The 113,103-nt window shown below is 70.9% G+C and carries 99 protein-coding genes and 3 pseudogenes (2 of these 102 only partly in view); 49 read left to right on the forward strand and 53 right to left on the reverse strand.

The window, feature by feature from the left end:
• Together ACIRJR_RS20225 and ACIRJR_RS20230 are read right to left on the reverse strand one after the other, a co-directional pair.
• On the reverse strand, window positions 1–539 hold the 5' portion of the coding sequence (locus ACIRJR_RS20225; protein WP_403782407.1) for an aldo/keto reductase. It extends 517 nt beyond the left edge of the window; only the first 539 of its 1,056 coding nucleotides appear in the window; it begins with the start codon at window positions 537–539; the stop codon falls past the left edge of the window.
• A 56-nt stretch (window positions 540–595) separates the two neighbouring features.
• On the reverse strand, window positions 596–1,288 hold the full coding sequence (locus ACIRJR_RS20230) for an SDR family oxidoreductase (protein WP_403782410.1): 693 nt from the start codon (window positions 1,286–1,288) through the stop codon (window positions 596–598).
• Between the two features lie 115 nt (window positions 1,289–1,403).
• On the opposite strand from ACIRJR_RS20230, the gene ACIRJR_RS20235 reads away from it, so the two are divergent.
• Window positions 1,404–1,964: a DUF6262 family protein gene (locus tag ACIRJR_RS20235; protein WP_403782413.1), complete on the forward strand. Its 561-nt coding sequence runs from the start codon at window positions 1,404–1,406 to the stop codon at window positions 1,962–1,964.
• Between the two features lie 803 nt (window positions 1,965–2,767).
• Here the strand turns inward: ACIRJR_RS20235 and ACIRJR_RS20240 are convergent.
• The 5 genes from ACIRJR_RS20240 to ACIRJR_RS20260 all read right to left on the reverse strand — a co-directional run bounded on the left by ACIRJR_RS20240 (window position 2,768) and on the right by ACIRJR_RS20260 (window position 7,000).
• Entirely contained in the window at window positions 2,768–3,589 is an 822-nt protein-coding gene (locus ACIRJR_RS20240) for an SDR family oxidoreductase (RefSeq protein ID WP_403782416.1), read from the reverse strand.
• On the reverse strand, window positions 3,586–4,728 hold the full coding sequence (locus tag ACIRJR_RS20245) for an NAD(P)/FAD-dependent oxidoreductase (RefSeq protein WP_403782419.1): 1,143 nt from the start codon (window positions 4,726–4,728) through the stop codon (window positions 3,586–3,588). Before ACIRJR_RS20245 ends, ACIRJR_RS20240 begins: the two co-directional genes overlap by 4 nt.
• Window positions 4,725–4,922, reverse strand: a complete 198-nt coding sequence (locus ACIRJR_RS20250; protein WP_203187568.1) for a ferredoxin — start codon at window positions 4,920–4,922, stop codon at window positions 4,725–4,727. Before ACIRJR_RS20250 ends, ACIRJR_RS20245 begins: the two co-directional genes overlap by 4 nt.
• A 20-nt stretch (window positions 4,923–4,942) precedes the next feature.
• Window positions 4,943–6,172: a cytochrome P450 gene (locus ACIRJR_RS20255; RefSeq protein WP_403782422.1), complete on the reverse strand. Its 1,230-nt coding sequence runs from the start codon at window positions 6,170–6,172 to the stop codon at window positions 4,943–4,945.
• Window positions 6,173–6,295: 123 nt separating this feature from the next.
• A complete protein-coding gene (locus ACIRJR_RS20260) occupies window positions 6,296–7,000 on the reverse strand; it encodes a response regulator transcription factor (RefSeq protein WP_403782425.1) in 705 nt (234 codons plus the stop codon).
• Between the two features lie 449 nt (window positions 7,001–7,449).
• Here ACIRJR_RS20260 and ACIRJR_RS20265 point away from each other — a divergent pair.
• Window positions 7,450–7,572 (forward strand): annotated as a pseudogene (locus ACIRJR_RS20265) (LuxR C-terminal-related transcriptional regulator); the annotation flags it as partial.
• A gap of 105 nt (window positions 7,573–7,677) precedes the next feature.
• On the opposite strand, the gene ACIRJR_RS20270 reads toward ACIRJR_RS20265, so the two are convergent.
• From ACIRJR_RS20270 to ACIRJR_RS20280, 3 genes are all read right to left on the reverse strand, one after another.
• A complete protein-coding gene (locus ACIRJR_RS20270) occupies window positions 7,678–8,346 on the reverse strand; it encodes a response regulator (RefSeq protein WP_403782428.1) in 669 nt (222 codons plus the stop codon).
• Window positions 8,347–8,351: 5 nt separating this feature from the next.
• A complete protein-coding gene (locus ACIRJR_RS20275; protein WP_403782431.1) occupies window positions 8,352–9,548 on the reverse strand; it encodes a sensor histidine kinase in 1,197 nt (398 codons plus the stop codon).
• A 231-nt stretch (window positions 9,549–9,779) separates the two neighbouring features.
• Window positions 9,780–12,005 carry an MMPL family transporter gene (locus ACIRJR_RS20280; RefSeq protein ID WP_403782434.1) on the reverse strand — a complete coding sequence of 742 codons (2,226 nt, stop codon included), beginning with the start codon at window positions 12,003–12,005 and terminating at the stop codon, window positions 9,780–9,782.
• Between the two features lie 449 nt (window positions 12,006–12,454).
• On the opposite strand from ACIRJR_RS20280, the gene ACIRJR_RS20285 reads away from it, so the two are divergent.
• The 3 genes and pseudogenes from ACIRJR_RS20285 (at window position 12,455) to panD (ending at window position 14,614) form a co-directional block, all read left to right on the forward strand.
• Complete coding sequence (locus ACIRJR_RS20285) at window positions 12,455–13,702, forward strand: glycosyltransferase (protein ID WP_403782858.1); 1,248 nt, start codon at window positions 12,455–12,457, stop codon at window positions 13,700–13,702.
• Between the two features lie 142 nt (window positions 13,703–13,844).
• A pseudogene (locus ACIRJR_RS20290) lies at window positions 13,845–13,934 on the forward strand (IS5/IS1182 family transposase); the annotation flags it as partial.
• Between the two features lie 254 nt (window positions 13,935–14,188).
• Window positions 14,189–14,614: an aspartate 1-decarboxylase gene (panD, locus tag ACIRJR_RS20295; protein WP_403782437.1), complete on the forward strand. Its 426-nt coding sequence runs from the start codon at window positions 14,189–14,191 to the stop codon at window positions 14,612–14,614.
• 470 nt (window positions 14,615–15,084) lie between these two features.
• Here panD and ACIRJR_RS20300 read toward each other — a convergent pair whose 3' ends face one another.
• From ACIRJR_RS20300 to ACIRJR_RS20315, 4 genes are all read right to left on the reverse strand, one after another.
• Entirely contained in the window at window positions 15,085–16,425 is a 1,341-nt protein-coding gene (locus ACIRJR_RS20300) for a diaminopimelate decarboxylase (RefSeq protein WP_403782440.1), read from the reverse strand.
• 68 nt (window positions 16,426–16,493) lie between these two features.
• Window positions 16,494–17,291 carry a family 1 encapsulin nanocompartment shell protein gene (locus tag ACIRJR_RS20305; RefSeq protein ID WP_403782443.1) on the reverse strand — a complete coding sequence of 266 codons (798 nt, stop codon included), beginning with the start codon at window positions 17,289–17,291 and terminating at the stop codon, window positions 16,494–16,496.
• A complete protein-coding gene (locus ACIRJR_RS20310; RefSeq protein WP_403782446.1) occupies window positions 17,291–18,358 on the reverse strand; it encodes a Dyp-type peroxidase in 1,068 nt (355 codons plus the stop codon). Before ACIRJR_RS20310 ends, ACIRJR_RS20305 begins: the two co-directional genes overlap by 1 nt.
• 124 nt (window positions 18,359–18,482) lie before the next feature.
• Window positions 18,483–19,595, reverse strand: a complete 1,113-nt coding sequence (locus ACIRJR_RS20315; RefSeq protein ID WP_403782449.1) for an ABC transporter substrate-binding protein — start codon at window positions 19,593–19,595, stop codon at window positions 18,483–18,485.
• 227 nt (window positions 19,596–19,822) lie between these two features.
• On the opposite strand from ACIRJR_RS20315, the gene ACIRJR_RS20320 reads away from it, so the two are divergent.
• Window positions 19,823–20,995: a serine hydrolase domain-containing protein gene (locus tag ACIRJR_RS20320; protein WP_403782452.1), complete on the forward strand. Its 1,173-nt coding sequence runs from the start codon at window positions 19,823–19,825 to the stop codon at window positions 20,993–20,995.
• Window positions 20,996–21,331: 336 nt separating this feature from the next.
• Here the strand turns inward: ACIRJR_RS20320 and ACIRJR_RS20325 are convergent, their stop codons facing one another.
• Window positions 21,332–21,916, reverse strand: a complete 585-nt coding sequence (locus tag ACIRJR_RS20325; RefSeq protein WP_403782455.1) for a short chain dehydrogenase — start codon at window positions 21,914–21,916, stop codon at window positions 21,332–21,334.
• A 291-nt stretch (window positions 21,917–22,207) separates the two neighbouring features.
• Here ACIRJR_RS20325 and ACIRJR_RS20330 point away from each other — a divergent pair, with 291 nt between their 5' ends.
• Window positions 22,208–23,407, forward strand: coding sequence for an oxygenase MpaB family protein (locus ACIRJR_RS20330; RefSeq protein WP_403782458.1), 1,200 nt, complete (start codon window positions 22,208–22,210; stop codon window positions 23,405–23,407).
• A 90-nt stretch (window positions 23,408–23,497) separates the two neighbouring features.
• Here the strand turns inward: ACIRJR_RS20330 and ACIRJR_RS20335 are convergent, their stop codons facing one another.
• Window positions 23,498–24,691, reverse strand: coding sequence for a TetR/AcrR family transcriptional regulator (locus tag ACIRJR_RS20335; RefSeq protein ID WP_403782461.1), 1,194 nt, complete (start codon window positions 24,689–24,691; stop codon window positions 23,498–23,500).
• 232 nt (window positions 24,692–24,923) lie between these two features.
• Between ACIRJR_RS20335 and ACIRJR_RS20340 the strand changes: the two genes are divergently transcribed.
• Window positions 24,924–25,262, forward strand: a complete 339-nt coding sequence (locus tag ACIRJR_RS20340) for a thioredoxin family protein (protein ID WP_403782464.1) — start codon at window positions 24,924–24,926, stop codon at window positions 25,260–25,262.
• 363 nt (window positions 25,263–25,625) lie between these two features.
• Here the strand turns inward: ACIRJR_RS20340 and gndA are convergent, their stop codons facing one another.
• Entirely contained in the window at window positions 25,626–27,065 is a 1,440-nt protein-coding gene (gene gndA / locus ACIRJR_RS20345; RefSeq protein ID WP_403782467.1) for an NADP-dependent phosphogluconate dehydrogenase, read from the reverse strand.
• A gap of 349 nt (window positions 27,066–27,414) precedes the next feature.
• Here gndA and ACIRJR_RS20350 point away from each other — a divergent pair, with 349 nt between their 5' ends.
• Window positions 27,415–28,890 carry an alpha/beta hydrolase gene (locus ACIRJR_RS20350; RefSeq protein WP_403782470.1) on the forward strand — a complete coding sequence of 492 codons (1,476 nt, stop codon included), beginning with the start codon at window positions 27,415–27,417 and terminating at the stop codon, window positions 28,888–28,890.
• Window positions 28,891–28,965: 75 nt separating this feature from the next.
• On the opposite strand, the gene ACIRJR_RS20355 is transcribed toward ACIRJR_RS20350, so the two are convergent.
• The 3 genes from ACIRJR_RS20355 to ACIRJR_RS20365 all read right to left on the reverse strand — a co-directional run bounded on the left by ACIRJR_RS20355 (window position 28,966) and on the right by ACIRJR_RS20365 (window position 32,935).
• A complete protein-coding gene (locus tag ACIRJR_RS20355) occupies window positions 28,966–30,798 on the reverse strand; it encodes an ABC transporter ATP-binding protein (RefSeq protein WP_403782473.1) in 1,833 nt (610 codons plus the stop codon).
• 350 nt (window positions 30,799–31,148) lie between these two features.
• Window positions 31,149–32,276 (reverse strand): hypothetical protein, encoded by a 1,128-nt coding sequence (locus ACIRJR_RS20360; RefSeq protein ID WP_403782476.1) that lies wholly within the window; start codon window positions 32,274–32,276, stop codon window positions 31,149–31,151.
• Between the two features lie 176 nt (window positions 32,277–32,452).
• Entirely contained in the window at window positions 32,453–32,935 is a 483-nt protein-coding gene (locus tag ACIRJR_RS20365) for a DUF5709 domain-containing protein (RefSeq protein ID WP_403782479.1), read from the reverse strand.
• Between the two features lie 213 nt (window positions 32,936–33,148).
• On the opposite strand from ACIRJR_RS20365, the gene ACIRJR_RS20370 reads away from it, so the two are divergent.
• The 13 genes from ACIRJR_RS20370 (at window position 33,149) to ACIRJR_RS20430 (ending at window position 49,432) form a co-directional block, all read left to right on the forward strand.
• Window positions 33,149–34,405 carry an ATP-grasp domain-containing protein gene (locus ACIRJR_RS20370; RefSeq protein ID WP_403782482.1) on the forward strand — a complete coding sequence of 419 codons (1,257 nt, stop codon included), beginning with the start codon at window positions 33,149–33,151 and terminating at the stop codon, window positions 34,403–34,405.
• Complete coding sequence (locus ACIRJR_RS20375; protein ID WP_403782485.1) at window positions 34,402–35,238, forward strand: Rossmann-like domain-containing protein; 837 nt, start codon at window positions 34,402–34,404, stop codon at window positions 35,236–35,238. The genes ACIRJR_RS20370 and ACIRJR_RS20375 overlap by 4 nt, the downstream gene beginning before the upstream one ends.
• Window positions 35,235–36,320, forward strand: a complete 1,086-nt coding sequence (locus ACIRJR_RS20380; RefSeq protein ID WP_403782488.1) for a PLP-dependent cysteine synthase family protein — start codon at window positions 35,235–35,237, stop codon at window positions 36,318–36,320. Before ACIRJR_RS20375 ends, ACIRJR_RS20380 begins: the two co-directional genes overlap by 4 nt.
• Window positions 36,317–37,432: an enolase C-terminal domain-like protein gene (locus ACIRJR_RS20385; RefSeq protein ID WP_403782491.1), complete on the forward strand. Its 1,116-nt coding sequence runs from the start codon at window positions 36,317–36,319 to the stop codon at window positions 37,430–37,432. Before ACIRJR_RS20380 ends, ACIRJR_RS20385 begins: the two co-directional genes overlap by 4 nt.
• Window positions 37,429–38,703 carry an MFS transporter gene (locus ACIRJR_RS20390; protein ID WP_403782494.1) on the forward strand — a complete coding sequence of 425 codons (1,275 nt, stop codon included), beginning with the start codon at window positions 37,429–37,431 and terminating at the stop codon, window positions 38,701–38,703. Before ACIRJR_RS20385 ends, ACIRJR_RS20390 begins: the two co-directional genes overlap by 4 nt.
• On the forward strand, window positions 38,700–39,521 hold the full coding sequence (locus ACIRJR_RS20395; protein WP_403782497.1) for a class I SAM-dependent methyltransferase: 822 nt from the start codon (window positions 38,700–38,702) through the stop codon (window positions 39,519–39,521). The genes ACIRJR_RS20390 and ACIRJR_RS20395 overlap by 4 nt, the downstream gene beginning before the upstream one ends.
• A gap of 43 nt (window positions 39,522–39,564) precedes the next feature.
• Window positions 39,565–41,160: an ABC transporter substrate-binding protein gene (locus tag ACIRJR_RS20400; RefSeq protein WP_403782500.1), complete on the forward strand. Its 1,596-nt coding sequence runs from the start codon at window positions 39,565–39,567 to the stop codon at window positions 41,158–41,160.
• Window positions 41,157–42,110, forward strand: a complete 954-nt coding sequence (locus ACIRJR_RS20405) for an ABC transporter permease (RefSeq protein ID WP_403782503.1) — start codon at window positions 41,157–41,159, stop codon at window positions 42,108–42,110. Before ACIRJR_RS20400 ends, ACIRJR_RS20405 begins: the two co-directional genes overlap by 4 nt.
• Window positions 42,107–42,916: an ABC transporter permease subunit gene (locus ACIRJR_RS20410; RefSeq protein ID WP_403782506.1), complete on the forward strand. Its 810-nt coding sequence runs from the start codon at window positions 42,107–42,109 to the stop codon at window positions 42,914–42,916. The genes ACIRJR_RS20405 and ACIRJR_RS20410 overlap by 4 nt, the downstream gene beginning before the upstream one ends.
• Window positions 42,913–44,460, forward strand: coding sequence for an ABC transporter ATP-binding protein (locus tag ACIRJR_RS20415; RefSeq protein WP_403782509.1), 1,548 nt, complete (start codon window positions 42,913–42,915; stop codon window positions 44,458–44,460). The genes ACIRJR_RS20410 and ACIRJR_RS20415 overlap by 4 nt, the downstream gene beginning before the upstream one ends.
• Window positions 44,461–44,784: 324 nt before the next feature.
• Window positions 44,785–46,287, forward strand: coding sequence for a UDP-N-acetylmuramoyl-L-alanyl-D-glutamate--2,6-diaminopimelate ligase (locus ACIRJR_RS20420; RefSeq protein WP_403782512.1), 1,503 nt, complete (start codon window positions 44,785–44,787; stop codon window positions 46,285–46,287).
• Window positions 46,288–46,569: 282 nt separating this feature from the next.
• Window positions 46,570–48,120 carry a carboxylesterase/lipase family protein gene (locus ACIRJR_RS20425; protein WP_403782515.1) on the forward strand — a complete coding sequence of 517 codons (1,551 nt, stop codon included), beginning with the start codon at window positions 46,570–46,572 and terminating at the stop codon, window positions 48,118–48,120.
• 178 nt (window positions 48,121–48,298) lie between these two features.
• Window positions 48,299–49,432, forward strand: a complete 1,134-nt coding sequence (locus ACIRJR_RS20430) for a S1 family peptidase (RefSeq protein ID WP_403782861.1) — start codon at window positions 48,299–48,301, stop codon at window positions 49,430–49,432.
• 199 nt (window positions 49,433–49,631) lie between these two features.
• Here the strand turns inward: ACIRJR_RS20430 and ACIRJR_RS20435 are convergent, their stop codons facing one another.
• Both ACIRJR_RS20435 and ACIRJR_RS20440 read right to left on the reverse strand, forming a co-directional pair.
• A complete protein-coding gene (locus ACIRJR_RS20435) occupies window positions 49,632–50,285 on the reverse strand; it encodes a hypothetical protein (RefSeq protein WP_403782518.1) in 654 nt (217 codons plus the stop codon).
• Between the two features lie 40 nt (window positions 50,286–50,325).
• Entirely contained in the window at window positions 50,326–51,399 is a 1,074-nt protein-coding gene (locus tag ACIRJR_RS20440; RefSeq protein ID WP_403782521.1) for a MerR family transcriptional regulator, read from the reverse strand.
• Window positions 51,400–51,635: 236 nt separating this feature from the next.
• Here ACIRJR_RS20440 and ACIRJR_RS20445 point away from each other — a divergent pair, with 236 nt between their 5' ends.
• Entirely contained in the window at window positions 51,636–52,220 is a 585-nt protein-coding gene (locus ACIRJR_RS20445; RefSeq protein ID WP_403782524.1) for a DinB family protein, read from the forward strand.
• A gap of 295 nt (window positions 52,221–52,515) precedes the next feature.
• Here ACIRJR_RS20445 and ACIRJR_RS20450 read toward each other — a convergent pair whose 3' ends face one another.
• From ACIRJR_RS20450 to ACIRJR_RS20465, 4 genes and pseudogenes are all read right to left on the reverse strand, one after another.
• Window positions 52,516–52,743, reverse strand: a complete 228-nt coding sequence (locus tag ACIRJR_RS20450; protein WP_403782864.1) for a histone-like nucleoid-structuring protein Lsr2 — start codon at window positions 52,741–52,743, stop codon at window positions 52,516–52,518.
• Window positions 52,726–53,274: pseudogene (locus ACIRJR_RS20455) on the reverse strand (hypothetical protein); the annotation flags it as partial. The gene ACIRJR_RS20450 and the pseudogene ACIRJR_RS20455, both read right to left, overlap by 18 nt.
• Window positions 53,275–53,552: 278 nt before the next feature.
• Entirely contained in the window at window positions 53,553–53,846 is a 294-nt protein-coding gene (locus tag ACIRJR_RS20460) for a hypothetical protein (RefSeq protein WP_403782528.1), read from the reverse strand.
• A gap of 139 nt (window positions 53,847–53,985) precedes the next feature.
• On the reverse strand, window positions 53,986–54,141 hold the full coding sequence (locus ACIRJR_RS20465; protein ID WP_403782531.1) for a hypothetical protein: 156 nt from the start codon (window positions 54,139–54,141) through the stop codon (window positions 53,986–53,988).
• Between the two features lie 380 nt (window positions 54,142–54,521).
• On the opposite strand from ACIRJR_RS20465, the gene ACIRJR_RS20470 reads away from it, so the two are divergent.
• Both ACIRJR_RS20470 and ACIRJR_RS20475 read left to right on the forward strand, forming a co-directional pair.
• Window positions 54,522–55,658, forward strand: a complete 1,137-nt coding sequence (locus ACIRJR_RS20470; protein ID WP_403782534.1) for a DUF1996 domain-containing protein — start codon at window positions 54,522–54,524, stop codon at window positions 55,656–55,658.
• Between the two features lie 95 nt (window positions 55,659–55,753).
• Window positions 55,754–57,520: a discoidin domain-containing protein gene (locus ACIRJR_RS20475; RefSeq protein WP_403782536.1), complete on the forward strand. Its 1,767-nt coding sequence runs from the start codon at window positions 55,754–55,756 to the stop codon at window positions 57,518–57,520.
• 235 nt (window positions 57,521–57,755) lie between these two features.
• Here ACIRJR_RS20475 and ACIRJR_RS20480 read toward each other — a convergent pair whose 3' ends face one another.
• The 6 genes from ACIRJR_RS20480 to ACIRJR_RS20505 all read right to left on the reverse strand — a co-directional run bounded on the left by ACIRJR_RS20480 (window position 57,756) and on the right by ACIRJR_RS20505 (window position 65,050).
• A complete protein-coding gene (locus ACIRJR_RS20480) occupies window positions 57,756–59,771 on the reverse strand; it encodes a hypothetical protein (RefSeq protein WP_403782539.1) in 2,016 nt (671 codons plus the stop codon).
• 181 nt (window positions 59,772–59,952) lie between these two features.
• Window positions 59,953–60,333 (reverse strand): hypothetical protein, encoded by a 381-nt coding sequence (locus ACIRJR_RS20485; RefSeq protein WP_403782542.1) that lies wholly within the window; start codon window positions 60,331–60,333, stop codon window positions 59,953–59,955.
• Between the two features lie 132 nt (window positions 60,334–60,465).
• On the reverse strand, window positions 60,466–61,824 hold the full coding sequence (locus tag ACIRJR_RS20490) for a GH1 family beta-glucosidase (protein ID WP_403782867.1): 1,359 nt from the start codon (window positions 61,822–61,824) through the stop codon (window positions 60,466–60,468).
• Window positions 61,825–61,844: 20 nt separating this feature from the next.
• A complete protein-coding gene (locus tag ACIRJR_RS20495; protein WP_403782870.1) occupies window positions 61,845–62,684 on the reverse strand; it encodes a carbohydrate ABC transporter permease in 840 nt (279 codons plus the stop codon).
• Window positions 62,685–62,715: 31 nt separating this feature from the next.
• On the reverse strand, window positions 62,716–63,726 hold the full coding sequence (locus tag ACIRJR_RS20500; RefSeq protein ID WP_403782545.1) for a carbohydrate ABC transporter permease: 1,011 nt from the start codon (window positions 63,724–63,726) through the stop codon (window positions 62,716–62,718).
• Window positions 63,727–63,736: 10 nt separating this feature from the next.
• A complete protein-coding gene (locus ACIRJR_RS20505) occupies window positions 63,737–65,050 on the reverse strand; it encodes an ABC transporter substrate-binding protein (RefSeq protein ID WP_403782548.1) in 1,314 nt (437 codons plus the stop codon).
• Between the two features lie 143 nt (window positions 65,051–65,193).
• Between ACIRJR_RS20505 and ACIRJR_RS20510 the strand changes: the two genes are divergently transcribed.
• Window positions 65,194–66,519: an ROK family protein gene (locus ACIRJR_RS20510; protein ID WP_403782551.1), complete on the forward strand. Its 1,326-nt coding sequence runs from the start codon at window positions 65,194–65,196 to the stop codon at window positions 66,517–66,519.
• A 150-nt stretch (window positions 66,520–66,669) separates the two neighbouring features.
• Here the strand turns inward: ACIRJR_RS20510 and ACIRJR_RS20515 are convergent, their stop codons facing one another.
• Window positions 66,670–67,755 (reverse strand): LacI family DNA-binding transcriptional regulator, encoded by a 1,086-nt coding sequence (locus ACIRJR_RS20515; protein WP_403782554.1) that lies wholly within the window; start codon window positions 67,753–67,755, stop codon window positions 66,670–66,672.
• Between the two features lie 212 nt (window positions 67,756–67,967).
• Here ACIRJR_RS20515 and ACIRJR_RS20520 point away from each other — a divergent pair, with 212 nt between their 5' ends.
• On the forward strand, window positions 67,968–69,248 hold the full coding sequence (locus tag ACIRJR_RS20520; RefSeq protein ID WP_403782557.1) for a transglycosylase family protein: 1,281 nt from the start codon (window positions 67,968–67,970) through the stop codon (window positions 69,246–69,248).
• Here the strand turns inward: ACIRJR_RS20520 and ACIRJR_RS20525 are convergent.
• From ACIRJR_RS20525 to ACIRJR_RS20550, 6 genes are all read right to left on the reverse strand, one after another.
• Window positions 69,218–70,372 carry a DMT family transporter gene (locus ACIRJR_RS20525; protein WP_403782560.1) on the reverse strand — a complete coding sequence of 385 codons (1,155 nt, stop codon included), beginning with the start codon at window positions 70,370–70,372 and terminating at the stop codon, window positions 69,218–69,220. The genes ACIRJR_RS20520 and ACIRJR_RS20525 overlap by 31 nt on opposite strands.
• Before the next feature lie 239 nt (window positions 70,373–70,611).
• A complete protein-coding gene (locus ACIRJR_RS20530) occupies window positions 70,612–71,067 on the reverse strand; it encodes an ATP-binding protein (RefSeq protein ID WP_403782563.1) in 456 nt (151 codons plus the stop codon).
• Between the two features lie 98 nt (window positions 71,068–71,165).
• Window positions 71,166–71,609, reverse strand: a complete 444-nt coding sequence (locus tag ACIRJR_RS20535; protein ID WP_327112058.1) for a response regulator — start codon at window positions 71,607–71,609, stop codon at window positions 71,166–71,168.
• Between the two features lie 11 nt (window positions 71,610–71,620).
• The gene (locus tag ACIRJR_RS20540) at window positions 71,621–73,231 is read right to left on the reverse strand and encodes an ATP-binding protein (protein ID WP_403782568.1); all 1,611 of its coding nucleotides are present in this window, start codon (window positions 73,229–73,231) and stop codon (window positions 71,621–71,623) included.
• Window positions 73,228–74,454 (reverse strand): PP2C family protein-serine/threonine phosphatase, encoded by a 1,227-nt coding sequence (locus tag ACIRJR_RS20545; protein ID WP_403782571.1) that lies wholly within the window; start codon window positions 74,452–74,454, stop codon window positions 73,228–73,230. Before ACIRJR_RS20545 ends, ACIRJR_RS20540 begins: the two co-directional genes overlap by 4 nt.
• A 148-nt stretch (window positions 74,455–74,602) precedes the next feature.
• On the reverse strand, window positions 74,603–75,499 hold the full coding sequence (locus tag ACIRJR_RS20550; RefSeq protein WP_403782574.1) for an RNA polymerase sigma factor SigF: 897 nt from the start codon (window positions 75,497–75,499) through the stop codon (window positions 74,603–74,605).
• Window positions 75,500–75,730: 231 nt separating this feature from the next.
• Here ACIRJR_RS20550 and ACIRJR_RS20555 point away from each other — a divergent pair, with 231 nt between their 5' ends.
• The 3 genes from ACIRJR_RS20555 to ACIRJR_RS20565 all read left to right on the forward strand — a co-directional run bounded on the left by ACIRJR_RS20555 (window position 75,731) and on the right by ACIRJR_RS20565 (window position 79,394).
• Window positions 75,731–77,206: an MFS transporter gene (locus ACIRJR_RS20555; protein WP_403782577.1), complete on the forward strand. Its 1,476-nt coding sequence runs from the start codon at window positions 75,731–75,733 to the stop codon at window positions 77,204–77,206.
• 131 nt (window positions 77,207–77,337) lie between these two features.
• Window positions 77,338–78,828, forward strand: a complete 1,491-nt coding sequence (locus ACIRJR_RS20560) for an SDR family NAD(P)-dependent oxidoreductase (protein WP_403782580.1) — start codon at window positions 77,338–77,340, stop codon at window positions 78,826–78,828.
• Between the two features lie 392 nt (window positions 78,829–79,220).
• Entirely contained in the window at window positions 79,221–79,394 is a 174-nt protein-coding gene (locus ACIRJR_RS20565) for a hypothetical protein (protein WP_403782883.1), read from the forward strand.
• Between the two features lie 63 nt (window positions 79,395–79,457).
• Here ACIRJR_RS20565 and ACIRJR_RS20570 read toward each other — a convergent pair whose 3' ends face one another.
• From ACIRJR_RS20570 to ACIRJR_RS20580, 3 genes are read right to left on the reverse strand one after another with little or no spacing between them, the layout of a single operon-like run.
• Window positions 79,458–80,948 (reverse strand): lipase maturation factor family protein, encoded by a 1,491-nt coding sequence (locus ACIRJR_RS20570; protein WP_403782582.1) that lies wholly within the window; start codon window positions 80,946–80,948, stop codon window positions 79,458–79,460.
• 28 nt (window positions 80,949–80,976) lie between these two features.
• Window positions 80,977–81,486 (reverse strand): DUF1990 family protein, encoded by a 510-nt coding sequence (locus tag ACIRJR_RS20575; RefSeq protein ID WP_403782585.1) that lies wholly within the window; start codon window positions 81,484–81,486, stop codon window positions 80,977–80,979.
• Window positions 81,483–82,319, reverse strand: a complete 837-nt coding sequence (locus ACIRJR_RS20580) for a YndJ family protein (protein WP_403782588.1) — start codon at window positions 82,317–82,319, stop codon at window positions 81,483–81,485. Before ACIRJR_RS20580 ends, ACIRJR_RS20575 begins: the two co-directional genes overlap by 4 nt.
• A 163-nt stretch (window positions 82,320–82,482) precedes the next feature.
• Between ACIRJR_RS20580 and ACIRJR_RS20585 the strand changes: the two genes are divergently transcribed.
• The 5 genes from ACIRJR_RS20585 to ACIRJR_RS20605 all read left to right on the forward strand — a co-directional run bounded on the left by ACIRJR_RS20585 (window position 82,483) and on the right by ACIRJR_RS20605 (window position 88,852).
• Entirely contained in the window at window positions 82,483–84,549 is a 2,067-nt protein-coding gene (locus ACIRJR_RS20585; protein ID WP_403782591.1) for a SpoIIE family protein phosphatase, read from the forward strand.
• Window positions 84,550–84,669: 120 nt separating this feature from the next.
• Window positions 84,670–86,028, forward strand: a complete 1,359-nt coding sequence (locus tag ACIRJR_RS20590; RefSeq protein WP_403782594.1) for a wax ester/triacylglycerol synthase family O-acyltransferase — start codon at window positions 84,670–84,672, stop codon at window positions 86,026–86,028.
• A 95-nt stretch (window positions 86,029–86,123) separates the two neighbouring features.
• On the forward strand, window positions 86,124–87,092 hold the full coding sequence (locus ACIRJR_RS20595) for an aldo/keto reductase (protein WP_403782597.1): 969 nt from the start codon (window positions 86,124–86,126) through the stop codon (window positions 87,090–87,092).
• Window positions 87,089–87,934 carry an amidohydrolase family protein gene (locus tag ACIRJR_RS20600; protein WP_403782600.1) on the forward strand — a complete coding sequence of 282 codons (846 nt, stop codon included), beginning with the start codon at window positions 87,089–87,091 and terminating at the stop codon, window positions 87,932–87,934. The genes ACIRJR_RS20595 and ACIRJR_RS20600 overlap by 4 nt, the downstream gene beginning before the upstream one ends.
• Before the next feature lie 57 nt (window positions 87,935–87,991).
• Entirely contained in the window at window positions 87,992–88,852 is an 861-nt protein-coding gene (locus tag ACIRJR_RS20605) for an Fpg/Nei family DNA glycosylase (RefSeq protein WP_403782603.1), read from the forward strand.
• A 20-nt stretch (window positions 88,853–88,872) separates the two neighbouring features.
• Here ACIRJR_RS20605 and ACIRJR_RS20610 read toward each other — a convergent pair whose 3' ends face one another.
• A complete protein-coding gene (locus tag ACIRJR_RS20610) occupies window positions 88,873–89,091 on the reverse strand; it encodes a zf-HC2 domain-containing protein (RefSeq protein ID WP_403782606.1) in 219 nt (72 codons plus the stop codon).
• A 72-nt stretch (window positions 89,092–89,163) separates the two neighbouring features.
• On the opposite strand from ACIRJR_RS20610, the gene ACIRJR_RS20615 reads away from it, so the two are divergent.
• The 4 genes from ACIRJR_RS20615 (at window position 89,164) to ACIRJR_RS20630 (ending at window position 93,051) form a co-directional block, all read left to right on the forward strand.
• Window positions 89,164–89,916 (forward strand): LytR/AlgR family response regulator transcription factor, encoded by a 753-nt coding sequence (locus ACIRJR_RS20615; RefSeq protein ID WP_403782609.1) that lies wholly within the window; start codon window positions 89,164–89,166, stop codon window positions 89,914–89,916.
• 62 nt (window positions 89,917–89,978) lie between these two features.
• Window positions 89,979–90,341, forward strand: coding sequence for a hypothetical protein (locus tag ACIRJR_RS20620; protein ID WP_403782612.1), 363 nt, complete (start codon window positions 89,979–89,981; stop codon window positions 90,339–90,341).
• Window positions 90,338–91,828, forward strand: coding sequence for a cation acetate symporter (locus ACIRJR_RS20625; protein ID WP_403782615.1), 1,491 nt, complete (start codon window positions 90,338–90,340; stop codon window positions 91,826–91,828). Before ACIRJR_RS20620 ends, ACIRJR_RS20625 begins: the two co-directional genes overlap by 4 nt.
• Window positions 91,825–93,051: a sensor histidine kinase gene (locus ACIRJR_RS20630; protein WP_403782618.1), complete on the forward strand. Its 1,227-nt coding sequence runs from the start codon at window positions 91,825–91,827 to the stop codon at window positions 93,049–93,051. Before ACIRJR_RS20625 ends, ACIRJR_RS20630 begins: the two co-directional genes overlap by 4 nt.
• Window positions 93,052–93,083: 32 nt before the next feature.
• Here the strand turns inward: ACIRJR_RS20630 and ACIRJR_RS20635 are convergent, their stop codons facing one another.
• Window positions 93,084–93,593, reverse strand: a complete 510-nt coding sequence (locus tag ACIRJR_RS20635; RefSeq protein ID WP_403782621.1) for a hypothetical protein — start codon at window positions 93,591–93,593, stop codon at window positions 93,084–93,086.
• A gap of 111 nt (window positions 93,594–93,704) precedes the next feature.
• Between ACIRJR_RS20635 and ACIRJR_RS20640 the strand changes: the two genes are divergently transcribed.
• Window positions 93,705–93,902, forward strand: a complete 198-nt coding sequence (locus ACIRJR_RS20640; protein ID WP_403782624.1) for a zf-HC2 domain-containing protein — start codon at window positions 93,705–93,707, stop codon at window positions 93,900–93,902.
• Here the strand turns inward: ACIRJR_RS20640 and ACIRJR_RS20645 are convergent.
• Complete coding sequence (locus tag ACIRJR_RS20645; RefSeq protein WP_403782627.1) at window positions 93,836–94,405, reverse strand: sigma-70 family RNA polymerase sigma factor; 570 nt, start codon at window positions 94,403–94,405, stop codon at window positions 93,836–93,838. The genes ACIRJR_RS20640 and ACIRJR_RS20645 overlap by 67 nt on opposite strands.
• 257 nt (window positions 94,406–94,662) lie before the next feature.
• Between ACIRJR_RS20645 and ACIRJR_RS20650 the strand changes: the two genes are divergently transcribed.
• On the forward strand, window positions 94,663–95,877 hold the full coding sequence (locus ACIRJR_RS20650; RefSeq protein WP_403782630.1) for a CapA family protein: 1,215 nt from the start codon (window positions 94,663–94,665) through the stop codon (window positions 95,875–95,877).
• 72 nt (window positions 95,878–95,949) lie between these two features.
• Here ACIRJR_RS20650 and ACIRJR_RS20655 read toward each other — a convergent pair whose 3' ends face one another.
• The gene (locus ACIRJR_RS20655) at window positions 95,950–96,411 is read right to left on the reverse strand and encodes a universal stress protein (RefSeq protein WP_403782633.1); all 462 of its coding nucleotides are present in this window, start codon (window positions 96,409–96,411) and stop codon (window positions 95,950–95,952) included.
• A 195-nt stretch (window positions 96,412–96,606) separates the two neighbouring features.
• Between ACIRJR_RS20655 and ACIRJR_RS20660 the strand changes: the two genes are divergently transcribed.
• On the forward strand, window positions 96,607–97,452 hold the full coding sequence (locus tag ACIRJR_RS20660) for a polysaccharide deacetylase family protein (RefSeq protein ID WP_403782636.1): 846 nt from the start codon (window positions 96,607–96,609) through the stop codon (window positions 97,450–97,452).
• Window positions 97,453–97,474: 22 nt separating this feature from the next.
• Here the strand turns inward: ACIRJR_RS20660 and ACIRJR_RS20665 are convergent, their stop codons facing one another.
• Window positions 97,475–98,137 (reverse strand): class F sortase, encoded by a 663-nt coding sequence (locus ACIRJR_RS20665; protein WP_403782639.1) that lies wholly within the window; start codon window positions 98,135–98,137, stop codon window positions 97,475–97,477.
• A 323-nt stretch (window positions 98,138–98,460) separates the two neighbouring features.
• Between ACIRJR_RS20665 and ACIRJR_RS20670 the strand changes: the two genes are divergently transcribed.
• Window positions 98,461–99,171: a hypothetical protein gene (locus ACIRJR_RS20670; RefSeq protein ID WP_403782642.1), complete on the forward strand. Its 711-nt coding sequence runs from the start codon at window positions 98,461–98,463 to the stop codon at window positions 99,169–99,171.
• A gap of 98 nt (window positions 99,172–99,269) precedes the next feature.
• Here ACIRJR_RS20670 and ACIRJR_RS20675 read toward each other — a convergent pair whose 3' ends face one another.
• Together ACIRJR_RS20675 and ACIRJR_RS20680 are read right to left on the reverse strand one after the other, a co-directional pair.
• A complete protein-coding gene (locus ACIRJR_RS20675; protein WP_403782645.1) occupies window positions 99,270–99,818 on the reverse strand; it encodes a hypothetical protein in 549 nt (182 codons plus the stop codon).
• 185 nt (window positions 99,819–100,003) lie between these two features.
• Window positions 100,004–100,771, reverse strand: coding sequence for a hypothetical protein (locus tag ACIRJR_RS20680; RefSeq protein WP_403782648.1), 768 nt, complete (start codon window positions 100,769–100,771; stop codon window positions 100,004–100,006).
• 734 nt (window positions 100,772–101,505) lie between these two features.
• Between ACIRJR_RS20680 and ACIRJR_RS20685 the strand changes: the two genes are divergently transcribed.
• The 3 genes from ACIRJR_RS20685 (at window position 101,506) to ACIRJR_RS20695 (ending at window position 105,659) form a co-directional block, all read left to right on the forward strand.
• The gene (locus ACIRJR_RS20685; protein WP_403782651.1) at window positions 101,506–102,465 is read left to right on the forward strand and encodes an SCO0930 family lipoprotein; all 960 of its coding nucleotides are present in this window, start codon (window positions 101,506–101,508) and stop codon (window positions 102,463–102,465) included.
• 204 nt (window positions 102,466–102,669) lie between these two features.
• Window positions 102,670–103,488 (forward strand): SAM-dependent methyltransferase, encoded by an 819-nt coding sequence (locus ACIRJR_RS20690; protein WP_403782654.1) that lies wholly within the window; start codon window positions 102,670–102,672, stop codon window positions 103,486–103,488.
• A complete protein-coding gene (locus ACIRJR_RS20695) occupies window positions 103,485–105,659 on the forward strand; it encodes a putative bifunctional diguanylate cyclase/phosphodiesterase (protein ID WP_403782657.1) in 2,175 nt (724 codons plus the stop codon). The genes ACIRJR_RS20690 and ACIRJR_RS20695 overlap by 4 nt, the downstream gene beginning before the upstream one ends.
• Window positions 105,660–105,677: 18 nt before the next feature.
• Here the strand turns inward: ACIRJR_RS20695 and ACIRJR_RS20700 are convergent, their stop codons facing one another.
• Complete coding sequence (locus ACIRJR_RS20700) at window positions 105,678–106,610, reverse strand: LysR family transcriptional regulator (RefSeq protein ID WP_403782873.1); 933 nt, start codon at window positions 106,608–106,610, stop codon at window positions 105,678–105,680.
• Between the two features lie 96 nt (window positions 106,611–106,706).
• On the opposite strand from ACIRJR_RS20700, the gene ACIRJR_RS20705 reads away from it, so the two are divergent.
• The 3 genes from ACIRJR_RS20705 to ACIRJR_RS20715 are packed head-to-tail and all read left to right on the forward strand — an operon-like array spanning window position 106,707 to window position 110,108.
• Entirely contained in the window at window positions 106,707–107,414 is a 708-nt protein-coding gene (locus ACIRJR_RS20705) for a succinate dehydrogenase (RefSeq protein ID WP_403782660.1), read from the forward strand.
• 1 nt (window position 107,415) lies between these two features.
• On the forward strand, window positions 107,416–109,365 hold the full coding sequence (locus ACIRJR_RS20710) for a fumarate reductase/succinate dehydrogenase flavoprotein subunit (protein ID WP_403782663.1): 1,950 nt from the start codon (window positions 107,416–107,418) through the stop codon (window positions 109,363–109,365).
• Window positions 109,362–110,108, forward strand: coding sequence for a succinate dehydrogenase/fumarate reductase iron-sulfur subunit (locus ACIRJR_RS20715; protein ID WP_403782666.1), 747 nt, complete (start codon window positions 109,362–109,364; stop codon window positions 110,106–110,108). Before ACIRJR_RS20710 ends, ACIRJR_RS20715 begins: the two co-directional genes overlap by 4 nt.
• A 38-nt stretch (window positions 110,109–110,146) precedes the next feature.
• Here the strand turns inward: ACIRJR_RS20715 and ACIRJR_RS20720 are convergent, their stop codons facing one another.
• The 3 genes from ACIRJR_RS20720 to ACIRJR_RS20730 all read right to left on the reverse strand — a co-directional run.
• Complete coding sequence (locus ACIRJR_RS20720; protein WP_403782669.1) at window positions 110,147–112,573, reverse strand: ABC transporter; 2,427 nt, start codon at window positions 112,571–112,573, stop codon at window positions 110,147–110,149.
• Between the two features lie 98 nt (window positions 112,574–112,671).
• Window positions 112,672–112,863 carry a DUF6381 family protein gene (locus ACIRJR_RS20725; protein ID WP_358974755.1) on the reverse strand — a complete coding sequence of 64 codons (192 nt, stop codon included), beginning with the start codon at window positions 112,861–112,863 and terminating at the stop codon, window positions 112,672–112,674.
• A 169-nt stretch (window positions 112,864–113,032) separates the two neighbouring features.
• Window positions 113,033–113,103 carry the end of a type 1 glutamine amidotransferase domain-containing protein gene (locus ACIRJR_RS20730; RefSeq protein WP_403782673.1) on the reverse strand. The gene runs 493 nt beyond the window's last position, so 71 of the gene's 564 nt are visible here — the last part of the coding sequence; the start codon falls outside the window, past its right edge; it ends in the stop codon at window positions 113,033–113,035.

The raw sequence follows: 113,103 nt of genomic DNA on the forward strand, positions 1-113,103 counted from the left end.
CCCACGATCGGGGCCCAGTTCTTCAGGTCCGCGAGGGTCACGGCGCGCGAGACGCGCCAGGCGGGGAAGTTGGACAGCGCGGCATGGTGGATCTTGCCGGCGCTCACCAGGTCGTCGAGGCCGCGCAGGAGCTCCTCCATCGGAGTGAGCTCGTCGGGGAAGTGCACCCACAGCAGGTCGATGTAGTCGGTGCCCAGGCGCTTCAGGCTGGCCTCTACGGAGGCGACCATGTTCTTGCGGCTGTTGCCGGTCCTGGAGATGTCCGGCTGGGGGGAGGCGCCGAGGGCGAACTTCGTGGCCAGGACGAAGTGGTCGCGGTCGGCGGAGATCAGTTTCCCTGTCAGTTCCTCCGACTCGCCGAACTGGTAGCCGTCCGCGCTGTCGAGGAAGGTGCCGCCGGCCTCGGCGAACCGGTCGAAGATCCGGCGTGCCTCGTCCGGCTCGGCGCCCGCGCCCCAGCCGGTGCCGAAGTTCGCGGTGCCGAGCGCGTACTCGGAGACGCGCAGGCCGGTCCGGTGTCCGAAGGTCGTGTAACGCATCAGGTGTCCTTACGTACGTGAGGTGGGAATTCGGTCGCGCCGGGGAGGGGGTTGCGTCAGCCCGCGTTCGGCTGAGGTGCCGCGGACAGACTCTGCTTGACGTACCGGCTGGCCTCGTCGGCGAGGATCTCGGGCAGGCCGGTCTCGATGCCGTGAAGGGCCTGGGCCGCGACATCGGCTGCGGCGACCTTCTGATCGGCGGGCACATCGGCGGCCATGTCGGTGTCCATGTAGCCGACGTGCAGCGCCGAGACGGTGATCCCGCGCGGCGCCAGCTCCTCACGGGTCGCGTCGCTCAGCGCCCAGGCGGCGGCCTTGGAGGCCGCGTAGGAGCCGAGGGCGGCCGGGTGGAACCAGGACAGGGCGGACAGGACGTTGAGTACGGCGCCGCCGCCGTTGCCCTCGATGACGGGGGTGAAGGCGCGGGTCGCGGCGAGCGGGCCGAAGAAGTTGGTCTCCATCTCCCGGCGTACCTCCTCCACGTCGCCTCCGATCAGCGTCGCGCCGGTGGAGATGCCCGCGTTGTTGATCAGCAGCGTCGCGTCGGACGCCACACGGGCGGCCTCCTGTACCGACGCCTCGTCCGTGACGTCCAGCCGCAGCGGGATGACGCCCGGCACGTCGACCGTCCCGGGGCGTCGAGCCGCGCCGTACACCTTCGCCCCACGCTCCACGAGCTGGGCGGACAAGTGTCGCCCCAGCCCCCGGTTGGCACCGGTGACAACCGCGACCGCGTTCTTCAGTTCCATGCCGGCTCCTCGTCCTGGCGGGCGCCGTCGGCCACCCGCAGTAAATTAGATTATGCATCCAATCTAAACACGGGTCTATGATAGATGCCAGTCGACATCCATTCGGGAGGTGGTCATGGGCCGCGTATCGCAGGCACAGGCGGAGGAGAACCGCCGGCGGGTGGTGGACACCGCGTCCCGGCTGTTCCGGGAGCAGGGGACGCAGGTCAGCGTCGCCGACCTGATGAAGGCGGCCGGTCTGACCCACGGCGCCTTCTACAAGCAGTTCGCCTCCAAGGAGGCGCTCGTCGACGAGGCCATCGCCCAGGCCTTCGCCGAGCTCGCCCGACGCCACGGTGCCGGGCTCGAGCGCTACGACGGGGAGCGCGAGGCCGCCCAGCAGGCGCTGATCGGCACGTACCTCTCCGTCGAGCACCGCGACGACCCGGCGGACGGCTGCCCGGTCGCCGGGCTCGCCACCGATGTCGCGCGCGAGGGCGGTGAGCGCGAGGCCCGTCGCGTCTACACCCAGGGCGTGGCCGACTTCGCCGGCTTCCTCGCCACCGACGACCAGGACGGCATCGCCCGCCTCTGCACCCTGTTCGGCGCGCTGGTCCTGTCCCGGGCCACGAAGGGCTCCCCGCTCTCCGAGGAGATCCTCGCCGCCGCCCACGCAGCCTTGACGGAGACCGGCTGAACGGGGGCACGGTGCGGGTGTACGCCGCCGGCACCCGTGGGTGACAAGGTGTCCGCTGCCCGGCGGGGGTGGCGGAGAAGGCTGCCTGCGGTTGATGCCCAGGCGCCTGGCGCACCGGCTTCACCGTGCGGCTCGTGGGCTGCGGCGGCGATGCGGTCGAGCTTGAGCTGATTGCTCCGCTCGCACCGAACTGTCGGCTGGGAAGCGCGTGGCATGCCGGTCGTCCATAGACCGGCGTGACCGCTCACCTTGCAGAGCCAGCCGCCGCAGGCCCTTGCCGGGAACGGGACGCGGACGGCAGCACCTGCGCCTGATACGGCTTGTCCGAACAGCGCTTGGTGTCGGCGGTGGCGAGAGCTTCGGGGGTGCCGTGTGGCGAGGCCGCGGCACTCCCGCCGCCTCGCCGCCAAGGACACAAAGTGCGGGGCCGACAAGTGCACCCGGAGGCAGGTCTGCGGCCCACATCCGTCCCGAGGCAAGGGCCTGCGCGGCTGGCGCCGGCGTCACAACCCGCGATTACGCCAAGATCCGCGGCTTCGGCGAACGCGCGGTGGCCACCCCCAAATGCTGGTGGCTCCCGCGGACGCTCGCTGCAGTACCGCCCGGATCACCGCCTTCGTCCGTGCCGTTGTCGCCCTTGAACTCGCCTCCTGATCGAGATGGAAGAGGCTCGACGCCCGTTTCAGGCCGACCTGCTCAAGGTGAGGCGGTGGTGCCGCAGCGCTCTGCGGACCACCCGTCCTCAGGTACTCGGCAGGTCCGTTCTCCCCAACCTTGCAGGCGAGCCGCCGCCCCGTCTGCCGCTATTGCGGGCGGTGCCAGCGAATCCAGGCGGCTTGGCCGCCGTCGATGAGGATGTCGGTGCCGGTGATGTAGAGGGATCTGGGGCCGGTCAGGAAGGCCGCTGCCTCGGCGATCTCGCCGGGGGTTCCGGTGCGGCCGGCGCCACAGGCGTCGAGCATGGCCATCATGTGGTCGCCCGAGGCGGACTGCGCTTCGGACTTGGCCATGGGGGTGGAGATGACGCCGGGGCTGATGGTGTTGATGCGGGCGCCGAGGCGGTTCCACGCCAGGGCTGCGGCCTGTACGCGGACCTGGTTGGCGCGCTTGGCGATGATGTAGGCCGCTATCGGGTCTTCTCCCGCCGAGGTGACGACGTCGAGGGACAGCAGTTCGTCGGCGGGCGCTGTCGCCAGTTGCCTCTCGTCTGTGCGGCTGAGTGTCGCGTAGTGGCCGGCCATGCTGGCGACGCAGACCAGTGAGGTGCCGCGGGTCGCGACGGCCGTGAAGGCGTCGATGATGTGTGCGGTGCCGGCCAGGTCGACCTGCATGATCTTCTGGACCGTGGAGGTGGCGGCGGAGACTCCGGCGGTGTGGACCACCGAGGTCACGCGGCCCTTCTTGCCTGCCGCTTCGGCGAGTTCGACCACGGCTCGGGCGTCGGAGACGTCGGTGAGCTGCCCTTGGACGGCGTAGCCCTCGGCTCGCAGCGCAGAGACGGCACGGTCGAGTGCTTCGGGGGAGGCGTCGGCCAGGACCACGCTCCGGCCGCTGCCGATGCGTCGGGCGACTGCCAGGCCCATGCCCCCTGCGCCCGTGACCACGACGACGTCGGTTTCGCTCATCGTTCCTCCGTGAGAAGAGCCTGCCGCCACGGGCGGATGGCTTTGGGGGGCATGCCGACCGCGAGGGCGCCGACGAGGCGGCCTTCCTTGCGGTAGGTGGCCAGGAACCGTCGTTGTCCGAGGTCGCCTTCGGCGATCTCGACGGTGTCGTGGCCGCGCAGGTAGCCGTAGGCGTGGATCTTCATGTCGTACTGGTCGGACCAGAAGTACGGCACAGGGGCGAACGGCTTGCGTGCGTCCGGGTACAGCAGGTTGCGTGCCGCTGCCATGCCCTGTTCGGCGGCGTTGGTGCGGTGCTCGATCCGCATGGACACCCCGAAGAGCGGGTTGTGCCAGCGGGCGACGTCGCCGGCGCCGTAGACACCGGGGGCGGCGGCGCTGTACTGGTCGCAGACCAGCCCGTCGGCGAGGTCGAGGCCACTGCCGTCCAGCCAGGCGGTGTTGGGCAGCGAGCCGATCGCCACCAGTACCTCGTCGGCCTCGATCCGGGTGTCGTCGGCGAGCGTCACGCCGTCGTCGGACACCGCTGCGACCGCTACGCCGGTGCGCAGATCGACGCCGTGCTCGCGGTGGGCCTGCGACAGCACCCGTCCCACCTGTTCTCCCACGGCGTGGGCCAGGGGCACCGGCGCCGGTTCGAGGAGGACCACCTCGCAGCCGAGTCCCTGGGCGACGGCGGCGGCCTCGGCGCCGAGGAATCCGGCGCCGACCACGACGAGCCGCTTCCCGGGGCCGAGCCGTTCACGCAGGTCCAGGGCGTCGCGCAGGGTTCGGAGCACGTGGCCGCCCTGGCCGGGTAGTCGGCGGGGGCGGACCCCGGTGGCCACGATCAGCCCGTCGTAGTCGATCTGGTCGCCGTCGGCCAGGTGCACGAGGCGGGCGTCGGTGTCCAGGCTGGTGGCAGCGTTACCGAGCCGCAGGTCCAGCTTCAGACCGTCGAGCTGCTCCTCGGTCCGCAGCGAGACCCGCTCCGTCTCCCATTCGCCGGCGAGGATCTGTTTGGACAGCGGGGGGCGGTCGTACGGTGCGGTCGGCTCCTCGCCGATCAGTGTGACCGTGCCCGTGTGACCTTCGCGGCGCAGGGTCTCGGCCGCGGCAAGGCCCGCGGCCGAGGCGCCCACGACGACGATGCGGTTCACTGTTCGACCAGGCGGAGAGCCGCTGCCGGGCAGACGGCCGCCGCTTCGCGGACCTCGTCGTGGTGCTCGGGGCCCGGATTGGCATCGAGGACGATCGCGACGCCGTCGTCGTCGCGCTGGTCGAAGATGTCGGGCGCAACCATGGCGCACTGCCCCGCGGCGACGCACTTGGGTTCGTCGAACTCGATGTACATGCTCATCGTTGCTGCTTTCTTCACCAGGTGACCGGGAGGGACTTGAGGCCGTAGGCGACGCCTTCCATGGCGAACGGCACCTCCTCGAACGGGACGGCGAGCGCCAGGGTCGGGATGCGGCGGTAGAGGGTGGCGTAGACGACCTGCAGTTCCACCCGGGCGAGGGACTGGCCCAGGCACTGGTGGGCGCCGTATCCGAACGCGTGGTGCTGGCGGGCGGGACGGCTCAGGTCCAGCTTCTCCGGCTCGGGGAACTCCTCGGCGTCGTAGTTGGCCCCGGCCAGTTCGAAGATGACGCCGTCGCCGGCCTTGATGACCTTGTCCCGTACCGGGATGTCCTCATTGGCTATGCGCCGGATCCCGGAGTGCACGATCGTCAGGTAGCGCAGCAGTTCCTCGACGGCGTTGGCGACGAACTTGGGGTCGTCGCTGCGCTCGCGCAGCAGCTGGAGCTGGTCCGGGTTCTGCAGCAGGGCGAGGGTGCCCAGCGAGATCATGCTGGCGCTGGTCTCGTGGCCGGCGATGAGGATCGCGCTGGACATCGTGATGGCTTCCTCGGCGGACATCTCTCCCGCCTTGACCCGTCCCGCCATCTCCGACATCACGTCGTCGCCGGGGTCGGCCATCTTCCTGGCGAACAGCTCACCGAGGTAGTTGCCCAGTGCCCCACCGGCTTCCTGAGCCTGCTCGGGCGTGGACTCGTGGCTGATCAGCACGTGGCTGGTGGTCTGGAAGAACTCGTGATCCTCGTAGGGTGCGCCGAGGATCTCGGTGATGACGAGAGTGGGGACCGGCAGGCCGATCGCCTGGACCAGGTCGACCGGGTTCGGCCCGGCGAGCATGTCGTCGATGAGCCCGTCGAGGACTTCCTGGATGCGGGGCCGCAGCGCCTCGACCCGCTTGACCATGAACGGGGCGTTGACGGTCCGGCGCAACCGGGTGTGCTCGGGCGGGTCGGTGTTGGTGATCAGCGCCGGGTGGTGCGGGGCGCCCGCCGCACGGCTGCGCGTCATGTGCGGATAGCCGGGGCGCTTCTCGTCGATGCTCAGCCGCGGATCGTTCAGCAGGGCGCGCTGGTCGGCGTGCCGGGTGATGAACCAGGGAGTGCTGCCGTCCCAGATCCGGACCTTGCCCACCGGCTCCTCACGGGTCATCTCCCGCACCGTGGCCGTAGGCGCGAACGGACACTGCGGATCCCGCCGCATCGGATACTCAGGGATACGGTCGGCGGGCTTCAGGGTCTCGGACATGGGCCTCCTCAGTTCGTCGCCACCACAGGAACCGGATGACGGGAAACATCGACAAGCGCATGCAAACAGAGCCAGCTGACAGACTCCGGACAACAACCAGTCAATAGGCGGACGTGATGCGGGTCACGCCCTGGGAGCGGTTTCGTCTCCCAGCCAGTAACCGAATCCACGCCGAGTGTGAATGAGCGTGGGCTGCGTCCGATCGACCTTCTGTCGTAGCCGGGACATGAGTCGCTCCACGGTGTTGGTGGCACGCGACTCACCCCACACCTGCCAGGCCAGCTGCTCCTTGGACAGCACTCGCCCCGCGTTGAGCAGCAGGTGACGCAGCAGCCGGTACTCGGCCGCCGTCACCTCCAGCCGCCGGTCCCCGCGCCACACTTGGTAGACGACCTCGTCGAGCATCAGGTCCTCGTGGCGCAACACGGGTTCCCTCGCGGCGCTGCTCGCCCGCAGCAGCACCTGGACGCGCGCGAGGAGTTCAGCGGCGCGGCACGGCTTGGTGACGTAGTCGGCCACCTCTGTCCCGATCTCGGGTACCAACTGCTCCAGCGAATCGCACGAGGCGACACAGAGGATGGGCGGCCGTTCGACCAGAGTGGGACGGTGGCGGGACAGATCCAGCAGGTCGGGGATGTCCACGTCCACGATGATCAGATCGAAGCGCTGCCGCCCCAGCCATTCGACGGCCGCAGCCCCGGTTTCGACCGCTTCGACGACGTAGCCCGACGACCCTAACCCCGCGGTCAGAGAACGACGAAGACCGGGATCAGGGGCCGCCGCGAGCAGACGGCGGCCGCAAGCGATCGGCTCATCGTTGCGGTTCACATGCACGTGACCCTCTCAGTTCAGTTGCTGGGCACTGGCGTGTGCCGAGGACCTTACAGTTGCCGATTCTCCTGCGTAATACGCGTTGACGAGTGAAGACCACCACCTTCCGCTACGCGACACACCGTCGTCCGGGTCAAGTCATCGGCTTCGACGTACAGCGTTGTTAGGCAAGGTGCGTCCGACTGAGGACGTAGACCCGCAGCCAGATCCGGTGCGATCTGACGAGCCGGAGAAGCCGGCAGGAGCACGACGCCTGGGGGGTCTGATATCGGAGATCCTCGTCCGGACATGCAGGCCGTATGCACCTTCCGGGCTCCCTCCGCAGCGACGTCCTCGCCCCTTGACCTTGCCCTTCGGGAGGGCGGGGCCCAGGCAGGGGCGAGTTGAACGGCCCCAACGTGCTCTGCTCGCAGGGCGAGCACCGTCCGTACCCGTAACCGGATGAGAGCCCGTTGACCGTACGTACCCACGTCAACCGCGTTCGGACGAAACTCGGCGCACAGAGTCGCAGCCAGCTCGTCGTCCTTGCCTACCAGCACGGGCTGGTCGGGTCCGCCCGGGAGAGGTGAAGACACCGGCTCGGTCGGACGGCTTCGCGCCCTGACGAGTATTTCCGTGTCCCGCAGCGCGCTTGGGGAGCTCGGTGCCTGGCCCGCAGGCGTCGCATCGGACCTTCAGGCTTGGACGAGGCCGCTCTGGTAGGCGATGACGACGAGTTGCGCGCGGTCTCGGACGTGCAGTTTTGCCATAGCCCGTTGGATGTGGCTCCGCACGGTCAGCGGGCTGAGGAAGAGGTCCTCGGCGATCTCGGCGTTTGATTTCCCAAGGGCGGCCAAGGCCATCATCTCTCGCTCGCGATCGGTAAGGACGGCCAGACCCTCCGGGGAGACGAGCCGGGCCTCGGGCTCCGGGGCGGCAAGGAAGCGAGTGACCAAGGCGCGGGTGGCGACAGGGGAGAGAAGGGCATCGCCGGCGGCCACGGTACGGATGCCGTCCAGAAGCACGTCCGCGGTGACGTCCTTACCAAGAAAACCGCTGGCACCGGCCCGCAGGGCCTGGGCGACGTACTCGTCGTTCTCGAACGTGGTGAGGATCAGAACACGAGTACCGGCCAGGTCGGGGTCGGCACAGATCGCAGCGGTGGCCGCTAGGCCGTCGGTACCTGGCATGCGGATGTCCATCAGGACGACATCAGGACGCTCAGCGTGTGTCTGCTCGACCGCTTCGTCCCCGTCAGCGGCCTCTCCGATGACACAGATGTCCGAGGTGGAGTCGATCAGGACGCGGAAGGTCGCCCTCAGAAGGGCCTGGTCGTCGGCGAGCAGAACGCGGATGGTGCTCATGGGGCTCATTCTCTCTCGGTCTGGTGAGGGGGGAGCGGCAGAGTGCACGTGACGACGAAGCCGCCTTTCGGGCCGGGGCCCGCCGAGAAGGTCCCACCGGCGGACTGGGCGCGCTCCCGCATGCCGACCAGACCGAATCCGCGCCCTTCGGTGGTGCCGACGGCGGATGTGGCTCCCTCGTTGCTGATCGTCAGAGTCAGCCGGTCCGGAAGGTAGACGAGGTGTACCCGCGCTGCCTTACCGGCGGAGTGCTTGGTGATGTTGGTCAAGGCTTCCTGCACGATGCGGTAAGCGCTGAGGTCTGCCCCGGAGTGCAGAGGGTGAGGTTCTCCCTCGATGTCGGTGGAGACGCTCAGGCCGGCAGTGGCGAAGGCCGTGATCAGTTCCTCGAGCCGGGCGAGTCCAGGCGCTGGACTCAGAGGAGTGTCGATGTCGTTGTCCTGGCGCAGGAGCCCTACGGTCGCTTTCATCTCGCGCAGCGCGCCAGCGGTGGTCTCCGCCAGGTTGGTGAGCATGGCAGCTGCCTGATCAGGACGGCTGCGTACCAGGTGGGATGCTGTGCCGGCCTGGGCATTGGCCAGGGCCAAGTGGTGGGCGACGACGTCATGGAGTTCGCGTGCGATGCGCATGCGTTCCTGTGCCACCCGGTGGCGCGCTTCTTCCTCGCGGGTCTGTTCGGCGTGTTCGGCGCGGGCGTGCACCGCGTCGATGTAGGCCCGGCGCAGTTGGACGGCCCCGCCCAGGACAGCCGGCAGGATGACCCAGGCTACGGGGTTGACCGCGGTGAGCAGGAGCGTTCCGTAGTCGTGCGGTGAGGTGAGAAGACCGGTGACGACCATTAGAAGCATGGTGACAGCGGCGTAGGTGCGAGTCGTTCTGCGGTCGGTGAACAGGCCCAGGGAGTACAGGGCGGCAATCAGCGGGCCCTGCGTGATGGGACTGAGAAGATATCCCTGTGCTGCTTCCGCCACTGCGCACACCGCGGTGACGGCCAGCACTGTTCGGGGATTTTCACGGCGCCGGAGCAGTGCTGCGGCGGAGAGGGCGGCCAGCGGCACCGTGGGCCAGGTCGCAAGTTGTTCGTCGAGCCAGTTGTTGCTGAAAGCGCTTCCGGCGGCGGAAAAGGCGAACAGCGACAGGGCCAGCGCGATATCGGTCCCGCGTGGATGGGACTCCATACTGCGCCGCCAGGGAGTACTCATCTTTCTCTCTCTCGTCAGGGGCAGGACTACGGGTAGACGAATGCCTGGACGCCTGGCCCACTCCGAAGTCCTGCAGAACAGTCTCGCTCTCCAGCCGTGGACGGAACGTGCCACGCGCCCTGGCATCGAGAAGCAGATGCCAGGGCGTGGGCCTTCCAGCCGCGCGCGTCGGCTGGTGGTCTGGGGAGTTGGGGGCGGCGATCCGCCGTCCACGCCCCGTACGGCGGGCGGTTACAAGTGCGTCAGCTGCCTGGTGTCGTGGTCCGGCTGGTCGTTGGCCGGCCGGGACTGCAGCGCTTCACCTTCCACGTCCACGTTGGGCATGATCTTGTCGAGCCATCGGGGCAGCCACCAGGCCTTGTGGCCGAGCAGGGCGAGCACCGCGGGCACGAGGGCCATCCGGACGACGAAGGCATCAAGAAGCACCGCAACTGCGAGACCGAATCCGATGGTCTTGACCATTGACTCCGGTGAGGCGACGAACGCGGAGAACACGGCGATCATGATGAGGGCCGCCGCGACGACGACGCGGGCACTGTGGCGGAAGCCGGTGACCACGGCCTGGGCAGGCCTGTCCCCGTGGATGTAAGCCTCTCGCATGCGGGCCACAAGGAAGACCTCGTAGTCCATGGCGAGGCCGAAGACAATACCGACGAGGAAGATCGGCATGAGGCTCATGATCGGCCCGGTCTGCTCGATTCCGAGGAGCTCGGCGCCCCATCCCCACTGGAAGACCGCCACGACCGCGCCAAGAGCCGCGAGGACGGAGAGCAGGAAGCCCAGAGCTGCCTTGATGGGGACGAGTACGGAGCGGAAGACCACCAGGAGCAGGACGAAGGCCAGGCCGACGATGATGGCCAGGTACGGAAGCAGTGCGCTCTGCAGTGCCTGGGCGATGTCGATGTTCATCGCGGTGCTGCCCGTCACCTCGAACGTGGCTCCGGTCGCCGTTTCAGTGGCGGGGCGTTCGTCGCGGATGGTCTGGACGAGGTCCTTGGTGGCCGCGTCGTTCGGGCCGTCGGTGGGTACCGCGGAGAACATCGCTGTGTCGCCGGCGGCGTTGAACTGGGCGGGGGAGACGGACACGATGCCCTTGGTGCCGCCGATCTCCTCGGTGACGGTGGCGACGGCCGCCTTCGCGTCGGAGGCGCCCTTGGCATCCACCACGATGGTCAGTGGGCCGTTGAAGCCGGCGCCGAAACCGTCGGCGAGTGCGTCGTAAGCGCGGCGTTCTGTGGTCGAGGTGGGCTTGGCCTCGTCACCGGGCATACCCATCTGCAGATCGGTCACCGGCAGGGCGAGCACACCCAGGCCCGCCACACCTGCCAGCAGAACCGGGATGGGGCGCCGCAGCACGAACCGGGCCCATCGGGTCCCACCATTTTCCTGCGGTACGCCTTCAGGCTGCTCGCCACTGCTGTGCTTGCCCGTCTTCTTACGCGTGGCGCGCGAGAGGACGGAGTGGGGCCAGAAGCCGAGCAGCGCCGGGACCAGGGTCAGGGCGATGAGGACCGCGACGACGACGGCACCTGCGGCGGCAAGTCCCATCTTGGTCAGCATGGGAACGCCGATCACCGTGAGGCCGGCGAGAGCGATGACGACCGTCAGTCCGGCGAAGACGACTGCTGACCCGGCCGTGCCGGCAGCCAGTGCTGCTGCTTCCTGCGGAGCATGGCCCTTGGAGCGTTCCTCGCGGTAACGGGAGACGACGAACAGTGCGTAGTCGATCCCGACGGCGAGACCGAGCATGGTGGCCAAGGTCCCGGTGGTCATGGACAGGCCGAAGGTGCTGCCCAGGGCGAGGATCGAGGCAAGGCTGATGCCGACACCGATGATCGCGGTGAGCAGCGGCAGCCCGGCGGCCGCCAAAGAACCGAATGTGATCACCAGCACGACCGCGGCGAGGGCAACGCCCACACCTTCGGCCATGCCACCTGCGGCGGGCTGGGTGGCCAGAGCGGTGCCGCCGAGCTCGACGGTCAGGCCCTTGTCCTTAGCGACATCGATGGCGCTTTCCAGCGTCTTCTTGGTGGCATCGGTGAGGTCGGCGGCCTTGACCTTGTACGTGACGGTCGCGTACGCGGTGGAGGCGTCCTCACTCACTGCCTTTGCCTGGAACGGGTTCACCACCCTGTCGATCTGGGACCCGGTGCCGACCTCGTCGGCCAGCTCGTCGACGGCGGCCCGGTTGTCGGTCGCGGTGATCTTCTGGCCGTCAGGTGCCACGAAGACGATTCGGGCATTGGCGCCCTCGGAATCGGACCCCGGGAAGCGCTGCTCCATGAGGTCGAAGGCCTTCTGCGCCTCGATCCCGGGCATGAAGGAGCCCTCGTCCTTGGCGGCGGGTGCCGTAGCCGCTGCGGCGAGGACGGCGACGAGGACGGCCGCCCACACCAGGAGCACTGTCCAGCGCCGTTGGAAGGCCATGCGGCCCAGGCGGTAGAGGATCGTAGCCACGAGTCAGGAGTCTCCACATCTGATCTTGGGTAGGACTCAAGACTCGCCAATCAGGCCGCGTAAAGCGTCGTGCGTCCGCTGGCAACCGGCCTGCTGAAACGGCACGAGCCTTCAGGCCGGGTGTCCTCCTCAGGTATGAGATCCCACGCGATGGCGCAGGTGGGACGCACGCAAGCCCGCCGCCCTGCGTCCCATCGCCGGAGGATCCCGGCGGTGCGGACAGTAGGTCGGCGGGCCCGGGAGGACGCTCACGGCCAGGGGACGAACCCCTCGTGCCGCACGGTCCAGCCCTCTCGTGGGAAGCCCGGGGTTTCTGCGGCTCCCTGCCAGCCGGCGGCCATGAGGGACACCGCGGCGAGGAGGGCGCCGTTCGCGGGGAGGTAGATCGGGAGGATGCTGCCGATCTGCGGGCTGTGCCCGGAGGGGAGGTACCGGTTCTTCGCGCTGTCCTGGAGCAGTGCGTCGACGGCGAGGTCGGGACGCCCGACGCGGGTAGCGGTCATGGCCATGGCAGGGAAGTCCCACCCCCACGCACTGCTCCAGTCCCAGTTGTCGGACACGTCGAGGAGCGTGGCTTCCATGACGGCCGGATCGACGTGGGGGGTGGTGGGTACGACGCCCAGGGCGCACAACATCGAGGGATGGTCGTCGCGGCGCAGGTAGGGCTCGGTGGCGATCGCGGAGTACACACCGGCGTCCTGGTGGGGAGGTACCAGACCGTCCTGGACCTGCTGCCACTGCTCGTTGCGACGCCGCCCGACCTGCTCCTGCTCTCGACCGCCACGGCTCCGCTCGGCTGGCACCTCACCGAGGCCACGGGCACACCGAGCCTCGGCGTGTACCTCCAACCCACTGCACCAACCGGCGACTTCCCGCCCGTCGTCACAGGCTCCCGCTCACTGGGCCGTCTCGCCAACCGAGCAACCGGACGCTCCGCACTGCGGATGGCCGACCGCGTCTACGAACAGGCGGTCGCAAAGCTGCGCCACCGCCTCCAGCTGCCCCCGGCCTCCCCTTCCGGGATGCGTCGACGACAGGAACAAGCGAATTGGCCCATCTTGCACGGCTTCAGCACGGCTCTGGTGCCCCGTCCCTCCGACTGGCGCTCCGGCCTGGACGTCGTGGGCACCTGGTGGCCCCATCACGACGCGACCGGACGGCTGCCCACTGACCTGGAGGACTTCCTGCGTGCCGGACCCCGACCCGTCCTCATCGGCTTCGGCAGCATGGCGTCAGGCGACGGGGAACGGCTGAGCGAGATCGCTGTGCGAGCCCTGCGCCGCGCCGGGCTGCGAGGCATCCTCCAAGCCGGCAGTGCCGGGCTCGCCGCCGACGGGGACGACGTGCTCACCATCGGGGACGTACCGCACGCCCTGCTGTTCCCACGGCTGGCCGCGGTGGTCCACCATGGCGGGGCCGGCACCTCGGCCGCCGCATTGCGCGCCGGAGTTCCCGCTGTCACCGTGCCGGTGACAGCGGACCAGCCCTTCTGGGCGGGGCGACTTGCGGCCATCGGCGCCGCCACCGACCCGATCCCCTTCCGATCCCTCACCGCCGAACGGCTCGCCGACTCACTTCACCAAGTAGTGAAGCAGCAGGCACACAGCCGAGCCGCCGCAAAGGCGGCGCAGCATCTGGTGACCGAGAACGGAGCGGGTCAGGCACTGAAGGCCATCCAGCAGCTGACCGGTGGATGACGCCAATCCGTTCCTCGCCCTCGTCACTGCGCTTCTTCGGTCTGGGCACCGATCGGGTGACGGCTGAGGGCACGTAACATGCGAGGCCCCCGGGTTGCTGATGGAGATGGCTGACGTCTCAACCAAGCAGCCTGGGGCCTCGTTGGTCATCTGTCCTGCCGCACTCGACGTGCCGCATGCGCTCGTGGAGTGGGTCACCATGCTCATCGTCACCCGCGAGGGAGACCGGCGCCGCAGCGGAGCCGGAGCCCGTGCTCGGCCGGGAGGCTGGGCGCCTGTGCTGGGGGCTCCCTCGAAGTGCGTGCAGAGACCGGCGGAAGCCTCACCACGCCCCTTGGCGGTGCGTCAGTAAAGTCGGCATCGGGTCAGCATTGGTCCTGAAAAACCTGCTGATCCCTGCCCGGACATGCGACTCGTAGTACTCTGGCCGCACCGCCCTTGACCTGCAAAAACGCAGGCAGGGAGCCTAGCAGACGGAGTGCCCTCATGATGCGTACGATGTTCAAGTCCAAGATCCACCGAGCCACCGTCACCCAGGCCGACCTGCACTACGTCGGCTCCGTGACGGTCGACGCCGACCTGATGGACGCCGCGGACCTGCTGCCCGGCGAGCTCGTGCACATCGTGGACATCGACAATGGCGCCCGCCTCGAGACGTACGTCATCGAGGGGGAGCGCGGCTCCGGCGTCATCGGTATCAACGGCGCCGCGGCTCACCTGGTCCACCCCGGTGACCTGGTCATTCTCATCAGCTACGCCCAGGTCGACGACGCGGAGGCGCGTGCTCTCGTACCGAGCGTCGTGCACGTGGACGCGGGAAACCGGATCGTCGCCCTGGGGACCGACGCGTCGGCCCCCGTGCCTGGTACACGTACCGAGCGCAGCCCGCAGGCCGTGCCCGCGCGGAGCTGATCCGACGGCGCGCCCACCAGACCGGTGACGTACGAGGGCGGTGCTGCCGCCGGAACCACCGTCGCGCAGACGCCGCCGTCCGCGGCAACCGTCGCGTACCCCGTGATGTACCCGGACCGTTTTTGAGGCCGGTCGGGGTACATGGGCGACAGGTGTCACGGTCCGGACGTATGGACTCGGCAGGCGCGGGCAGCCGCACGGGGAGACCGTGGAGATGAGATCCACTCCCTCCCGTTGTCGCAGTTGGAGGACCGAGATGACACAGCCGTATCCCGACCCCGTACCGCCCGCGCCGACGCCCCCGCCCGTGCCCGGGCCGCCGACGCCGGTCCCCTCCCCGCCGCCCGTACCCCCGGGCCCCGTGCCTCCGGGCCCCGCGCCCGATCCGATTCCGCAGCCGCCGGGCCCGGATCCGGACCCTGTGCCGGAGCCGGAGCCCTCACCCCAGCCGGCGGGGTGAGCCGGAGGGGCTAAGGCGTCCCGAGGCCCGTCAGCGCATCCACGTGGCGCAGCCCGCTCTCCTCCGCAAGGGAGTCCAGCGACTGGGCGTCGCGTACGGGCGCGAAGCGCATGACGCCCGTTCTCCCGGCGAAGCCGTACACGGCCGGCCGGGGCAGACTGTTGTACGCCCACGGGGTGGAGAAGTAGTACGCCCCGGTGTCGTACAGGGTCACGTAGTCGCCCTCCCGCAGTTCGGGCAGCTCCCGGGCGTGGGCCACGACGTCCCCGGCGAAGCAGCACGGCCCCGCGATGTCCTGGACCATCGGCGGCCCCTTGCGGGGAAGGCCCTCCGTGTCGAACACGCCTACCCGGAGCGGCCAGGCGTCGGGCATGAAGACGGTGCGGGTGGCGATCTGCGCCCCCGCGTGGGTCAGCGCGATGCGTCGGCCGCCCGCGTCTTTCGTGTACTCGACACGTGCTCCGATGAAGCCGTTCTTGGCCAGCAGGGACCTGCCGAACTCGGTGACCAGGTCGTAGTGCCCGTCGAAGATCCCGGGCACCGCCGCGCGGAGCGCCGCCACGTACTCCGCGAACGCGGGGCGGGCCTCGTCGTCGGCGAAGTTGACCGGCAGCCCGCCCCCGATGTCGATGCCGGTGACCCTGCGTGTGCCCACCCGTTCGTTGATCTCCTCGGCCAGCCGGTACGTCTCGGCGATGCCCGAGGCGATCAGCTCCAGCGGGCACCCCTGGGAGCCGACGTGGGCGTGCAGCCGGGTGAGCCAGGGACGACGGGCGAAGGCCTCGACGACCTGCTCACGGGCGCCCGGGTCGCCCAGGGCCACGCCGAACTTCGAGGTGGCCGTCGCCGTGCTCATGGCGCCGATGGAACCGCCCCCCACCTGCGGATTCACCCGCAGTCCGAGGACGGACCGCGAGCCGGGGGAGTGGAGCCCCTCGATGCGGCGGAGTTCACCGAAACTGTCCGCGTTCACGGAGACACCGAGCGCCAGCGCCAGTCGCAGCTCGTCGCGGGTCTTGGCCGGAGAGTCCAGGACGATCCGTGCCGGGGTGAAACCGGCCTCGACCGCCAGCCTCAGCTCGCCCGGGCTGGCGACCTCGCACCCCATGCCGCTCTCGGCGAGCAGCCGCAGCACCGGGATCAGTGAGGCGGCCTTCGCGGCGAAGGTGTGCAGCACCCGTACGCGCGGCTCGGCGGCGAACGCGTCCCGCAGCGCGTCGACGGAGTCGCGAATCCCGTCCGCGTCCAGGAAGCCCGCGAGAGGGCGCTGCTCGCCGAGCAGCCCCTCCGCAACCGCCAGGCGGAGCGCCTCGGCGAACCGGGCGGAGCGCGGGGCGGGAGGGGAGCCCACGGCGGCCGCGGGGTCCGGCGGTGACGTACGGCGGGTGTCGTTGATGGGAGCCTCGCAGGTCGGCGCCTTCAGGCGATGAGGGGGACCACGGCCTCCGGGGTGAGCATCCGGAAGGTGAACGCCTGGTGGAAGTAGAGCCGGATGTTCGTCGCGTCGTGGTCCAGATATCCGATGGACAGGTCCTGGCCCAGGCAGAGCTCGAAGTCGCCGCCGCGCGTGGACAGCAGGAGCCCGCCGGTCACGGCGGGTGCCCACAGGATGGGTTCGTCCAGCTGCCGGGCCAGGTGGGTGGCGACCGGATACCCGTGGTCGGAGGTCTCGGTCGCCTCGGTGAAGGCGTCGGCGCCGAGCAGCAGCCGGTAGGGTCCGTCGACCCCCGCGAGCCGCAGCCGGGTCAGCGCCTGGCTCACCGCGGCCGGATAGTCCCGCGCGTCGGCGGGCAGGGGCAGCGGAGCGTGCGAGGAGCCGTCCCGCAGCCCGGTGATCCCGGCCGCCGCGTACCCGTCGATGACGGCCATGTCCTCTGCGAACGCGCAGGTACGGGCCGCGTCCTTGACCGGCTGCCAGTCGCTGTCCTCGGATCCCCGTTCCACGTCGTCGACGGCAGCTCTGGTCACGGTGAACGGCACCCGCCACTCGATGACCGGCGTCGCGGTCCGGGCACGGGCGATCACATCAGGGGTGGGCGGGTCGATGTCCCGCAGGTGGCCGTCGCCGATCGCTGACATTTGCGGCCCCTGGGGGGCGCTGACGTCCACGACGCGGCGCCCCGCCACGTGACGGCTGAAGGTACGTCCGGCCTCCTCCTCGATCTGTTCCCAGGCGGCGTCGGTGACGGGGGCGAGTTCGCGGTGCAGATTGTTCATCACGGGGCGCTTTCTTGGAGGCTGCCGATGTGCAGCGAGCCGTCACGTGCCGCCGTCGGGCCGGAGGACGGGGCCTTCGAGGACTGCGGCTCCGGAACGGCCGTGGTCGCGGCGGGGCCGGGGGGCGGTGGGGGATCGTCGAGGAAGTCCGCGGTCGGAGCGTGGAAGAGCGTGCCGGTGACCGCCGTGGAGAAGTCGAGAATGCGGTCGTGGGTGCCGGGCGGGCTGCCCAGGAACATGTTCCGGAGCATCTGCTCGGTGACCCCGGGGTCGGCGGCGTAGCCGATGAAGTACGTCCCGAACTCGCCCTGTTCGAAGCTGCCGAACGGCATGTTGGCGCGCAGGATGTCGCGTTCGGTGCCGTCGTCCTCGGTGATGGTGTTCAGGGCGACGTGCGAATCCGCCGGCTTGACGTCGTCGGCGAGCTCCATGTCGGTGAACTTCGTACGGCCGATGATCCGTTCCTGCTGTTCGGTGCTCAGCCCGTTCCACCCGGCCAGGTCGTGCAGATACTTCTGCACGACGACGTAACTGCCGCCCTCGAACGCCGGGTCCTCCGGGCCGACCAGGGCCGCGGTCCGCGCGTCGTCGCCCACCGGGTTCTCCGTGCCGTCGACGAAACCGAGCAGGTCGCGGTGGTCGAAGTAGCGGAAGCCGTGGACCTCGTCGACCACCTTCACGGCGCCGCCGAGCCGGCCGAGCAGCTGGGAGGCCCACTCGTAGCAGACGTCCATCTGCTCGGCACGGACGTGGAACAGCAGATCGCCCGGTGTGGCCGGAGCTCGGTGGAGAGGCCCCGGCAGCTCCTGGAACGGGTGGAGAAGGGCCGGCCTGGGACCCGCGAACAGCCGGTCCCAGGCCTCCGAGCCGAAGCCCGTCACGCAGGCCAGGCCGGCGCTCGGGACCCGGAAGCCGATCGACCGCGCGAACGCCGCGAGATCGGGCAGCACGTCCCGCACGGCGGACTCGCCGCCCGGTTCGATCGTCGCGACCAGCACCACCGCGGCGCTGGTCAGCGGTCCTACGACGGGCTGGACCACAACGGGATCCGGTACGGCCTCGGACATGCGCGCACTCCGTGGGTCGTGGACGTGGCTCCCTGCCACTTATCCACAGCACGCTCCCGGCCGCACCCCGGACCGGGCCGACAGGGCGACGTCCCCCGGGCCCGTCGACGCCCCGGTGGCTCCCTCAGCCGGTGTGGAGGATCCGGAAGCGACCGGGGTCCGCCGGCTCCCGGTCCACGACCTGGACCGGCGTTCGAGCACACTGCCAGACGCTGTCCCCCGGGGTGCGGGAGAACCGGATCCGCCCGCGGGTTCCCTCGACCGCGACGCGCGGCCAGTACGCGGCGGTGCGAGCCCGGTCCCCACCGGAGGAACGCAGCACGTCGGCCAGGACCGCGATCGTGTCGTAGCCCTCGAAGGCGACGAAGGAGGGGGCCTCACCCAGCCGCCCACGGAGAGCCGCCTCGACGCGGCGTCCGAGAGGGCTGAGGCGTTCGGGCAGGTAGCGCAGGAACGGGACCGCGGTGCCGTCGGCGCCCAGCGACGTCGCCCACGTCGCGAACTCCGGTTGTCCGGCCGGGGCACCGACCAGGATCCCGGTGAGGCGTGGGTCGTGGCGCACGGCCCTGACGAGCGGCACTGCCGGCTCCGGATGGCCGACCAGCAGCAGGAGGGCGGTCGCGCGATGGCGGACGAGCTCGTCGCACACCGCTGCCGGGGTGAGCGCACGCATGTCGAGGCCGACGACGGTGGCGCCGCGTGGAGCGAGGTACTCCCGCAGGATGCCGGTTCCGGCTGCCCAGTAGACACTCGGCTCGGCTGCGACGGCGATGCGGCTGTGTCCCGCGCCGAGCAGGAAGTCCGCGTAGATCCGCCAGCCGTGGGACTGCGGCGGGGGGAGTCGGGCGACCCAGTCCGTCGGCTCTTCGGTGAGCGCGTCGAGGACCGCTGACGAGCAGAGGAACGGGAGACCGAGGGCGTCGGCCCTGGAGGCGGCGGCACGGGCGACCACGCTGTGGTACTCCCCGGCCACGGCGGCCACGCCCAGCCGGGCCAGCTCGTCGACTGCGGCCGTGGCCCTCCGCGGATCAGCAGCGGTGTCCCGGACCAGCAGCTCGAGCGGCTTTCCGTCGATCCCACCGGCGCCGTTGCACTCCTGGACGGCCAGCTCGATACCGGCCAGCAGGTGTTGGCCCGCCTCGACCCAGCCGGGCCGGGTCAGCGGAACGAGGGCGCCGATCCGTACCGGAGTCGCGTCCGACCGCTCGGCTGCGTGCGGCGATGGTGGCGTGCTCATGCGTCGGCGTCTCCCGAGTGAGATGCGGCCCTACGTCGCCCGGGCCGCGGAGTGATCGTCGGTGGCGCCGACAGTAACTCCCCACCAGCAGACCGCCGACGGCGGCCCCGGATCTCCTGCCCGCCCCGCACCGGATCCCGCAGCCCCGTCCATCCGGCCAACACCCCTACCGGAAAGGGTGTTTCCCGGATGGCTGCCGGGTCGGCGCCGTTCCTAACCTCGGATGCATGCTCTCTCGACCTTCGCGATTATCAGCGGCTGCGCTCGCCCTGGCGGCCTTGTCCCTGCCACTCGCCGCGGCTTCGGCCGCACCCCCTGCCATCGACGCCGGGCCGGTGCAGCGGGATGCCGACGTGCTGCGCGACGCCGGTGTCACGGGGGTGGCGGTCCGCCTGGATACCCCGCGCGGGACAGTGACCGCCCGCTCCGGGGTGGGGGACCTTGTCACGCGCCGCCCGGTCCCGACGGACGGGTACCTTCGGCTGGGCAGTACGACCAAGGCCTTCGTCGCCACCGTCGTGCTCCAGCTGGTGGGCGAGAAGAGGCTCTCCCTGGACCGTACGGTGGAGCAGGTGCTGCCCGGGGTCGTAGCCGGAGCCGGGAACGACGGCCGGACCATCACCGTCCGTGACCTGCTCCAACACACCAGCGGGCTGTCCGACTACATCTACGACGTCTTTCCCGACCCCGGTGCCCGGACCTACTTCGCCGACCGATGGCGTGCGTACGAGCCCGAGGAACTGGTCGCCCTGGCCGTGCGCCACGAGCCCGCCTTCCCAGCGGGCACCCGGTGGGCGTACTCCAACACGAACTACGTACTCGCCGGAATGATCATCGAGGAGATCGCGGGACGCCCTTGGGAACAGGAGGTCCGCCGGCGCATCCTGCGACCCCTCAACCTGGAGCAGACCGACACACCCGGTACCCGGCCCTTCCTGCCGCATCCGCACACGGCCGACCACCAGCAGTTCACCGCGGGTGGCCCGATGGTCGACACAACGATCCCCTACCGCCCTTTCGACAGCGGGGCGGACGGCTCGATGACCGGCACGGCACGCGACGTCAACCGCTTCTTCACCGCGCTGGCCGACGGAAGGCTGCTGAAGCCCTCCGAGCTCGCCGCCATGCGTACCACGGTGCCGGTGCCGCGGGACAGCGGCCACCCGGCAGGCACCCGAGACGGCCTAGGAGTGTTCCTCACGCCCCTGTCCTGTGGGGGCGGATACCTGGGGCACGGAGGAAGCGGCTTCGGATACGTCGTCCGCACCGCGGTCACGACAGACGGCCGGCGCTCCCTCACCGTTTCCGCGCACAGCCGCTCGGCGGACCCGCGGGCCGCCGCCCGTCAGGAAGACGCACTGCGCGACCTCGTCGACCACGCCCTCTGCCGCACGGAGTGAAGGAGCGGACCGGTCGGCTCACCCCGGTCAGCCCTCGGACGGCGAGCCATCGGTGCGGCCGGCCGGCCGCCGCGCCACCGCGCCCGGTGGGAGTCGTCCAGGAGTTGCTCCGCGTAGCGGATGGACGGTGACGGGCGGGTTCATGCCGCCGCCGCGCGCCAGGAAGTCCCCGTACGCGCCACCGGCAGCGGGTGTGGCACCCCAGGGAGCCGGTGAACAGGAGGGGCCGCAGTCCCCACCCGGCCTGTCGGCCTCCGTGGCATCGTCCGCCGGTGTGCGGACTTCTGAAGACGGTGCGATCACCGATGGCTGCGACGCAGCCCCGCCCACCTGTCCTCAGGGGCGGAGCGTCTGTCCCTGCATGGCGCCCTCCACGACCGTGACGTATGCCTTGGCGACGCCGGCGACAGGTGTGCCCTCGGTGTCGTCCGCGCCCATGCTCCGCAGAGTCTCCTTGATCCAGCCGGGACTGATCAGGTTGATCCGCAGTTCGCGCCCGACTTCCCCTGCCGCGTTGCGGACGAAGCCCTCCAGCCCGGCGTTGACCAGAGCGCCCAGTGAACCGCCGGGCATCGGCGTGGCGAAGGTTCCTCCCGTCAGGGTGACGGATCCGCCGCGCCGCAGATGCCGCATGGCCCGCTGGGCCAGAGCCACTTGGCCCAGCAGTTTGCCGCGCATTCCTGCGGCCATCTCCTCCACGGTGACCGATTCCAGCGGGACCAGGGGGCCGCTCGCGGCGCAGCACACCACCGCGTCCAGGTCCTTCACCGCTTCGAACAGCCCATCCAGTGAGGCCGGATCCTCCAGATCCACCCGCGGCTGACCGCTGCGCGAAACGCCGATCACCTGATGCGACACGCTGAGCGCACCGACAACAGCCTTACCGATGGTGCCTGTTGATCCTACGACGAGTACGTTCACGGAGCTGATCATGACTCACGGGCCGCCTCGCCCACAGGCGTTCTGCGGTTCAGCCGCCGGGTGTGCGGAGTGGAGGGCCGCCCGAGGCCGCGTCGGAGAGGAGCCGGCCCAAGGTGGGCCGACATCGGCGACGAGCCCTCGTCCATCACCATTGCCGACGAGGGCGCACCTCGCTATGTTAATCAGAAATCACATCTGTACGACGCTGCGTGTTCCGCATGAATCTCTCGAATTGCAAGTCTGCGAAGGCAACTCAAAGCCATCTGGCCCGTCAAGGGAGCAGGTAAGTCAATGGAGAATCTCAGCAGGCGAAACATTCTGTCGCTAGGTGTCGCACTCGGCCTCGTGGGCATGTCGACCCCTGCCCAGGCATGGGGGGCGAAGGGCTCGACGACCGGAGCCGCCGAGGGCACCGGTCCGGCGTGGATCTGGGACCACGCGGCGGATCCCCTGATGGCCTCGATGATCGACAACGGCCATGTGCCGGCGATCAACACCTCATGGGCGCCATGGGTGAACAACGACGATCCGCTGCCCAGCGGCCTCCCGGCCGAATTCGCCGCATACCTGAAGCAGGTCAACCGCCTTCCCTCCTGGGCGGACCGCACCAAGCTGGCCCGCGCCGCCGACTTCAACCGGCGCAGGGACATGTACCTCTTCATGCTGTACGGCCTCGGCAGCGGGATCATGAGTACCGTGATCCCGCGCGAGGCCAAGAGCGTCTACTGGTCCGCGGGCGGTGCGGACATGCAGGACCGTGCGGCCAAGACGTTCACGTTCGGCTACGACCTCTCGCAGTTGGGAGCCTTCGAGCCGACGGGACAGTTCGTCGTCACCGCCAACAAGACGCGGGTGGTGCACGCCGCGGTGCGCCACCTTCTGCCCCGGTCGCCGCACTGGCGGGCCGTCGCCGACGAGACCGTCCCGATCAGTGCGGCCGACATCCTGGTCACCTTCCACAGCCTGGGCACCTACGTGCACAGGAAACTGCTCGACTGGAAGGTCCCCTTCCCGGCCGCCGACCAGGAGGCGTTCCTCCATTCGTGGCAGGTCGCACTCCATCTGCTCGGTGTGCCCGACGAGCACATCCCCCAGACCTGGGCGGCCGCCGAAGCGCAGTCGGCGCAGGTGCTCACCCCGATCCTCACCCCGTCGACCGAAGGCATCGCCCTGGCCGAGGAACTGCTCGGCCTGACCGCGCAGATCGACCTCGGGGTCACGCGAGGATTCCTGAACGAGTTCGTACGCCACGTCCTCAGCGACGAGGTCGGCGACTGGCTGGGGCTGAAGCGTGACTACGTGTCGGCGGCCCTGGTCCGCACCGCGTGGCCCGCGTACATCCTGTTCCGTGAAGGGCTGTCGCCCGTCATGCCCGGCAGCTTCTACATGTTCGACCAGTTCGTGCGCGCCCTTGGCATGCTGTTCCTCAACAAGGGCTCCTCCGGGACCACCACACCCATCACGATCCCCACCGGGAACCGGGCCGCCTGAACCGCCGGTCATCGGAGGTGCCCGCCCCCGACGGTCGAGCCGTGCGCCGAGGGGCGGGCCTCTGGGTGCGGGCCGGGTCGCGAAGGCCCTTCAGACGCCCAGAGCACCCACGACCAAGGCGGTCACGGCGTCACGATGGTCGGGGCTGTCCTGCCATCGGAGGCTTCGTCCCGCCTCGACCGCCACGCCGAACCCCGCGTGCACCAGCACCCGCGCCTGGCGCGGGTCCAGCTCCGGACGCGCCAGTCGCAACTGCTGCTCCCAGACGGCGATGTGTTCCCGCTGGGCGAGGACCACGGGCCGTCGGAGGCCGGCCGGCAAGCCGGCGAGCTCGGCCTCGGCGACGCTGTTGAGCTCGGTGTACTCGAAGCTGTAGGCCACATAGGTCGCGGCCAGCACCACGATGGCATCGTGCGGGCCGGTCACCTCGCGCAGACTCTGTTCCACCCCCTGGGCCAGCAGTCCCGCTGCCTGGAGGCACGCAGCCGCGAGGATGTCGATCTTGCCGGGGTAATGACGGTAGAGCGCGGACGGAGCCACTCCCACCGCCTCCGCGATCTGCCCGTTCGTCACGCTGACGAACCCGTCCCGGGCGAACAGGGGAATGGAGGCCGCGAGGATCTCCGCACGCCGTGTGCGCGGCACCGGCTGGGCCGGCAGCCGGACGACGGCCGGGGCGCCCAGCCGTCCTGCCGCCGGATCACTCGCAGCCACACCCAGCGCGGATGCCAACAGCAGTCCTGCGACCCGGCGTTGGGCGATGGAGGTGCGATGCATGGTGATGGAGCCGATCGCGCCGAGGGCCGCCATGGCCCGTAGGCGTCCGTCGGGCAGCGGATGCTCGCGCTGCACCGCCGCGTCGACCCGCTCGACGAGACGGGCGAACTTCGCTCCGAGACGCCGACGGTCCTCGCGGCTCAGGTAGCGGGCCTCCCACCGGTAGACGCCGCCCGACGCACGGTGAGCGACGGTGATCCGGGTGAGGGCGCTGAGCACGTCCGTCAACGCCGCCCCGGGCGGCACCTCGTCGAGTGCGGTGACGAGCCTGTCCACCATGACGTCGGCGCACTCGGCGAACAGTGCGTACTTGTTCGGGAAGTGCCGGTACAGGGCGGCCGCGGTGATGCCCACACCGGCGGCGACCTCCTCCATGGACGTCGCGTGGTAGCCGCGCTCGCTGAAAACCCGGCCGGCCGCGTCGACGATGAGCTGCCTGCGGTTGCGGGGCCGCGTGCCCGCGGCCGGACCGGCGGTCGCACGGGCGGGCGGGGAGGCGGGGGCCATGCGAATCAGTCAATCACACGTCGTCAGGGAGCCGTGCGCCCTCAGCGCGGCCGCAGGACGTGACGCCGGGGCCACTTCCCGCGCGACGGTCCGGCCCGTGACCTGAACGGCCCGTGGACCGCCGGCGCCGGGGGCCGCAGGGCAGCTGCGTCTGCCCGGTGTCCGTGTGGGCCTGCCGCACCACGCGGGGGATGATGGGGGTGGAAGACGGAACACGAGGTCAGGAGCCTCCATGGCGAAGCGGGTCCACCAGCCACGCGAGGACGCGGAGTTCGACTTCATCCTCAGGGCGAGCGAAGTGCCGGTCCTCGGGTACTTCATCGGCACGTGGCCCAAGGCGATCGAGCCCTGCCGGGCGATGGACCTCGTCGTGGGCGGCATCGCCGAGGAGTACGCGGGTCGCCTGACCCCCGTCAGGGCCGACATCGCGCGCTGTCCGCGGGCGACCGAGCGCTACGGGATCACCGGAGCCCCGTCCTGCGTCCTGCTGAAGGAGGGGGAGACGGTGGCGCTGGGCGCCGGACCGTTGACCACCGCCGAGATCCGGGAGTTCCTGGACCGCTGCCTCTGACAGGTGACTCCTGGAAAGGGCGGGAGTCGCCTCCAAGCCCGAGCAGCCGGATGGGCATCCACCAGCCCCGATGCGGCCCGGTCCCGGAGGGCAGTGCCTCCGTGACCGGACCGACGACTCTCCCGGAGCCGGGAGAGCTGGTCGGCAATGGCATTGTCGCGCCGCCCTGCGTGCGCGGAACCGGCGATGGCCTCGGACCGAGCCTCCACCTCATCGGCGGTGAGGTCCGGCAACGGCACCTGCCGGAGACCGCGGCCGAAGGGACGACGTCGTCCCCACTACGTGCGGAGTTGACGACAACAGCGCCGCGCTGCCCGTCTCAGCTTCCTCGGTGCGGGGAGCCGGGCGGTTCCGGCGGGCTGCTCAGCTCTCGACCTCGTTCTTGTCGCCGCCCCAGAGGGTGTGGAAGACGCCGTCGCGGTCGATGCGGCGGTAGGTGTGCGCGCCGAAGTAGTCGCGCTGTCCCTGGGTCAGCGCGGCGGGGAGGCGTCCGGCGCGCAGGGAGTCGTAGTAGGCGAGGGTGGCGGCGAACGCCGGGGTGGGGACGCCCTGGGTGACGGCGGTGGCGATCACGGTGCGCCAGTCGTCCTGTGCGGCGGCGATCTCCTCGGCGAAGCTCTTGTCGGCGAGGAGGCTGGGCAGCTGGGGCTGTGCCTCGTAGGCGCTGGTGATCCTGTCGAGGAACGCGGCGCGGATGATGCATCCGCCGCGCCAGATCGCGGCGACGTCGCCGAGGTCGATCTCCCAGTCGTACCTCTCGCTGCCGGCGGCGATCTGGTGGAAGCCCTGGGTGTAGGAGACGATCTTCGAGGCGTAGAGCGCCTGTTCGACCTGGTCGGCGAAGGCCGCGGCCTCGTCCTTGCCGAGCTTCCGGGCGGTCGGCCCGGCGAGGTGGCGCGAGGCCTCGCGGAGATCGGTGTGACCGGAGACGGAGCGCGCGAAGACGGCCTCGGCGATGGCGGAGACGGGAACACCCAGATCCAGGGCGATCTGCACCGTCCAGCGGCCGGTGCCCTTCTGCTCGGCCTGGTCCAGAACGATGTCCACGAAGGGCTCACCGGTGGCCGCGTCGGTGTGGGAGAGGACCTCGGCGGTGATCTCGATGAGGTACGAGTCCAGGCGGCCGGTGTTCCAGGTGCGGAAGATGTCCGCGATCTCGGCGGGGGAGTAGCCCGCGACGTCCCGCAGCAGCTGGTACGCCTCGCCGATGAGCTGCATGTCGGCGTACTCGATGCCGTTGTGCACCATTTTGACGTAGTGTCCGGCGCCGTCGGGGCCGATGTGTGTGACGCACGGGGCGCCGTCCTTGGCCTTCGCGGAGATCTTCTCCAGCATCGGCCCGAGCGAGCCGTAGGACTCCTTGCTGCCGCCCGGCATGATGCTGGGCCCGTTGAGGGCGCCTTCCTCGCCGCCGGAGACGCCGGTGCCGACGAAGTGGATGCCCTGCTCGCGCAGCTCGTGCTCACGGCGGCGCGTGTCCGCGAAGTGCGCGTTGCCGCCGTCGATGATCATGTCTCCGGACTCCAGGAGCGGAGCGAACTCCGCGATCACCGCGTCCGTGGCGTCCCCCGCCTTCACCATGACCACCAGGCGACGTGGCCTCTCCAAGGCCGCCACGAAGTCCTCGGCGCTCTCGGTGGCGACGAAATCTCCCTCGTCGCCGAACTGCTCGACGAGTTCGTGGGTCCGGGCGGCCGTCCGGTTGTGCAGGGCGACGGTGTATCCGTTGCGTGCGAAGTTCCGGGCGAGGTTGCGCCCCATGACGGCGAGCCCTGTGACACCGATCTGCGCTGTGCTGCTCATTGTGACCCTGCCTGCTTCCGGTTTCGTCGTGTGCGGGAGTCCGGCCGACCGCCCTGCTGGAGAGCGACTCCCGAGCCTACGGTGCGCAGCCGGTCGCGTACCGGGAGCCTTCCAGGGTGTCGCGATCTTCCCCGCAGTGGCGTCGGCCATCGTGGCACCGGTGGCGGGCCGTGCGAAAGGCTCAGGGCACCCCCGAGCCGTCCCCGGCTCTGCCCTGGAACGACCCTGACAACCGCACAGGGCAGCGAACAGCGGGCTTAACGTGTCCGGAAGGGCCGGTCCCACATCTGCTTGATCTGCGTGCCTGTTCCGTGGCCGGTCGTGCCTGATCCCCTCAGGAGGTCTATTCATGCTCTTCAGAGCCACATCCGCGTTACGACGCACCGCCGTGCGGTGCGCGGCGGTGATCGCGGTAACCGCTGTCGTCGGCCTTGCCGGGGCGCCCCCCGTGGCCGCGGCGCCGGTGACGCCAGAAGCCCTGCGATGGGCTCCGTGCGACGATACGGACAGTCTGGGAGCCGAGTGCGCCACGCTCGAGGTCCCGATCGACTGGGCCCGTCCCGACAGGCCGACGTTCGGCCTGGCCGTGGCCCGTCGTGAAGCCACCGATCCCGACGCACGCGTCGGCTCGCTGGTGTTCGGTCCCGGAGGGCCCGGAGACTCCGGCGTGGAGAGGGTGGTGGGCGGCCTCAGCCGGTTCAGCCCCGAGGTCCGCCGCAGGTTCGACATCGTCAGTTTCGACCCGCGCGGTGTGGGGCGCAGCAATCCGGTGATGTGTTCCGACGATTTGCTCGCGCAGCGGCCGTCGTCGGATCTGGAGAGCCAAGCGGACTTCGATGCCACCCTGGCCTACAACAAACGGCTCCGTGCCGACTGCCGGGCACGTACCGGGCCGGTGTTCGAACACCTTGACACCGCCCAGACCGTGCGCGATCTGGACGCTCTGCGAGGCGCCCTCGGTGAGGCCCGACTGACCTTCCACGGCAGTTCGTACGGCACGCTGCTCGGGGCGCAGTACGCCGAGACCTTTCCGCGGAGGGTCCGTGCGATGGTGCTGGAAAGCGTGATGGACCACAGCGTTTCCAGCACCCGCGCCTTCCTCCGGTCCGCGGCGGCCGCGGCGCAGGACTCCTTCGGCGAGTTCGAGAAGTGGTGCGCGGAGCACTCGGCCTGCGCACTGCACGGTCGCGACGTCGGCCGGGCCTGGCAGGGGTTGCTGAGCCGGGCGGAACGCGGCGAGCTGGAGGACCCGAAGAAGCCGGGCATCCCCCTTTCGTCGTCGGACCTGGTCAACGCCGTCGCTTTCAAGACCCTCTATCGCGCCACCTACGCCGAACTGGCCACGAAAATAGTCGAGATGGAGGCGAGCAGCCCACTGCCGGCCGCGCCCGCCTCGGCGTCGTCGCTCCCGTCGGCCGCCCCCGTCTTCTGCGCGGACTGGCACCTGCCGGTACGTGACCACCAGGAGTACGTCTCGCTCGTCGGCATGATGAACAGGACCGCGCCCGACCTGCCCCGTCTGCTGCCGCTCCAGATGACAGCGGCATGCCTGGGCACGCCTACGGCCAATCCGCAGCACCGGCTGGAGGCCCGGGAAGCTCCACCGGTTCTGCTGTCCAACGCGCTCCACGACCCCGCCACCGGCTACCCGTGGGCGGTCTCGGTGGCCCGGCAGTTCGGCCGCAGCGGCGTGCTGCTCACCTACGAGGGCCAGGGCCATGGCAGCGTCACCAGAGGCCCCTGCATGGAGCGGGCCGTCGACGGATACCTGACGGATCTGGACGTGCCGGTCCGTGGCTCCCGGTGTCCGGCCGTCCCGTCGTGAGCGTGCCTCAGCAGGGCTGGTAGCGGGTACGGGCGGTGGCCGCGTCCGGTTGCGTGTCGCAGCCGGACCCGGTCGTCACCCCGCCCGTTCCGCCGAGGCTGCGGGCTCGCCGGTGGCGGTGTCGACGAGGAAGCCACCGGACTGATGGTGCCAGAGCTTGGCGTAGGCGCCTTCGGTGAGCAGCAGTTCGTGATGGGTGCCCTGCTCGACGATGCTGCCGTGGTCGAGCACGATCAGGTGGTCCATCGCCGCGACCGTGCTCAGACGGTGTGCGACGACCAGTGCGGTCCGGCCCTCCATCAGCTGCCACAACGCCTGCTGGACGAGGGTCTCGCTCTCGGAGTCCAGGGCGCTGGTCGCCTCGTCCAGCAGCAGGATCGGAGCGTCGCGCAGGATCGCCCGGGCGAGGGCGACCCGCTGGCGCTGCCCGCCGGAGAGCTTGACGCCACGCTCCCCGACCATCGTGTCGAATCCGGCCGGGAGCTGGTCGGCGAACTCCGTGACGTGGGCCGCGTCGGCGGCGGCGCGGATCTCCGCGTCGGTGGCGTCCGGGCGCGCGAAGAGGATGTTCTCGCGCAGGGTCCGGTGGAACATGGCGGGTTCCTGCGGTACGTACGCGATCAGGCTCCGCAGGTCGGCCTGACGCAGCCGGCTGATGTCCTGACCTCCGATCATGATGCGCCCGGACTGGACGTCGGCCATCCGCAGCAGCAGCCGGGTCAGGGTGGTCTTGCCGCCTCCGGACCGTCCGACGAGGCCGATCCTCGCGCCGCTCGGGACGTCGAGGTCGAGCCCCCGGAAGATCGGGTCGCCACCGTCGTGGGCGAAGGTGACGCGCTCGAAGCGGACGTCCGCCGCCTGCTGGGCCAGCGGCTCGGGTGTCGCGGGGTCGAGCACGGTGGGCGGGACCAGGAGCAACTCGGTGAACTGGGCCGCCTCGGTCATCGAACTCTCGATGCGGCGGTAGATCTGGTTGAACTCGAACATGATGCGGGTGGAGCCGGTGTAGTACGTGAACGCGACCACGATGGCCTCCACGCTGCCGCCACCGGCGCCGATCCCGACGGCGAGAAGCAGACCCAGACCGTTGGTCAGCACGGACATCGGTGCGACGAAGGTGTCGATGCGGAGGTTGCCGTAGTCCCACGAGCGCAGGGTGAGCCTCCGGGACTCCGCGACCCGTGACCGGTGTTCGGCGGCCTCGCGTTCCTCGGCGGCGAACGCGCGCACGGTGTCCATGTTCATCAGCGCGTCAGAGACGTGCCCCGAGACCCTGGCGATGGCCTCCTCCCGGCGGTTGACCAGCTTCTGCCGGCGCCGGATGAGAGGTGTCACGCACAGTGCCGTCACCAGGATCATCGTCAGCAGACCGGCCACCAGCAGGGGGTCGTAACTCCAGAGGATCACCGTGCCGAACAGCAGCGGGGCCAGACTTCCCACGATGTTGAACGTGAGGGTGTCGATGAACTCCTCGAAGCGTGTCGCGAAGCTCAGCACCCGCTTGGTCAGGGATCCGGCGAAGTTGTCCTGGAAGAACGCGGCGTCCTTGGCGAACAGCTCGTCCATCCCCGCGGAGTACAGGTGCTCGATGCCCCGGGCGTCCACGCGGTTGAGGCAGTGCAGGCCCAGACGCCACATCGTCTCCGCCAGGAGGAGCACTCCGGCGAACACACCGACGTACGGGAGCGCCTCACGGATGCCGATGGCCCCGTCCTCGGCGATCCTGCCCACGAGCTTGGCGACGACCAGCGGAGCGATGTACGTGATCCCGATGTTGCCCAGCGCCGGGAGCAGGAGCGCCGGAACGGACAGTCTGCGCTGGCGGGAGAGTTCCCGCAGGTAGTGGCGGAGTGCGAGCCTGACCGGGCCCTTGCCCGGTCCGGTCCTCGGAGAATGCTGCGATCCCATGCCGACCTCATGTCGTTGCGCGGGCAGTTGCACCGGACTTCGCCGTCGTGGCAGGTCCCCGCCCCGCGAGGCACGGCGCCGATCCGTGCGGAAGCGCCGGTGCGCCTCCGTAACAAGGGGGTCCGGGAGACAGGAGTCTTCCGTGACCGTGAGGCCGTCGTCCAAGCGTTTTCGGGGGCGCGGGCAGCACGGCGGCGTGTTTCGGCCGGTCCGCCCGGGCACGCCCGCACCACGGGCGCACAGGTGTGCACCGGCGTGGGGCTGACGGCCCGGAACGGGGCGGACGTACCGTCAGTGGGATGTCCGCGGCCGTCGTGGTGGCGGTGCAGCAGGGGCGGCCGCCGCCGAGGTCAGGCGCGCTCCGCCGTGGGCGACAGCACCCACATGTAGCACCACGTGTCATCCTCCGAAGCGCGGGGCCCGTTCTCCGGCCAGTGGCGGAAGTACGTCCAGAAGCAGTCGGCTCCGGCACCGAGCCCCAGGGCATGCAGCGCGTCCCGCATCATCGGGGCGTGCACCGCGAAGAGGGCGGCGGTCACGGACGTGAGTACGGCCGAGCGCGGCAGGGCTCCACTCCGGTCCGCCCCGGCGATCCGGCTCCGGGCCTCTCCGATACCCGCTTCGATCTCGCGGCCGATCCTCAGGATCCCCCGGTCGGCCTCGTCGGCCGCCATCGCCCCGTCCAACTCCGCGATCCGGTCCTGGACATGGCCCCGGAGCAGTCGATGGCCGCCGAACTCCTCCACGGTGATCCTGCTGAAAGTGGCGAGCGAAACCCCTGCGATGACCGGTAATCGCACCTCGGTCACCAGACGAACGAACCTGCTCCGCTGGGGAGTCGCGGTGGACTCGCTCACTGCGCGCCTGTCCCGGAGCAGGAAGTCAGGGGCGTACCGGGCCGTGCGCGGAAGGTCCGGTCCGTGTGTCGTCGATCCCGTCCGGTCGCGGGACTCGTAGGCGATCATGGTCGAGGAGTAGCGAGGCAGATAGCAGAGGTTTCCCGACCGGGCCAATGGCTCGGAACCGGTCAGGAATCGCCCGATCTCCTTGAGCGGGGGTCCGGCGAATCCATAGGTGTATGTGTCCATGACCGTCAGGTCGATCGCCTCGGGGCCGGAGCTGTTGCTGCCGGGGTCCAGGCCTATGCGGGTCCTGGTGAACCGTCCGGCCTCCCGGTAGGGCATCTCCGCGCCATGGGTCAGAAGGAGCGTGTCGGCGACGAGCGCTGCGCTCCTCGTCAGCCGGGCCAGGTCGTAGTGCGGTTCGTCGGTGGCCAGCAGCACGCTGTACGACGACTTGGCGATCCGCCACCGCCGCCGGTGCAGTTTGACCGTGATCGGATCGAAGAGGTGGCTGACGTAGCGGCGTGCGACGTCCTCCGGGCTGTTCGGCAGCCTGCGTCTGTAGAAGCCGCTCATCACGCGTGCGACGGCCGGGGTACGCGCGTTCCGGTTCCGGCTCGGACTGTCACGCCACATGCGCTCATCCTGCGGACCGGCGCGCGGGCTGTCCACCCTGCCCGCGTGGTGAATCCCCGCACCCGGGTCGTCGCCGGGAGCGGATGGTACGCGTGTCCGCCCCGGTGCGCATACGCACCGGGGCGGACACGGCCAGGGGAGACCGGCTGGAGGCAGGTGATCCGGGTGCCGCGGCTTCAGCGCGTCGGCGCCTGCCCGAACAGGTCCTGCTCCTCGGGAATCAGGTGCATCGCCGCTTCCTCCGCGGACGCCGCCGCCCCGTCTATGCCGACGTCCTGGGCGGTGAGTGTGGAGGGCACGTGCCCGTCGCCCTCCTGGGTGAGCCGGCCCGCGCGGTCGGTGCCCACCTCCGTGTCCCAGAGCTCCCCGTCACCGTCCGCCAGATCACCCAGGCCGTCGTCGGCAGGGTCGGCCTTCTCGGGAATCTCCCTGGTCAGGCGGCTGTCGAGGGATTCGCCCGTGTGCTGTTCCGTGGCGGTGGTGCCCTCGTCGTCGACGGCCCAGGGCCGGTCCGGTGGCGAGTAGCCCTCGTCCAGGACATCGGTGAGCCCGGACGTGTCCAGGGTGTCCTCCAGGTCCAGGAGGTCATCGGGGTCGGAGGCCTCCGGCTCCTGCGGCTGGTAGACGTCGTCCCCCCGGTCGCTGTCGCGGTCGGTCATGGCGTGCCCCTTCCTCCGGTCCCCTCTACGCCAATTCCACTCCGGTCGGACGAAAGACGCAACGGAAGCCGTCGCCCGACGGCAGTGACGGCCCATTAGATGACAATGAAAACGATTATCGATAACGTGTGAGCCGTCGGGCCCGGGGGTCCCCTCGCGGGGGTGAGCTCTGTCTGCCCGCCTTTCCAACGGCACTGTGAGAAGAGGGAGTTCATGGCTCATCTGTTGGTGGTCGAGAGCTGGGTCGGATCGATGAGCAGACTGCTGCCGCGCGCCATGGAGGAGGCAGGACACCACTTCACCTTCCTCACCCGCGACCTGCACCACTACCTTCGGTCGGCGCCGGAAGGTGTGGACCATCCGCTGCTCACCGCGCGTAATGTCGTCACCCTGCCCACCAACGAGGTGGACGTGCTGCTTCCGCAGGTGGAGCGGCTTCACCAGGCCCTGTGCTTCGACGGAGTGGTCACGTCCTGTGACTACTATCTGCCGACGGCTGCCCGGATCGCCGCCCGGCTGTGCCTGCCGGGTCCCTCGCCCGCTTCCATGGAGAACGCCTGCCGCAAGGACGCAACCCGCCGCGTCCTCGCCGCCGCCGGTGTCCCCGGCCCCCGGTTCGCGGTCTGCGCGGACGGGGCGGAGGCCGAGGCGGCCGCCCGTGACCTCGGCTATCCGCTGGTGGTCAAGCCGGTGGACCTCTGCGGGGGCATGCTCGTACGCCGGGTCGACGACGAGCGCGCGCTGGCTGAGGCTTGCCGGGCGCTGGCCCGCTTCCCGCGCAATGCCAGGGGGCAGCGGCGTGCGCCCCACATCCTGCTCGAGGAGTTCCTCCGTGGCCCGGAGGTGAGTGTGGAGACCGTGACCTGCCGGGGCGTCGCGCATGTCGTCGGCGTGACGGACAAGAGCGTCGGAAGGGCCCCGGCCTTCGTCGAGACCGGGCACATGTTCCCTGCAGCCCTGGCTCCGGACGGCCGCGACGCCGCGACCGACGCCGCACTGCGTGCCGGGGAGGCCCTGGGGCTCGACGACGTCGTGGCGCACACCGAGGTCAAGCTCACGGCCGACGGCCCCCGGGTCGTGGAGGTCAATCCCCGTCCCGCGGGCAATCGCATCACCGAGTTGGTCCGCCATGTCACCGGCATCGATCTCGCCGCCGCATGCGTGGACGTGGCGCTGGGCCGGGAGCCCGACCTCCGGCGGCGTGACACCGGACTCCGCAGCGCGGCCATCGGATTCCTCGTCCCCGAGGCCGCGGGCACGCTCGCGTCCGTGGAGGGGGCCGACGGTGTACGGGAGGCCGACGGCGTCCTGGAGGTGCAGCTCGCCGAGGCAGGCCGCACGGTGGAGGCGGCGGACAGTAACAACGCGTATCTCGGGCACGTCATGGCCGGTGACGCCGGCGGGCTCGGCGCCAGGAACCGCGTCGAGTCGCTGCTCGCGGGAGTGCGGCCGCTGCTGGTGCGCTCATGAGGGCGGCCTCGCGCACCCTCGCGCCGTTCGACGCCCTCCTGGGGCAGGCCGCCCGCGGCGAACTCGGCCCGGATCCCCGGGCCCGTCGCATCGCGGTGGCCTTCACGACGTCCCAGGCCGTGCGGCACGACGGGCGGCACGGTGGATACCGCAACGAGGTCCTCAGCCTCCGTCTCGGCCGCGCCGTCGGCTCGTGCGCGGTCGAGCCGGGCGCGCTCCCCGAGGGAACCGTCGAGGACTGCGCCGGGGCGGATGCGGGCGCCCTCCTGGCCCACCCGCTGCTGCCGGTACGGGTCGCCGCGCTGGACGCCTACCTGATGGACCTCCTCCCGCACACCCCGTCTCACGGGGCACAGCCGGTGACCCTCCCCGCCGGAAGCTCGATCGAGCGCTCGCAGGCGCGGGCCGCCGCTGTCGTCGACCTGCTGGATCTCGGTCCCGGCAGCACGGTCCTGGTCGTCGGCGTCGTCAACTCGCTCCTCGCCGAGCTGCGTTCACGCGGCCTCGCCGCGATCCCCTGTGACCTGAAGGGCGGCACCACCGAGTGGGGAGAACTCATCGGTGCGGACGCGCTCGGGCAGCTCGGCCGCTGCGACGCGGTGCTGGCCTCCGGCATGACACTCGGCAACGGAACCTTCGAGGCGCTGCGCCGGGGCGCCCGGCGGCACGGCAAACCGCTGGTCATGTTCGCGCAGACCGGAAGCGCGGTCCTGCCCCGCCTCCTGGGCGCGGGAGTGGCCGCGGTGTGCGCGGAGCCCTATCCGTTCTTCTGGCTCGACGGGGGCCCCGGCACCATTCACCGTTACCGCGCCTCGGACGGAGGCACCTCATGACCACGGTGTCCCTGCCCGGCCTGGCCCCCAACCGCGAGCTCCTCGCCCTCCTCGGCCGCACTCCGCTGGCCAGGATCACCACCGGTCTTCCGCTGCCCCACCCAGGCTTCTGGGCCAAGCTCGAAGGGCACGCCGTCGGCGGGATGAAGGCCCGAGCCGCGGTCTCCATGCTGCTGGGCGCCGAGGAACGCGGCGAACTGCTTCCCGGCGCGACGGTGGTGGAGTCGACGTCCGGCACCCTCGGGATAGGGCTCGCCTTCGCGGGACAGGCCCTCGGGCATCCCGTCGTGCTGGTCGGTGACAGCGAACTCGAGCCCTCCATGCGACAGTTGCTCCGCTCGTACGGCGCCGTACTCGAGCTGGTGGACCGCCCCGCCGCGCGCGGCGGGTGGCAGGGCGCCCGGCTGGAGCGGCTGCACGACCTGCTCGCCCGGATCCCCGGTGCGTACTGGCCGGATCAGTACAACAACCCTGACAACAAAGCGGGTTACGCCTCGCTCGCGGCCGAGCTGGCCACCCAGCTCGACCACCTGGACATCCTCGTCTGCAGCGTCGGCACCGGGGGACACAGCGCAGGCATCGCCGGACCCCTGCGCAGGCACTGGCCCGCCCTGCGCCTCATCGCCGTCGACTCCACCGGGTCCACCATCTTCGGCCGGCCCGCCGCACCCCGGGTGATGCGGGGCCTCGGCAGCAGCATCCATCCGCGCAACGTGGCCTACGACGCCTTCGACGAGGTGCACTGGATCGGGCCGGCCGAGGCCGCCGACGCCTGCCGTCGGCTGGCCCGGGGAAACTTCGTCAGCGGCGGCTGGAGCACCGGCGCCGTCGCACGCGTCGCCGCCTGGGCGGCCCGCACCCACCCCGGTGCGGCCGTGGCCACGGTCTTCCCCGACGGACCCCACCGGTATCTCGGAACCGTCTACGACGACGACTTCATGACCGCCCACCACCTGGACCCGGACCTCGCCGCCGGGCGCCCCGTGGACGTCCCGCACCCGCGCGCCCCGCAGACCGGGGGATGGACGAGGTGCACCACCGTCATCGATCCGCTGGCCGCAAGCCCGGAGAGGCAGCCTTGAGACTCACCCAGCACACCGTGCGGCTCGTCCTCGCCCAGCCGTTGCGGATCTCGCGATCGACCATGACCGCCCGCGACGCCGTCCGCCTCACCGTCCAGCACGACGGCCTCACCGGCCACGGAGAGGCCGTCACCAGCACCTTCTACGGGCTCGACACGGTGACCCTGCAACGCCTCGCGGCCCGGGCCGGTGAGCGACTCAGCCGCTTCTCCGGCCCCGAGACCGCGCTGCACGCCCTGCGCGTCGGCGAACTCACCGAATCCGGGACCCCGGCCGCCGTGACCGCCGCGGTGGAGGCCGCGCTCCTCGACCTGGTCGGCAAGCGCACCGCCACCGCCGTCCACCGTTTCCTCGGTTCCCCCGTCGCGCCGAGGACCGCGACCGCCCGCACCATCTCCCTCATCTCCCCCGGCCGGGCGGCCGCCCAGGCCCGCGGGCTGGCCGAGGCCGGATTCACCGTCATCAAGATCAAGGCGGGCGACCGCGACCAGGACGCCGACCTTGACCGGGTCCGTGCCGTCCGCGCCGCGGCCCCGGCCGCCCGTCTCCTCCTCGACCCCAACGGCGCCTGGTCCCCCGGACAGGCGCGCACCCTGCTGCCCCGGTTCGCCGAACTCGGCGTCGAAGCCGTGGAACAGCCCCTGGCCCCCGGCGACCCGGACGCCCTCGCGCGGCTCGCCGCCCGCTCACCCCTGCCCGTCATCGCGGACGAGGACGCGGTCACCTACGAGGACGCGCGGCGGCTCGCCGGACGCGTCCAGGGGATCAACGTCAAACTCGCCAAATGCGGCGGCGTCCACGCCGCTCTGCGCATCGCCGCCCTGATCGAGGGAAGCGGCACGGAACTGATGCTCGGCTGCCTGACCGCCAGCACCCTCGGCATCGCCCCCGCGGTCCACATCGCCGACCGCGCCCGCTGGGCCGACCTCGACGGCCATCTCCTGCTCGCCCACGACCCCTGGACCGGCATCGGGGGAGAGGACGGATTCGTCGGGGCCGCCGGCCGGCCGGGACTCGGCGTACGGCCCCGTACCGGAGAAGACGCCGCCACGGAAGCAGACGCCGAGGCCGGAGCGGAAGCGGCCACCCGGGGCCGGAGCGTGGCCTCATGAGGACCTGGCACGAGATCCGGGGGTTCCCGCTCGCCATCCGCCTGCTGCTCGTCAACCAGCTCGGCGTCAACACGGGTTTCTATCTGCTCATCCCCTACCTCGCCACCCATCTCGGCGACGACCTGGGCATGTCGGCGGCCGTCGTCGGCATCGTGCTCGGCGTACGCAACCTGAGTCAGCAGGGCCTGTTCCTCATAGGAGGATCCGCTGCCGACCGGCTCGGAGCGCGAGGCGTCATCATCGCCGGCTGCGCGATACGCACCGTGGGGTTCGCCCTCTTCGCCTTCGGCGACGGACTGCCCGTACTCCTCGCCGCCTCCGTCCTCAGCGGCGTGGCCGGTGCCCTGTTCAACCCCGCCGTCCGCACCTATCTCGCCCAGGAGGCGGGGGAACGCAGGGCCGAGGCGTTCGCCCTGTTCAACGTCTTCGCGACCACCGGCGCCCTCCTCGGCCCCCTCCTGGGCAGCGCGCTCCTGCTCGTCGACTTCCGGGCCTCCGCGCTCACCGCCGCCGGAATCTTCGCTCTCCTCACCGCCGCCCAGGCCGCGGTGCTCCCCGCCCGTGACGTGCCGCCGGCCGCGGGGAGCGTCACCTCCGACTGGCGCGAAGCCGTCGGCAACCGAGCCTTCCTCGCCTTCGCCCTGGCCATGGTCGGCATGTTCACCCTGGAGAACCAGCTCTACCTGCTGCTGCCCGCCGGCGCTCGGCAGGCCACCGGATGGGACGGCGCCGCGGGACTCGTCCTCCTCGTGGGGACGATCGCGGGCATCGCCTTCCAGCTGCGGCTCACCCGCGCACTGAAAGGGCGGGGCACCCGAGGGCGCTGGATCGCCACCGGACTGGTGCTGATGGGGCTCGCCTTCCTCCCGCCGATGCTCGTCGCGGGCACGGACTCCCCACCGGGCGGCGCCCTGGACGCCACCCTGCGCGTCCTGCCCGTGCTGACCGGAGCCCTCCTGCTCCACCTGGGCGTCATGACCGCGCAGCCCTTCGTCATGGAGCTGATCCCCTCCTTCGGGAGGCAGGCGCTGACGGGCACGTACTTCGGACTCTTCTACGCGGTCTCCGGCCTCGCCGCGGCCCTCGGCAACGCGGCGGTCGGGTGGGCCATGGACGCGGCCCGGCGCGGCGGAGACGACAGCCCGGCGGCACTGCTGCCCTGGGCGTGCTGCCTGGCCGCCGGGCTGGCCTCGGCGGCAGCCGTGACCTGGCTCCACCGCAACGGCACCCTTCCCCGGGCCCACGCCGCCGCCGTGGCGGTGGCCGCGTGAGACGCCGGACGGGAAACCTGCTCACCGACCGGCCGGAACTCTACGAGGCGAGATTCCCCGACCCCCAAGGCCTCGCCGCGCGGTGGGCGGAGGACCTCCTGCGGCGGTTCGGCGCGGGACCGGACGTCCTGGACCTCGGCTGCGGAACCGGGCGCGACGCCGCCCGCCTCCACGCCGGGGGACGGCGTGTCACTGCCGCCGACCTGTCCGGCTCCATGCTCGCCCACGCCCGCCGGCACCACCCGGGACCGGTTTACGTACAGGCCGATCTCAGCCGGTTCGACTTCGGCCGACGCGCCTTCGACGCCGTGGTCTGCCTGGACAGTTCGCTGCTGTACTGCCACACGAACGACCAGCTCGACGGGTTCCTGCGGTCCTGCCGCCGCACCCTGGTCCCCGGCGGCCTGCTGGTCGCGGAGATGCGCAACGGCGCGTACTTCCTCGGCCGGGCCGAACCTCCCGCCACGCCCGCCGTCGCCCGCTTCACCTGGCGCGGCACCACGTACCGCTCGACCACGGTCCTGCGCGTCGACCGCGCCGCCCAGCTCCTGCGGCGTACCCGCTGCTGGACCGCCGACGACGGGAGCCCGCCCGTCGAGGAGGACTCGGCCTGGCGGCTGCTCCTGCCCCAGGAGCTGCGCCACCTCCTCACCGTCCACGGCTTCGACGTCATCGCCCTGTACGACGGCCCCGGGCCGCGCACCGAACCCGTCTGGCGGCCCGGGGTCGAGCCGGGGTCCGCCGCGGACGGCGACCGGCTGCACCTGATCGCCAGGAAGCAGGTCAGGACGCGGGCCAGGAAGCCCGACGGGCCGTGAACTTCGCCGTCCCTTCAGCACCCCCAGCCTCAGGAGAACAGCCATGACCTCATCATCCGACACGGCCTCACACTTCCCCGGCCTGCACAGACGCGGATTCCTCGCCGCCGCCGGGGGAGCGGCCGGCCTCGGCGCACTCGCACTCGCCGGATGCTCCGGGCCCGGCGCCACCGGATCCGCCGCCGGCAAGGGCGACGGCACTCCCCGGCGCGGGGGACGGCTGCGTGCCGCGTTCGCCGGAGGCGGAGCGAGTGAAACCCTCGACCCCCACCTCGGCAACCTCTTCGCCGACGCCGCCCGGAGCAAGGCGCTCTTCGACAAACTCGCCGACTACGGTGCCGACCTGGCGGCGGTGCCACGCCTGGCCGAGAGCTGGGAGCCGAACGCCGGCCTCGACCGCTGGACCGTCAGGTTGAGGCAGGCGGAGTTCCACGACGAGAAGCCGGTGACAGCCGCCGACGTCCTGTACAGCTACCGCCGCATCGCCGACCCGGGCAAGGCGTACCGCGCCCGGGCATCCCTGGAACCCATCGACCTCAAGGCGAGCCGCGCCACGGGGGAGCGGACCGTCGAGTTCGTGCTCAAGCGGCCGACGGCCGAATTCCCGAACGTACTCGCCGCGTTCGGCACGTACGTCGTCCAGGACGGAGCCACCGCCTTCGACCGGGACCCCGTCGGCTCCGGCCCCTTCCGGTTCGTCTCCTTCACCCCCGGCCGGTCCACCGTCCTGCGGCGCAACGACACCCACTGGGACGGTGCCCCGCACCTGGACGAGCTCGAATTCGTCGTCGCCAACGAGGAGTCCGCCCGGATCAACGCCCTTCTCGGCGGCCAGATCGAGTACGCCCACGAGCTGAACCCCGCCACCGCACGAGCCCACGAGAAGGCCGGTGACATCGAGATCGTACGGCTGCGCAACAGCGCCATGCAGGCCTTCGCCATGAAGACGGATCGCCCGCCCTTCGACGACCCCCGCGTCCGTGAGGCGTTCCTCCTCATCGCCGACCGCCAGGAACTGGTGGACGGCGCCCTGTCCGGCGCGGGCGAGACGGGCAACGACCTCTTCGGAAAGGGGTACGAGTACTACGCGGACGAACTCCCCCAGCGGGCACAGGACATCGGCCGCGCCCGCACCCTCCTCCGGCAGGCCGGCGCGGAGGACCTGAGGGTCACCCTCGACACCTCGGCAGTCGCCGCCGGCTTCACCGAGGCCGCCGGGATCTTCCGCGACCAGGCGGCGCGCGCCGGAGTCACCGTCGACGTCCGGATGGGCAGCAAGGACTCCTACTGGAAGGACATCCTCGACACCGGCACCCTGTGCTGCTACCGGTCCGGCGCCATGCCCATCGAGTCCCACATCTCCCAGCGACTGCTCACCGACTCCACCACCAACGCCACCCGATGGGCGGACAAGGACTTCGACGCGCTCTACCGGCGGGCCCAGTCGACCAGGGAGCGGCCGGCCCGGGCAGCTCTCTACGGGCGGATGCAGAGGCGACTGCACGCCGAAGGAGGCTTCCTCGTCTGGGGCTTCGGCGACTGGATCCTCGGCACCGCCCGTTCCCTGCGGGGCGTGGCCCGCGAGGCGCCCGCCAACACCCTGGACTGGGCGCGCTTCGACAAGGTCTGGCTGGCATGAACGGACCGCGTTCCTGGATCGCCCGGCGGCTGCTCCTCGGCGTCCTGCAGACCGCGGCCGTCGTGCTCCTGGTCTTCGCGCTCACCGAGGCGCTCCCTGGCGACGCGGCGGTCGCCTTCGCCGGGGACCAGCCCGACCCGCAGCGCATCGCGGCCGTCCGCGAGGCCATGGGGCTCGACCGGCCCGCGCACGAGCGACTGGCCGAATGGGCGGGGGGACTCCTCCACGGCGACTTCGGCACCTCCCTCACCTCCGGCCGGCCCGTGGCCGGATTCCTGGCGGACGGCTTCGGCCCCACCCTGCTCCTCACCGGGCTCACCGTGCTGCTCCTCGTGCCCTTGGGGGTGGGCCTGGGAGTCGTGGCCGCCCGCCACGAAGGGCGGTTCACCGACCGGCTGATCAGCTCGGCGACCCTCGGCGTCTACGCCGTCCCCGAATTCGCCCTCGGAGTACTGCTGGTGAGCGTCCTCGCTCTGCGGCTCGGCTGGCTCCCGCCGACCGCCCTCGGCCACGGCACCGGTCTCCTCGGCCATCCCGCCGTGCTCGTGCTGCCCGTCCTCGTACTGGTCGCCCGGCCCGTCTGCTCGCTGGCCCGACTGGTCAGGGCCGGCATGATCGAGGCACTCGCCGCCCCGTACACCGCCCACGCCGAGCGGTACGGGATCTCAGGCGCCCGCATCCGCTACGGGCACGCCCTGCCCAACGCCCTCGCGCCCGCCACCCAGCAACTGGCCCGCACCATCGACTGGCTGCTGTGCGGCGTCATCGTCGTGGAGGCCCTCTACGTGATCCCCGGACTCGGCACCGTCCTCATGAACGCGGTGGCGGACCGCGACATCCCCGTCGTGCAGGGGCTCGCGGTGGTCTTCGGCCTCGCCACCGTCGTGCTCAACCTGGGCGCCGACCTCGTCACCCACCGGCTCGCACCGCGCTCGGCGGTGGCGGCGTGAAGCGGCTCCGCCGGTACGGACCCGGGGCGGCCCTCGCCGCGGTCCCGCTCGCCCTCGCCCTCGCCGGGCCGTTCCTGGCCGGGGACCCTCCGGCCCGCGCCGCGTCCTTCACCCTCGGCGGCGGACACCTGCTCGGCACCGACTTCGTGGGCCGGGACGTCGTCCAGCAAGTACTCCTCGGAGGAAGGCCCGTGGTGCTCGTCGCACTCGCGGCCACGGCCCTCGCCTACCTCGTCGCCCTCCCGCTCGGACTGGTCGCCGCGCTCACCCACCGCAGGTGGCTGGAGGAGGTGCTGATGCGTCCGCCGGACGTCCTGCTCGCCGTTCCCTCACTGCTCATGATCCTCCTGGTCGCCGCCGCCTTCCCGCCCGGGGCGGCGGGACTCGCCCTGCTGGTGGCCTTCGTGTCCGTCCCCGACGCCGCGAGGATCGTCCGCGCGGCAGCGGCCGAAGCGGCGTCCCGGCCCGCGGTGGAGGCACTGCGGATGCAGGGGGAGAGCTGGTGGCGCCTCGCCGTCGGATACGTCGGGCGGTCCATCCTGCGCACCCTCGCCGCCGACGCCGGGATCCGGCTGACCGGGGTGCTCTACCTGGTCGCCACCGCGGCCTTCCTGGGAGTCGGGGTCGCCCCGGACGCCTCCGACTGGGCCGTGATGGTGGACCGCAACCGCACGGGGATGCTCATCCAGCCCTGGGCGGTCGTCGTGCCCGCCCTGCTCATCGTCGCCCTCACCATGGGCGGCAATCTGCTCGTCGACGCGGCCATGGACAACCGGACCCCGCGCGGAAAGGGCCGTCGCCCATGAACGAGAACCCCGTGATCGCCTCCCTCACCGGGCTGACCGTCGAGGTCGACGGGCGGACGCTCGTCGACCGGGTCTCGCTGCGGATCCGGCCCGGCACCGTCACCGCCCTCGTCGGCGCGTCCGGCAGCGGCAAGACGACGACGGGCCTGGCACTGCTGGGCGAGTACCCCGCGGGGGCGCGGGTGACGGGCGAGGTGACCGTGGAGGGGACCCGGATCGGCTACGTCCCCCAGCACCCCGCCGCCGTCCTCAACCCCGCCCGCCGCACCGGGGCCCTCCTGCGCGACATTGCCCGGAGGCAGGTAAGGGCCCTGCCCCGCTCGCGACGCCGTGCCGCGGTACGGGAGCGCGTCACCCGGGCCCTCGCCGACGCCCAGCTCACCTCGGCGGACGAGGTGCTGAGCCGCTACCCGCACCAGCTGTCCGGTGGCCAGCAGCAGCGTGTCGTCCTGGCGCAGGCGCTGCTCCTCGGCGCCCGCGTCGTCGTCGCCGACGAGCCCACCACCGGCCAGGACGCCCTGACCAAGCGCCGCATCACCGACCGGCTCGGGGCCCTCGCGGGCCGGGGCATCGCCGTACTGCTGCTCAGCCACGACCTCGACGTCGTACGCGAACTGGCCGACGAGGTGCTGGTGATGCGCGGCGGCCGCGTCGTGGAGCAGGGCCCGGCGCACCGGATCCTGGACACCCCCGCGCACCCGTGGACCAAGGAGCTCCTCGCAGGACCGAGGAACCTGCCGTACGCGGACCCCGAGCGCGTCGGCACGGAGGTGCTGACCGTCAGCGGACTCACCGCCCGTCACCGGACCGGCGGCGCCCGTGTCCCGGTGCTGAGCGTGGACCGGCTCTCCCTGCGCCGCGGGGAATGCCTCGCCGTCGTCGGGCGCTCGGGCAGCGGCAAGACCACCCTCGGCCGCTGTCTCGCCGGCCTCCACCGCGACCACACAGGGCAGGTGACGCTGGACGGCGAGGCCCTGCCACGCAGCCTGCGGGACCGCAGCCGCGGGCAGCTCGCCGCGGTGCAGTACGTCTTCCAGGACGCGCGGGCCGCCTTCGACGAACACCGGCCGGTCCTCGACCAGGTAGCGCGGACAGCGGTGCGCCTGTACGGCACCGGACGCCGGGAGGCGACGACACAGGCCCTGCGGGTGCTGACGGACCTCGGACTGGACGACGGTCTCGTCCGCCGGCTCCCCGGCCGGCTGTCCGGCGGCGAACTCCAGCGCGCCGCCCTCGCCAGGGCACTCCTCGCGCGGCCACAGGTGCTGGTCTGCGACGAGATCACCTCGGGACTGGACCCCGTGACCCGGCGTTCCCTGCTGGACCTGCTCGCCGTACTCGTCCGCCGTGACGACGGTCCGGCCGTCGTGCTGATCACGCACGACCTCGACACCGCGGCGCAGGCGACCCGCGTGGCCGTGCTGGACGGCGGCGAGATCGTGGAGGAAGGCCCCGTCGAACAGGTCCTGACCACCCCCCGGCATCCGTTCACGCGTGCACTGCTCGGCGCGTCCGGCGGGTGGGGAGCCGCGGTACGCCCCTGAAGCGGAATCCGGACCGGCCGGACGGACGTACACTCGCCCCATGGGACGCACCGGTGTCATGGGGAACCGCCTGCACCAGGCCGCTCCCGGTGTGTCCGCGAGCTGCCGTTCCGCCCTGCACGGGCACGGCTAGCGACCTTCGGCGGCCGCCGCATCCCGGGACGCGCGCCGTCCCGCTTCAGCGAAGCACCGAGCACGGTGCGGCCCGCTCTCCGCCTCGCACGTCGCACGCGCTCCACTTCACCACCGCTGCTTCGGCGTACCGCCGTCGCGGCGTTCCGGCGACGGCCGCACCACGGCCCGAGCCCCCTCGAAGGGACCACCTTGAAGCTGAGCGAGCTGCTGGCCGGACAGAACCACCACATCCTCCGGGGCGACCCTGAGAAGACCCGCATCACCGCCGGGACGGCCTTCGACGCGGACCGGGTGGCTCCGGGGGCGCTGTTCGTCGCGGTGCCGGGCCATGTGGAAGGGGGCCCCGGCGCGGTCGCCCCGGCACTCGCCCGGGGCGCGGTGGCCGTCCTCGTGGAGGACGGCTGTGCGCTGCCCGCGACCGCGGAGGACGTCTGTGTCGTCCAGGTGGCGGATGCCCGCTCCGTGTCGGCTGTCGTCGCCTCCCGCTGGTTCGGTGAACCGGGACGGGCGATGGACGTCGTGGCGGTCACCGGAACCAACGGGAAGACCTCCGTCTCGTACATGGTCGAGTCGGTGCTGAGGATCTCCGGGGGCGCGAGTGCCGGGGTCATCGGCACGGCCGGAAGCCGCATCGGAGACGAAGTCATCCCGATGCCGCGGTCGGTGCTGAGCACCCCGGAGTCCCCTGACCTCCAGTACCTGCTGGGCCGCATGCGCGACCGCGGTGTGAGGACGGTGGTGCTGGAGGCCACGTCGATGGGGCTGCTCACCCACCGGGTCGACCGCACCTTCGTCGATGTGGGGGTCTTCACCAATCTCAGCCAGGACCACTTGGACGACCACGGCACGATGGAGCACTACCGGGACGCCAAACTCCGCCTCTTCCAGGGGCTGTGCCGACACGCCGTCGTCAACGCCGACGACCCGGTGGGGGCCCGGATCCGGACGATGATGCCGGACGCGGTGACCACGTACGCCCTCGACGCCGAGGCCGACTACCGGGCCACCGATCTGACGGTCGACGCCTCGGGGACGCGCTTCACGCTGCACCACGACGGCCGCAAGTATCCGGCGGCGATCCCCTCGCCCGGCGCCTTCTCGGTGCTGAACGCGCTGGCCACGGTGGCGGCCTGCCACACCCTGGGGCACGATCTCCCGGGCCTGGTCTCCGCACTCGAGCGGATGCCGCAGATCCCGGGCCGCTTCGAACGGGTCACGACACCCGAGGGCACCTCGGTGATCGTGGACTACGCGCACTCCCCGGACTCGCTGGACAAGGTGCTGAGCACCATCCGCGGATTCGCCCGCGGCCGGGTCGTCACCGTGTTCGGCTGCGGCGGGGACCGGGACACGACCAAGCGGGCCGAGATGGGGACCATCGCGGGGACGCACTCCGATCTGTGCGTCCTCACCTCGGACAACCCGCGCAACGAGGACCCCGAGGCGATCCTGGACCAGGTCGCACCGGGCATCGAGGAGACCGGCACACCCTACGAACGCTGTGCCGACCGACGTGCGGCCATCGAAATCGCCCTGGAGGCCGCCGGGCCGGACGACGTCGTGCTGATCGCCGGCAAGGGCAGCGAACCCCACCAGATCGTCGGTGACGCGCTCCTGCCCTTCAGCGACATGGCCGCCGTCCGGGAACTGACCGCCGCCCGCGCGACACGGACTCAGACCACCCGGCGGTAGACCAGGCCGAAGTCGTGCTCCCATCCGCCGCCGTCGCACCGCCGGCTGCCTGGGACGGGCCGGTTGTCATCTCGTCACCGGGCTACCTGTGTGACCTGCCGGTAGGGGTGCATCCAGGATCCGCGCCACGGGGTGCGCGCCTGGGCCGACAGGCCGTGGATCCCCCGACTGATTCACATCGCGGATGCGTGGGCCGGCACCGACCAGGTGTTGGCCCGGAAAGCACCGCCGGTGCGAGGCTGACACCGGGCCCCGCCGGGGCCGGAGAGCGGGGGAGTGGGAATGAACGTGTTCGGGACGAGGACCGGAGCGGTCGCGGGCCGGCCGGCCCTCCGCGATCCCGGAGTGGTCGTACTCCGCGGCATCCCGTACGCCGCCCCGCCGTTCGGAGCCGGCAGGTTCCGCGCCCCCCGCCCCGCCGCCCCCTGGACAGGAGTGCGGGAGTGCACGTCGTTCGGGCCCGTCGCCCCGCAGTCGGCCGAGCTCCCCGGATCGCCCGTCCGGTCCGAGGGGGACGAGGACGTCCTCAGCCTCAACATCTGGACCCCGGGCGGCAGCGGCGACGAGCTCCCCGTGCTGGTCTGGATCCATGGGGGCGCCTTCGTCTTCGGCTCCTCCGCCCAGCCGGACTTCGACGGGACCGCCCCGGCGGCCGAGGGACTCGTGGTCGTCACCCTCAACTACCGTCTGGGCTTCGAAGGATTCGGCCACGTCCCGCCGGTCGCCGGCGTGGAACCCTGTCCGGACAACCGGGGCCTGCTCGACCAGGTGGCCGCCCTCCGATGGGTGCGGGACAACATCGCCGCGTTCGGGGGCGATCCCGGCCGGGTCACGGTGGCCGGACAGTCCTCCGGAGCTACGTCAATCGCCTGTCTGATGACGATGGAGAGCGCGCGCGGCCTGTTCCGGCGTGCCGTCGTGCACAGCGCCGTGAACGCCTGCGCCACCCCGGCGTCCGCGGCCCGCACCACGGCCGAAGTGGCCGCGGCCGCGGGTGTCCCCGCCACGTACGAGGGCCTGGTGTCCGCCTCGCCGAGGACACTCGTCGAGGCCTCCGACCAGGTGGCGGAGAGCTACCTGAGGGACCCCGGATCGGGGCCGCGCCACTACGACCCGGCGATCTACGGACCGGTGGCGGGCGTGGCCGGACTGCCCCTCGACCCTCTCACGGCGTTCGCCGCGGGTGCCGGCCACGACGTCGACCTGATGGTCTGTCATACCAGCGAGGAGTACTGGCTGCTCGACGCGGTGGGCAGTTGCGCGAAGGTCACCACCGAGAGCCGGCTCGCCCTGTTCGCCGCCGACCACCGGCTCCCTCACTCCCTGCTGGACGCCTACCGAGGCCTGATGCCCGCAGCCTCCGTGCACGAGCTCTACCTGGCCGTGTACGGGGACCTGATGTTCGGCGAGTACAGCAGCAGGCTTGCCGACCTCCACACCCGCGCGGGCGGCCGGACCCACCTCGCCCGCTTCGTCCGGCAGCGCGACGGCCGGGGTGGGCCGGTCAGGGCCTGGCACTGCGCGGACATCCCCTTCGCCTTCGGTGTCCTGGACGACGAGAGCGTCCACTTCCTCATGGGAGGACCTCCCGGCGGAGCCGACCGCCGGCTCTCCGGGTGGATGACGCGGGCATGGGCGTCGTACGCCGCCACCGGCGACCCCGGCTGGCCCTCGCTCACCTCGTCGGCGGACGGCGCTGTGCGGATCTGGGACACCTCGTCGCCGGACGGCCCCGTGCGGTTCCGGGACGGCTCTCCGGCGGACGGCCGCGGCCGATGGGACGCGTTCCGTGCGCCCTGGCGCACCTGCGGACTCCCTCTGCTCGTGCCTTGATCCGGCGGTGTCACGTCAGGAACCGACGCGACGTCATTGGCATGGACCTGCCTGTCGAACTGCACTACAGTCCGTAGCGGCACTTCTGAGAGCGCTCTCAGTCAGCTTTCGGATGCTTCCTGTTCCACCCCCACGATGCTGGAACAACAGAAGGGGCACCCCCTTGAGACACACGACAATGGTGCGGACGGGTCTCTCCGCACTGCTCATCATGGGCACCTGGGCGACCGTCGGTCCGGTCCAGGCCTCCGCGGCGGACTCCCCCTCCTCCGTGGAACCCCAGGCCTCGGCAGGAATCGTCACTGCCATGCAGCGGGACCTCGGGCTGACGAGAAGTCAGGCCGAGGCGCGGCTCACCGCGGAGAAGACGGCGACCGCGTTGCAAGGAAAGGCGCGTGGCGCGGCCGGGGCGTCGTTCGGCGGGTCCTGGTTCGACGCGGGGAGTGGCCGGCTCACGGTCGCGGTCACGGACGGCGCCAAGGCCGGCGACGTCCGGGCGACCGGCGCCCGGGTAGAGGTGGTCGAACACACGGCGCGGGAGCTGGACGCCACCAAGAAGCAGCTGGACGGACTCTCCGCGCCCAGCGGCGTCAGCAGTTGGCACGTCGACCCCCGTGCGAACACGGTCGTCGTGAACGTCGTCACCTCGGAGCGGGGTGACAACGATGTCCGCGCGTTCGTCGCGAAGGCGCGCGAGGCGGGCCCGGTCACGGTCAGGCAGACCGCCGAGGCGCCGCAGACCTTCTCCGCCGGAACGGTCGGCGGCGACCCGTACTACACCGGCAACGTCCGCTGCTCCATAGGCTTCTCGGTGCACGGAGGCTTCGTGACCGCGGGCCACTGCGGCCAGGCCGGCGGAGCGGTCCGGGGCTGGGACAACTCGGCCATCGGCACCTTCCAGGGCTCGTCGTTCCCCGACAACGACTACGCCTGGGTGAGTGTGGGCAGCGGCTGGTGGACCGTCCCGGTCGTCCTGGGCTGGGGCACCGTCTCCGACCAGTTGGTCCGCGGATCCAACGAGGCGCCGATCGGCGCCTCGATCTGCCGGTCCGGCTCCACGACCCACTGGCACTGCGGCAGCGTTCTCGCCAAGAACGAGACCGTGAACTACAGCCAGGGGGCCGTCCGCCAGATGACCAAGACCAGCGTGTGCGCCGAACCTGGCGACTCCGGCGGCTCGTTCATCAGCGGTGACCAGGCGCAGGGAGTCACGTCCGGCGGATGGGGCAACTGCAGCAGCGGCGGCGAGACCTGGCACCAGCCCATCAACGAGATCCTCAACCGCTACGGGCTGACCCTCCACACGGCCTGACGCTCCACACGGTCCGGCCGATGGCCCCCGCATGGTCCCGTTGACCCGGCGGGAACGCGACCGGTCTGCTGCGGCAGCAGGGTGGCCCCCTGCCGCAGCAGACCTCGGCCCGTTCCGGCCCCGGCCGTGCGGGTCGGCTCCCGGAAGGCGGCCGGTGGCCTGCACGCGTGTCCCGTGTGTCACCGCGGTTCGAGGACGCTCACGCGGCGGACCGGACCCTGATCGCGTGGCTGAGGGCGGCTTGCTCGTCGTCGGGAAGGCGACTCTCGGCATGGAGCATGCGCAGAGCGGCGGTGATGCGTTCCTCGTCCTCGGCTGTGCCGAGGCTGCCCATGTACGGGGGCAGCAGCAGGCTCAGGGCTTCGAGGTCCGTGCGTGCGCAGAGTGTGGTGAGGAGTTCTCCGACCGGGTCCTCGTGGTGCTGCGGTGCGGGCCGGGCGGTGGCACGCAGTCCTGCGGCGATGCGGTAGCGGAGCCATTGCTGGTGGGGGCCGGCCGGGACATCGTTGATGTGCCTGGCGGCGGACTCGAAGTGCTCGCGGGCCTGCTGGGTCTGGCCCAGGTCCCGGTGGGCCCGGGCCATGTTGCCGTGAAGTGAGGCGTAGAAGCCGCGGACACGTGCGTCGCCGACCTTGTCGGCCCGGGTCAGGCACTCCTGGTTCCAGCGCAGGGTCTCCTGCGGGGTCGGCTGGTGCCGGGCGAGGTAGTGCGCGGCGATGCAGGCGTCGTAGTCGTCCTCGGCTGCGTCCCACGCTTGAAGGAACAGGTCACGTGCCCGGACATCTCGTCCTTCGGCCTCGGCCTGCATACCCTGCGCGCACAGCTGCACGACGACGTTCTCGGGGTCGGTCACGGTTCTCCTGAAGCGATGAGGGTGCGGTGTGGGGGAAGAATCAGCTGGAGGTGCTGAGGGCGACGGGCATGATCAGCGTGGTGAAGCTGCCCTGATCCGCCGAACGCACCACGACAGGCCGGTCCGCGGCCGAGATCTCCAACAGGACGTCAGGACCGACACCGGTCTCCAGAGCGGAAGCCAGGACAGCGGGATCGAAGCCGATTCGCTGGGGCAGGTCTTGATGGCAGACCGCAGGCAGGACGACGGCGTCGGAGCGATCGGCCAAGGTGACGATCAGCTCGTCACAGGCGAAGCTCAGAGCGATCCGTGCAGCGTCTGCTTGGCGGTCGACCGCGTCACGAAGGGCCAGGCGATCCACGATCACACGGTATTCGGGCGGGGCCAGAGCCGAGAGCATCTCGCGGTAGGCAGGGAACAGGGCATCGGTCGTCACCAGGGCACGGGACTCCGACGTACTGTGTGCGCGGGCGCCGTCCGGTCCGACCTGGATGGTGACCTCGTGGGCTCGTGCCGCCCATTGCCCGAACTCGATCAGGCCGGCCGCGTGTACGAGCAGGCGGCAGGGACCTCCGTCGAGCGCCGTCGGCCTCAGGACGCGCATCGACAGGCGATAGCGATCAGTGGCCACCAGACGGACCTCGCCGTCATCGATCTCGATGAGGACGCAACCCAGCGCGGGGAGTTCCGTGTCGGAGGCGGCGGCCGGCACCACCTGGCGTACCGCACTGGCCAACTCCACGCCGCCGATTCGTGCTTCCGTCACACTGCCGGCAGGCGAGAGGGAACGGAGAACCACGGCGATGGCTGCCTCGGCCGTCCGCGCCTGGTCCCGCGTCCTCTCCAGGTGCCGCTCCAGCACCTCGCGGCCCTGGTGCTCGGTCCCGTCGAGCACCACGGTGACCTCAGCCAGCGGCAGTCCCGCATCCCGCAGACTGCGCAGGAGAGCGGCAGGGGCCTCCTGGGCAGGACTGTAGAAGCGGTATCCCGTCGCCCCGTCGACCCACGCCGGCCGCAGAACGCGGCAGTCGTCGTAGAAACGCAGGGCGCTCGGAGCGAGACCGACCCGCCGCGCGAAGGCGCTGATGCTCAGTAGTCCCATGGTGCCGTCCATGGCCCCGATTGTTGACGTTCATCCAACTTGAAGGTCAACTCGCCCTCCGGCCGGGTTCCAGCCTCCGCCTGGCGCGGGAGCCCCCTCAGCGTCAGCCCCCGAAGGTTGTCGAGAGCCGACGACCAAGCTCCTTGCAGGTCGGGGCGGTGACCTCAGCTGACCACGGCTCGTCCAGTCGTCGCGGACCGCGTAGGGGATATTGAGACCATGGGCAGCCCATGGCAGGCTCGTGCCGCATGATCGATGAGTTCGCGAAAGACAACCTGCGCAAGAGACTGCGGCGGGACCGTGAGGTGCTGCTCTGGAAGCTCGACGGCTTGTCCGAATACGACGCGCGCCGGCCTCTGACAGCGACCGGGACCAACCTCCTCGGTCTCGTCAAGCACGTGGCCACGGTCGAGGCCAGGTACTTCGGCGAGGTCTTCGGCCGCCCTTCCCCGGAACCGCTGTGCCGGTGGCAGGACTCCGACGGCAGCGATCAATGGGCGGCCGAGAACGAGACGCGCGATCAGATCGTCGGGTTCTACCGGCGCACGTGGGAACACTCCGAGGCGACGATCAGCGAGCTTGCCCTCGATGCCCCCGGCCACGTGCCCTGGTGGCCGGAGCCTCATGCGAACACGAACCTGTTCGCCGTCATGGTCCATGTCCTCGGCGAGACAATCCGGCACGCCGGGCACGCCGACATCCTTCGCGAGGGCGTCGACGGCCGGACCGGCATGCGCGCCGAACACGAGCAGCCTCTCGACGAGGGAGCCCGTGCAGCCTACTTCGCGAAGATCGAGCAGGCTGCCAGGACGAGCGCACCGACCAAGGGTTAGCAGGCTGTCCCACGACGTGACGTGATGTTCGAGCGGTGTGATGGGCCAGTCGTGAATCCTGGCCTGTCGAAGCGTCAGGTTCCTCATGCCCCGCGGGAGCTGGTTGCCCCGTTCTCGCCGCCGTTCGCGGCAAGAAGGGCAGCAAGCCGCACGTGCTGTCCGATGCCCAGGGTGTCCCACGCACCTTGGCGTGTCCGGCGCGACCATGCACCACGGCCTCGCCCTCAAGCCGCTCGTCCTCGGCATCCCGCCATCCGGTCAGAGCCTCGCGAAACTTGCCACGTGAGACACCCTCTCAGCTCTGTTCTGTCTCGTAAGCCACGCGGATCTCCGCCGGAACGCGCCCACGATCGTTTATGAGATGGCCGTTGGCACGCGCCCAGAGACGTATCCGCTCGTCCTCAGGGCGGGGATCGAGCCTCCTGACTCCGGCCGGCTTGCCGTGGCCTTCCTCGACCCCTGAGGAGACTCCCTCAAGCCTGTTCGCTGTCTCCCGGAAGAAGGCCGCCAACGAGGCGTACACACCCTCCTCGGGAAGGTGTGCCTCCGCCCACGCTCCGATGGTTCCGTTGCGCGTGTCCAGAAAAGTTCCGTAGAGACCGTCGCGTTCCGCAGCAATGGGCACCCACTCCCGACGCCAGAACGGATGGTCGGGGTCGGCCGACGGCTGCGTCTCCTCCAGGCTCATCCGGCTGTGGTGGACACGCTGGATGTCGGCCAGGCCAAGAAGGAGGTGACCGCCGGGTATGTCGATCTCGCACCCCAGGGCGACCAGACACGGTGGCTCCTCGGACGGCCTGTCGGGGTCGATGTCGTTCGCCGGCAACCACTGACACATCTCCTCAGGCAGCTCCACACCCATGTGCGCTTCGGCTTCACTGATGGCTGCTCGGCTTCCCGGGCCGCCGAGGGCAGCGAGAGCTCTTGGGTCGTTCCGCTCGAGCCACGCGGTCACGCGGCCCCACGCCTCTCGTGCGGACCCTGCCTCGCCCTGCGGAGTTCCACTCACGTGCGATCTCCATCCCGCCAGGGTGCACGGACACCCGGAGCACACGCATGCGTGTCGACGGCGCCCGGGGTGCGCTGCCCGGTATCCCGGACCGTGGGTTCGCCCTTCTGCGGAAGCGGTGGGCGCTGATCATCCATGGGAAAAGCGTATGCGGGACCACTGACATCGATACGCGTAGCGGGTTCCGGTGGTGGTGGATCTTCCTCTGACCGGCATCCTGCTGGGCGGTCAGCGACTGACCCCGACGAGTCGCTCAGACGACCTGAACCGCACTCGGCCTGTTCCGCCGATGATGCCCGGGGTGCCGCAGCGAACCACCACGACTACGCCGTCTCTTTCGGATCACGCTCGTGCGGCATCCCCTCTTCTTGCAGCCAGCTGAGTTGCGCCTTGCTGAGCGGAGGTTCAAAGCCTTCGGGGAACATGAGGGTGAGCGGCTGCGGCCACATGCTTTCGGGCCCGTGCCGCTCACAGTGCAGAGCCAGGAGATGGGGTCCCTGCCCGCAAGCCTCGCGCCGGTAGAAGCGTTCATGCGCCTGGCAGAAGTACGAGAACACCGTGCAGTCGTCGTCATCAGTCGACTCGTGGAGAACGGGATCCCGGAGGATCAGTGTCACCGGTTCCTGACGGTTGAACCGGGGAATCGGCCGAGGATCGCACCACAGCAGTCGAGGAGGAAGCACACGGTCATTCTGCGTTCGAGTCAGCGCGCAGACCAGACGCAGACGCCCGCGAGACGTAGTGCCGTCAGGTAGATCACGGCGGTCCTGCCATACGAGTGGCCAGGCCGCGCGACTGTTTGTATCCGTTGATGCAGCGCTCGGCCGTGTCGCGCTGCTGGTAGGCGTCCCGGTCGAAGGCCGGTGGCCTGCTGCCGCGGCGTTTGCGGTTGGCGGCCTGGTCGGCGGGCACCGGGATCGCGGCCCGGATCCCGCGCCGGCGGAGACGGGTCCGGATCTCGCGGGACGAGTAGGCCCCGGCGCCGCATCTGTCCCGGTCTCAGGGCTCCTCGGCCCGCTCGGCGGTGAAGCCCCGGACATGGAGCGCATGCGGAGGGTCCGCCCGACGCGGCGCGACCGGGGTGCCGGTCCCAGCCCCGTGGGATAGCCGTCCCAACTCCCTGCCGGCCGGACGCCGTTCACCAACTATTGACATGTTCTCAGCAGCGGCGTAACACTGGCACCGCTTGGGAGAGCGCTCTCCCGAGTGATCGCAGGACGCAGCGTCCAGCTCAACTCTCCCCCCACCGCGCACCCGATGTGCGCGGACGCAGAGCGCGCATGGAGGTCCGCATGGCCGAAAGACTCAGTAGAAGAACCCTGGTGTCCGCGCTTGTCGTAGCCACCGCACTGGCCCTGGTCGTCATGGGGCTCACCGCGATCACCCGCGCCGGCGGCCCGGCGGTCGGTGCGGCCCCGAAGGCCGTCGCAGGTGAGCCCGTCGGGGCGTCACACGTCATGCAGGGGGGTCGGCAGATGCAGGGCCACGCCATGGCGGCGGCCGACCCCGTCCCTTCCGGTGACGACCCCGACGGTGACGGCTACATCCCGGCGAATCCGCCGGTCACCGGGGTGGAACCGTCCACCGAGATCCCGCCCCACCGGTACTTCCACGAGTTCCAGGCGAACTGCTCGGTGAATCACACCGGTTCGGTCGACCCGATCGTCTATCCCGGTCAGACCGGGAAGTCCCACAACCACACGTTCATGGGGAACGACACCACGGACGAGAACAGCACCACCGCCTCGCTCGGCGCGGGCGGTACCGCGTGCAAGGCGCCCGGCGACCTGTCCGCGTACTGGATGCCGACCCTCTACAAGGGGGACCAGGAGATCCGCCCGGTCGGTCCGCAGACCATCTACTACAAGGCGGGTGTCACCGACTACCGGACCGTGCGGCCGTTCCCCGCGGGGCTGCGCTTCGTCGTCGGCAGTCCGACGCAGACGGCGCAGGAGTTCCGCGACCACCCGGGCATGGTCGAGGGTTACGAGTGCGGCGAGAGCTACCACAACTACGAGTTCCCGGCCACGTGTCCGACCAGCCAGGACACCCAGCTGAACCTCCGTATGCAGGCTCCCAGTTGCTGGGACGGGAGGAATCTGGACACCCCGGACCACAAGGCCCACATGGCCTATCCGATCGTCATGGGTGCCAACCAGGACGTCTGCCCGGCCACTCACCCCGTCGCGCTGCCGATGATCGAGTTCAAGATGGCCTGGCCGGTGAACGGTGACATGTCGCAGGTGAGGCTGGCGAGCGGCACCGGCCACTCCTTCCACTACGACTTCTTCAACGCCTGGGACGACGCCACGCTGGACGCGATGGTCGACCACTGCATCGTGGGCGGTCTCCAGTGCGACGCCCGGGGCTACGACCAGAACAACCCCGGTGAGGGTGCCGCTCTGGACGAGAACTACGAACTGCCCTGACCGCCCCTGTTCCTCCCTCATGGGTGCTCCGCGCCCATGAGGGAGAGCGCTCTCCCACCTCCACCCCCTCTCCCCACGAGGAGCTGTGTCCCCCCATGAAACTGCCACGTCCCACCCTTCAGGCCCGCGGCCGCAGACGTGCGACGGCACGCCTCGCCATCACCGCGCTCGTCGCCGCGGGAGCGGCCACCCTGCCCGTGCCCGCCGCGCAGGCGGCCGGAAGCGTGGTGAAGGTCGAGGGCTCACAGGGTGCCTGGAAGCTGACCGTCGACGGGTCGCCGTACACCGTCAAGGGACTGACCTGGGGCCCGGCCGTCGCCGACGCCGGGAAGTACATGCCCGACATCAAGTCGATGGGCGTCAACACCATCCGGACCTGGGGCACCGACGCCACCACGAAGCCGCTGCTCGACAGCGCGGCCGAGCACGGCATCAAGGTCGTCGCCGGCTTCTGGCTCCAGCCCGGCGGCGGTCCCGGAAGCGGCGGGTGCGTCAATTACCTGACGGACACCGACTACAAGAACAACATGCTCGCCGAGTTCCCCAAGTGGGTGGAGACCTACAAGGACCATCCCGGTGTCCTCATGTGGAACGTGGGCAACGAATCCGTGCTCGGCCTGCAGAACTGCTACAGCGGTGACGCCCTGGAGCAGCAGCGCGACGCCTACACGACCTTCGTGAACGACATCACCAAGAAGATCCACGCCGTCGACGCCGACCACCCCGTCACCTCCACCGACGCGTGGACCGGCGCCTGGTCGTACTACAAGAAGAACGCGCCGGACCTGGACCTGTACGCCGTGAACTCCTACGGCGCCGTCTGTGACATCCGCAAGACGTGGGAGGACGGGGACTTCGACAAGCCCTACATCGTCACCGAGGGCGGCCCGGCAGGCGAGTGGGAGGTCCCCGACGATGCCAACGGCGTCCCGGACGAGCCGACCGATGTGGCCAAGGCGGAGGGCTACGAACGGGCCTGGCAGTGCGTCACGGGTCACACCGGAGTGGCCCTCGGGGCGACACTGTTCCACTACGGCACGGAGTACGACTTCGGCGGCGTCTGGTTCAACCTGCTCCCGGCGGGCCAGAAGCGGCTCTCGTACTACGCGGTGAAGAAGGCGTACGGGGCGGACACCTCGGGCGACAACACACCGCCGGTGATCACCGGAATGAGCGTGGACAACGGATCGGCGGTCCAGGCGGGCAAGCCCTTCACCCTGAAGGCATCCGTCGCCGACCCGGACGGCGACCCGCTCACGCACCAGGTGCTGTTCGGCAGCAAGTACGTGGACGACAGCGGGCAGCTCAACGACGCACGGTTCACGGACAAGGGCGACGGCACCTTCGAGGTGACCGCACCCGACCGCCTCGGCGTGTGGAAGGTGTACCTCAAGAGCTCGGACGGCAAGGGCAACGTCGGCATCGAGACCAAGTCCTTCAAGGTCGTCCCGCCGGTGGTCGGCGGCACGAACCTGGCGGCGGGCAAGCCGGCCACGGCGTCCACCTTCCAGCAGGACAGCACCGGCTGCCCCTGCCCCGCGGGCAACGCCGTCGACGGGTCCTTCGACACCCGCTGGGCCAGCGACTGGGCCGATCAGCAGTGGATCCAGGTGGACCTCGGAGCGAAGACCGCGTTCAACCACGTGCAGCTCGCCTGGGAGGCCGCGTACGCCAAGGGGTACACCCTGCAGACCTCGGACGACGGCCAGGACTGGACCACGGTCCACACCGTCACCGAGGGCAACGGAGGGATCGACGACATCGACGTCACGGGTGAGGCGCGATACGTACGGGTGAACACCTCCGTACGCGGTACGCCCTGGGGTTACTCGCTCTACAAATTCGGCGTCTACCGGAGCTGACCTCCCCAGAGCCCGCCGCACCGTCCCATCCCCCGCCGTCGGTGCGGCAGGGAGGTCCGCGGCGGGTCACGGACCCCCGTGACCCGCCGCGGACCCGTGCCGTGTCGGCGGAAGCAGGTCCGTGCCGTGCCGGCCGCCCCGGCCCCGTGGCGCCGGCCCCGACGCAGGCCCGGGCGTGCACGGGCTGCCGTGGACCCGCGTGAACGGCCCTCGGGGCGCCGAAGGTGAGGACCTGTCACCGGACGGAGGACATCGTCCCGCCGCCCCGCAGGTACGCGTTCACCCGGACGGCTGTGTCCTGGGGCGCGCGGACGGCCAGCGTCGGGCCGTCGGAGTCGCCCCGCACGGAGCCCGCGACCTCGATCCGCTCCACGGCGCGGCTGCCGGCGGCGAGTACGTACCAGGCCCCGGTCGGCGCCTTCCAGCGGGTGTCGGCGACGACGTGCTGGCCGAAGCGGCTGCACAGGGCGGTGTTCCGGCGGTCCGACACCACCTCGGCCCGTGCGGTGGGGGACGCGGCGGGCGGGACGAACTGCACCAGGACCCGGCCGGGACCGGTCCACGTGTCCGCCCGGGTGCACATCCAGTCCGCGCTGGAACGGGTGCCGGGCAACGGCTGCCGCGCGAACTGCCAGTTGTTGACGGCCCGCACACCGGCACCGCGCAGGTCCCGCAGCGAACAGGCCGTGCGGGCCCAGCCGGTCAGGGCCTCGGGGCCCGTCGCCTCACGCGGCTGTCTGGCCGGAGCGCCGGATCCGGGCCTGGGAGTGTGGGTGAGGTGCGCCGGAGCGAGTTCGCCGAGATCGGTGACGAGGAAGGCGTGCCGCTCCACGATCTTCTCCGACGACCGCAGCTGCATCACCGGCCAGGAGACGCATCCCCCGCCCTGCGCCGGACGCGGAACCGCAGCCGTGATCCCGTCCGGGTCGACCGCCAGCGGCTGTGACGGTGTGCCAGGTGTGAGCAGGTCGCGGGTCGCCGACTCCGCCACCCAGGGCGCCAGCAGGTACCGCGCGGACCTGCCTGTGCGGCTGACGGCCACGGCGGCGGCCGTGGTGACGTCCGCGTCGTCGACCCGGGCGAAGTCCAGGGCGGGGGAGCCCTTCCCGGAGAGCGCCTCCGCGTACCGGACGACGCGTACACCACCGTCGTGGAACAGCACCACGGCCTCGCGGCCCAGCTCGCCCGCGAACAGCAGCCGGGGATGCTGGGCCGGGGGTACGACGGTGGTGCCTGGGGTGGTGGTGAGGGCGGCGTCCGCGGGCGGATCGGCCCAGCTGCCCAGCGCACGCTCCAGCAGCTTCCGGTCGCCGGTCCGGCCGCCCCGCGGCGGCCAGGCGCTGAAGTCCACCCGGGACGTGTCCGCCCACTGCCCCGGCGCCGTCCGCAGCAGGGCCGCCGGATCGAGGGCCCCACCCGGCACCGTCCCACGCAAGGCCGGTGCCGGGAGCCGGACATCGTCGGTCCCGGCTCCGGAACCGGCCGACAGGGCGAGGCCGCCCGCCGTGGCCAGGAGCACCAGGGCCGCCGCGCCCGCCCGTACCCGGTGCCGGCGCCGCAGCAGGTCGCTGGGGCGCGTCTGCACCGTGCAGGGATCGAACTCCTCCGACCGCAGCATGCGCCGGACCCGGTCCTGATCGGTCCCCGCCACCCGCTCCGCGGCGTGCACGGCGTCGGCCGGACCGGCCACGCCCGCCTCGGCCAGCAAGGCCCGGGTGCTGTCACAGGAAAGGGACTCCAGCAGGCGCAGGCCCAGGGCCGCCCGGACCGGCGCCGGCACGTCCGCCAGGGTGCGGTCCAGCGCGAACTCGTCCATCCCGCCCGCCCGGGGGAAGAGCCGGAGCCCTCGCACCACCGGCACCGAAGGACGCAGTGCCGCCGGTGAGGGCAGCCGTCCCGGCCACCACCGGGGCTTCCGCTCGTACGCCAGGGCGGAGCGCACGACCCGAAGGCGGACTCCGGCGTAGGCGGGCGTGTGCGTGCTGTCGCGCGCGGCGCCGCCGGACCGTGGGGCGGGCACTGCCGGGAGGCCGTCGGCGCCCTTCGCCGGACGCGCGCTGCCGCGCACGGCCCGTTGTACGGCGGCGTGCGCGGCGAGCACCCTGCGGTGCCGGCCGAGGGCCGGAGGCAGAGTGAGGTAGGCCAGGCGGACAAGGCGCGGGTAGTGCTCGACGAGTGCCGCCTCGGCCTCCTTCACGCAGGGGCGCGCGCCGGGACCGAGGATGCGAAGCGGCGGGGGATGGAGCGGCATGGGGTGGTGCCTCCGAGCCGTGGGCAGAGAACCGTCACTCCGGCAAACGAGCCAATCGTGTGACGGTCACATCAGCCCGTCGCCGGCGCTCACCGTTCCCCGTACCGGACGACCCGGTGGCCGCGGCCCCCGGGCGCACGCCGCGACCGGCCGTCTGCCGGTCCTTGCGCTCCTGCCCCTGCTACAGGGGCCCCTCCGGACCCTCGTCGCCCGCGCTCAACTCCTCGGCCCGCAGGGCCAGATCCTGAAGCACATCGGCTGAGGTCACGTCCTCCTGCCCGCTGTCGTGGATCTGCGCCAGCGCGATGAAGGCCAGGGTGAACGCTCCGACCAGTTGCTCGACGGCGCCGCCCACCTCGCGCCCCACGAGGGCGGCCATCTCCTCGACGGTGGCGTCGGAGGGGATGGCGATGTGCGGCATCGTCTCGTTGAGCAGGGTCGTCACCATGTTTCCGCCCGCGTCCGGGTCACCGCTGCCGTCGTCCTCCTCGGCGTGGCGCTGCATCTCGCCCGCCTCCGTGAGGATGCCGATCACTCGCTTGAGGACTTCGCTCTGCTCCATACGGCGAGCATAAGCGCCTGACCTCCCACGTCTGATCGCCCTCCGGTGGTGTGCCGGACGGCACAGCCCCCGGACACCGGCAGTTCGGGATGCCGGTGCCCGGGGGCTGGGGCCATCGCCCGGGTGAGGGACTCAGACCGCGTCGAGGCGGCCGTCGCCCGAGTGCGCGCGGATCAGTTCGGCATAGCGCCGCCCGCTGCTCTTGACGGTGCGGCGCTGGGTCGCGTAGTCGACGTGGACCAGTCCGAAGCGCTTGTCGTAGCCGTACGCCCACTCGAAGTTGTCCAGGAGCGACCACGCGAAGTAGCCGGCGAGCGGGGCGCCCTTACGGACGGCCCGGGCGCAGGCGGCCAGGTGTTCCTCCAGGTACCGCGTGCGCTCCGGGTCGTGCACGGAGCCGTCGGCGCCGACGACGTCCCGGTAGGCCGAGCCGTTCTCGGTGACGTAGATCCGCCGGGCGCCGTACTCCTCGGTGAGGCGCAGCAGCAGCTGCTCCAGGCCCTCGGAGTGGACCTCCCAGTCCATGTGGGTGTGCCGGGCGCCCGGCAGGTGGACCTGCCGGGCATGGGGGACGGCGCCGTGGGGATCCGCTGTGACGACCTGACGGAAGTAGTAGTTCAGGCCGATCCAGTCCAGCGGTGCCGCGATGGTCTCCAGGTCGCCCGGACGCTCGGGCAGCTCGACGCCGTACAGGTCGAGCATGTCCTGCGGGTAGCCGCGGCCGTGGATGGGGTCCAGCCACCAGCGGTTGATGTGGCCGTCCGCGCGTACGGCGGCGGCCAGATCGGCCTCGCCCGCGCTCGCGGGCTCGATCGGGCTGAGGTTGTTGACGATGCCGACGCGGGCGTCCGGGGACTGCGCCCGGATGGCCCGTACGGCGAGACCGTGGCCGAGGTGCAGGTGGTACGAGGCGCGGACGGCGGCCGTGAGGTCGGTCAGCCCCGGGGCCATCTTCCCCTCGAGGTGGCCGATCCAGGCCGAGCAGAGCGGCTCGTTGAGCGTCGCCCAGTCCTTCACCCGGTCGCCGAGACGCTCGACGACGACGGAGGCGTACGCCGCGAAGTGCTCGGCCGTCTCCCGGACGGTCCACCCGCCCCGGTCCTGGAGCGCCTGGGGCAGGTCCCAGTGGTACAGGGTGGCGAACGGCGTGACGCCGGCCTCCAGGAGGCCGTCGACCAGCCGGTCGTAGAAGTCGAGACCGGCCTTGTTCACCGGGCCGTCGCCGCCGGGCACCACGCGCGGCCAGGCCACCGAGAAGCGGTAGGCGCCCGCGCCGAGCTGCTTCATCAGACCGATGTCCTCGGGGACCCGGTGGTAGTGGTCGCAGGCCACGTCGCCGGTGTCACCGTTGTCTACGGCGCCCGGGGTGTGCGAGAAGGTGTCCCAGATCGAGGGGGCACGGCCGTCCTCGGCCACCGCGCCCTCGATCTGGTACGCGGCCGTGGCCACACCCCAGGTGAAGTCGGCCGGGAGGCCGGTGAGGTCGTTCACTGACTGCCTTTCCACGTCGGTCACTTGACGGCTCCCGCCGTGAGCCCGGCGACGAGGTAGCGCTGCAGGAGCAGGAACCCGGCGACGACGGGCACGCTGACGACGAGCGAGGCGGCCATGACCTGGTTCCAGTACACGTCGTTCTGGGTGGCGTAGCCCTGCAGGCCCACCGCCAGGGTGCGGGTGGTGTCGTTCGTCATCACGGAGGCGAACATCACCTCGCCCCACGCCGTCATGAACGCGTACACGGAGACGGCGACGATTCCCGGCACCGCCGCCGGTACGACGACACGGAACAGGGCCCGCACCGGGCCGCAGCCGTCCACCATCGCGGCCTCGTCGAGGTCCCTGGGGATGGAGTCGAAGTAGCCGATCAGCATCCAGATGGAGAAGGGCAGCGAGAACGTCAGATAGGTGAGGATCAGTCCGCCCCGCGAGCCGTACAGGGCCAGCCCGGTGCTGTTGCCGATGTTGACGAAGATCAGGAACAGCGGGAGGAGGAAGAGGATCCCCGGGAACATCTGGGTGGAGAGGACCGTGACGGTGAAGACGCGCTTGCCGCGGAAGCTGTAGCGGCTCACGGCATAGGCCGAGAACACCGCGATGATCACCGACAGGACGGTTGCCGCACCCGCCACGATCAGCGAGTTCACGAAGTACCGGGCGAGTGGGACGGTCTTCCAGATGTCGAAGTACGGCTGGATGGTCAACTCGTCCGGAATCCACTGGAACTTGCCCGACACGTCCTGGAGCGGCTTCAGGGAGCTGCTGATCATGACGTAGACCGGCAGCAGGACGAATCCCGCGAGCAGGGTCAGGATGACGCGGCGGGCCCAGAGGAAGGACTGCGGCGCGGCCATGGGGGACCGGGCGGCACGTGAGCGGGCGCTGCTAGACACGGGCACCCTTCCTTCCGCGGGAGGTGAAGAACAGGTAGACGGCCGTCACGACCAGCAGGAAGAGCAGCAGCAGCACCGACATCGCGGAGCCTGTGCCGAAGTTCCAGGTGACGAAGGACGACTGGTAGATGTGGATCGAGATGAGGTCCGCGCTCGCAGGGGCCGACTTCCCGAACAGCACGTAGGGCGTGTTGAAGTCGTTGAACGTCCACAGGAACAGCACGAGCACCAGGACCTGGTTGACGGGCCGCAGCGAGGGCATCGTGATCTTCCGGATCTGCTGCCAGATGCCGGCACCGTCGATCGAGGCGGCCTCGTACAGCTCGCGGGGGATGTTCTGGAGCGCGGCCATCAGCATGAGGAACGCGAAGGGCCAGCCCTTCCAGACCGAGACGATGATCAGAGCGTAGATGCTGTTGTCGCCGATCAGCCAGAAGGACGGCTGGTCACCCAGGCCGAGCTGGTCGTGCAGGACGTGATTCACCAGCCCGTTGTCCCGCTGGAACATGAACGCCCAGGTGATGACCGCCGCGTAGACCGGCAGGGCGTACGGGACGAGGAAGACGGCCCGCAGGACGCCCCGGCCCCGGAAGTTCTCCTGGAGCAGGATCGCCGCGGCGACACCCAGGAGCCACGCCAGACCGACGGCGAAGAACGTGAACACGCAGGTGACGAAGAAGGAATGGAGGAGGGCCTCACCGATCGGGGCGTCGATGTCGACGGCGACCTTGTAGTTCTCCAGGCCGGTCCAGGGCGCCGCGCCCCAGTTGCTGATGAAGAACTGGGTGAGCTGGCGGAAGCTCATCACGATGCCGACGATCATCGGGATCAGATGGATGAGGAGTTCGAGCAGCACGGCCGGGAGGAGCAGGAGGTAGGGCAGTCCGCCGCGGCGGATCCGGTCGGGGATGCGCGGCAGCCTCCGCCGCGCACCCCCGCTGCCCCGGCTCGTACCCTTGGCCGACGTGTCGGCTCCGGGGTCCGTGGTCACGGTGGCGGTCATGGAGCGAGCCTCAACTCTGCATCGTCTGCTGGGCCTTTTCGAGGCGCGCCTTGACTGATTCGGTGGTCACGGGCTTGCCGGCCGCGGCGTCCGCGAACAGCTCCTTGACCGCGGTGCCCACGGCCGTCTCGAACTGCGACTCGTTCGGCACCTGGGGGAGCGGGGCCGCACTGGTGGCGAGGGTGTCGCGCAGGACCTTGAGTTCCGGGGCTGCGAAGGCGGGGTCCGACTGGGCGGCCTTGACCGGCGGGATCGATCCGTAGGTCTTGCAGAGGATCTTCTGCTCCTCGTCGCTCGTCATGAACTTGACGAACTCCTTGGCGCCGTCGATGTTCTTGGTGTTCTTGAACACCGCCATGTTGATGCCGGCCACCATGGAGTTGGTCTGCTTGCCCGCGCCCGGCGCACCGGCCGCGACGGGGACGGGAGCCACGCCCCAGTCCTCCGGCTTCATGCCCTGGGCGGCGAAGGTGGTGGCGGCGGCCTGCCACAGCACCATGGCCGTCTTGCCCTTGGCGAAGTCCGTCAGCGACTGGTTCTGCGCGTACTCCGCGTTGCCGGGAGCGATGATCTTGTCCTTGGCCATGAAGTCGACGTACTGCTTCACGGCGGCGACGGCGCCGTCGGAGGTGAAGTCGGCCTTGCCGGCGTCGTCGAAGAAGTCGGCCTCGTGCTGCTGCCCCAGGACGAAGGTCTGGTGGATGTTGTTCGAGAGGTTGGAACCCTCGGCCCCGAGAGCCCACTTGCCGTCCTTGGACAGCTTCTTGCCGTCCTTGACGAGCTGGTCCCAGGTGGCCGGCGGGGTCGTGATGCCCGCGTCGGCGAACATCTTCTTGTTGTAGTAGAGGGCGTACGACAGCGAGTAGAGCGGCACCGCGGCCGGGGGCTCGCCCTCCTTGCCCGCGGAGGCGACCGCCGAGTCGATGAAGCGGTCCCGGCCGCCGATCGCCTCGAAGTTCTTGTCGTCCCAGGGGAGCAGCGCGCCGGTGGCCTGGAGCGACGCCGACCATGTGTTGCCGATGTTCAGCACGTCCGGGCCCTGACCCGAGGTGGTGGCGGCGAGGATCCGGTTCAGCAGGTCGGCCCAGGGGACGACCTCCAGCTTCACCTTGATCCCGGTCTCCTTCTCGAACTTCTTCAGCTCGGGGGCGAGGATCTTCTTGTCGGCCTCGATGCTCGGGCCCTGGTTGGACGCCCAGTAGGTGAGGGTCTTCGGCGATTCGTTGCTCCCGCCCTCCGACGAGGTCCCGCCTCCGCAGCCGGTGACTCCGGCGGCGACGGATATGGCGAGGGTGATCGCTGCTGCGGCTCTGAGGTGACGCATGAAAGGTGGCCCCTTTCCGGGGAGGGCGGCGTTCGGGATCCGAACGTCCCTCCCGCTCTTAATTTAAGATGTGATTTAAGAGCTGAAGAAAGTGCGCGTCAAGTGCCGCGACCGGGGTATGTTGCCGGGACGAAGGGAGCAACATGGCTGAGCGCAGCAGACGGACCGTGCGTGACCTGCGAAGGGGCAATCGGGCGCGGGTATTGCAACGGTTGTATTTCGACGGCCCGCTGAGCCGTCAGGAGCTGGGGCCGGCGACCGGGCTGAGTTCGGGATCCATCAGCAACGTGGTCGCCGAGCTGGCCTCCGAGGGCCTCCTGGAGGAGGCGGGCATCGTCGACTCCGACGGCGGCCGCCCCCGCACACTGCTCCGGGTCGCCCCGGGCGGAGGACTGTTCGTGGGCATCGACATCGGGGAGACCCGCGTCCGCGTCGAGCTCTTCGATCTCTCGCTGGCGGAGCTGGGCCGTACCGACCGCCTGCTCGCCCAGCACGGATACGACGTCGAGCGCATCGTGAGCCATGTCCGCACGGGGGTCTCCGACGTCCTGCGCGACGCGGGTGCCGATCCCGGCATGCTGCTCGGCATCGGTATCGGGGTGCCCGGCATCATCGAGCGGGACGCCCCGCACCCCGCGGGGGGCCCGGGTGCGGTCGTCCACGGACAGACCATCGGCTGGAGCGCCGTCCCCTTCGAGCGGCTGCTCCGCGAGGTCGTGGACGTGCCCGCCGAGGTGCCGTTCTTCATCGACAACGGCGCGAAGACACTGGGCCAGGCCGAGATGTGGTTCGGCGGCGGCCGCGGCGCCGGCGCTGCCGCGGTCGCCCTGATCGGCTCCGGGGTGGGCGCGAGCGTCAACCGGGGGGACATCCTCGACGAGGACCTCTCGAACGCGGCCCTGGAGTGGGGCCACACCACGGTGCAGCTCAGGGGGCGCCGCTGCCGCTGCGGCTCCATAGGGTGCCTGGAGGCGTACGCCGGCGCGGAGGCCATGCGGGAGCGCTGGCAGGAGGCGGGTGGCCCGCTGTCTCCCGGCGCCGACGACGAGACCGCGCTCGCCGCGCTTCTCGCCGCCGCCTATCCCGGGCCCGGTGGCGCGGCCCCGGACCCGGTGGCGGTCTCGATCCTGGACGAGACGGCGGAGTGCCTGGGTGCGGCCCTGGCCGACCTCGTCAACCTCTTCCTGCCCCAACGCATCCTGCTCGGCGGCTGGGCGGGCCTGCTCATCGGCCCGCACCTGCTCCCCGAGATCCGCCGCTACGTCCAGGAGTACGCCCTCGAACACGCGGTCGCCCGCACCACGATCGACCTGGGCCACCTGGGCCCCGACGCCGTCACCGTGGGGGCCGCCACCCTTCCCCTGTCCGACTTCCTGGCGCGCGGCGGGACCCGGCCCGTGCCGAAGCCGGAAGCGGCCCCCGCTCCCGACCGTGCGGTGTCGAGCCGGGGCCGGACCGTGGCGGGCTGAACGGGGCTGCCCGCCCGAGCCGCGCCCCGGGAGGGGCCCGTCACCTGGCGCCCGGGCCAGGGTGCCGGATCGCCGTTCCCGTACGCGGCGGACGTCCGGAGCCGCCCGGTCCCCGCCGGCGTCGCGCTCCGGCGCGCTCCGGCGGGAGTCCTACGCGGAATCCCTGACGACCAGCACCGGTTCGAAGATCACCGAAGTCGCCGGCCTGTCCGGCGCGGCGAGCCGGTCCAGCAGCAGGCCGGTCATCTCCGCGGCCATGTCCTCCACCGGCTGCCGCACCGTGGTCAGCGGCGGCCGGCAGGCCGAGGCGGCGCGGCTGTCGTCGAAGCCGATCACGGCCACGTCCTCGGGCACTCTCCTGCCGTGCTCCCGCAGCACATGGCAGGCACCTGTCGCCATCAGGTCGTTCCCCGCGAACACCCCGTCCAGGTCAGAGTGTTCGGCCAGCAGTCGCTCCATCGCGGCCTCGCCGCTCTCCTGGGTGAACTGGCCTTCGGCGACGGGGACATCGCCATGCCCGAGCTGTGCCATCGCGTCCCGGAACCCCGCCAGTCGCTCCCGCGCCGCCGGTATGTCCAGGGGCCCGCTGACGGTGACGATCCGGCGGCACCCACGCGCCAGCAGATGCTCGGCGGCGAGCCGGGCGCCGTCGCGGTGGGCCAGGTCGACGTAGCTGATCCGGACCGGCCGGCCGGGGCGCGCGTACAGCACCGCGGGCAGCCCGGCGTCCACGAGCAGGCCCGGCAGCGGGTCCTCCGCATGCGTCGACACGACCAGCGCGCCGTCGGCACTGCCCTGCCGCAGATAGGCCAGCACCTCGTCCCGGGCCCTCGCGGTCTCGGCGAACATCAGCACCGGATGCATCCCCCGCGGACGCAGGTAGTTGACGACCCCGGTCACCACCCGGCCGAAGAACGGGTCGGCGAAGACCTCGGTGGTGAAGGACCCCTCCCCGGCGGACCCCTCCCCGGCGGGGCCCTCCCCGTCCGGCCCGACGCCCGTCCCCGACACCACGAGCGCGATGGCGTCCGTACGGCGGGTCACGAGGGAGCGGGCCGCACGGTTGGGCGTGTAACCCGTGACCGAGATCGCCTGCCGCACGGCCTCCTGGATCGCCGGGTCGACGTTGCGCACCCCGTTGACGACCCGCGAGACCGTGGCGCGTGAGACGCCGGCCGTCCGCGCCACGTCCTCCAGGGTGGGCGCCGCACCGGCCTGCCGCAGAACATCCGTCATGGCCGCATTTATAGCATCAGGGCGAGCGGGAAAGAGAGCGCTCTCCCAGGCGGGCGCGACGACTTCGGCAGCCGGAGCGGGCTCCCCCGGCCGGGCCGCGGCCGCGGGTGCAAGGGTGGCGGTCGCGGACTGTTCACTTGTCATCACCCGCTGTCTGCACCTAAGTTGGCCGCTTGTGACGTGTCCTACTGTCAGTGGGGGGAGCCTGATCCATGGCCGCGAACGGACGGCACCGCAGATATCAGCCCAGCCGGATCAACCGTGCTTCGCTCACGGTGACCGCGGGCGGCGCGGGCATCGCGCTCCCGCTTGTCGCGGCAGCCTCGGCAGGGGCCGCCTCGACCGATGTGTGGGAGAAGGTCGCCGCCTGCGAGTCGACCGGCGACTGGCACATCAACACGGGTAACGGCTACTACGGCGGCCTGCAGTTCACCCGGTCGACCTGGGCCGCTTACGGCGGCACGGCCTACGCGGCACGTGCCGACCTGGCGACCAAGGACCAGCAGATCGCCGTCGCCGAGAAGGTGCTCGACGGACAGGGGCCGGGTGCCTGGCCGACGTGCTCCGCACGGGCCGGCCTGAAACAGGGCGGCGACGCGCCCGACGTCGCCCCGCAGAGCGGGGGCCAGGCCCCGGCCGCGAAGGCCGCCCAGGACAAGGCGACGGAGTCCCGCCCGGCGAAGAGGACGGTCCCTGAGACCGCCCCGGCGAAGGCCTCGCCGACGGCCGTTCCCGGCGTCCGTGAGTCGTACACCGTCGCCCGGGGCGACTCCCTGTCGGGCATCGCGTCGGCTGAGCGGGTCCAGGGCGGCTGGCAGCGGCTGTACGCGGCCAACCGCGTCGTGGTGGGCGCCGACCCCGACCTCATCCTCCCGGGACAGCGGCTGACCCTCGACGTCGCCGGGACGCCGGTCGCCGACCCGAAGCCGGCCGCCCCGAAGCAGCGGCCGGCGCCCTCGAAGGCCACGGACCGGCAGGCACCCGAGGCCGCCGCCCCGAAGACCGCCCCGAAGGCCGCGCAGAAAGCCGCCCCCAAGGCCGCCCCCAAACAACAGGCGGCGAAGCCCGCCGAGAAGGCCGCCAAGCCCAGGTCCGGCCTGACCGCCCCCGTGTCGGCCCGCACGGGGACCCCGTACCACCAGGCGGGTTCCTGGTCCAGCGGCTACCACACGGGCGTCGACTTCCCGGTCGCCACCGGCACCTCGGTGAAGGCCGTGGCGCCCGGCAAGGTCGTCTCGGCCGGCTGGGCCGGCGCCTACGGCTACGAAGTCGTCATCCGGCACGGCGACGGCAGGTACAGCCAGTACGCGCACCTCTCCTCGCTCCACGTGCGAGAGGGGCAGCAGGTCGGCAGCGGCCAGCGGATCGCCCGCTCAGGGTCGACGGGCAACAGCACCGGCCCGCACCTGCACTTCGAGATCCGCACCGGCCCCGGATACGGTTCGGACATCGACCCCCTGGCCTACCTCAGGGCCGGAGGCGTCAGCATCTGAACAGCCATGGCCCGGCCCTCCGGCGCCTCTAAGTCGCCCTGGCGTACCGGGCCGACGGCAGGCCGCCGTCCGCCGAACTCCACGCGTCCGCCCCTGTGGTCCAACGGCAGGGTCAGCGGCAGCGAGAGGGCCGTGGGCGCCGGGAAAGGGTCGGGCAGCACCGCCGCCCCCTGAGGAAGCACGGGCTTCGACGGCTCGGGCACCAGCGCGTGACGGGCGTCCGTGTCCTCGCCCGGATCCGTGTCCTGTTCCCCCGGCGTACGCTCCCCGTGCTCCGTCCGCTCCCGCGTGCGTCGCTCCGCCCCCACACGCTCCGTGGTCAGCAGCACCAGACCGGACGCCGCCAGCGCGCCGCAGCCGAGCGCGAGCAGAGTCCCCGTGATCCCGAAGCGGAACTGCTCCCCGAACATCGTGAGGCCCACCGCCGCCGCCACGACCGGGTTGACCACGGTGACCGTCGCCAGCGGCGCGGTCAGCCCGGCCCCCCGGTAGGCGGCCTGGGACAGCAGCAGGCCCGCGGTCGCGAGGCCTGCGATCACCAGGAGCGTGGGCAGCCCGGACGTCACCGAGCCGGAGGTCCACTCCACCGCCACGGTCTTCGTGAACACCGAGGCCATGCCGAACGCGATCCCGGCCCCGGTGGCCAGCACCACGCTGCGCAGCATCGGCCGGTGCAGGCCCTTGGCGAGCACCAGCAGGCCCACCACCGCGCCGGCCGTCCCGATCGCGAGCATCAACTGCTCCGGCCCGGCCAGCGTGTGGGACCCGGCGCGGCCGGTGAGCGCCAGCAGACCGGCCAGGCCGACCGTGGCCATCACGGCGCCCCGCCAGGCCGTCCGGCCGGCCCTGCGGTGCACGAAGAGCGCCGCCATGGGGAGGGCGAAGACGATCGTGAGGGCCCCGAGCGGCTGGACCAGGCTGAGCGGACCGTACGCGAGTGCCACGACATGCAGAAGGGCGCCCGTGCCGTTGAGTGCCACGGCGACCCACCAGGCGCCGTTGCGCAGCGGCGCGTAGGGACGGCTGTCGTCGGCCGCGGCCACGCGCTCCTGGACGATCGCGCCGGCCGCGTAGGCGACCGCGGAGACCAGTGACAGCAGCACGGAAAGCGCGAGGGAACTCATGTACACCACGATGTCCCGTCGGAGCCGCCACGTCGTCGTCCCTGAGGCGGCGATTCGGCGTACTGCTCCAGTAGTACGTGCATCGACCTTGGGTCCTCCTCCCGACGGTAGTCCTCATCGCCCGAGGGCTCAGAAGTTCGCCGGAAAGGTCACGCCGTGCTGCCGCGCGGATGCGCCAGGTGTACGAAAACGTACCGAACCGGTCTGGTTCTCCGGTCGGGCCGGAACGAGGGGGGCGGTCAGGTGCTGAGCATGAACTCGGCGCGGATGCGCTTGCCCACGGGCACGCGCTCGGCCGTCAGCCGGTCGCAGAGTGCGACCACGATCTCCATGCCGTGACCGCCGAGGCGGGCCGGGTCAGGGGAGTAGAGCACCGGGAGCGCCGTGCTGCTGTCGTACACGGTGACGCTGATGCGCCGTGCGTCACCCTCGAGCTCCAGCAGGTACGGGCCGTGACTGTAGCGGTCCGCGTTGGTGACGAGCTCGCTGACCGCCAGCATGAGGTCGCTGCGGGTGTGCTCCCCGAGGACCGCGAGCCACTCCGCCACGAGCCGCGCCAGGAATCTTTCGGCGAGCGCGCGTGCCTGGGCGATGCATCCGGGTTCGCCGTCGAACACCTCGGCGGCGAGCAGAACCTCCGTGGACGGGGACACCCGGAAGGAGTCGTCCGGCCGTGAGGTGGCCTGTTCGTTCATGTGCTCCAGCCAGGGCGCCGCAGGGGAGGTCGTAGACCTCTTCTCGCCGTTCGTCTACCCGCGTCGAGAGATCCCACTCCGGGGGATCCCTGCAGATCTTACGCACGCGGAGGCAGCCGTACCACGCTCACGAAGAAGTCGTCGATCTGGCGCACCGCTCCGATGAACTGCTCCAGGTCGACCGGCTTGGTGACGTAGGCGTTGGCGTGCAGTTTGTAGCTGCGCAGGATGTCCTCCTCGGCGGAGGACGTGGTGAGGACCACCACCGGGATCAGCGCCAGTTCCGGGTCGGTCTTGATCCGCTCGAGCACCTGCCTGCCGTCGTACCTCGGCAGGTTCAGGTCGAGAAGCACCAGGTCCGGGCGCGGCGCGTCGGCGTACTCGCCCTGCCGGTAGAGGAAGTCCAGTGCCTCCTGGCCGTCCCGCACCACATGGAGCGTGTTGCGGATCTTGTTGTCCTCGAAGGCCTCACGGGTCATCAGCTCGTCGCCGGGATCGTCCTCGACGAGCAGGACCTCGATGGGTTTGACGGCGTCGTTCACGGGTTGTCTCCCTACCGGGGGGTGAGAGGGGCGGGGGCGAGCAGCTCCGCCGTGGTGTGCGTGGGGGCCTCAGGAAGGACGGGCAGGGTGAAGTGGATGAGTGTGCCCTCGGCCGGTTCCGGGTCCAGCCAGATCCGGCCACCGTGGAATTCGATGATCTTGCGGCAGAGGGAGAGCCCGATCCCCGTCCCCTCGTACTCGTCGCGGGCGTGCAGACGCTGGAAGATGATGAACACCTTGTCGGCGAATTCCGGGGCGATCCCGATGCCGTTGTCGGCGACCGTGAGGTGCCAGTCCTCGCCCTCCCGGACACACCCGACGGTGATCCGGCACGGCACGTCGGCCCTGCGGAACTTGACCGCGTTCCCGACGAGGTTCTGCCAGACCATGGTGAGCGACGTCGAGTCGCCGAGCAGCTCCGGCAGCGCGTCCTCGCGCACGATGGTGGCCCCGGACTCCTCGACCGCCAGGGTGAGGTTGGACAGGGCGCGGTCCAGGGAGCTCTCGAGGTCGACGGGCTTCCAGCTCTGCTGCACCCGGCCCACCCGGGAGAAGGTCAGCAGATCGTTGATGAGGACCTGCATCCGCTTGGCACCGTCGACCGCGAAGCCGATGTACTGCCGGCCGCGGTCGTCCAGCTCTCCGCCGTACCGCTTCTCCAGCAGCTGGCAGAACGAGGCCACCTTCCGCAGCGGTTCCTGGAGGTCGTGCGAAGCCACGTAGGCGAACTGTTCCAGTTCCGAGTTGGACCGACGCAGTTCCGCGGTCTGTTCGGCGAGCAGCGTCTCCCGCTCCTGGGTGTCGGCGAGCTCCGCGACGAGGCGCCGGCGCATGTCCTCGACCGCCGCGGCCACCGCCCTGACGTCCGAGGGGCCGTGGGGTTCGATCCGGTTGCTGAAGGCGCCCGACCTGACCCTGTCCGACGCGGCGGTCAGTTCGGCCAGCGGCCGTCCCACCACCCGGTGCAGCAGCAGACCGATCGACACGACGGCAAGGACGAAGCCGATCACCAGAGCGATGAGCACCCGGTCGCGGGTGGTGCGGGCGTCGTCCAGTTCGGAGCGGGCCCGGTCGCGCGCGTCGTCCAGGTGACTCTGCTGCGTGGTGGCCAGGACGCGCAGCGCGTCGAACTCCGACTTGCTCCGCAGGATGGGGCCGGAGGACGCGCCGGTGGGCCCGCTCGCCCGCACCGCCGCGATCAGCGGCTGGGCGCGCAGGGTGCGCCACTGCCGGGCGGCCTCCGCGATCCGGTCCAGGTCCCTCGCGTACGGCTGTTCGTTCCGGATCAGTGAGCGCACGTGGTCCAGCCGCTCCCGCTCGGCCCGCTTGCCCGCCTCGTAGGGCTCCAGGAAGCTGGTGTCCCCGGTGAGCGCGAAACCACGCACCCCGGTCTCCTGGTCGAGGAGGGAGTTCTGCAGCTGGAAGGAGGCGGAGCGGGCGGGCTGGATGCGGTCCACCAGGTCCGTGGTCCGGTCGGAGATGCGCGAGAGGACGAGCCCGCCCACGACGAGGCACCCGCAGACCACGAGGACGAAACCGGCCAGGATCAGGTGGACCCAGTTCTGCACCGACAGACGGGCTATCGCGCCCGGCCTCCCGGCACTGGTGCTCTCCGTGCTCATGAGCCCTTCTTCCAGCCGACATGCAGGACGGCGACGTCATCGGCCAGTCCGCCGTACGGAGAGGCGCTCTCGGTGGCCTCGGCGACCAGTGCGTCGACGAAGGCCCGGGGTTCCAGCGGGCCGTACCGGCCGGCCATTTCCAGCAGGCCCTCCTCGCCCAGCCGTGACTTCGGCCCCGTACGCCCCTCGAAGAGGCCGTCGGTGAACAGGACGAGCTCGCTGTCGGGGAGGAGCTCCAGCTCCGTGATCGTCCAGCGGCCCGCTCCGGGCAGCACTCCGAGTGCCATGCCCGCGTCGGGCTCGACCCAGTCGACCTCCGTGCCGTGCCGCAGCAGCAGACCGGGATGTCCCGCACGCGCCACGAAGACCCTGTCCCTGCCCGGAGGGAAGACGAGCGTCGTCACCGTGGCGAACACATGCGGATCCGACCGCTCGGCGACGAGTATCTCCTCCAGGAGCCCGACCTTCTCGAGCTGGGAGACACCGGTCAGTACGGCCGTGCGCCAGGCTACCCGCAGACAGACACCCAGCGCGGCCTCCGCGGCACCGTGCCCGGACACGTCGCCGATCACCGCGTGCACGGCGCCGTCGGCCGTCTGCACCACGTCGTAGAAGTCACCGCTCAGCAGTCCGTGGGCGCGACCGGCCTCGTAGCGCGCGGCCACCTGGAAGCTGTCGTCCAGCAGCAGCGGGATCGGCAGGAGCGCGCGCTCCAGGCGGGCGTTCTCCTGGGCGATCAGCACGCTGGTGCGCATCGCGGCAGCCGACCGTTCCGCGTTCTTGCGCTGGAGGGCGTAGCGGACCGCGCGACCCAGCATCTCGGGGTCGATCCGGCCCTTCACGAGATAGTCCTGGGCGCCCTGCGCCACCGCGGACAGACCGGTCTCGGACTCGGCCAGACCCGTCAGCACGATGACGGCCGCGTCGGGGGCGGACGCGACGAGCCGGCGTACGGAGTCGAGGCCGTTCACGTCCGGCAGATGCAGGTCGAGCAGGACGCAGACGGAGGAACGGCAGTCCAGCAGGAACCGCTGGGCCTCGGCGAGCGTCTTGCACCATGTGAGCGGGGCGTCCAGCTCGCTGTCGGCGAGCATCTCCTCGACCAGGAGCGCGTCCCCGGCATCGTCCTCGACGAGGAGCAGTACGGCGTCGACGTCCCAGACGGAGGCGTCGGTGGCAGCCGGCACCTTCTGCTGCTCCGGAATCCCGCTGAGCTGCTGCACGCGCACAGTGGTGTCCGACGACGACTCGGCCAACACTCCACCCCCTCCGACGGACGGCACACCCACGGCCGTATTCGGCAGGAAGCATATGCGACCGAGGCCCGGCGTCCGGCCGGGCCTCGGTCTTTCGACGCGGTGGTGCGGGGTGTCAGGCCTCGACGCTCATGCCGGTGCGCAGGCGCTGGACGATCCTGCTCAGCAGGCGCGACACGTGCATCTGCGAGACGCCCAGTTCCGCACCGATCTGGGCCTGGGTCATCTCCTGGCCGAAGCGCATACGGACGATCTTCCGCTCCCGGTCGTCCAGCTGCCGCAGCAGCGGAGCGAGGGTGTGGAGGTTCTCGACGCTCTCCATGCCGGGGTCGTCCTCGCCGAGGAGGTCGGCGTAGGCGCGCTGGTCGGTGCCCGACTCGCTGTCCGCGTTCGGGGTGTCCAGCGAGCCCGCCGAGTAGCCGTTCGCGGCGACGAGGCCCTCGATGATCTCCTCCTCGGGGAGATCGAGGTGCGTGGCGAGCTCCGCGACCGTCGGGTCGCGGTCGAGCCTGGCCGACAGCAGCTCCTTGGCCTTGGCCAGTTCGACCCGAAGCTCCTGCAGCCGCCGCGGCACGTGCACGGACCAGGTCGTGTCGCGGAAGAACCGCTTGATCTCACCCACGATGTACGGCACCGCGAACGTGGCGAACTCGACCTCGCGCGAGAGGTCGAACCGGTCGATCGCCTTGATCAGGCCGATCGTGCCCACCTGGATGATGTCCTCGGTGTCGTCACCGCCCCGGTTGCGGAAGCGGGAGGCCGCGAAGCGCACCAGGGAGAGATTCATCTCGATCAGGGTGTTGCGCGCGTACTGGTATTCGTGCGTGCCCTCTTCGAGGACCTGGAGCCGGTCGAAGAAGATCTTCGACATGGCCCTCGCGTCCTGAGGGGCCACCTTGCCCGCGTCCTCGATCCAGGGGAGCGCGGCCACGTCGGAAACCGCCTCCGCCCCGTCGCCCGGCGCGGCCGCCGTGCCGATCGCTTCGGTGGTTCGCGTTGACATGACCGTCATGGTGTCGCCCTCCCTGGAGTCCGTATGCAGTGACGGGCGCATGCCCCGGTTTCCGAAAGTGATGCCACCGAAAACCAATCTTTTTTCACGGAAGGACGGCAGGGCCGGGAAACATGATCGAAAGCAACGTTCCGTGTCCGTCCGGGTGGTTTCCGTTATCCTTTCCGGCCGGTGTGTGATGCGCGCCTCGTTCCGGGCACCTGTGGTGTTCCGGAAGCAGAGGAGGGACACATGAGCGGCACCGGCGCGTCGGCCCGACCCACCGTCACGACCAGGATCCCGGCACGGCTGGACCGGCTGCCCTGGTCGCGGTGGCACTGGATGATCGTGATCGGTCTGGGCACGGTCTGGATCCTCGACGGACTCGAGGTCACGGTCGTCGGCAACATCGCCAGCCGGCTGTCGGAGGACGGCAGCGGGCTGGCCATCACCGACGCCCAGGTCACCGGCATCGCCGCCGCGCTCTACGTCGCGGGTGCCTGCTCCGGTGCACTGGTCTTCGGCTGGCTCACCGACCGCTTCGGGCGCAAGAAGCTGTTCCTGATCACCCTCGCCGTCTACCTGGCGGCCACGGCGCTCACCGCGGTCTCGTTCTCGGCGTGGTGGTTCTTCCTCTTCCGCTTCCTGACCGGCTTCGGGATCGGCGGGGAGTACGCGGCGATCAACTCGGCCATCGACGAACTGATCCCCAGCAAGTACCGGGGGCGCGTCGACCTCATCATCAACGGCAGCTTCTGGCTCGGGGCCGTGGCCGGATCCCTGCTCTCCGTCCTCGCCCTGAACACGGACATCTTCCCCAAGGACATCGGCTGGCGGCTCACCTTCGCACTGGGCGTCGTCCTCGGGCTCGTCATCCTGCTGGTGCGCCGCCATGTGCCGGAGAGCCCGCGCTGGATGTTCATCCACGGACACGACGCGGCTGCGGAGAGGCTCGTCGACGGGGTGGAACAGGAGGTGGAGAAGGAGACCGGGCGGCCGCTTCCTCCTGCGGAGCAGGCGATCACGGTGCGGCAGCGCACGAGCATCGGCTTCGGTCTGATCGCCCGCACGGTCTTCCGCTCCTATCCGAAGCGGGCCGTGCTCGGCCTGGCCCTCTTCATCGGACAGGCATTCCTCTACAACGCCGTCACCTTCGGGTTCGGTTCGATCCTGGTGACGTTCTTCGACGTCTCCAGCGGAGCCACGGGCTACTACTTCGCCGTCATCGCCTTCTGCAACTTCCTGGGCCCGCTCCTCCTCGGCAGGCTCTTCGACACGGTGGGCCGCAAGCCGATGATCGCCGGCACCTATCTCACCTCCGGCGTGCTGCTCTTCGTGACCGCCTGGCTCTTCCAGAACGGATCCCTGACCGCCGCCACCATGACCGGATGCTGGTGCGTGGTCCTCTTCTTCGCCTCCGCGGGCGCGAGCTCCGCCTACCTGACCGTCAGCGAGATCTTCCCGATGGAGACGAGGGCCATGGCCATCGCCTTCTTCTACGCCGTGGGCACGGCCGCCGGCGGGATCACGGGCCCCCTGGTCTTCGCGGACCTCACCGCGAGCGGTGTCCCGGGGGACACCGCCCTGGCGTTCTGCATCGGCGCGGCACTGATGGTGGCCGCCGGGCTGGTCGCCGTCTTCTTCGCGGTCGCCGCCGAGGGGCGGTCCCTCGAGGACATCGCGACCCCGCTCTCCGCCGAGGAGAAGGAGGGCGCCGGGCCGAACTGAGCTACGCCGGACTCATGGCAGACTTGACCGGGGCATTCGGCCCGTGCGCGCCTGCCCTCGCCGGCCCCGGCCGGACCACTTCCCACCGAGGCCCGCAGGCGGCATGAGTGACGAGTGACAGAGGAACGGCCATGACGGTGACAGAGGACAGCCAGGAGTTCGCTCCCGGCATCGACGCGTTCGGTCCCGGTATCGACCCGGAGCGGCTGGCCGTCTGCCTGAGCGTGCTCGACGAGCTGAACGCCATCGAGGTCGACCACCCGGACGCCGTCGCCGTGCGCCGGGCGACCGCGGGGATCTACCGCACCGTGAAGCAGCGCCGCCGCCAGGAGCGCCGCGCCGCCAAGACCGCGCACGACAAGGCCGTCACGGAGGCCACGGCGACCGGCTCCGCCGAGCGCATCGACGACGAGACACAGGGCGTCCTCCCGTCCTCCTCGGCCACCGCCGAGATCGCGGGCATACTCCAGCGGCCGAGGTCCTGCTACATCTGCAAGACCCGGTACGTCGAGGTGGACGCCTTCTACCACCAGCTCTGCCAGCAGTGCGCCAAGGAGAACCGGGACAGGCGTGACGCGCGTACCGATCTGTCCGGACGCCGGGCCCTGCTGACCGGCGGCCGTGCCAAGATCGGCATGTACATCGCGCTGCGCCTGCTGCGCGACGGCGCTCACACGACCATCACCACCCGGTTCCCCAACGACGCGATCCGCCGCTTCAAGGCGATGCCGGACAGTGACGAGTGGATCCACCGCCTGAAGATCGTCGGCATCGACCTGCGCGACCCCGCCCAGGTCGTCGCGCTGGCCGACTCGGTCGCCGCCGAGGGGCCGCTGGACATCCTGATCAACAACGCCGCACAGACCGTCCGCCGCTCCCCGCAGGCCTACAGCGAGCTGCTCGCCGCCGAGTCCGCCCCGCTGCCGACGGGTGAGCTGCCCGCGGCCCACGTGATCGGCACGTTCGGCAGCGGCACCGTCGACCGGGTCGCCGCGCTCCCGGCCGCGCGCAAGGAGGGGGAGGGGCTGACCGCGCAGGACGTCACGGGTCTCGCCCTGGTGACCGGCTCGGCCTCACCGGCGCGTATCGCCGCGGGCACCGCCATCGACGCCGGCGGCCTGGTCCCCGACCTGCACGACACGAACAGCTGGATCCAGACCGTCGACGAGGTCGAGCCGATCGAGCTCCTCGAGGTCCAGCTCTGCAACTCCACGGCGCCCTTCATCCTGATCAGCCGGCTCCGCCCGGCGATGGCCGCCGCTGCCGCGAACCGCGCCTACGTGGTGAACGTCTCCGCGATGGAGGGGGTCTTCGGCCGCGGTTACAAGGGTGCGGGGCACCCGCACACCAACATGGCCAAGGCCGCACTGAACATGCTGACGCGCACCAGCGCCCAGGAGATGTTCGAGAAGGACCGCATCCTCATGACCGCCGTCGACACCGGCTGGATCACGGACGAGCGTCCCCACCCGGACAAGATCCGCCTCGCGGAGGAGGGTTTTCACGCCCCGCTCGATCTCGTCGACGGCGCCGCGCGGGTCTACGACCCGATCGTGCGTGGTGAGGCGGGCGAGGAGCTGTACGGCTGCTTCCTGAAGGACTACGCGCCCGCGGGCTGGTGAAGTCCGGCAGGCCTCGGCACTCCGGCTGACCGCTCGGACCCCCGGCCCCTTCCGTAACCACCGTCACCTGCGTGGACAGACGGCACAGCGGCGGCCCCGCGAATACCGGGGCCGCCGCTGTTCTGTTGGCTGAAAGTGACCCAGGCCACACGTTCTGTCGAGCGGGACGGCGCTCATTTGGTTAGTCTGAGGTGAACGGACGCCACCGAGGGATCCACGAAGCTCCCTCGGCCGTCCTGGGACAGGTCTGTAACCAGCCCGCCGTCCCACCCCGTACCGGCGCCACCGCGACCGAACTGTTTCTGCCCCTGCCCCGCAGAGGGCGGTCGACACGGTTCTCACACCGCAGCGTCGCCACCGCCCCGGGGTTACGCGACACAAAGGAGTCCGCGGTGACACCTGAAATGACGAAGACCGAGACGCGCCCGGCCGAGCGGACCGGAGAGCGGGCCCGCCGGCCCGAGAAGCTCCGGAACATCGAGGTCTGGGCCAGGTCGGCACCGATCAGGCTGGCCGGCTACGAGGACGATCTGGCCGAGCCGCACATCCTGCCCGGCATCGACTGATCCCCCGCACCCTTTCCGAACAGCGCCTCGGTCCCTGCCCCCGTCTCCGGACGGGGGCAGGGCTCATTTCCGGCCACCGGATGCCTCCTCGTCGGAGCCCGGCGTCCGCCGCTCCTCCGGGGCGTGCCCGCGAGGCCGGAGCGGTACGGGCCGGGGGGCCGGCCTCATGAAGTCCCGCACGTAGGTCCGGTGCCACCGGCATCCCGTGGCCCGCAGTTCGCTCCGGTCCGTGTACCTGTAGTGGAAGACCCTCGCCCGGATGTGGGCGGGCGGTCCGTCGGAGAACGGGTTGTGGCCCATGAGCCGCAGGGTGTCCCGGTCGCCTTGCAGCAGCCGCTCGACGAACGGCTCGAACCAGGAGCGGGCGTAGGCGGGGGAGAGCGCCGCGAACCACATCATCCAGTCCAGCCGCAGATGGTACGGAGCGAACTGGCGCGGCAGCCTGCGCGGATCACCGGGTTTGCCCCGGAAGCCGTACTCGAGCCACCGGGTCCCGGGGTGGACCGCCTCCTCGTCGGTGCCCTCGACCACGACCTCCAGCCGCATCCTGCTGATGCTCCCGAAGGCGCCGTAGGTGTTGACCAGGTGCAGAGGGTCGAAGGACCGGTTCATCACCTGGCGGCGGGAGAGGAGATTGCGTGCCGGGCGGTAGCTGAGGGCCAGGACCAGGACGGTGGCGGCGACGACCACCACCTCGTACCAGAGGGGGGAGCCCGGCTGTGCGGGTGGCGGGCCGGCCATGGGCGACCAGTCGATCGCGGCGAGGGCGAGGACGATGGTCAGCCAGTTGAGCCAGGCGAAGTTCCCCGACAGCACCAGCCACAGCTGGGTGAGCACCATGAGTCCTGCCGCGACGCTCGCCACGGGCTGCGGGGTGAACAGCAGGAAGGGCACCACGAGCTGGGTGACGTGGTTGGCGGCGGTCTCCACCCGGTGCGCCGGCTTCGGGAGCAGGTGGAAGAGCCGGCTCAGCGGCCCCGGCATGGGCTGGGTCTCATGGTGGAAGTCCAGGCAGGTCAGCCGCCGCCAGCACTCGTCCCCCCGGATCTTGATGAGACCCGCTCCGAACTCCACCCGGAAGAGCAGCCAGCGCAGAAGCCACAGCACGAGCACCGGCGCGGCGGTGTCCCCGTTGCCGAGGAACACGGCGAGGAAGCCGGTCTCCAGCAGGAGCGATTCCCAGCCGAAGCCGTACCAGACCTGACCGACCTGGACGATTGACAGGTACAGCACCCACGGCACCGCCCACAGGGTCATCGCGGCCCACAGCGGGACGTATGCGTCCACGCCCGCCAGCAGGGCCAGCGACACCGCGGCGCCGGCCCATGCGACGCACGCGAAGAAGCGGTCCGAGTAGTGGAGCCGGAACAGGCCGGGCGCCGCGCGCCAAGGGGTGCGCCGCAGGAGGCCGGGCACGGGGAGCATGCCGCGTGAACCGATCAGCGCCCGGAACTGGAGCGCCGCGGCGACGAACGCGACCAGATAGACGGCGGCGAGGCCCCGCTGGAAGATCAGTCTGCTGAGCCAGTAGCCGTCTGCGGTGAACCACTCCATCGCCTCCAGTATCGGGCCCGGACCGCGGTCAGGCAGCCGGTGCCGTCCGGCGCAGCACGGCGGTGAGCCGGCGTGCGTACCAGCGCTGGGCCACCGGCACGAGCGGACCGGCCAGCCTGGCGTACCAGCACGCCGGTCGGGAGAACGCCGTGACCGTGAACCACACGGTGCCGTCGTCCGCCAGCTCCACCACGAAGCTCTCCTCCCCGCGTTCCGGATGTCCCGGCCGGGTGCCGTAGGCGAAGCCCGTACGGTCCCTCTCGTACGCGGTCCAGACGACCTCGCAGGGGGCGGTGACGCGGAGCCGCCCGATGCCCGCCGACACGTCGACGGTGACTCCGGGTTCGGCCCGCGAGGCGGACGCCACCACTCCGGCACCCGCGGCCCTGTGCATGCGCCACTCGGTGACGGTCGCGCCCGCGGCCTCGAAGTCGGCACGGCCCCTGCCGATCACGGCGCGGTGGTGGAGGTGGTTGTAGCCCTCCGGCAGCGGTCCGAGCCGGGTGGCTCCGGCCTCGGGATACGTCAGGGTGCTCATGCGGTCCTGCCTTCCTGGTGGGTGAGGTCCCGGAGGCGGCGCCGGGCGAGCAGCGCGCAGAGGGCGAAGCCCAGCGCGTTGCCCAGCCCGTGCGTGGCGGCCATCCAGGTCAGGGTGGGGTGGGGGAGTCCGGTGGCCTCGCCGAGTGCCCAGCTCAGCGCGAGCACCATGGTCACCACGAGCACCCCGGCCGACATGGCGAGCAGGGCGCGGGTGAGGCGGTCGCGGTCACCGGTGCGGACGGTGCGCCAGGTCATGAGGGCGACCGTCCACATCCCCGCGGTGAGCACGAGTGCTCCGGCGAGCTCGGTCCATTCCCCGGTGAAGTAGCCGACGAGGACGAGCAGGGTCCCGAGCGGCACGCTCAGGGCGGCGAACCGGCCCGCCGCGCCGTCCTCCGTACGGCAGAGGAGGCCCGCGACGAGGGCGGCGGCGAAGCCGGCGAAGTGGAAGTGCGGCACGGTCAGCGCCAGGATGCCCAGCCCGAAGCCGAACAGTTCGTGGCCCGAGCGCTCGGCGACGAGGGCGAGTGCCGCGACCGACGGGGTGACCAACGCGGTGAGCAGGGCGGCCTCCACCGGACGCAGGCTGCCTGTGCGCGCGAGCCGGCGGGGCGCATGGGTGGCGAGGAGCAGTGTCCCCAGCGCGTAGCAGAGGGCGAGCGCGGTGGCGACGCCGCCGCGTGGCAGCCACAGGGACACCGCTCCGGGCACCGCGAAGAGGGGCCACAGACGGCGTATCCGGTGGAGCGAGGGGTCGCCGACGAGCCCCAGGCCCAACGGGACGATCACCAGCATGCCCAGCATCACGATCAGACCGACCAGTACGGACATCGCGTCCACCCCCGCCTCATGACGTACAGCCCCTCATGACGTGCAGCAACGGTCGAATTGAACATGTTCAATTCGTCTCGCGCCGAGCTTAGAGCAAGACTTGAATGTGTTCAAGGAGCCTGTTCGGTCGAGGAATCGGACAAATAATGGCAGAGTGGCGCACATGGATGATCGGGTAGCGGGTGCCCTGTCACTCCCGGACGACTGGCCCGCCCACCCGGACCTCAGCCTCGCCCTGAACCGCATGGGTAGCTTCGACTGGGATCTGGACAGCGGCCTCATGCACATGGACGAGCCCGCCCTCGAGGTGTTCGACCTGCGCCCCGGCGAGTACGACGGTCATCCGGAGGGGCTCGCGCCGCGCGTTCCCGCCGACGAGGCGATCCGGCTCGACGGCATGGTGTCGCAGGCGCTCAAGAGCGGCCGCAGCAACTACGGCGCCTACTTCCGCAGGATGCAGCGGGACGGCACGCTGTGCTGGACCCACACCCAGGGGTTCATCCGCCGCGACGGCACCGGCCGGCCGCGCCGCATCATCGGGATCATCCGTGACGCCACCCAGGAACTGGCCGAATCCACCGCCCGCCGGACCGTGGACGAGGAGCGGCGTCGCCGCACCAGCCTGGTCGAGGGAACCACGGCCGCCCTGGCCCACGCGCGGACGGTCAAGGACGTCACCGAGGTCCTGAAGAGCTCCAGCGGGCTGGCCAATCTCGGCGCCACCAGCCTCGTCATGGGACTGCTCGAGTCCGGTCGCATCCATCTGGTGGCGGACGGCCCCGAAGGGGCGTTCGTGCAGGGCACCCGTTACACCCGGACGGACGAGCCCTATCCGATGAGCGAGGTGATCCGCACGCTCACGCCGCGCTTCATCGAGACGCCCGAGGACTTCGCCGCCTCCTACCCCATCCTGTGGCCCCACATCAGCCACCTGGGCATCACCGCGGCCGCGTACATGCCGCTCATCGCCCAGGCCCGCCCGATCGGCGCGCTCGGGCTCCTCTACGGCGACAAGGCGGGCTTCACCGGCGACGAGCGGAACCTGCTCGTCGCTCTCGGCAGCTCGATCGCCCAGAGCCTCCAGCGGGCCATGCTCTACGAACAGGAGCACGACCTCGCCGAAGGGCTCCAGCAGGCGATGCTGCCGCGCCGGATCCCCGAGGTGCCCGGGGCGAGGGTCGCCGTCCGCTACCGCTCGGCACGGCTCGGCCGGGACATCGGCGGCGACTGGTACGACATCATTCCGCTGCCCGGCGGCCGGGTGGGCGCGGTCATCGGCGACGTACAGGGGCACGACACGCACGCTGCGGCCGTGATGGGCCAGCTCCGGATCGTGCTGCGCGCCTACGCGGCCGAAGGGCACAGCCCGGCCACCGTCATGGCCCGGGCGTCCGTTTTCCTCCACGAACTGGACACCGAGCGCTTCGCCACCTGTACCTACGCCGAGGCCGACCTGACCACCGGAGTCGTCCAGCTGGTGAGGGCGGGGCACGTCGATCCGGCCCTGCGGGACGTCGACGGGAGCTGTCGCAAACTGCCGGTGGAGGGCGGTCTGCCACTGGGGCTCTCCGCCGAGTTCGAGCAGCTCGAATACCCCGTCAGCACCGTCGATCTGGACCCGGGCCAGACGCTGATCATGTACACCGACGGCATGGTGGAGCTGCCGGGCACCGACCTGGACGACGGCATGCGGCTGCTCGCCTCGACGGTCGGTGAGGGCCCGCAGGACCTCCAGGAACTGGCCGACCGGCTCTGCGAGGTCGTCGACGAGCGCGGCGGCGAGGACGACATGGCGGTGCTGCTGCTGCGCCGCAACGCCGCGCACGCCCCGCACCCGGGCGGCCGGCTCCAGCAGCACGTGGCGCAGAACGACCCCGAGGCGCTCACCTCCGCCCGTCACATGATCCGTGCGGCGGTGCGTGCCTGGGGGGCCAAGGGCCGGGCCGACGAGGTCGAGCTCGCGGCCGACGAGCTGATCACCAACGCGCTGATGCACACCGACGGCGGAGCCATCGTCACCATCCGGGTGCTCACCGGGCCGGAACGCCGCCTCCGGGTCGATGTCGAGGACCGTTCCAGCGCGCTCCCCCGCCGCAGGGAGGCGGGGGAGTCGGGGGTCTCCGGCCGCGGGCTCATGCTCGTCGACCGGCTGGCCGACATCTGGGGGGTGGAGTCCCGGGGCAACGGCAAGTGCGTGTGGTGCGAATTCTCCATCCAGGAGCACAGGTAGCGCCTCGGCCGGGACGCCGCGAGACTGTAACAGTACGTAACATGTCCATACTTGACCGTAACCGAGCTTGCGGGATTGACTGCGATCCCGCCGTTCCGTTGTCGAAGACGCGAGGCCCCGTTGAGTACCGAGCTTCTGGCACCGCTTGATCTGGCTTTCTGGCACCTCGAATCCGATGCCCATCCGATGCACCTCGGCGCACTCGCCGTCTTCGACCCCGTGCCCGGCGTGGCCCCGCAGGAACTGCTCGAGCTGCTCGGAGCCCGCGCCGCCGCCATTCCCCGGCTTCGGATGCGGGTACGCGACGTCCTGCTGCCCGTGGGCGGCGCGGCCTGGTTCACCGACAAGGACTTCGACGTGCACCGGCACGTCAAGCGGGTCGTGCTCCCCGGGGGCGACTTCATGGCGGAGGCATGCCGACTCGCCGGCGAACTCATGGAACAGCCCCTTGGGCGGGGCCTGCCGCCCTGGCAGATCTATCTGCTGGACAGCCCGGGTGACGGCCCGTTCGCCGTACTCGTGAAGCTGCACCACGCGCTCGCCGACGGCATGCGGGCCGTGGCCATCGGCGCCGGCATCTTCGACCAGATCGCCTCCGCCGGCGCGGGCCGCGGCGCCGTGCGCCGCCGGACACCGGTGCCGCCCCGCTCCTGGCTGCCCGGTCCGTACGAGGCGGCCGGCATGGCGATGGACCGGCTCGGTGACGTCGGGCGGGCGCTGGGGGTCGGCGCCTCCGTCGTACGCGCCAGCCGTCTCGACCTGCGCGCGACCACGGCCCTGACCGCCCGCTCCAGCGGAACACGACGGCTGGCCACCGCCGAACTCGACGCCGGGGCGGTGCAGCGCGTCCGGCGCACCGAGGGCGGTACGGCCAACGACGTCCTGCTCGCGGTGGTCGCCGGTGCTTTGCGGCGCTGGATGCTCGAACGCGGAGAGCCGCTCCCCGGTGCCGACCCCCGTGCCCTCGTCCCGGTCTCACGGCGCCGGCCCGGTGTCGCCGCCACCGGGAACAGGCTGTCCGCCTACCTGCTCGGTCTGCCCGTCGGTGAACCCGACGCCCGGGAACGGCTGCGCCTCGTCCGTACGGGCATGAACCGCAACAAGGCGGCCGGACCGCTGCGCGGCGCGGGCGCCGTGGCCGTGCTGGCCGACCAGCTGCCCGCGCTGGCCCACCGGTTCGGGGCACCGCTGGCCGGGAACGCGGCCCGGATGCTCTTCGACATCCTGGTCACCAGCGTGCCCCTGCCCCGTTCGGCCCTCTCGCTCGGCGGCTGCCCGCTGCGCGCCGTCTACCCCATGGCGCCGCTGGCCCGCGGGCAGTCGCTGGCCGTCGCCCTGTCCACCTACGGCGGGAGGGTGCAGATCGGACTGGTCGCCGACGGGAAGGCGCTGCCCGATCTCGACCGGCTGGCCGCCGCGGCCGAGGAGGAGCTGAGCGAACTGCACGCGCTCCTTCCCGCGGTGCCCGCTCCGGCGTGAGGGCCGATCTGCCGGACGGTGTTGACGCACCCGATTGATCCGATGAATAGTCCTGTACGGACAAGCAGGGATCATCGGCGGGGGTGGCCAGGAGCATGCGGCGCATCAGGCTCGGACGCAGCGCGGTCGAGATCACCGAGCTCTCCTTCGGGGCCGCGGCGATCGGCAACCTCTTCACCGAGGTCGATCCGGAACAGGCCACCGCCGCCGTGGACGCGGCGTGGGACGAGGGCATCCGGTACTTCGACACCGCGCCGCACTACGGCCTCGGGCTCTCCGAGCGCCGCCTCGGGGACGCCCTGCGCGACCGGCCCCGGGACACATACGCGGTGTCCACGAAGGCCGGCCGCCTGCTCGACCCCCTGACCACCGCCGAGACGGCGTCCCACCAGGGGCTTTCCGACGGATTCGCCGTACCGCACACCCACCGCCGCTGCTGGGACTTCAGCGGCGACGGCATCCGCCGCAGCGTCGAGGAGAGCCTCGGACGGCTCGGGCTCGACCGGATCGACGTCGTCTATCTGCACGACCCCGACGACCACGGGGAGGCGGCCTTCCGCGAGGGCTACCCGGCCCTGGAGAAGCTGCGCGCCGAGGGAATGGTCGGTGCCATCGGCGCCGGAATGAACCAGACCGCGATGCTCACCCGCTTCCTGCGCGAGACCGACGTCGACGCCGTCCTCTGCGCCGGCCGCTTCACACTCCTCGACCAGACCGCCCTCGACGAGCTGCTTCCGGAGGCCACCGCCCGCGGCCGCGGCGTGATCGTCGGAGGTGTCTTCAACTCCGGGCTGCTGGCCGACCCCCGGCCAGGTGCGACCTACGACTACGCGGCGGCCCCCGCGCCCCTTCTCGACAGGGCGCTGCGCATGAGGGCCGTCGCCGAGAGGCACGGGGTCCCGCTGCGTGCGGCAGCCCTGCACCACCCGCTGCGTCACCCGGCCGTCGCGGGAGTCCTCGTCGGCACCCGCTCCCCGGACGAGGTGCGTGACGCCGCGGCACAGCTGCGCAGGCCGGTCCCGGACGCACTCTGGGACGATCTGCGTGCCGAGGGGCTGCTGTGACGGTCGTCGACTCCCACCACCATGTGTGGGACCTCTCGGTGCGGGACCAGGACTGGATCACCGGCGAGGAACTCGCCCCGATCCGCCGTACCTTCACCCTTGCCGACCTGGAGCCCGAGGCGCGCGCCGCCGGGGTGGCCGCCACCGTCCTCGTCCAGACGGTCACCGTCGCCGAGGAGACACCCGAACTCCTCGCGCTCGCCGACGGCAGCACCCTCGTCGCGGGCGTCGTCGGCTGGACCGACCTGACCGCGCCGGACGTCGCCGACACCCTCGCCGCGCTCCGTGCCCTCCCCGGTGGCGGCCGTCTCGTCGGAATCCGCCATCAGGTCCAGAGCGAACCCGACCCGGAGTGGCTGCTGCGCCCCGACGTCCTGCGCGGCCTCCGAGCCGTCGCCGCGGAAGGACTCGTCTACGACCTGATCGTCCGCCCGCACCAGCTGCCTGCCGCCGCCCGTGCCGCCGCGCTGCTGCCGGGGCTCACCTTCGTCCTCGATCACGCCGGCAAGCCCCCGGTGGCGCTGGGGACCACGCAGCCCTGGGCCGACGGCCTGCGGGCGCTCGCCGCGCACCCCAACACCGTCTGCAAACTCTCCGGTCTGGTCACCGAGGCCGACCCCCGGTCCTGGACCGTCGAGCACCTGCGGCCCTACGCGGACACCGCCATCGAGGCGTTCGGGCCCGACCGCCTGATGTACGGCTCCGACTGGCCGGTGTGCCGGCTCGCCGCCCCGTACGCCGATGTCCTCGACGCGGCGCGGGAGCTGACCGGCCGGCTCGGTGAGGAGGGCAGGCAGGCCGTCCTCGCGGGCACCGCGCGGCGGGTGTACGGCCTGCTGTGACCCGCCGCACGGAGACCGTGCCGCGCGGTCGCGCGGCCGCTGCGGCAGGCTGGAGGCATGCCCGAACTGCCGGAAGTCGAAGCCCTGCGGGACTTCCTCGACGACCACCTGGTCGGCAAGGAGATCGCCCGCGTCCTGCCGCTCGCGATCAGTGTCATGAAGACGTACGACCCGCCGCCCACCGCCCTGGAGGGTGCCACCGTCACCTCGGTGGCCCGGCACGGCAAATTCCTCGACGTCACGGCCGGGGAGCTCCACCTGCTCATCCACCTCGCACGGGCCGGCTGGCTGCAGTGGAAGGACAGCTTCCCCTCGACCCCGCCGCGCCCGGGCAAGGGGCCGCTCGCCCTGCGGACGGTCCTCACCGGCGGCGACGGCTTCGACCTGACCGAGATGGGTACCACCAAGCGTCTCGCCGTCCACCTGGTGCACGATCCCGCGGACGTGCCCGGAGTGGCGCGCCTCGGCCCCGATCCGCTCGCCGACTCCTTCGACCGGGAGGCGTTCGCACGGGTGCTGGGCGAGGAGCGACGACAGGTCAAGGGCGCCCTGCGCGACCAGTCACTGATCGCGGGCATCGGCAACGCCTACAGCGACGAGATCCTCCACGTCGCGAAGATGTCGCCGTTCAAGCTCACCACCAGCTTGGCCGATGACGACATCACCCGTCTTCACGACGCCATGCGCACCACGCTCCAGGAGGCCGTCGAACGCTCCCGGGGCGTCGCCGCCGGCCGGCTCAAGGCCGAGAAGAAGAGCAGCATGCGGGTCCACGGCCGTGCCGGTCAGCCCTGCCCCGTCTGCGGTGACACCGTCCTGGATGTGTCGTTCAGCGACTCGTCGCTGCAGTACTGCCCCACCTGCCAGACGGGTGGCAAGCCGCTCGCCGACCGGAGGCTCTCCCGCTTCCTCAAGTAGCCCCCGGCCACCGGGTGGACTCAAGTCGTCCCGGGCCGCCGGCCGGACGAGTGGACCGCGCCGGGGGGCAGCGCGTGCGCGTACACCGCCAGGTGCGCCACCACCGCGCCGAACTCGCGCACCTGCACCACGCACGCGGAACACTCGGCCAGATGCTCCTCGAACCGGCAGCTGTCGGCAGCCCCGAGCACTCCGAGCGCGTAGGCTCCGGCGTCGCGGTGGAGTTCGATGGCGCGCATGGTCCCCAGTACGTGACGAACGCGGGAATCACTCACCCCGTCACACGGTCGGAGCACTTAAACTCCGGCCTCATGCTGCGCGTACTCGCCGTCGACGACGAAGAACCCGCCCTGGAGGAACTCCTCTACCTCCTGCGCGCCGATCCCCGGATCCGGAGCGCCGAGGGCGCCACCGGTGCCACCGAGGCGCTGCGCCGCATCGGCAGCGCCGTCGAGGCCGGACCGGAGGACCCGTCGGCGATCGACGTCGTGTTCCTGGACATCCACATGGCCGGACTGACCGGGCTCGACGTGGCGCAGCTGCTGGCCGGATTCGCCGCGCCCCCGCTCATCGTCTTCGTCACCGCCCACGAGGGCTTCGCCGTGCACGCCTTCGACCTGAAGGCGGTCGACTACGTCCTCAAGCCCGTCCGCCGCGAGCGCCTGGCCGAGGCGGTACGCCGGGTCGCCGAGCAGGTCGGCGAACGCTCCGCGCCGGTCACCGACGCGACCGCCGACCAGGTGGCCGTGGAACTGGGCGGAGTGATCCGCTTCGTGGCCGTCGACGACATCGCCTACGCCGAGGCCCAGGGTGACTACGCCCGGCTGCACACCGCGGCCGGCAGCCACCTCGTCCGGATCCCGCTCACCACCCTGGAGGAACGCTGGCGCTCCCGGGGCTTCGTACGCATCCACCGCCGGCACCTCGTCGCGCTGAACCGGATCGACGAACTGCGGCTCGACGCGGGCAGTATGAGCGTCCGCATCGGGGACGCCGAGCTCGCGGTCAGCCGGCGCCACACCCGCGCCCTGCGCGATCTGCTGATGCGGCAGACCGGCCGCTGACCTGGCCCTACCGGATGTCACCCCTTCCCACCCGGGCCCCGCGCCGCCTACACTCCGGGCCCATGTCCGCAGAGAGCACGCCCCGCCGTGAAGTGGTCATGGGCGAGCCCCGACGGGTGCGTCCGCTGCCGCGTCACCGCGCCCAGTCGGAGATCGACGAGCAGACGGCCCTCGGCGGCGCCTACGTACGCTCGCTGATGCGCAGCCAGCTCCGCGCCGGGCTCACCGTCTTCGCCGCGCTCGCCCTGGTGGCGGGAACCCTTCCTCTGGTCTTCGAGGCCCTCCACAGCAACGCCGTCGTCTGGGCGGTGCTCGGGTTCACCACGTGTCCGCCGCTCACCCTGGCCGCGTGGTGGTACGTGCGCCGGGCGGAGCGCAACGAGCGCGACTTCGCCCGGCTCGTGGAAGACCTTCCCGCACCGTGAGCGCACCCGACCACCCCGCGGCGGTGGCGGCGGTCGCCCTCGTCGTCCTGGCCACCGTCCTGGTGGGCGGCTTCGGGCTGAGGATCTCGCGCACCACCTCCGACTTCTACGTCGCCTCGCGCACCGTGCGCCCGAGGCTCAACGCCGCGGCGATCAGCGGAGAGTACCTGTCCGCGGCCTCCTTCCTCGGCATCGCCGGCCTGGTTCTGGTGCACGGCCCCGACATGCTCTGGTACCCGGTCGGGTACACCGCCGGATATCTCGTGCTGCTGGTGTTCGTCGCCGCTCCGCTGCGCCGCTCGGGGGCGTACACCCTGCCCGACTTCGCCGAGGGGCGCCTCGAATCACGGCAGGTCCGCCGACTGGTCAGCGTCTTCGTCGTCGGCGCCGGCTGGGTGTACCTCGTTCCGCAGCTCCAGGGGGCAGGGCTCACCCTGAAGATCCTCACAGGCGCCCCCGGCTGGCTCGGCGACGTACTCGTGGCCTCGGTCGTCGTGGTCGCCGTCGCGGCGGGAGGCATGCGCTCGATCACCTTCGTGCAGGTGTTCCAGTACTGGCTGAAGCTCACGGCGCTGCTGGTGCCCGCGATCTTCCTGGTGCTGGCCTGGCAGGGCGACGGCCGCCCCCGGGTCAGTTTCGACGAACAGATCTCCGTGTTCCGCGCCGACCATCCGCTCTACGCGACGTACGGACTGATCGTGGCCACCTTCCTCGGCACCATGGGCCTGCCCCATGTGGTGGTCCGCTTCTACACCAGCCCCAACGGCCGCGACGCCCGCCGCACCACCGTCGCCGTCCTGGCCCTCGTGGGCCTGTTCTACCTGCTGCCCCCGGTCTACGGGGCCCTGGGGCGGCTGTACGCGCCCGAGCTCATGCACGGCGGCGACGCCGACGCCGCCGTCCTGCTGCTGCCCGCCCGGGTGATCGGAGGACTCGGCGGCGATCTGCTCGGCGCCCTCCTGGCCGGCGGTGCCTTCGCCGCGTTCCTCTCCACCGCCTCGGGTCTCACCATGGCCGTCGCCGGAGTGATCACCCAGGACGTCCTGCCCTCGCGGGGCGTGCGGCACTTCCGGCTGGCCACCGTCCTGGCCATCGCCGTGCCTCTGGCGGGCTCGCTGGTGGTCAGCCGGGTGCCGGTCGCCGACGCCGTCGGGATGGCCTTCGCGGTCTCTGCGTCCTCCTTCTGCCCGCTGCTCGTCCTCGGCATCTGGTGGCGACGGCTCACTCCGCCGGGCGCGATCGCGGGTCTGCTCCTCGGCGGCGGCTCCGCGCTGCTCTCCGTGGCCATCACGGTCAGCGGCGCCGTGCGCCCGCCCGGCTGGCCGCACGCGCTCCTCGCCTGGCCCGCCGTGTGGTCGGTCCCGGTCGGCTTCCTCGCGATGATCCTGGTCTCGCTCGCGACCCCGGGCCGGATACCGCCGGGCACCAACGCGGCCATGACCCGCTTCCACCTGCCCGAAGCACTGACCTCGGGGCGCGGGCGGTGACCGGGGCAGGGATCGCCGCCATCGCCGTCCTCGCACTGCTGCTGTTCGGCACCGGCTTTCTCCTCGGCCGCACCGCCCGTCCCGTACGCACCAGTGATGTGGGGACGCCCGTCGAGCACGCCACCTTCGCGACCCTGCACACGGCTTCCCTCGCGGCGCCTCCGCTGCGCGCGGGACTCACCGAGGAGAGCGCGCGCCGGTCGGTGCGAGGACTGCGCTCACTGCTCGGCACCGACGCCCTCTGCCTCACCGACCGCGACCGGGTGCTGGTCTGGGACGGGGAGGGCGACCACCACGGCAGGGACGTGATGGACCAGGTGCGGGGCGTCCTCGACAGAGGCAGGGACACCGCTTTCCACAGCGACTGCGGGGACCTCGACTGCCCGCTGCGCTGGGCCGTCGCGGTCCCGCTGACGGTCGACCACCGGGTGCTCGGCACCCTCGTCGCCTACGCGCCCCGGGAATCGGCGGTGCTGGCGAGGGCGGCGGGGGAGGTCGCCCGCTGGGTCTGCGTCCAGTTGGAACTCGCCGAGCTCGACCGCTCCCGCACCCAGCTCATCGAGGCCGAGATCAAGGCACTGCGGGCCCAGATCTCTCCGCACTTCATCTTCAACTCGCTCGCCGCGATCGCGTCGTTCGTCAGGACCGATCCGGAGCGGGCACGTGAACTGCTCCTGGAATTCGCCGACTTCACGCGCTACTCGTTCCGCCGGCACGGCGAGTTCACCACCCTGGCCGACGAACTCCACTCCATCGACCAGTACCTGGCGCTGGTGCGGGCCCGCTTCGGTGAGCGGCTCTCCGTGACCCTCCAGGTCGCTCCGGAGGTGCTGCCCGTCTCGCTCCCGTTCCTCTGTCTCCAGCCCCTCGTCGAGAACGCCGTCAAACACGGCCTGGAGGGTGCCGTCACCCTTCCGCGGGCTCCCGGCCCGGCCCGGCGGGGCGACGCCCCCATCCGCATCACGATCAGCGCGCTGGACGCCGGGGCCGAGGCCGAGGTCGTCATCGAGGACGACGGCGCCGGGATGGAGCCGGACCGCCTCCGCCAGATCCTGCGGGGCGAGGGCGGAACCTCCGCCGGCATCGGACTGCTCAACGTGGACGAACGGCTCCGCCAGGTGTACGGCGACGACTACGGGCTCGTCATCGAGACGGGGGTCGGGGCGGGCATGAAGATCACCCTGCGGCTGCCCAAGTACCGTGCGGGCGTACACGGTTCCTGACCCGGCCCCCGACCCTGGTCACTGCCCGCGGGTCAGTACAGATGGACGGCCAGATGGCCGAGGGGCAGACCCAGCTGCCACGCCGGCGTCCACACCTGCGCCTCGCCCTCGCTCTCGCCGGCGACCGGCTCCCAGGGCGGTGGGCCGAGCGCGTCGAGGTCCGCGGCCAGGAGTTCGGTCTCCTCCAGCCATCGCCAGGCGGCCCGCGCCAGCGCGAGATCAGGGTCCGCGACACCCGCCGGGGCGGTCGGCCGCTCGAGAGCCTCCAGTCGCGCGCAGACCCAGCGCCTCCAGGAGGTGCCGTACGCGGTGAGCAGCCGGAGCTCGTCCACCCGTGCCGCGGGGAGCTCGTCCGCGACCGCCCCGTCGGAGAGGAAGATCGTCAGGGCGAGTGCGTCGCGCCCCGCCCGGTACTCCAGGGTCGTCGGCTCCATCAGGTCGCCGGTCACCAGCACCTCGTCGGCGATGTACTCGGAGTACAGCCATGCCATCGGGACCAGCAGCCCGTCCCCACCGGTTCCATCGTGATGTTCGGGACGCATCCCGTCTCGCCTCTTTCGTCGACTCGGCACCGGGCCACACGCAGCATTGAACCGGGGGCGCGCGCCCCGCGTGGGCAGAAGGGCAGGATCCGTCGGGAGATTCGAGGTGAGATGACCGCCGACCGCGGCGACGACCCGCATGTGCACCGGCTGCTGGGCGGCTACGTACTCGATGCCCTGGAACCGGGGGAGAGCGGTGCGGTCGCCCGGCACCTCCAGCGGTGCGAGGCGTGCGCCGCGGCCTACATGGAGGTGGCCGAGGCGGTCTCCCTGCTCGCGCTGCTGGACGTGGACGACCTGCTGGAGTAGCCGGGCAGGTTGCGGCTCAGCAGACGCAGCGCGTAGTAGGAGCGGGACTTGACGGTGCCCGCCGGTATGCCGAGGACCTGCGCGGTCTCGCCCACGCTGAGTCCCCGGAAGTAGATCTGCACGAGCACCGCGCGGTGTTCGGGGCTGAGCGTCCGTACTGCCTCGCGCACGTCCAGGGCGCGGACCGCTGATCCGGCCGTGTCGTCCCGGGCCGGGGCGCTCTCCAGGACCTGGTCGCTGACTTCCGCGGGCCGGGCCTGGCGGGACCTGCGGGCGTCGATGGCGAGGCGCCGGGCGACAGTGAAGAGCCACGGGCGCATCGAGTCGTAGGGGGCGTCGAACGCCTCGGGGTGCTGCCAGGCGCGCACCAGTGTCTCCTGCAGCAGGTCCTCGGCCCGTTGCCGGTCGCCGAACGTCAGCCCCAGGAGGAAGTGGAAGAGCGCGGGCCCGTGTTCACGCTGAAGCTCCGCGAGGGTCCGTTCATCGGTTGTCGCCGTGGTCATCGTGAACGTCCTTTCCCGAAGAGGCCCCTGACGCCTCGATCCCGCCTGGCGTATACGAACGCATCGGGGCGTGGGGGAACAGGCCGTGCGCCGGGACGTGCGCCGAGCGGTCGCAGTGAGCGGCGAGTGGTGCGGTGAACGGTCAGCGGACGGCGATACGGCCGATTCAGGTACTTAGGGAGCTTTGTTCTTGACTCACCGGTATGAATATATGTGTAGTCGGATGGCCTGAATCATCCGAACTGGGAGTCGTGCAGATGACGAAGCGCATCCGACAGGGCGCGGCGATCGCCGTCGCCGGTCTCCTCGCCACCGCAACCGCCTGTACCGGCCAGCAGTCGACGCCTCCCGGCTTCGCCGGCCGGCACCACTCCGCCGAGCGGGGTGCGGCCGGCGCGGGCGCCGGGGGAGCGGAGGGGGCGAGGACCTTCACGCTGCTGGCCTCGGGCGACATCCTGCCGCACTCCACGATCATCGACCGGGCCGCCGCCGACGCGGATGGCAGGGGCTACGACTTCCGCCCGATGCTCAAGGGCGCCGCCGCCGCCGTCTCGGGTGCGGATCTGGCCATCTGCCACATGGAGACCGCCTACGGCCAGGAGGGAGGACCCTACACCGGCTATCCGTCCTTCAGGTCGCCGCCCGAGGTGGCGACCGCCCTGCGCTCCACAGGCTTCGACTCCTGCTCCACCGCCTCCAACCACACCCTGGACGACGGCGCCCAGGGTGTCCGACGCACACTCGACGCGCTGGACCGCGTGGGCGTCGCGCACGCCGGATCCGCACGCTCGGCCGAGGAGGCTTCCCGCCCCACCCTGCTCAAGGCGGGCAAGGCGAAGAACGCGGCCAAGGTCGCCCACCTCGCGTACACCTACGGGACCAACGACCTGCCGCTGCCCGCCGGGCAGCCCTGGGCGGTCGACCTGATCGACAAGGACCTGATCGTGGCGGACGCCAGGGCGGCCCGCGAAGCCGGCGCCGACGTGGTCGTCGTATCCCTGCACTGGGGTACGGAGTGGCAGGACGCCCCCGACGAGGTCCAGCTCGGGCTCGGCCGTGAACTCACGGCCTCCGCTACCGGCGGACGTCCCGACATCGACCTGATCCTCGGCACCCATGCCCATGTCCCGCAGGCGTACGAGAAGGTCAACGGCACCTGGATCGTGTACGGCATGGGTGACCAGGTCGCCGGTGCCATGGTCAACCACGACGGGGTCAAGGACCCGCGCGCCAACGAGAGCTCGATGGGCCGCTTCACCTTCGCGCCGCCCGCGAAACCCGGAGGGCGCTGGGCCGTCAGGAAGGCCGAGTTCATTCCGCAGTGGTTCGACCCCGAGGCGGGGCGCGTCGTCGCCCTCGATTCCCGGGCCGCGGACGGCAACGACGGCCGGCTGCGCGAGATCCGCGACCGGATCCATGCCGCCGTCCTCAGCCGTGGCGGGGCCCAGGACGGCCTCGTAGCAGGCAGGTGACGCCTGCGCGGAACGATCACGCGGAGCGCCTCCCGTCGGACACCCCGCCTGGTCAGGGCATCGGGCGGGGCTCTAAGGAACGACGGTGACCGGCCAGCGTCCGGCCTTCACGAGGCGGACCGCCACCGAACCCACGAAGCGGTGTCCGGCGGACTCCGACGCGCCGACGACGACGGCGTCCGCCTTCAGGTCGTCGGCCGCCGTCACCAGGCCGTTGTACGGATCGCCGCGGAACGTGTGGAACTCCCAGCGGACATTCCATATGTCCTTGAGCCGCTCGGTCGCGGTCCTGATCTCGTTCACCAGCCCCTCGGCGACCTCCCCGGTCGTGTCGGCGACCGGGGCCCCCAGAGCGGCGCCCGCCGCCATCAACGGCTGGACGTAGACGAGGGCGAGCATCGCGTTCTGCCGACGGGCGAGGCCCGCCGCGTACGCCGCGGCCCGCATCGAGGACTCGGAACCGTCGAGGCCCGCGACGATCACCTTGGGGCCGTCCGTGCCGCGCTCGAAGCGGTGGTGTTGCTGGTCTGTCACGGCCCTGAGCGTAGCCGCAGCCGCCGTGTGCGCTCCGGGCGGTCTCGGGAGGCGCCCCGCCGGACGCGGCCGGACGGGCGGTCTCGGGAGGCGCCCCGCCGGACGCGGCCGGACCACTCCATCCATCGGGTGTAAATCGGATCATCCCCGGTGTCGGCGGCAGGTGGGGAGGCGACTCCGTGCGAGCAGTTGGTCATGAAGCATGATCAGATTCCGGCGGAACGCCGCACCCTGCTGCGCCTGGCCCTCGCGCTGGGGGCCACCGCCGCGGTGCACGTGATCGCAGCGGATCCTGCCGGCACACCCGTCCGTCCCGGCGGGGAGCCGCCGGCCCCGGCGGCCGGCCCCCCGTCGCGGGCCCAGGCCGGCCCCGGCGCCTATCGGCTGCGGCCCATGACGTCGACCGCTCCGTCCCGCTTCCGGCCCGCCCCGCCGCCCGTGCGGACCCGGCCGTTCGAGGAACTGCCGGAGCTGGGCAGCGACGCCATGGTGCTCACGTTCGACGACGGCCCGGACCCCCGCTACACCCCGCACATCCTGGCCACGCTGCGCAGGTACGGAGTCCGTGCGATGTTCTTCGTCTGCGGCGAGATGGCCGCCGACAACCGTGACCTGCTCCGGGAGATGGCTGACGACGGGCACGTGGTCGGCAACCACTCCTGGTCACATCCCTTGATCCCGAAACTCTCCCGCGGCGAGATCCGCGACGAACTCGGGAGCACCAGCGAGGTGATCGAGAAGACGCTGGGTGCCCCGCCGCTCTGGTACCGGGCGCCGTACGGCGCGTGGAACCGCAACTCCTTCGAGATCGGCGCCGCGATGGGCATGGAACCGATGGCCTGGACGGTCGACACCCTGGACTGGACCACACCGGGCACCGACACCATCGTCCGCCGGGTCGAGAAGGGCGCCGCCCCAGGCGTCGTGGTTCTGTCGCACGACGCGGGCGGCAACCGGTCCCAGAGCGTGGCCGCCCTGCGGCGCTATCTGCCCGCACTCCTGGAGAAGGGCTACCGCCCGACCGTCCCGCACCGCGGCTGACGGTGCGACGCCGGCGTCCCGGCTATCGCGTCTCGACCAGCCGGGCGAAGACCACCACGTTCCCGTCGTAGCCGTTCTCCTTCGAGTAGCCACCGCCGCAGGTGATGACCCGGAGTTCGGCGTACCCGGTGTCGCCGTACACCCGGGCGCCGGGGAAGTCGTGCTTGGAGAAGACCTCGACCCCGTAGATCTCGAACACCGCGACACGGTTGTCGTAGCGCGACACCTCGATCTGCCTGCCCTTGCTGAGGGAGCCGAGTCCGTAGAAGACCGCCGGGCCCGCGAGGTTGTCGACGTGACCGACCATCACGGCGGTGCCGCGCTGCCCCGGGGCGATGCCGTTCTGGTACCAGCCGGCGAGGTTCGGGTCCTGGGCCGGCGGTGCCTCGATCCATCCGGCGGGATCCAGGTTCACGTCGACCACGGGTGCGTCGACATGGATCGAGGGAATCTGGATGCGCTCCGCGGGGGCGTACGCGAGCGGCTGCACGGGCTCGCCCTCGACCGGCGCGGACACCGGCAGGTCCCGGGCGCCCGCCACGGAAGCCGCCGCAGCCGGCTGCGGCGGACCCGGGGACGTCTCCACGCCGTTGCGCATGAGTGCGAGCCCGGTGAGCATCACCAGGGCGATCGCGCCCCAAGGCGTGCGTCTGCTCCGCTCGGTGCCCCACTGGTCCCGGCCCATGGTTCTCCCTCCGTCGCGACATCGCCACGCTAGGCGCGTGCCGGTGCTGCGGCGATCAGGGAGGAGCGAACGGGTGGCGGCCGCCCGGGCACCGTCAGCAGCCTCTTCTCTTCGGAGTAATGACCGGATAAAAATTCTGACGGCCCGTGACCTGCCGCTCCGTCAGAACCAGCAGCTTGCCCACGGCGTGTCGGCTCACCGGGGTGGAGCAGTGCCGAAGTGCGACATCCGCGGTATCTGGTGATGGTTCGTCATGGGACGCGCATTCGTCGACTGATCCCGGAGGACATGACTCCGGGGCGCTTCCCGCTGGAGGTTCGAAGATGCGTGCTTCACGCGCTCTCGCGGTGACCGCGACCGCCTTCGCGGCCGTCGGGCTCGCTGCCCCGCTGGCCGCCGCAGGAGGCGGCCCGGGGAGCAACCCGAGCAACTTTCCGACCAACGTCACCGTCAACCCGTCCTCGGTCTTCCAGGGCGCCACGATGCAGGTCAGTGCGGAGGGGTGCGGCCGTTCCGGCGGCAGGGTGTGGTCCAACGCCTTTCCGACGGTGAACCTCTCGCCCGGCCGGGTCGGCTACGCCACCGCGCGTATCCGGGACAACGCGACGCCCGGTCGGTACACCCTGTCCGTGAAGTGCAACGACAGCGACAACAACTTCGGCGGCGGCAACGGAGGTGACCGCGGCCAGGGTGGCAACGGCGACCAGGGTGGCAACGGAGGTGACCGAGGCCAGGGCAACGGTGGCCAGGGCGGCCAGGGCGGCAATGGCGGCCAGGGTGGCGACGGTGGCCAGGGTGGCGACGGTGGCCAGGGCGGCAACGGCGGCCAGGGTGGCAACGGTGGCAACGGCGACCCGGTCGCGACGGCCCGCTTCACGGTCCTCCCCTCGCGGGGTGCGCAGGGCGGCCTCGGCGGCTCGATGGGCCCCAGCTCCGTCGAGATGCAGGTCGGCGGCGGTCTCGTCGCGGCGGCAGCCGTCGGCGGCGCCGTCTTCGTCGTCCGTCGTCGCCGGATGAGCAATGCGGCGATCTGACGGCTCGAACCTCCCGCCCGGCCCGATACGCCCGTCGCCCCGAGTCCTGGACCAGGACCCGGGGCGACTGTCGTGTGTCCGTACGCGGTGGTGAACCGTCAGTGCTGACGGCCGGTGCGACGCTTGCGCAGGACGTAGAAGGCGCCGGCCGAAGCGACCGCCACCAGCGCGGAGCCGGCCGCGATCTCTGCGGGGTCCATGGTGTCGACGCTGCCGCCGAGACCGCCCAGCACGCCGCTGGGTGAGGCGGTGGAGCTGGTCGTGGGGGCGGTGGTGGGCGTGGTCGTGGGGGAACTGGTGGCACCGCTCGAGATGGTCAGGTTCGCCGACCGCGTCGTTGTGCCGCAGCGGAAGGTCACCTCGTAGACCGCGCCCCGCCTGGCGTCCGAGTCGACCGTGGTGGTGGCCGACCTCCCGCTCGGAATGGTGGTCGTGTCGAACACGCCCGAGAACGCGGTCGCCTCGGTGGTGCACCCCATGGCTCCGAGAGTCACCTGCCCCCCCGGCGCGACCGTCGACGGGGTGATGGTCGGCGTGAACGAGGTGGACGTACCGCCCGTCAGTACATCGGCCGATGCGGCCGGCGCTGTCAGAAAGCAGGCGGCGGCGCCCAACAGGGCGACGGGTGCGACACGTATCGCGCGCATGGTGAATCCTCCGGGTCCCGAGGGGCACCCGCGGAACGGATTTCCGCCAGACAGGAGAGATGCACCTCGATGTCGAAACGGTAGAAGTGCCGCATACCACCCGCTATCGGGGTCAGGCGAATGGGGCAGCCTTGTCCCCCGGCCGGCGGACCGGCCGGGGGGACAAGGCGGTGCGCCGCGGGCGGCTATCCGCCCGCGGCGTGCGGGAACAGATCGACGAAGGGTGCCGTGGTCGCCGAGATGCCCCGGCCGAACGGCGCGTCGAAGTCCCAGATCAGGAAGAGGAGGAACGCGATCAGGACGCTGAAGAGACCCGCCAGCAGCAGTTCGCGGAACGTTCTGCGGATCTGGAGCGTGAAGATCAGCCCGACCGTGACCACGGCGCCGGTGATCAGGCCGAACCAGACCACGCCGGGCATGGTCGCGCCCGCGTTCTGCCCCCGGGCCCCGCGCGCGTCGTCGACGGCGGCCACCTGGTCCACCAGAGGCTGGTAGGCCTGGCCCTCGTGGTCGTTGCGTGGCTTGTACTCCGTGACGTCGGCCCTGACCCGGTCGAGCAGTACGGTGCCCTCCTCGGTGAGGCTCCCGTGATCCGTCATCGACCTCCACTCGTCGCCGACGACATGCGTCACGTACGCGTCGACGTCGGCGCGGATGCGGTCGCGGACCTCGGCCGGGTACACGGCCGACCGGGCGCTCACCTCGTGCAGCGCCTGGGCCTCCAGGCGTACCGACTCCTGGGCGGCGCTACGGCCCTCCCAGACGCCCGCGATGGCCAGACCGAGCACGATCGCGTACACCACGCCGATCATCATCGTCATGTACTCGATGACGTCGGGTGTCTCGGACGGATCGTCGTCCTCGGCGATACGGCGGTTGCTGAGGACAGCGGTGGTCAGGACGACGGCACAGGCCGACGCCATGGCAATGGTCAGAACAAGCCATTCCGACATGGGTTCCCTTCTTCGGTCAGCGGGAGGAGCGGGGGCGCAGAACCGCCACGGCGAACACGGCGGGTGCGGTGATCAGAAGGGTGAGCGAGACCAGTGACGGTCCGGTCCGGGGCGTCTTGCGGGGCGGCTTCCGGTAGGTGGGAAGGACGACAGGTGCGGCAGCGGGTGGGGTAGGGCGCGCCGTGGTCCGCGTCGGTGCGGGTTCCGGTTCTGGTTCCGGTTGGGGCGGTGCCGGGGCGGGAGGAGGCGGCGGAGGCGGAGGTGGGGGTGGTGGGGGCGGCGGGGGAGGCGGAGGTGGCGGGGGAGGAGGTGGCGGTGGGGGCGGTGGGGGCGGAGGAGGCGCGGGTTCCGGCTCGGGCTCGGCGATGACCGCTGTGCACCGCCCCTCTCCCGCCACCGCGATGGAGGAGCCGCCGTCCCCCTGCCCGATGGAGGCGACCGCGCAGTCGTCACCGGCCGCCGGCAACGGGACGGCGAGCAGCAGGAGAAGGGTGGCGGCCGTCAGCCGCCATATGCGTGATCCGTACACGCCGGGGAGCATGTTCCTCCCAGCCGCCGGACACGCGGAGAGCGGAGGGGATTCGCCTGATGGTGGGGACATTCGGCGATTCGCGTTTGCGCCCGGCGAAACTTTTTTCCCCGGCCTTTGAACAACAGGCCACCGGCGGACCGTACCTAGGGCCACGAAAGGCGCGGACTCGCGTCCCGGACGGCAGAGGACAACAGGAGTCGACATGGAAACCTGGCGGAACGCCTCGCTCGCGATGACGGCGGTGGCCCTGTTGGCGCTGACGACGGCGTGCGGTCAGGAGAAGGGCAGCGCGTCCCCCAACGGCCAGGCCGTGGGAAACGCGGCCCCCGCACAGCAGCCGGCGGACAGCGGCTACGGCTCCGACGGTGGATACGGATCGGGTGCGGACGCAGGTGCGGCACCGAAACAGGCCGGACAACTCGCGGTGTGGGACAGCAAGGAACTGGGCAAGGTGCTGACCGACAGCGCGGGATTCACTCTCTACCGATTCGACAAGGACACCGCCGAACCACCCGCGTCGAATTGCGAGGGCGACTGTGCGAAGACGTGGCCCGTCGTGCCCGCGGAGAGCGCCACGGCCGCGGCGGGTACCGACGCCGCACTGATCGGCGAGGTCACCCGGTCCGACGGAACCAAGCAACTGACCGTAGGCGGCTGGCCGATGTACCGCTACGCCCAGGACACCGGTCCCGGTGACGCCAACGGCCAGGGTGTCGGAGGGACGTGGTTCGCCGCCGCCCCGGACGGAAGGAAAGCGGCGTTGAACGCCGACGCGCCGGCCGGCGGCGGCGAGGCCGACCTCGCCGGACTTTCGGTCAGGAAGGACCCGGAACTGGGAGACGTCGTCGTCGACAAGCGGGGCATGACGGTTTACCGCTTCAAGAAGGACTCGGCATGGCCGATGAAGTCCGCCTGCACCGGGGACTGCCTGAAGAAGTGGCCGGTCGTCAGCCCGGTGGAGAAGAACGACGTCGACGGAGTCACCACGAAGGGATTCGTCACCTTCGACCGTCCGGACGGCATCCAGCAGCAGTCGATCGACTGCTGGCCCGTCTACACCTTCTCCGGTGACAAGAAGCCGGGGGACACCAACGGCCAAGGCGTCGGGGGCACATGGTACGCGGTCTCGCCCGACGCGAAGCTGGTCGGCGCCCCGAAGTAGGGTCCACGAGAGCCCTCCGGTGCCGGTCCGTCGCCGAACACGCACAGGCAGCGACGGACCGGCCGCACGTGCCTGCGGTGTGTGACCAATAACGGATCTCTAATTTCCGTTTCCACTCGCTCTCTTGGCGGCCGATCAGTAGCCTCTGGTCAACACTGACCATGAACATGGCCGGATCGCCGTGGCGACTTGTTGGAGACATCGATGGAGCGTCCCGCCTGGGCACCGCAGGGCATTGACATCTCGGTGCCGAGCGTGTCTCGCATGTACGACTTCTATCTGGGCGGTTCGCACAATTTCGAGGTGGACAGGGAAGCGGCCCGCAAGGCCATGGAGTTCATGCCGGGCCTGCCCAAGGTCATGCAGGCGAATCGGGCCTTTATGCGGCGGGCCGTGCAGTACGCCACGGCCTCGGGCGTCAATCAGTTCCTGGACATAGGCTCCGGCATACCGACCTTCGGAAATGTCCACGAGGTCGCCCAGGCGGCCGACCCGGAGGCCCGGATCGCCTACGTCGACCACGACTCGGTCGCGGTCGCACACAGCCAGGCCGTGCTCGAGGGCAACGAACGGGCCGTCATCGCCGCCGCGGACCTGCGCAAGCCACAGGAGGTCCTGGACCACCCGGAGGTCAAGGCGCTCCTCGACCTGGACAAGCCCGTGGCGCTGCTCCTGGTGGCGGTGCTCCACTTCATCGAGGACGCCGACGATCCGTACGCGGCCGTCGCCGAACTGCGCGACGCTCTGGCACCCGGCAGTCTGCTGGTCCTGACCCACGCCGCGTACGAGGGGATCCCGCTCACCCAGGAGGAGGCCGGCGGGACGGTCGGCGTCTACCGCACCATCCGCAATCCGCTGATCATGCGTTCCCGCGCGGAGATCAGCCGCTTCTTCGAGGGGTACGACATGGTCGACCCCGGGCTGGTCTCCATGCCCGAGTGGCGCCCCGAGTCCCCCGAAGCACTCGCCCAGGAGGACCCGTTCGCCTTCTCGGGCTTCGCCGGGGTGGGGCGCAAGGCGTGAGCACTCCCGCCCAGCCGTCCGGCGTGCCGGACGCGGAACCCGACGGCCCCGAGGGCCGGCTCCGGAGATTCGCCACCATCTGGAGCCGGGCGATCTTCCCCTCCACGGCCACCTCCATGACCCGCCCGGAGTTCGAGGAGCACCTGCTGCCGCTCGCCCGGGAGCTCAACGACATCCTGCACACACGGGTCTTCGACGCGACGCCGGCGCACCGGGTCGGATCCGCGCTGGTCGCCGCGCACTGCACGGATCCCGACGCCCTGAGCTCCACGCTCGGCGTCGTCGACTCCTACCTGGTCCTCTACTGCGGCGGCAACGGGCCGGTGGACCTGTCGACCGAGGACAGCCGGGCCCGCTGCGCGCGGATACAGCACGCGCTCGCCGGCGGGTTCACCCAGGCGCTCCGTGAGCGGACCCTCGCCGAGCAGGAGGCGATCGCCCGCTCGGCACTCACCGCCCGCTCGCACGCCGAGCAGGCGCTGCACGCCACCGAGGCGCGTTTCCGCGCCGTGTTCAAGGACGCCGCCATCGGGATCGGCATCGCCGATCTCGAAGGGAACATCCTGGAGATCAACGACACCCTCACCCGGATGTTCGGCGGCCTGGAGAACCACGTCCGCAGCCACAAGGTGAACGAGTGGGTGCACCCCGAGGACTCACCGCACGTGTGGAAGTACTACGACGAGCTGGTGCGGGGCGAGCGCGAGCACTACAGCGTGGAGAAGCCGTACTACCGCAACGACGGCACCGTGCTGTGGACCAACCTCACGGTGTCGCTGCTGCGGGACCCGGAAGGGCGGCCGGAGTACCAGCTGGCCCTCATGGAGGACACCACGGAGCGGCGGCTGCTCAATCTTCGGCTGCGCTACGAGGCAACGCACGACGCCCTCACAGGACTGCCCAACCGGACGCTGTTCTTCGAGCGCCTGGAGAAGGCCCTCGCGCCCAGGGAGGGCATGCGCTTCGGCCTCTGCTACCTCGACCTGGACGGCTTCAAGGCGATCAACGACAGCCTGGGGCACGCGGCGGGGGACCGGCTCCTGGTCGAGGTCGCGGACCGGCTGCAGAGCTGTGCGACGGCCCCGGGCGAGATGGTCGCGCGGCTCGGCGGCGACGAGTTCGTGGCCCTCACGACCGGACCGCACACCCAGGACGAGGTCCACGAACTGGCCGGGCGCATCCTCTCGGCACTCGCCACGCCCGTCCGTCTCGACGGCCGGGAGCTGACGGTCCGCGGTTCCATCGGCATCGTCGAGGGTCCCTCGGGTGAACGCAGCGCCGCCGAGGTGCTGCGCAGCGCCGACATCACGATGTACCGCGCCAAGGCGGCGGGCGGGAACCGCTTCGCGCTGGCCGACGCCGAGGCCGACGCCCGTGCCATCACCCGTCACGGACTGACCACGGCGCTGCCGACGGCGCTGGACCGCGGCGAGTTCTTCATCGAGTACCAGCCGCTCGTGCACCTCGGCGACGGCAGCGTCCACGGGGCCGAGGCGCTCGTGCGCTGGTGCCATCCGCAGCACGGTGTGCTCGGCCCGGACCGCTTCATCCCGCTCGCCGAGCACACCGGGCTGATCGTGCCGCTGGGACGCTGGGTGCTGGAGGAGTCGGTGCGCCAGGCGAACTTCTGGCAGGAACGTCACACCGACGGCGGCCCCCTGCGGATCAACGTCAACCTCTCGCCGACCCAGCTGCACCACCCCAGCCTGGTCGCCGAGACCGTCGACGTGCTGGAGCGCTCCGGTCTCGAGCCGGGCGCCCTCTGCCTGGAGGTCACGGAGTCGGCGCTGATCGGCGCCGACGACGACCTGCTCAAGCCGCTCCGGCAACTGGCGGAGATGGGTGTCGACATCGCACTCGACGACTTCGGCACCGGCTACTCGAATCTGGCGAACCTGCGCCGGCTGCCGGTGAGCGTGCTCAAGCTGGACCGGTCCTTCACCCAGGGCATGCAGCACCATCCCGCGGACCCGGTCGATCTGAAGATCGTCGAGGGCATCGTCTCGCTCGCCCACAGCCTGGACCTCGCGGTAACGGTGGAGGGGGTGGAGACCGGCGCCCAGGCCGAGCAGCTGCGGCAGCTCGGCTGCGACACGGCCCAGGGCTGGTACTACGCACGGCCCGGTGCCCCGGACCGGATCCACTCGCTGCTGCTGGCCGACGCGGTCTGACGGCCGCGGCCGTGGTCCTCAGCCGCCGGCAGGTGCCGCCCGGCCGGCGGCCGGGGGCACCGCGGGCGGGCCGGCACCCAGGAGCATCCGCTGCAGTTCGCGTGCCGCGCGCGGAGGCTCGACGTCGCTGCGGTGCGCGAGCCCGATGGTCCGCCGCAGCCCCGGCGGGGCCAGCGGCGTCGTCCGCAGATCCTGGCCCGCCCGTACGGCGACCATGCGGGGAACGACGGCGATCCCGAGCCCCGCGCGCACGAAGCCGAGGACGGCGTCCATCTCACCGCCCTCCACCGTGAACGAGGGCTCGAAGCCCTCGGCCCGGCACGCGGCGACGGTCAGCTCCCGCAGGTCGTATCCATGGCGGAACATCACCAGCGGCTCGTTCTCCAGATCGGCGATGTGCACGGAGCCCTTCCGGCCCGGGGCGGGCCGGGACGCCGACGACACCACGACCAGGTCCTCGTGCAGAAGCTCCACGGTGGTGAGCGCGGGGGAGCCCGCCGGCAGCGGCAGGACGAGCAGGGCGAGGTCCAGAGCGCCCCGGGCGAGCTGCCGTACGAGGTCGTGGGAGCCACCCTCCTCGATGAGGAGCTGGATCCCCGGGTGGGCGGAGTGGAAGGCGCGCAGCACATCGGGCAGCAGCCCCGTGCAGACACTCGGAGTGGCTCCCAGCCGGACGCGCCCGCGGCGCAGCTGTACCAGCTCCTGCACCTCGTGCCGTGCGGTGTCCGCGTCCGCCAGGATCCTGCGCGCCAGCGGCAGCAGCGCCTCGCCCGCGTCGGTCAGCGCGATGTTGCCGCGCGCCCGGCTGAACAGCTCGGCGCCCAGCTCGCTCTCCAGGGCCTTGATCTGCTGGGACAGCGAGGGCTGCGACACGTGCACGTCCTCGGCGGCCCGGGTGAAGTGCCTGGTCTCGGCCACGGCGACGAAGTAGGCGAGCTGCTGGAAGTGCATGGAGCCGACGATAGCGGACTTCATAGGTGCTGCCTATGGATATGAGTCGTTTCATGACTTGGACTAATGGTGCCCTCCGCCTCTAGCGTCGTGTCCATGGCATTGGCAACGCGGGCGGACCGACGGCCGTCCATGACGCGTACGCTCTGGGACTCATCCGTCGGCAAGAAGACGATCATGGCTGTGAGCGGCCTGGTCATGCTCGGTTACCTGGCGGTCCACATGCTGGGCAACCTGAAGATCTTCTTCGGGTCAGACGAGTTCAACCACTACGCGCACTGGCTCCGGACCCTCGGCGAGCCCTTCCTGCACTACGAGTGGGCGCTGTGGATCATCCGTGTGGTGCTCGTCGCCGCCGTCGTCCTGCACGGCGTGTCGGCGTACCAGCTGAGCCGCCGTGACCTCCGGGCGCGCCCCACGGCGTACGTCCACAAGAAGGCGCGCTCCAGCTATGCCACGCGCACCATGCGTTACGGCGGCGTCATCCTCGCCCTGTTCATCGTCTGGCACATCCTGGACCTGACGACCGGCACCGTGCACACCGGCGGATTCCAGACGGGGCACCCCTACCAGAACGTGCTCGACACCTTCTCGACCTGGTACGGCAACGTCATCTACATCGTCGCCGTGCTGGCCCTGGGCCTGCACGTCCAGCACGGTTTCTGGAGTGCGGCGCAGACCCTCGGTGTGGGCAGCGCGACCCGGAACCGCGTTCTGAAGACCCTCGCCACAGCTTTCGCAGTGGTACTGACGGCCGGCTTCGTCTCCGTGCCCGTCGCCGTGATGACCGGAGTGGTGAGCTGACATGAGCGACTACATGAACTACCGCACCGGCGAACCCGTCGTCGACGCCAAGGCTCCCGGGGGTCCCGTCGCCGACCGCTGGGACACCCGCCGCTTCGAGGCGAAGCTCGTCAACCCGGCCAACCGCCGCAAGCACACCGTCATCGTCGTGGGCACCGGACTCGCCGGAGGCTCGGCCGGTGCGACACTGGCCGAACAGGGCTATCACGTCGTCCAGTTCTGCTTCCAGGACTCGCCGCGGCGCGCGCACTCAGTCGCAGCCCAGGGCGGGATCAACGCGGCCAAGAACTACCGCAACGACGGCGACTCGGTCCACCGCCTCTTCTACGACACCGTCAAGGGCGGCGACTTCAGGGCCCGCGAGTCCAACGTCCACCGCCTGGCGCAGATCTCCGTGGAGATCATCGACCAGTGCGTCGCCCAGGGCGTCCCCTTCGCCCGCGAGTACGGCGGCCTCCTCGACAACCGCTCCTTCGGCGGTGTCCAGGTCTCCCGCACCTTCTACGCACGCGGCCAGACGGGACAGCAGCTCCTCCTCGGCGCCTACCAGGCGCTCTCCCGTCAGATCGCCGCGGGCAACGTCGAACTGCACTCCCGCACGGAGATGCTCGACCTGATCGTCGTCGACGGCAAGGCCCGCGGCATCGTGGCCCGTGACCTCGTCACCGGGAAGATCGACACGTACTTCGCCGACGCGGTCGTCCTGGCCAGCGGCGGCTACGGCAACGTCTTCTACCTGTCGACGAACGCCATGAACTCCAACGCCACCGCGATCTGGCGGGCCCACCGCCGCGGCGCCTGGTTCGCGAACCCGTGCTTCACCCAGATCCACCCGACCTGCATCCCGCGCACCGGTGACCACCAGTCCAAGCTGACGCTGATGAGTGAGTCCCTGCGCAACGACGGGCGCATCTGGGTCCCGAAGGCCAAGGGCGACGACCGCCCCGCCCGGCAGATCCCGGAGGACGAGCGGGACTACTACCTGGAGCGCGTCTACCCGGCCTTCGGCAACCTCGTGCCCCGTGACATCGCCTCCCGCGCCGCGAAGAACGTCTGCGACGAGGGCCGGGGCGTCGGCCCCGGCGGCCAGGGCGTCTACCTCGACTTCGCCGAGGCCATCGCGCGCATGGGCAGGAAGAAGGTCGAGGAGAAGTACGGCAACCTCTTCGACATGTACGCCCGCATCACCGCGGAGGACCCGTACGAGACGCCGATGCGCATCTACCCCGCCGTGCACTACACGATGGGCGGCCTCTGGGTCGACTACGACCTCCAGACCACGATCCCCGGCCTCTTCGCCATCGGTGAGGCCAACTTCTCCGACCACGGGGCCAACCGACTCGGTGCCTCCGCGCTGATGCAGGGCCTCGCCGACGGCTACTTCGTCCTGCCGTCCACCATCAACGACTACCTCGCCCGCAACCCGCACACCGAGGCGGTCGACGCCGGCCACCCGGCGGTCACGGAGGCGGTCGCCGACACCGAGGACCGGCTCAACCTGCTCCTCGCGGTCGACGGTGACCGCACCCCCGACTCCTTCCACCGTGAGATCGGCGAACTCATGTGGGAGTTCTGCGGGATGGCCCGCACCGAGGAAGGGCTCCGCGAGGCCCTGGACCGGATCCCGCGGATCCGCGAGGAGTTCTGGCGCCGCGTCAAGGTGCCAGGCACCGGCGAACAGTTCAACCAGTCGCTGGAGAAGGCCAACCGCGTCGTCGACTACCTGGAGCTCGCCGAGCTCATGTGCCTCGACGCCCTGCACCGCGCCGAATCCTGCGGCGGCCACTTCCGCGAGGAGTCGCAGACCCCGGACGGCGAGGCCGCCCGCCGGGACGACGAGTTCTCCTACGCCGCCGCCTGGGAGTTCGGCGGCACCGGCGACGCTCCCGTCCTGCACAAGGAAGACCTCGTCTTCGAGTACGTCCACCCCACTCAGCGGAGCTACGCATGAAGCTCACCCTGCGCGTCTGGCGCCAGCAGAACGCCGAGGCGCCCGGCGCCATGGCCACCTACGAAGTCGACGGCATCTCGCCGGACATGTCGTTCCTGGAGATGCTCGACACCCTCAACGAGGAACTCACCCTCGGCGGGGACGAGCCCGTGGCCTTCGACCACGACTGCCGCGAAGGCATCTGCGGCGCGTGCAGCCTCGTCATCAACGGCGACGCCCACGGCCCGGAGCGGACCACCACCTGTCAGCTGCACATGCGGTCCTTCAGCGACGGCGACACGATCGACATCGAGCCGTGGCGCGCCTCGGCCTTCCCGGTGGTGAAGGACCTGGTCGTCGACCGCTCCTCCTTCGACCGGATCATCCAGTCCGGCGGATACATCTCGGCGCCCACCGGCACGGCACCCGACGCGCACGCCACACCCGTGCCCAAGCCCGACGCCGACTCCGCCTTCGAGCACGCCGAGTGCATCGGCTGCGGTGCCTGCGTGGCCGCCTGTCCGAACGGCTCGGCGATGCTCTTCACCTCGGCCAAGATCAACCACCTCAACGTGCTCCCGCAGGGCGCGCCCGAGCGGGAGACCCGGGTGCTCGACATGGTCGCCACCATGGACGACGAGGGGTTCGGCGGCTGCACCCTCACCGGCGAATGCGCGACGGCCTGTCCCAAGGGCATCCCGCTGCCCTCGATCACCGCGATGAACAAGGAGTGGCTGCGCGCCACCCGCAAGGTGCGCCGCTGACCCCCCGCCGCTGACCACGCGCCTCCGTCGGCGGGGAGTCAGCCCGTCCGCAACGCCTTCGCCAGGTACGCGGCCGTACGGCTCCCCGCCGCGCGGGCGACCTCCCGCGGAGTGCCGGTGGCGACGATCCGGCCGCCCCGGTCCCCGCCCCCCGGCCCCAGGTCGATCACCCGGTCCGCACCGGCCACCACCGCCATGTCGTGCTCCACGACCACCACCGTGTTCCCCGCGTCCACCAGGCCGTGCAACTGCCGCATCAGCACCTCCACATCGGCGGGGTGCAGCCCGGTCGTCGGCTCGTCCAGCAGATACATGGTGTGCCCCCGCCGGGCGCGCTGGAGCTCCGTGGCGAGCTTGATCCGCTGCGCCTCACCGCCCGACAGCTCGGTCGCCGGCTGCCCCAGGCGCAGATAGCCGAGCCCTACGTCGAGGAGCGCCCGCAGGCTGCGCTCGGCCGCCGGGGTCCCGGCGAGGAATCCGGCGGCCGCCTCCACCGTCAGGTCCAGCACCCCGGCGATCGTGAGGCCGCGCAGGGTGACTTCGAGGGTCCGCGGGTTGTAGCGCGCGCCGTGGCAGTCCGGGCAGGGTGCGTACGTGCTGGGCAGGAACAGCAGCTCGACCGATACGAACCCCTCGCCCTGACAGGTCTCGCACCGCCCGCCCGCCACGTTGAACGAGAACCGGCCGGCGCGGTACTCCCTGGCCCGCGCCGTCTCCGTCTCCGCGAAGAGCTTGCGCACCACGTCGAACAGCCCCGTGTACGTGGCCAGGTTGGACCGTGGTGTACGGCCGATGGGTTTCTGGTCGACCTGCACGAGCCGGTCCACCGCCTCAAGGCCCTCCGCCGACCCGCACCCCCGCACCACCGGTCCGGCGGGGGCCTCGGCGGACTCGGCCGGCCGGCGGTCGGCGAGTACACCCGCCAGCACCTGGCCGACGAGGGTCGACTTGCCCGACCCCGACACACCGGTCACGGCCGTCAGCACGCCGAGCGGGAACGAGGCGTCGACTCCGCGCACGTTGTGCAGGTCGACCCCGTACAGCGTGATCCAGCCGGAGGGCACACGGGGCTCCCGCGCCGGTGCCGGATCCTCGTCGAAGAGGAACCGACGGGTCGCGGATCCGGCCACGCCGGCGAGGTCCGCCGGAGGGCCGCTGTGCAGCACCCGGCCCCCGTGCTCGCCCGCCAGCGGTCCGACATCCACCAGCCAGTCCGCCCGCCGCACCACATCCATCTGGTGCTCCACCACGAACACCGAGTTCCCCGCCTCCTTGAGCCTGCCGAGCACGCCGAGCAGCGACTCCGTGTCGGCGGGGTGGAGGCCCGCCGACGGCTCGTCCAGCACGTAGACGACGCCGAACAGCCCCGACCTCAGCTGTGTGGCGAGCCTCAGCCGCTGCAGCTCGCCCGAGGACAGGGACGGCGCCGTACGGTCGAGGCTGAGATAGCCGAGGCCGAGCTCGGTGACCGGCTCGATCCTGGCCAGCAGATCGGCCGTCAGCACGCGTGCGGTGTCGCTCCCCCCGCCGGACTCCAGCAGCACCTGGGTGAGCGCACTCAGGGGAAGCGCGACGAGCTCCGCGATCGTGCGGCCCGCGAAAGTGACCGCCATCGCCTCCGCCCGCAGCCGGCCGCCCCCGCACACCGGACACGGCGCGCTCGTCAGGAAGCGTTCCGCCTTCGCCCGCAGTGACCGGCTCCTGGTGTCGGCGAAGGTGTGCATCACATAGCGGCGCGCGCTCATGTACGTACCCTGGTAGGGACGCTGGATGCGCCCCGCGTCGCGCACCGGATGGACCGTCACCACCGGCTGTTCGTCGGTGAACAGGATCCATTCACGGTCCTGCGCCTTCAACTCCCGCCACGGCCTCTCGACGTCGTACCCGAGGGCGTCCAGCACATCTCGGAGGTTCTTTCCCTGCCAGGCCCCGGGCCAGGCCGCGATCGCCCCCTCCCGGATCGACAACGACGCGTCGGGTACGAGCAGTTCCTCGGTGGTGCGGTGGATCAGCCCCAGCCCGTGGCACTCGGGGCACGCCCCGGCCGCGGTGTTCGGCGAGAAGGAGTCGGAGTCGAGCCGCCCCGCGCCCGGCGGGTAGTCACCGGCGCGGGAGAAGAGCATCCGCAGGGAGTTGGACAGTGTCGTCACCGTCCCCACCGAGGAGCGGGACCCGGGCGCCGACCGGCGCTGTTCCAGGGACACGGCCGGCGGCAGTCCGGTGATCTCCCCGACATCGGGCGCCCCGACCTGATGGATCAGCCGGCGGGCGTACGGCGCGACCGACTCGAAGTAGCGGCGCTGGGCCTCAGCGTAGATCGTCCCGAAGGCCAGGGAGGACTTCCCCGAGCCCGAGACGCCGGTGAAGACCGCGAGGGCGTCGCGCGGGATGTCGACGTCCACATCGCGGAGATTGTGCTCGCGCGCGCCGCGCACCCGGACGTACGGATCGTGGGGGGTGGACATCGGCGGTGCTTCTCCCATGGGGACGGGGTGGGGGTGGGCGGGCTCTGCCGGTGATCCTCCCGCACGGGTGAGAACCACCGGCAGCGCGGGGGCCGGTCCTACACCATCGGGTCCATGCCGCGGTCGGTCATGGAGCTCTCCTGCTCGCTCTGCTCTCGCAGCCGGCGGGCCTTGTCCTGGAGTCGCTGCCGCTGCTCCGGATCGGTGGCGCGCTCCGCGGCCTCGTTGAGTTCCTGCGCCTTGGCCCGCAGCTGTCTGACCCGGCCGCCTGACTCACCTGCAACGCTCATGATCACTCCTGGATCTGTGGGGAGCGGACCCTCTCAGCGAAACAGTGCCCCGGCCCGCCTGCATCTCGAACCGTCGCTCTCGGCGACCGGCTGGTGCCACGTCCGGGCCTGGGCCGCTCCTGTGTGTATTGATCACGAGCGGGGAACAACGGCGTGAGGCTCTCGGACGCTAGGCAGTCGCCGAGAGCTCCCTGCGGATCTCGCCGATGAAGTCGTCCAGGTCGTCGGGCGTGCGAGAGG

The organism is Streptomyces sp. NPDC102402 (assembly GCF_044765765.1).
Lineage (GTDB): Bacteria > Actinomycetota > Actinomycetes > Streptomycetales > Streptomycetaceae > Streptomyces.

Excerpts from the sequence above, each read along its gene's own strand:
- ACIRJR_RS20230 (WP_403782410.1), bottom strand. The coding sequence starts at position 1,288 with ATGGAACTGAAGAACGCGGTCGCGGTTGTCACCGGTGCCAACCGGGGG.
- ACIRJR_RS20235 (WP_403782413.1), top strand. The coding sequence starts at position 1,404 with ATGGGCCGCGTATCGCAGGCACAGGCGGAGGAGAACCGCCGGCGGGTG.
- ACIRJR_RS20240 (WP_403782416.1), bottom strand. The coding sequence starts at position 3,589 with ATGAGCGAAACCGACGTCGTCGTGGTCACGGGCGCAGGGGGCATGGGC.
- ACIRJR_RS20250 (WP_203187568.1), bottom strand. The coding sequence starts at position 4,922 with ATGTACATCGAGTTCGACGAACCCAAGTGCGTCGCCGCGGGGCAGTGC.
- ACIRJR_RS20255 (WP_403782422.1), bottom strand. The coding sequence starts at position 6,172 with ATGTCCGAGACCCTGAAGCCCGCCGACCGTATCCCTGAGTATCCGATG.
- ACIRJR_RS20270 (WP_403782428.1), bottom strand. The coding sequence starts at position 8,346 with ATGAGCACCATCCGCGTTCTGCTCGCCGACGACCAGGCCCTTCTGAGG.
- ACIRJR_RS20275 (WP_403782431.1), bottom strand. The coding sequence starts at position 9,548 with ATGAGTACTCCCTGGCGGCGCAGTATGGAGTCCCATCCACGCGGGACC.
- panD (WP_403782437.1), top strand. The coding sequence starts at position 14,189 with ATGATGCGTACGATGTTCAAGTCCAAGATCCACCGAGCCACCGTCACC.
- ACIRJR_RS20305 (WP_403782443.1), bottom strand. The coding sequence starts at position 17,291 with ATGAACAATCTGCACCGCGAACTCGCCCCCGTCACCGACGCCGCCTGG.
- ACIRJR_RS20310 (WP_403782446.1), bottom strand. The coding sequence starts at position 18,358 with ATGTCCGAGGCCGTACCGGATCCCGTTGTGGTCCAGCCCGTCGTAGGA.
- ACIRJR_RS20315 (WP_403782449.1), bottom strand. The coding sequence starts at position 19,595 with ATGAGCACGCCACCATCGCCGCACGCAGCCGAGCGGTCGGACGCGACT.
- ACIRJR_RS20320 (WP_403782452.1), top strand. The coding sequence starts at position 19,823 with ATGCTCTCTCGACCTTCGCGATTATCAGCGGCTGCGCTCGCCCTGGCG.
- ACIRJR_RS20330 (WP_403782458.1), top strand. The coding sequence starts at position 22,208 with ATGGAGAATCTCAGCAGGCGAAACATTCTGTCGCTAGGTGTCGCACTC.
- ACIRJR_RS20335 (WP_403782461.1), bottom strand. The coding sequence starts at position 24,691 with ATGGCCCCCGCCTCCCCGCCCGCCCGTGCGACCGCCGGTCCGGCCGCG.
- ACIRJR_RS20340 (WP_403782464.1), top strand. The coding sequence starts at position 24,924 with ATGGCGAAGCGGGTCCACCAGCCACGCGAGGACGCGGAGTTCGACTTC.
- gndA (WP_403782467.1), bottom strand. The coding sequence starts at position 27,065 with ATGAGCAGCACAGCGCAGATCGGTGTCACAGGGCTCGCCGTCATGGGG.
- ACIRJR_RS20350 (WP_403782470.1), top strand. The coding sequence starts at position 27,415 with ATGCTCTTCAGAGCCACATCCGCGTTACGACGCACCGCCGTGCGGTGC.
- ACIRJR_RS20355 (WP_403782473.1), bottom strand. The coding sequence starts at position 30,798 with ATGGGATCGCAGCATTCTCCGAGGACCGGACCGGGCAAGGGCCCGGTC.
- ACIRJR_RS20360 (WP_403782476.1), bottom strand. The coding sequence starts at position 32,276 with ATGTGGCGTGACAGTCCGAGCCGGAACCGGAACGCGCGTACCCCGGCC.
- ACIRJR_RS20365 (WP_403782479.1), bottom strand. The coding sequence starts at position 32,935 with ATGACCGACCGCGACAGCGACCGGGGGGACGACGTCTACCAGCCGCAG.
- ACIRJR_RS20370 (WP_403782482.1), top strand. The coding sequence starts at position 33,149 with ATGGCTCATCTGTTGGTGGTCGAGAGCTGGGTCGGATCGATGAGCAGA.
- ACIRJR_RS20375 (WP_403782485.1), top strand. The coding sequence starts at position 34,402 with ATGAGGGCGGCCTCGCGCACCCTCGCGCCGTTCGACGCCCTCCTGGGG.
- ACIRJR_RS20380 (WP_403782488.1), top strand. The coding sequence starts at position 35,235 with ATGACCACGGTGTCCCTGCCCGGCCTGGCCCCCAACCGCGAGCTCCTC.
- ACIRJR_RS20390 (WP_403782494.1), top strand. The coding sequence starts at position 37,429 with ATGAGGACCTGGCACGAGATCCGGGGGTTCCCGCTCGCCATCCGCCTG.
- ACIRJR_RS20400 (WP_403782500.1), top strand. The coding sequence starts at position 39,565 with ATGACCTCATCATCCGACACGGCCTCACACTTCCCCGGCCTGCACAGA.
- ACIRJR_RS20405 (WP_403782503.1), top strand. The coding sequence starts at position 41,157 with ATGAACGGACCGCGTTCCTGGATCGCCCGGCGGCTGCTCCTCGGCGTC.
- ACIRJR_RS20415 (WP_403782509.1), top strand. The coding sequence starts at position 42,913 with ATGAACGAGAACCCCGTGATCGCCTCCCTCACCGGGCTGACCGTCGAG.
- ACIRJR_RS20425 (WP_403782515.1), top strand. The coding sequence starts at position 46,570 with ATGAACGTGTTCGGGACGAGGACCGGAGCGGTCGCGGGCCGGCCGGCC.
- ACIRJR_RS20430 (WP_403782861.1), top strand. The coding sequence starts at position 48,299 with ATGGTGCGGACGGGTCTCTCCGCACTGCTCATCATGGGCACCTGGGCG.
- ACIRJR_RS20440 (WP_403782521.1), bottom strand. The coding sequence starts at position 51,399 with ATGGACGGCACCATGGGACTACTGAGCATCAGCGCCTTCGCGCGGCGG.
- ACIRJR_RS20445 (WP_403782524.1), top strand. The coding sequence starts at position 51,636 with ATGATCGATGAGTTCGCGAAAGACAACCTGCGCAAGAGACTGCGGCGG.
- ACIRJR_RS20470 (WP_403782534.1), top strand. The coding sequence starts at position 54,522 with ATGGCCGAAAGACTCAGTAGAAGAACCCTGGTGTCCGCGCTTGTCGTA.
- ACIRJR_RS20475 (WP_403782536.1), top strand. The coding sequence starts at position 55,754 with ATGAAACTGCCACGTCCCACCCTTCAGGCCCGCGGCCGCAGACGTGCG.
- ACIRJR_RS20480 (WP_403782539.1), bottom strand. The coding sequence starts at position 59,771 with ATGCCGCTCCATCCCCCGCCGCTTCGCATCCTCGGTCCCGGCGCGCGC.
- ACIRJR_RS20485 (WP_403782542.1), bottom strand. The coding sequence starts at position 60,333 with ATGGAGCAGAGCGAAGTCCTCAAGCGAGTGATCGGCATCCTCACGGAG.
- ACIRJR_RS20495 (WP_403782870.1), bottom strand. The coding sequence starts at position 62,684 with ATGGCCGCGCCGCAGTCCTTCCTCTGGGCCCGCCGCGTCATCCTGACC.
- ACIRJR_RS20500 (WP_403782545.1), bottom strand. The coding sequence starts at position 63,726 with ATGACCGCCACCGTGACCACGGACCCCGGAGCCGACACGTCGGCCAAG.
- ACIRJR_RS20505 (WP_403782548.1), bottom strand. The coding sequence starts at position 65,050 with ATGCGTCACCTCAGAGCCGCAGCAGCGATCACCCTCGCCATATCCGTC.
- ACIRJR_RS20510 (WP_403782551.1), top strand. The coding sequence starts at position 65,194 with ATGGCTGAGCGCAGCAGACGGACCGTGCGTGACCTGCGAAGGGGCAAT.
- ACIRJR_RS20515 (WP_403782554.1), bottom strand. The coding sequence starts at position 67,755 with ATGACGGATGTTCTGCGGCAGGCCGGTGCGGCGCCCACCCTGGAGGAC.
- ACIRJR_RS20520 (WP_403782557.1), top strand. The coding sequence starts at position 67,968 with ATGGCCGCGAACGGACGGCACCGCAGATATCAGCCCAGCCGGATCAAC.
- ACIRJR_RS20525 (WP_403782560.1), bottom strand. The coding sequence starts at position 70,372 with ATGAGTTCCCTCGCGCTTTCCGTGCTGCTGTCACTGGTCTCCGCGGTC.
- ACIRJR_RS20530 (WP_403782563.1), bottom strand. The coding sequence starts at position 71,067 with ATGAACGAACAGGCCACCTCACGGCCGGACGACTCCTTCCGGGTGTCC.
- ACIRJR_RS20540 (WP_403782568.1), bottom strand. The coding sequence starts at position 73,231 with ATGAGCACGGAGAGCACCAGTGCCGGGAGGCCGGGCGCGATAGCCCGT.
- ACIRJR_RS20550 (WP_403782574.1), bottom strand. The coding sequence starts at position 75,499 with ATGACGGTCATGTCAACGCGAACCACCGAAGCGATCGGCACGGCGGCC.
- ACIRJR_RS20555 (WP_403782577.1), top strand. The coding sequence starts at position 75,731 with ATGAGCGGCACCGGCGCGTCGGCCCGACCCACCGTCACGACCAGGATC.
- ACIRJR_RS20560 (WP_403782580.1), top strand. The coding sequence starts at position 77,338 with ATGACGGTGACAGAGGACAGCCAGGAGTTCGCTCCCGGCATCGACGCG.
- ACIRJR_RS20570 (WP_403782582.1), bottom strand. The coding sequence starts at position 80,948 with ATGGAGTGGTTCACCGCAGACGGCTACTGGCTCAGCAGACTGATCTTC.
- ACIRJR_RS20575 (WP_403782585.1), bottom strand. The coding sequence starts at position 81,486 with ATGAGCACCCTGACGTATCCCGAGGCCGGAGCCACCCGGCTCGGACCG.
- ACIRJR_RS20580 (WP_403782588.1), bottom strand. The coding sequence starts at position 82,319 with ATGTCCGTACTGGTCGGTCTGATCGTGATGCTGGGCATGCTGGTGATC.
- ACIRJR_RS20585 (WP_403782591.1), top strand. The coding sequence starts at position 82,483 with ATGGATGATCGGGTAGCGGGTGCCCTGTCACTCCCGGACGACTGGCCC.
- ACIRJR_RS20595 (WP_403782597.1), top strand. The coding sequence starts at position 86,124 with ATGCGGCGCATCAGGCTCGGACGCAGCGCGGTCGAGATCACCGAGCTC.
- ACIRJR_RS20605 (WP_403782603.1), top strand. The coding sequence starts at position 87,992 with ATGCCCGAACTGCCGGAAGTCGAAGCCCTGCGGGACTTCCTCGACGAC.
- ACIRJR_RS20610 (WP_403782606.1), bottom strand. The coding sequence starts at position 89,091 with ATGCGCGCCATCGAACTCCACCGCGACGCCGGAGCCTACGCGCTCGGA.
- ACIRJR_RS20615 (WP_403782609.1), top strand. The coding sequence starts at position 89,164 with ATGCTGCGCGTACTCGCCGTCGACGACGAAGAACCCGCCCTGGAGGAA.
- ACIRJR_RS20620 (WP_403782612.1), top strand. The coding sequence starts at position 89,979 with ATGTCCGCAGAGAGCACGCCCCGCCGTGAAGTGGTCATGGGCGAGCCC.
- ACIRJR_RS20635 (WP_403782621.1), bottom strand. The coding sequence starts at position 93,593 with ATGCGTCCCGAACATCACGATGGAACCGGTGGGGACGGGCTGCTGGTC.
- ACIRJR_RS20640 (WP_403782624.1), top strand. The coding sequence starts at position 93,705 with ATGACCGCCGACCGCGGCGACGACCCGCATGTGCACCGGCTGCTGGGC.
- ACIRJR_RS20645 (WP_403782627.1), bottom strand. The coding sequence starts at position 94,405 with ATGACCACGGCGACAACCGATGAACGGACCCTCGCGGAGCTTCAGCGT.
- ACIRJR_RS20650 (WP_403782630.1), top strand. The coding sequence starts at position 94,663 with ATGACGAAGCGCATCCGACAGGGCGCGGCGATCGCCGTCGCCGGTCTC.
- ACIRJR_RS20660 (WP_403782636.1), top strand. The coding sequence starts at position 96,607 with ATGAAGCATGATCAGATTCCGGCGGAACGCCGCACCCTGCTGCGCCTG.
- ACIRJR_RS20665 (WP_403782639.1), bottom strand. The coding sequence starts at position 98,137 with ATGGGCCGGGACCAGTGGGGCACCGAGCGGAGCAGACGCACGCCTTGG.
- ACIRJR_RS20670 (WP_403782642.1), top strand. The coding sequence starts at position 98,461 with ATGCGTGCTTCACGCGCTCTCGCGGTGACCGCGACCGCCTTCGCGGCC.
- ACIRJR_RS20675 (WP_403782645.1), bottom strand. The coding sequence starts at position 99,818 with ATGCGCGCGATACGTGTCGCACCCGTCGCCCTGTTGGGCGCCGCCGCC.
- ACIRJR_RS20680 (WP_403782648.1), bottom strand. The coding sequence starts at position 100,771 with ATGTCGGAATGGCTTGTTCTGACCATTGCCATGGCGTCGGCCTGTGCC.
- ACIRJR_RS20685 (WP_403782651.1), top strand. The coding sequence starts at position 101,506 with ATGGAAACCTGGCGGAACGCCTCGCTCGCGATGACGGCGGTGGCCCTG.
- ACIRJR_RS20690 (WP_403782654.1), top strand. The coding sequence starts at position 102,670 with ATGGAGCGTCCCGCCTGGGCACCGCAGGGCATTGACATCTCGGTGCCG.
- ACIRJR_RS20700 (WP_403782873.1), bottom strand. The coding sequence starts at position 106,610 with ATGCACTTCCAGCAGCTCGCCTACTTCGTCGCCGTGGCCGAGACCAGG.
- ACIRJR_RS20705 (WP_403782660.1), top strand. The coding sequence starts at position 106,707 with ATGGCATTGGCAACGCGGGCGGACCGACGGCCGTCCATGACGCGTACG.
- ACIRJR_RS20710 (WP_403782663.1), top strand. The coding sequence starts at position 107,416 with ATGAGCGACTACATGAACTACCGCACCGGCGAACCCGTCGTCGACGCC.
- ACIRJR_RS20715 (WP_403782666.1), top strand. The coding sequence starts at position 109,362 with ATGAAGCTCACCCTGCGCGTCTGGCGCCAGCAGAACGCCGAGGCGCCC.
- ACIRJR_RS20720 (WP_403782669.1), bottom strand. The coding sequence starts at position 112,573 with ATGTCCACCCCCCACGATCCGTACGTCCGGGTGCGCGGCGCGCGCGAG.
- ACIRJR_RS20725 (WP_358974755.1), bottom strand. The coding sequence starts at position 112,863 with ATGAGCGTTGCAGGTGAGTCAGGCGGCCGGGTCAGACAGCTGCGGGCC.